Source organism: Streptomyces sp. NPDC029159, from assembly GCF_055564055.1.
In genome coordinates, this window is sequence record NZ_JBVHWT010000001.1 from 869,002 (window position 1) to 984,344 (window position 115,343).

Below are 115,343 nucleotides of genomic sequence, written 5' to 3' on the forward strand. Positions count from 1 at the left end.
CCGGCCTGTGCGCCGCCTGTAAGCGCGGCCACTGCGACGAGTGCTACGCCGTCGACCATCCCGACATGCCCGACCTCTACGCCTGCCACTGCAAGGAACGCGGTAAGTCCTGCCCCCGGCCCTCCAGTCCGGCACCGGACCCGGACGCGGACCTCTACCTCAGCATCGCCTTCCTCGACGTGGAGGGCGAGGACACGCAGGACTGATCACCACCAGAGATGGCTAGGGCGGGCCGCTTCTTTTGTCGAGAGGCGGCCTGCCCTGGTGACCTGCACCCGGCCTCCGGCCGGGTAACGAACCGCGTCCCGAGAGGTCACGGGGTGCTCGTTCGTTCGATTCCCCTCATGGTCAGGGCGGGCCGCTGTCTTTTGGCGAGAGGCGGCCCGCCCTGGTCTCCAGTCCAGTCACAGACCAGGAGGACCCCAGCATGACCCAACCGCCCCCCGTACCGCGACCCGCCCCGCAGGAGTTCGCCGACGTCCTGTGGGACCGGGCCCGCGCCGCCTACTTCGCGGGCGGCTTCCCCGCCTACGCAACCGCGGCCTGGTGCGGGCTGCCTCTCGACACCCCGCAGCGGCTGGCCGCCGTCCTGGACGCCGCCGAACGCTGGCGTCGCCACACCGCCGAACAGGCCCGCTTCGACGCGCTGATGGACTCCGACCCGGACGCCTGGTTCCGGGAGGTCACCGCGGACGCCAACGACCAGGCTCGACGCACCCTGCGACGCCTGCGGCTCTCCAGCGTGCCGACCGTTGAGGAGCTGGCCGCACGCCGGCACCCCCGTCCCGCCTGGCCCGTGGAGGCCAGTCCCGGCTGGTCCCCGATTGCCATTCCCGGGCGTCCCGGCTGGTGGCGCCACCACCTCGACGGCCAGCAGGTCGACCTGCCCCACAGCCACGCACCCGCCGCCGAGGTGATCGCGGCATGAGCATCAACGCCGAGGAAGTCCCCCCGCCGTCCAACCCCATGGCTGCCGCACGGCACGTCCTGGCTTCGTGGCAGAACCCGCAGGGGAAGATGCTGCGGCGCCGCTGGCGCGGATCGTGGATGCACTGGACCGGCACCTGCTGGCAGGAGCTGGACGAAGAGCAGATCCGTGCGGAGATGTACCTGCGACTGGAGCACGCCGTCTACATGGCGCCGACCAAGACGGACGGGGAGTTCGAGGAGCGCGACTGGGCGCCCACGAAGCCGAAGATCAACGGCCTGCTGGACGCGGCCGGCGCCATCACGCTCCTGCCGTCGACTGCCGACACCCCGTCCTGGATCGACGGCAAGACCAGCGATGACAGTCCGATCGTGGCCTGCGAGAACGGCATCCTGCGCGTCCACGACCGGGCCCTCCTCCCGCACTCGCCCAGCCTCTTCAACCTCGTCTCCGTCCCGTTCGCCTACGACCAGGACGCCGCGGCGCCCGAATGGGAGGCGTTCCTCCACAAACTCTGGCCGGACGACCCCGAAGCGATCCGGGCCCTGCAAGAGTGGTTCGGCTACGTCCTGTCCGGCCGCACCGACCAGCAGAAGATCCTGCTGATCATCGGCCCGACCCGCTCCGGCAAAGGCACCATTGCCCGTGTCCTCAAAGAGCTGACCGGCCGCGACAACATCGCCGGGCCCACCCTCGCCAGCATGGGCAGCAACTTCGGACTGTCCACCCTGGTGGGTAAGCCCCTCGCCGTCATCTCCGACGCACGCCTGTCCGGCCGGGACAACGGCCCGGTGGTGGAGCGACTGTTGACCATCTCCGGCGAGGACACCATCGACATCGACCGCAAGTTCCGCGACCCGTGGACCGGCAAACTGCCGACGCGACTCATGGTCCTGTCCAACGAGCTGCCCGAGTTCGGCGACTCCTCCGGCGTCATTGCGCGGCGGTTCATCGTGCTGAAGATGACCGAGTCCTGGCTCGGCAAGGAAGACACCGAGCTGACCGACAAGCTCACCGCGGAGATGCCCGGCATCCTCAACTGGGCCCTCGACGGCCTGGCCCGCCTGGAGGAACAGGGCCGCATCACCGACCCGGCCTCCTCCCGCGAATCGGTCCTCACCATGCAGGACACCGCATCCCCCGTCTCCGCGTTCGTCCGCGAACGCTGCACCACCGGGCACGACGCGACCGTCCCCGTCGACCAGCTCTGGACGATCTGGAAGGAGTGGGCCGAGGACAACGGCATCAAGTCCGTCGGCACCAAGCAATCCCTCGCCCGCAACCTCCAGTCCGTCGTCCCCCAGCTCCGCCGCTCCCGTCCTCGTGACGACGCCGGCCGACAGGTCCCCACCTACACCGGCATCACCCTCACCGCCCCGCCCCCGGACGAAGCTGACTCCGGCCCAGGCGCGGCAGCCAGTGGTCTTAGCGGTCCGAACGTCGGCCCCTGCACCCGCTGTCACACCCCGACCGTCCGCTACGGCCCCTTCGGCAAACCGCTCTGCCCTGACTGTCGGTAGCCAGACCCCAGAGAAGTCCAACAACTTTCTCGAAACTATCCGTCTCAGCGACTCAGCGACTCACGCACCCCGATGACCTGCGGATTTCCGATCGACTCGGTGTGCGTTCCACCGGCTCACGTCCGGCTCAGCCTCCGTCTCAACGCGCTCCGCTCGCTGCCTGAGTCGCGTTGAGACGGACCTGAGTCGGACGTGAGTCGGATCCCCAACTCTCAGAGCAAGGCCCCTGACCTGCACTGAGACGGACTGAGTCGCTGAGACGGACGAAAACAGAAAAGTGCGCGCTCCGGCAATCGCCAGCATGGGCGATCTTCACGCCGCGTAGCCGTTCCCTCGTCCACTGGAGGTAACAGCGATGACTCGCCTATCCATTGTGAAGCCGCGCAGCGATACGCCTGCGGTACTCGAACCTCACCTGACCGTGCGCGAAGCTGCCGCCTTTCTGGGGGGAGAACGGTTCGTCCGCCGCTTGATCGCTGAGCGGCGCATCACGTACGTGAAGGACCAGCGTCGCGTTCTCATCCCCGAAAGCTCCGTCGCGGAGTTCTTGACCTCGCGAACCGTTCCGGCCCTTAGCCGCGCCACCCGTAGGAGGGCTGCCTGATGGCGAAGATGGGGCCCGAGCCCGGCGCGAACATGCGGCGGTTCGGCGCGGTGCGGCAGTACCGCTCCGGCCGCTGGACTGCCTCTTACCTGGACCGCTCCGGCGAGCGGCACCGCGCGCCCGAGACGTTCGACAGCAAGACGGATGCGGAGATCTGGCTGTCGCAGGTCGAGGCGGACCTCACGCGGGGGGACTGGCGGGCGCCCGACGTGGGCGCGGTCAACTTCCAGGAGTACGCGCTGGAGTGGGTGGAGGACCGCGACCTCGCCGCCACCACCGAGGAGCTGTACCGGCGGCTCCTGCGGCTCCACCTTCTGCCCCAGCTCGGTGAACTCGACCTGGACGAGATCACTGCGCCGGGTGTCCGCAAGTGGAGGACGGAGCGGTTGAAGGCGACCGGCGCGACCACGGTCGCCAAGACCTACCGATTGTTGAAGGCCATCCTGGAGACGGCGGTTGACGATGAGCTGATCCGCCGGAACCCGTGCCGCATCCGCGGCGCGGGCAAGGAGTCGGCGGCCGAGCGGCCTACGGCGACCGTTGAGCAGGTGGACGCTCTGGCCGACGCCGTGGGCCCGCGCTGGCGGCTGATGGTCTTCCTCGGCGCCTACGGCCCGCTGCGGCCCGAGGAGCAGGCAGAACTGCGCCGGAAGGACGTGGACCTGGACGCCATGACGATCCGGGTCCGGGCGGCGGCTCCGGAGTTGACGACCGGGAAGCGCGCCGTTGGGGACACCAAGTCGGATGCCGGCCGACGGTGCATCGTGCTCCCCGGGTTCCTCCACAAGGATCTGCGGCGCCATCTCGACTGGTACGCGGAGAAGCCCCAGGACGGGTTGCTGTTCGTCGGGGAGAAGGGGGCGCCCTTTCGGCGCTCCTCCTTCGGCCGGAAGTGGCGCAGGGCGCGCACGGCGGTCGGGTTGCCGGACAACTTCCGGCCCTACGACCTTCGTCACACCGGGCACACCCTCTCGACGCGGTCCGGGGCGACGCTGAAGGACACGATGGTGCGGGCAGGTCAGTCCACCGAGCGGGCCGCTCTCATCTACCAGCATTCGGATCTCGACCGTCAGCGGGAGGTGGCCGGTGGCCTTGACCGGATGGTCCGTGAGGCGCGCAAGAAGGCGTCCGAGGCGGTGAAGGAAGGGGAAGGTGGTGCGGAGGTGGTGCGCGGCGCCTGAATCGGTCTAGACAACACGACGGCCCAGCCGGGGACTTGTGTCCCTGAGCTGGGCCGGATTCGTTGGAGCGGGTGACGGGAATCGAACCCGCGCTCTGAGCTTGGGAAGCTCATGTTCTACCATTAAACTACACCCGCGTAGCCGCCGGAATGTGCGGCGATAACTGCGGACACTGTACCCCATGGTGCGACCGGTGTGTGCCGGGTCCTCCTGCGGGTGGTGCGGAGCGGGTGGGCCCCCTCGTGTGAAGCGGCTGTGGGGTGCGGGAGTTGGGGCGTACGGTGGGGTGGTTCCCCGGGTGGTGCGCGGGGTGGGTTCACGGTTCTCGGTGGGGGCTTTCGGGCGGCGGAGTGCCGCTGGAAAAGGCGCCCGGTTGATCCCCTAATGTGGCTTTCGTTGTCCACGCAGTTGGGAGAGGACTTGATGGAGCGCACCGTCGTCCGTTGTGCCGAGGGGCACGTGTTCAGCACCGCTTCGTTCCCGATGCAGACCACCGACCGGCTGGGTCCCGGGCGGCTGCTGCGGTGTCCGCGCTGTGCGCGGCTGCGCAACGCGGTCCCGGTGGAGTACGCGAAGCGGTAGCCCGGCGGTCCGCCCGGCAGGTGTCGCGGCGGGCCGGAACCGGAAGCAGGAGTACCGACGGAAGCAGGAGTGACGGATGGCGGCCCGGTCCCGGTGGGGGCCGGGCCGTCGTCATGTATGGCGCCCGATAGGGCCTCCCCGCATCCGCTGCCCAGCCCGGCCCGGGCCGTCCTCGTGCGCGGCGCCCGGCCCGGGTTCTCCTCGTATCCCTTCCCCGGCCGGGGGAGCCCCCGCGTCCCGCAGGTGCCGGGGCCCCTGAGTTGCGCAGGTCACGCCCACCCCATCGCGGGTGGGGTCCGCGCGGGTGGGCGCGTATCCTCGTCCCCGTGCTTCTCTCAGACAAGGACATCCGAGCCGAGATCGACGCCGGCCGGGTGCGCATCGACCCCTACGACGAGTCGATGGTGCAGCCGTCCAGCATTGACGTCCGTCTCGACCGCTACTTCCGGGTGTTCGAGAACCACCGCTACCCGCACATCGACCCCGCTCAGGAGCAGGCCGACCTGACGCGTGAGGTCGTGCCGGAGGGGGACGAGGCGTTCATCCTGCACCCCGGCGAGTTCGTGCTGGCCTCGACGTACGAGGTCATCACGCTGCCGGACGACGTGGCCTCCCGGCTCGAAGGCAAGAGCTCGCTGGGACGGCTGGGGCTGCTGACGCACTCGACGGCCGGGTTCATCGACCCGGGGTTCAGCGGGCACGTGACCCTGGAGCTGAGCAATGTGGCGACGCTGCCGATCAAGCTCTGGCCGGGGATGAAGATCGGGCAGCTGTGCATGTTCCGCCTGACCTCGGCGGCCGAGCACCCCTACGGGTCGGAGCGGTACGGCTCCCGGTACCAGGGCCAGCGGGGGCCGACCCCGTCGCGGTCCTTCAAGAATTTCCACCGTACTCAGGTGTGAAGGCACGCCCGCCGGAGCGCGCGTGCGTCGGCGGGGGTGGCGTACGGCGTGCGGAAGGCGGGGCTTGCGCCCCGGCGCGTGGCGCGCACAGGGCGTAGGACAGAGAAGGTCTGAGAGAGATACGTGAGTGACGTACGGGAAAACCTGACGTACGAGCGGTTCGGCGGGGCGATCCGTGAGCTGGCGCAGACGATCGCCGACGACGGCTTCGAGCCCGACATCGTGCTGTCGATCGCCCGCGGCGGGGTCTTCGTCGCCGGCGGTCTGGCGTACGCGCTGGACTGCAAGAACATCCACCTGGTGAACGTGGAGTTCTACACCGGCGTGGGCACCACGCTGGAGATGCCGGTGATGCTGGCGCCGGTGCCGAACGCCATCGACTTCAGCGACAAGAAGGTGCTGATCGCCGACGACGTCGCCGACACCGGCAAGACGCTCAAGCTGGTGCACGACTTCTGCAAGGACACCGTCGCGGAGGTCCGCAGCGCGGTGATCTATGAGAAGTCGCACTCGCTGGTGAAGTGCGAGTACGTCTGGAAGCGCACCGACGACTGGATCAACTTCCCGTGGTCCGTGCAGCCGCCGGTGGTCCGCCGGGACAACCAGGTGCTGGACGCCTGACGGGCGGCTGGACCGAACCGAAGGGGCCGTGGCGCTGCGCCGCGGCCCCTTCGGCGTTCCCGCGCGCCGGTTTCGGCCAATACCGTTCCGGGCGTTCCGCCGTTCCGTCCCGCCGAGTAGAAACCGGCGGTAACAGCGGACCGGAGGGGAGACCTCATGGCACGTGTGAGAACCGTGCGGCGGGCGGGACCGGGGCGGCGCGGCAGACGGTGGCCGGTGGCCGCCGTCGCGGCGCTGGCCGTGGTGTGGGGCACCGGCGGTGGGACGGGCGCGGCGGTCGCGGCACCCGCGGCGGCGAAACCGGCGGCCCACTCCGAGGCCACCGCCAGCGCGCCCCTGGCGCCCCGGGTGGAGGCGGCCCGGGCGCGGGAGGCCACCCGGCTCTACGGCGACCCGGCGGTGCGGCCGTTCGACGAGCGGAAGACCTCGCTGATCTCGCTGGGCGACAGCGAGATATCCGGCGAGGGCGTCGGCACGTACGAGCCGGGCACCAACGGGCCGGACAACTGGTGCCACCGCTCGCCGGACTCGGCGATCCACCGCACCGGCGTCCCGGCGGATGTCACGTACAACGTGGCCTGCTCGGGCGCGTACAGCCGGAACATCGTGATCGGCGGGGACAAGCAGTACCCGGACGAGGAGGTGCAGAGCGACAGTCTGGCCGCGGCGGCGCGGAACACCCGGGTCAAGATGATCGTGATGATGGTCGGCGCCAACGACGACCTGCAGTTCGGGCCGGTGATGACGGACTGCGTGAGCCGGTGGCTCACGCTCCAGGGCACCTGCGAGCCGAAGTACCAGCCGGGCTGGCAGGCGCGGGTCGACGCACTGGTGCCGAAGGTCGAGCGGACCGTCGGTGACCTGCGGACCGTGATGCGCGGCGCCGGATACGCGGACGGCGACTACCACCTCGTGCTCATGTCGTACCCGAGTCCGATCGGGCCGGACATGACCGACAACCCGAACTTCCCCGGGAAGCTCCCGGGCGGCTGCACCGGCTACACCTCCGACTCGGCGTGGGGGCGGAACACCGCGGTCCCGGCGTTCGAACGCGGAGTGCGGAAGGCGGCGAACGCGTCGGGCGCGGAGTACCTCGACACCTCGCGGCTCTTCCACGGGCACGAGGTCTGCACGGAGGACACCTGGGCGCGCGGGCTCTACGTGGACGTCTCGAACCCGTTCCCGCCGGACGCCAACTCGGTGCGGCAGTCCTTCCACCCGAACGCGAGGGGCCACGCCGCCTTCGCCTCCTGCCTGACGCAGTTCTACGGCAGCGGGCTGCGCGAGGCGTCCTGCGCCGACCCGGCGAGCACCGGGAAGCCGCAGCTGTACCCGGGCGCCTGGGACGACGCGTTCCGCCCGCTGCGCAACGCGGCCACCGGGACCTGCGCGGATCTCACCGGCGGCGCCTCCGCCAACGGCACGGCGGTCGGCGGCTGGGACTGCCTCGGGCAGCGCAACCAGGGCTGGTGGTACGACTCCGGTGAGCGGTCGCTCCACACCGAGCTGACCCATGACCGCTGCCTCGACGTGCCCGGTGGCCGCTACGAGGCGGGTGCCGCGCTGGTGGTGTGGAACTGCTCCGGGGCGGAGAATCAGCGCTTCACCGAGGGCAGCGGCGGCACCTACCGCCCGGCGGCGGCCGCCTCGCTCTGTCTGACGCTGCGGGCGGCGAAGGACCCGCTGCGGCTGGAGAGTTGCGACGGCTCGGCGGCGCAGAAGTTCACCCGCGGCTGAGGACACCGGCCATGGCGAAGGGCCCCGCCTCCGGACGAGATCCGGGGGCGGGGCCTTTCGGTCCGTACGGGCCGCGGCGCCCGTTTCACGTGAAACAGGCCCGGGCCGCCGTACGGTCAGAGCGTGCCGAGCTTGACCAGGGCGAGCAGGGCGACCAGTTGGATCGCGGAGGCGCCCAGGGCCTTGGGCCACGGCAGGTCGTGGGACTTGCTGACCATCTGTGTCAGCAGGAAGCCGGAGGCCAGCCAGGTCAGCCAGCCCAGGACGGTCACCAGCGGGCTGTCGCCGCCGAGGAACATCGCGAACAGCAGCCGGGGCGCGTCGCTGATCGCCATGATCAGCATCGACAGGCCGATGGTGGGCGCCCAGGCGCCGTCGCCGCCGAGCTGGCGGGCGAGGGTGTGGGTGACCGCACCGAGGATCAGACTGCCGACGATGAACATCACGGCGGTGATCAGCACCCACGGGATGCTCTGCGCCAGCGTGGCGTTGAGGACGTCCTCGCGCGCCTTGTCGAAGCCGAAGACCGCGAGCAGCCCGTAGAGGAACGAGACGATCAGTGCGGGCGCCCAGACCTGGTGGTCGCGCATCTGCCAGAACGTCGCGACCGGCCGCAGCACGATGCCGGGCAGCAGCTGCTTCCAGTGCATCCGGGGGCCGGACGGGGCGGTGTTCTGCCCTGCCTGGTAGACGCCGGCGTCGCCGTACTGCCCGTCGTCACCGTAGGGCTGCTGCCCGTACGCGTCGGCCTCGCCGAGGCTGAACTGCTGGGTGTGCCCGGGGGCGTCGGCCTGGGAGTACGGGGTGTACGGCTGCTGGTAGCCGCCGTCGCCGAAGTACTCGGGCTCGCCGGGGCGGTCCGGCTGTGTGGCACCCGGCCCGCCGTACTGCCCGGGCTGCGGCTGCTGCCACTGGGCGTGCGGGGGCGGGGGCTGCTGTCCGTAGGGGCCCTGCCCGTACGGCGCCTGCTGCCCCTGCTGCTGCCTGTCCTGTGCGGCGCGGGGATCTTGTCCGCGACCCATCCTGAATCCAGCCACGCCCTCGAACGTACCTGCTCCGCGCGATCCCCGTGGTGACCCGGGGACGACGGGGGACCTTTGCTGCCGAGCTGTGACATCCCCTAGGGGGAACCGGACACCGCTACCTGCGCAAACCGGCCATGCCCCCTAGGGGATGCCCCGACGGGACGCCCCGCCTCAGCCGGTCGGGCCCCGGTGGAGGGTCAGCTCGGGCAGACCCTCCATGTTGTCGGAGCCGCCGGCGACGGCGGTGAAGCCGTGGCGCTCGTAGAAGGCGCGGGCGCCGGTGTTGGCCTCGAAGACGTGCAGGGTGAGGCCGTCCGGGCGGTGGGCGAGCGCCTTTTCGAGGAGCCGGGTGCCCAGGCCGCGGCGGAGCTCGCCGGGGTGGAGGTAGAGGTCTTCCAGCTCGTCGTCGCGGACGGCGGCGTAGCCGACGATCTCCGTGCCGCGTTCGGCCACCCAGGCGGTGCAGCCGGGCAGCAGATGGTCGCGGACCCAGGTGATGACGTCATCGAGGCCCCGCCGCTGCGGCGGGAGGTAGGGCATGGTGACCCGCCGGGACTCGCGGTGGACATGGGCGATGGCGGGCGCGTCCGCCGTGGTGGCGCGGCGGATGCGGACGCCGTCGTCCGGGGTCGCGGCGCCGGGGCGCGCGTCGGGTGCCGGGGCAGAGGTCATGGCCGTCATCGTGCCGGACGGCGGGGCGGACGTCGCGTGGTTTTTTCCGGGGCGGGAGACGCCTGGGGAGAGTCCGGGGAGGCGGTGCCGGGCGGCGGCGCCCACGGGCTTCCGGGGCCCGCAACCGGTCCTCTCCTACCGGGCCCCCGGACAAGCCAACGGCCGGTCCGCATCGAGGTGAGGTCGATGCGGACCGGCCGTTGCCGTGGGGCGCGGCCCCTAGGGGGCCACGGGTGCCGGGATCACTTCGCCGGTTCCGGCTCCGGCGCGTCCTCCGCCGGGGCGTCGTCGGTGGGGTCGATCGGCGTCTTGACGGAGTCCAGCAGCAGCTGGGCCACGTCCACGACCTGGATCGACTCCTTCGCCGTGCCGTCGTTCTTCTTGCCGTTGACCGAGTCGGTCAGCATGACGAGGCAGAACGGGCAGGCGGTCGAGACGATGTCGGGGTTGAGGGAGAGCGCCTCGTCGACCCGCTCGTTGTTGACCCGCTTGCCGATGCGCTCCTCCATCCACATGCGGGCGCCGCCGGCGCCGCAGCAGAAGCCGCGCTCCTTGTGGCGGTGCATCTCCTCGTTCCGCAGGCCCGGCACCTTGGCGATGATCTCGCGCGGCGGCGTGTAGACCTTGTTGTGCCGGCCGAGGTAGCAGGGGTCGTGGTACGTGATCAGGCCCTCGACGGGCGTGACCGGCACCAGCTTGCCCTCGTCCACCAGGTGCTGGAGCAGCTGCGTGTGGTGGATGACCTCGTACTCGCCGCCGAGCTGCGGGTACTCGTTGGCGATCGTGTTGAAGCAGTGCGGGCAGGTCGCGACGATCTTCTTCGAGGACTTCGGCTTCTTGGTCGACTCGTCCTCGTCGTCCTCGCCGAAGGCGGCGTTCAGCGTGGCGACGTTCTCCGCGCCGAGCTGCTGGAAGAGGAACTCGTTGCCCAGGCGGCGCGGGGAGTCACCGGTGCACTTCTCGTCGCCGCCCATGATCGCGAAGTTCACGCCCGCGATGTGCAGCAGCTCGGCGAACGCCTTGGTGGTCTTCTTCGCGCGGTCCTCCAGGGCGCCGGCGCAGCCGACCCAGTAGAGGTAGTCGACCTCGGTCAGGTCCTCGACGTCCTTGCCGACGACCGGGACCTCGAAGTCGACCTCCTTCGTCCAGGCGAGGCGCTGCTTCTTGGCCAGGCCCCAGGGGTTGCCCTTCTTCTCCAGGTTCTTCAGCATCGTGCCCGCCTCGCTGGGGAAGCTGGACTCGATCATGACCTGGTAGCGGCGCATGTCGACGATGTGGTCGATGTGCTCGATGTCGACCGGGCACTGCTCGACGCAGGCGCCGCAGGTGGTGCAGGACCACAGGACGTCCGGGTCGATGACGCCGCCCTCTTCGAGGGTGCCGATCAGCGGGCGCTCGGCCTCGGCCAGCGCCGCCGCCGGGACGTCCGCCAGCTGCTCGGCGGTCGCCTTCTCCGCGCCCTCGGCGTCCTTGCCGCCACCCGCGAGCAGGTACGGCGCCTTGGCGTGCGCATGGTCGCGCAGCGCCATGATCAGCAGCTTCGGGGAGAGCGGCTTACCGGTGTTCCACGCGGGGCACTGCGACTGGCAGCGGCCGCACTCGGTGCAGGTGGAGAAGTCGAGGATGCCCTTCCAGGAGAAGTGCTCGATCTGCGAGACGCCGAACTGGTCGTCCTCGCCCGGGTCCTCGAAGTCGATCTCCTTGCCCTCGCTGGTCATCGGCTGCAGCGCGCCGAGCGCGACATCGCCGTCCGCCTCGCGCTTGAACCAGATGTTGGGGAAGGCGAGGAAGCGGTGCCAGGCGACGCCCATGTCGGTCTTGAGCGCGACGGTGATCATCCAGATGAAGGAGGTCGCGATCTTCAGCCCGGCGAAGAAGTAGGTGAGGTTCTGGAGCGTCGCGACGTCCATCCCCTCCAGCCAGCTGACGACCGGGTACGAGAGGAAGAACGACGCCTCGTAGCCGTTGACGTGGTGCTGGGCGCCCTCCAGCGCGTGCAGCATGAAGATGCAGACGCCGACGATGAGGATGACGGCCTCGACGAAGTACGCCTGGCCGAAGTTGGAGCCGCTGAAGCGGGACTTGCGGCCCGGCTTGCCCGGCTTGCTCAGCTGGCGGATCGCGATCAGCACGAGGATACCGAGCACTGTCATCGTGCCGATGAACTCGACGAAGACGTTGTACGGGGCCCAGTCGCCGATGATCGGCAGGAGCCAGTCCGCCTTGAAGAGCTGGCCGATGGCGTTGACGATGGTCAGCAGCAGCGAGAAGAAGCCCACCGCCACGAACCAGTGCGCGACGCCGACGACGCCCCAGCGGTTCATGCGGGTGTGGCCGAGGAACTCCTTGACCACGGTGACGGTGCGCTGCTTCGGGTCGTCGGTCCGGGAGCCGGCGGGGACGTTCTGGCCGAGCCGTACGAAGCGGTAGATCTGTGCGATGGCACGGCCGAACAGCGCGACGCCGACCGCGATTAGGACCAGCGACACGATGATCGCGGCGAGTTGCATTGATGGCTCCTCGGGCCTGCGAGAGCGGGGACTACTGCGACTACTAAGCAGTAACTTTTCGGGTCTGCGCTGAGGTTACCCAGTATCCGGGGCCCCATGAAGCCGCCCGGCCGGTGATCTGCGTCGCGCGGGCGCCCCCGCGCGAGGGCGGCGCGCGCCTGCCGGGCGGCCACCGTGCCCCGGAGGCTCCTCCTTGATCGTGCCGGTGAGGATAAGGCCCGTATAAAACTTGAGTGGTCACGACTCAAGTCTGTTGACAGGTTTTGGAGGCTCATGCATGCTTGAGTCCGTTCCACTCAAGTCACTGGAGGAATCGACATGGCACGTGCGGTCGGCATCGACCTGGGCACGACGAACTCCGTCGTCAGTGTTCTCGAAGGCGGTGAGCCCACCGTCATCACCAACGCCGAGGGCGCCAGGACCACGCCGTCCGTCGTCGCCTTCGCCAAGAACGGCGAGGTGCTGGTCGGCGAGGTCGCGAAGCGCCAGGCGGTCACCAACGTCGACAGGACCATCCGGTCGGTCAAGCGCCACATGGGCACCGACTGGAAGGTCGACATCGACGGCAAGGGCTTCAACTCGCAGCAGATGAGCGCCTTCATCCTGCAGAAGCTCAAGCGTGACGCCGAGGCGTACCTGGGCGAGAAGGTCGTGGACGCGGTCATCACCGTCCCCGCCTACTTCAACGACTCCGAGCGCCAGGCCACCAAGGAGGCCGGTGAGATCGCGGGTCTGAACGTCCTGCGCATCGTCAACGAGCCCACCGCGGCCGCGCTCGCCTACGGCCTGGAGAAGGACGACCAGACCATTCTGGTCTTCGACCTCGGTGGCGGCACCTTCGACGTCTCGCTGCTGGAGATCGGCGACGGCGTCGTCGAGGTGAAGGCCACCAACGGTGACAACCACCTCGGTGGTGACGACTGGGACCAGCGCGTCGTCGACCACCTGGTCAAGCAGTTCCAGAACGGCCACGGCGTCGACCTGTCCAAGGACAAGATGGCGCTCCAGCGGCTGCGCGAGGCCGCCGAGAAGGCGAAGATCGAGCTGTCGTCCTCCACCGAGACGACGATCAACCTTCCCTACATCACCGCCTCCGCCGAGGGCCCGCTGCACCTGGACGAGAAGCTCACGCGCTCGCAGTTCCAGCAGCTCACCAGCGATCTGCTCGACCGCTGCAAGACCCCGTTCCACAACGTCATCAAGGACGCCGGCATCTCGCTGTCCGAGATCGACCACGTGGTCCTGGTCGGCGGTTCGACCCGTATGCCGGCCGTCGCCGAGCTGGTCAAGGAGCTGACCGCCGGCAAGGAGGCCAACAAGGGCGTCAACCCGGACGAGGTCGTCGCCATGGGCGCGACCCTCCAGGCCGGTGTCCTCAAGGGCGAGGTCAAGGACGTTCTGCTCCTCGACGTCACCCCGCTGTCCCTCGGTATCGAGACCAAGGGCGGCATCATGACCAAGCTCATCGAGCGGAACACCACGATTCCGACGAAGCGCTCCGAGATCTTCACGACGGCCGAGGACAACCAGCCGTCCGTGCAGATCCAGGTCTACCAGGGCGAGCGCGAGATCGCGGCGTACAACAAGAAGCTCGGGATGTTCGAGCTGACGGGCCTGCCGCCGGCCCCGCGCGGTGTCCCGCAGATCGAGGTCTCCTTCGACATCGACGCCAACGGCATCATGCACGTGACCGCCAAGGACCTGGGCACGGGCAAGGAGCAGAAGATGACCGTCACCGGCGGCTCCTCGCTGCCGAAGGACGAGGTCGACCGCATGCGCCAGGAGGCGGAGCAGTACGCGGACGAGGACGCGAAGCGCCGCGAGGCCGCCGAGTCCCGTAACCAGGGCGAGCAGCTCGTCTACCAGACGGAGAAGTTCCTCAAGGACAACGAGGAGAAGGTCCCCGCCGAGGTGAAGACCGAGGTCGAGACCGCCGTCGGTGAGCTGAAGGAGAAGCTCAAGGGCGAGGACTCCGCCGAGATCCGCACCGCCACCGAGAAGGTCGCCGCCGTCTCGCAGAAGCTGGGCCAGGCCATGTACGCCGACGCCCAGGCCGCGGGCGCCGAGGCCGGTGCCGCGGGCGCCGGTGCGGGCGAGGCCAAGGCCGAGGACGACGTCGTGGACGCCGAGATCGTCGACGACGAGAAGCCCAAGAAGGACGGTGCGGCGTGACGGAGGAGACCCCGGGCTTCGACGAGAAGCCCGACGTCTCCGCCGAGTCCGCAGCTGACGACGCGGCACGAGCCGAGTCCGCCGACAAGGCGGGCTCGGCCCCGGCCGGGGACGACAAGCAGAGCGCACAGGACGTCGCGCTCACCGCGCAGCTGGACCAGGCCCGCTCCGCGCTCACCGAGCGCACCGCGGACCTCCAGCGGCTCCAGGCCGAGTACCAGAACTACCGGCGCCGGGTGGAGCGGGACCGCGTCGCGGTCAAGGAGGTCGCCGCGGCGAACCTCCTGTCCGAGCTGCTCCCGGTCCTGGACGACGTGGGTCGCGCCCGCGATCACGGCGAGCTGGTCGGCGGCTTCAAGTCGGTGGCCGAATCGCTGGAGACCGTGGTCGCCAAGTTGGGCCTGCAGCAGTTCGGCAAGGAGGGCGAGCCCTTCGACCCGACGATCCACGAAGCCCTGATGCACTCGTACGCACCGGACGTCACGGAGACCACGTGCGTGGCCATCCTGCAGCCCGGGTATCGCATCGGTGAGCGAACGATCCGCCCCGCGCGGGTCGCCGTCGCCGAGCCGCAGCCCGGCGCCCAGGGCGGCAAGTCCGCATCCGAGGACGGCGCCAAGGCTTCGGACGAGGAAAACGGTGGCCCGGACGAGGGCTGACGTGCGGACGGCAGAGAAGAAGACACGGAAGGAGGGACGTCGGGGATGAGCACGAAGGACTTCGTCGAGAAGGACTACTACAAGGTCCTCGGCGTCCCGAAGGACGCCACCGACGCCGAGATCAAGAAGGCGTACCGCAAGCTCGCCCGGGAGAACCACCCGGACGCCAACACCGGTGACTCCGGCGCCGAGGCGCGCTTCAAGGAGATCTCCGAGGCGAACGACATCCTCGGCGACCCCAAGCGCCGCAAGGAGTACGACGAGGCGCGGGCGCTGTTCGGCAACGGCGGCTTCCGGCCCGGTCCCGGCGGGGGCGGCGGCAACTTCAACTTCGACCTCGGCGACCTCTTCGGGGGCACGCCGGGCCAGCAGGGAAGTGCCGGCGGCTTCGGCGGCGGCCTCGGGGACGTCTTCGGCGGCCTGTTCAACCGCGGCGGCGGGGCGGGCACCCGTACCCAGCCGCGGCGGGGGCAGGACATCGAGTCCGAGGTGACGCTGAGCTTCACCGAGGCGGTGGACGGGGCCACGGTCCCGCTGCGGATGTCCAGCAAGGAGCCGTGCAAGGCGTGCTCGGGCACCGGCGACAAGAACGGCACCCCGCGGGTCTGTCCGACCTGCGTGGGCACCGGTCAGGTCAGCCGGGGCGCGGGCGGCGGCTTCTCGCTCACCGATCCGTGCGCCGACTGCAAGGGCCGCGGCCTGATCGCGGAGAACCCCTGCGACGTCTGCAAGGGCAGCGGCCGGGCCACCAGCGCCCGGACGATGCAGGTCCGCATCCCGGCGGGCGTCTCCGACGGGCAGCGCATCCGGCTGCGCGGCAAGGGCACGCCCGGCGAGCACGGCGGTCCGGCGGGCGATCTCTACGTCGTGGTGCACGTCCAGCCGCACCCGGTCTTCGGCCGCAAGGGCGACAACCTCACCGTCACGGTGCCGGTCACCTTCCCGGAGGCGGCGCTCGGCGGCGAGGTGCGGGTGCCGACGCTGGGCGGGCCGCCCGTCACGCTCAAGATCGCACCGGGCACGCCCAACGGCCGCACCATGCGGGCGCGGGGCAAGGGCTCGGCACGCAAGGACGGCACCCGGGGTGACCTGCTGGTCACCGTCGAGGTGATCGTTCCCAAGGACCTCGGCGACAAGGCGAAGGAGTCGCTGGAGTCCTATCGCGAGGCGACCGCGGATCATGATCCGCGGGCGGAGCTGTTCCAGGCCGCGAAGGGAGCATGAGATGGACAGCCGGGGTCACCGTCGGAATCCGTACGAACTGACCGAAGATTCGCCGGTATATGTCATCTCCGTCGCGGCTCAGCTCTCCGGCCTGCATCCGCAGACCCTGCGTCAGTACGACCGGCTGGGCCTGGTCTCGCCCGACCGCACGGCCGGGCGGGGCCGCCGGTACTCCGCCCGGGACATCGAACTGCTCCGCACGGTGCAGCAGCTGTCCCAGGACGAGGGCATCAACCTCGCCGGCATCAAGCGCATCATCGAGCTGGAGAACCAGGTCACCGCCCTCCAGCAGCGGGTCGCCGAACTCCAGGGCGCCCTGGAGGGCGCGGCCAGCGCGATGCAGCAGCGGGAGGCCGCGGTCCATGCGTCCTACCGCCGCGACCTGGTGCCGTATCAGGATGTGCAGCAGACCAGCGCGCTGGTGGTGTGGCGCCCCAAGCGGGGCGAGTGACCGCCGGAGCGCGGTGGTGAGCAGCGAAGAGGGCCGGGGCGACCCGGCCCTTTCGCATGTCCGCAGGCGGGGGCCCGGGGCTCACCGGGGGCCCGCTCAGCGTCCGCTGTACCCCGCCGTCGGCATCGACAGGCGGCGGTGGACGCCCGAGGTCAGGGCGCGGTCGTAGACCGGTTCGTCGAGGTCGGCGGTGGCCAGGCGGACGCCGGCGGCGGCGCAGCGGGCGGCGAAGGCGTCGGCGTCGTCCACGGCGTGCTCCAGCGCGCGGCGGTGCGGGGCCACGAAGACGTCGACCAGTCCGCGGTCCACATCGCGCCAGAGCGTGGGGTGCCCGGCGGGCAGCCGGTGCAGGCTCAGCCGGCAGGTGAGGTCGTAGCCGCGGGCCGCCGCCCACCGCTCGCACATCGCGTGCTGGCCCCGGTCGTCGACGAGAAAGGGCTCGTCGCCCAGGTCCGACAGCGGCATCAGACAGGCGAGGGCGGTGGCGCGGACCGGGTTCATCGTGCCCTTCGGACGGGGTCGGTGTGCGGGCGACGATACCGGCGGACGGCGCCCGCGGTAACGGCGCGCACACCCGCCGCGCACCACCGTCGTACCCGCTCAGGCGCGGCCGAGCGCCCGGGTCACGGTGATCTCGATCGCCACCCGCTCCGGGTTGGGTGTCGGCGTCCGGCCGTACCGCTCGGCGTACCGGCGCTCGGCTTCCGCGACCGCCGCCGCGTCCGTCCGTACCCGGGCGATCCCCTCCAGCGTCGCCCACCGCCGCCCCGCGACCTGGCAGACCGCGACCCGCGCCCCGTCCGCCCCCGCGGCCCGCACATTGCGCGCCTTGGTGGAGCCGCCGCGGGTGATGACCCGTGCGATCCGCTGCTCCGCGTCGTACGTGACGCCGACCGGCACCACGTGCGGGGAGCCGTCGCGCCGCGGTGTGGTCAGCGTCGACATGACGTGCTCACCCCAGAAGGCGAGGTAGGAGGGGTCGAGGGCGGCGAGATCGTGAGCCATGGGGGAAGCGTAGCGACGGGCGGTGGGCCGCCTTTTTCCGCGTACGGCGAGGGGCCGGGCCCCGCGCGGGCGGCCCGGCCCCTGGTGGCGGCCGTCTCAGAGGAAGTCGCCGGTCTCCAGCGTGAAGGAGAAGGGGGCGGGGAGCGGCAGCGGTGTGCCGAAGGGGACGGGGTGGGACTCGCGGTAGTCGTCGCCCTCGGGCTTGCTGAACAGCGTGACCATGGAGGTCTCGCGGTCGACGAGGAGGTAGAGGGGGAGGGCGCCGCGGGCGTAGGAGTGGCGTTTGTCCGTGCGGTCCCGGTCGGGCTTGGTGCTGGTCACCTCGACCACCAGGGCGACACCGTCGGGTGACATCCATGGTGGAGCGCCCCGGAAGACGCGCAGGGACCAGGGTGCCATTGTGGCGTCCGGGATCACCCGGTCTGTGAGACCGAGATACGCTCCGGGAAGGATGAGCCCCTTCCCGCCTGAGATCTGCATGCGGGTCGCGGACGCCGCTTTCACCTGGTCGTTGATGAGGTCCAGGTAGTCCTCGTGATCCCCGTCAGTAGGCGGTGACAGAACAATCTCCCCCTCGATGAACTCGGCGCGGTACCCGTTGGGGGTGTCCATGCCGAGAAAGTCGTCCAGGAGGGACTGCTGGTCGGTCGCCGTCGGCTCGTATGCCATAGCCGTCATGCTGCACCTCCGTTGCGTTCGGGGCCAGTGTCGGCGCCGCGCGCCGGGTGCCGCAGGCATATGCCAACCCGTTCACCCGTAGGTGTGGCCCCGGGCGTCCCGGGGAACCCGGATGCCGCCGCGGCGCGGCAGGCTCGGCACCGGACCCGGGTGGGCCGCCGGCCGCCGCCCTTTCCGGAATCTTGAGCACAATCTTGAGCCGCCCCCGCTCAACTTCACTCTTGAGTGTCGTAGACTCAACTTACTGAACGTCGACCCGAGCATGACGCCGAGCACGAGGAGGACCCCGCGACCGTGGACGCCGAGCTGACCAACAAGAGCCGGGAGGCGCTGAGCGCCGCCAACGAGCGGGCGATCACCGCCGGGCACGCGGACATGACGTCCGCCCATCTGCTGCTCGCACTGCTGGCCGGGCCGGCCGACAGCAACGCGAACATCACCGATCTGCTGGCCGCCGTCGGCGCGGACGCCGCGGTGCTGCGCGGCGGCGCCGAGCGGCGGCTCGCCGCGCTCCCCAGCGTGCAGGGCTCGACGGTCGCGCCGCCGCAGCCCGACCGCGAGCTGCTGGCCGTCCTCGCGGACGCCGCTCACCGCGCCAAGGAGCTGGGCGACGCCTATGTCTCCACCGAGCATCTGCTCATCGGCATCGCGGCCAAGGGCGGCGCGACCGGTGCGCTCCTCGACGAGCAGGGCGCGTCCGCCAAGAAGCTGCTCGCCGCCTTCGAGGAGTCGCGCGGTGAGCGGCGGGTCACCAACGCCGACCCGGAGGGCACGTACAAGGCGCTGGAGAAGTTCGGTACGGACTTCACCGCGGCGGCGCGTGAGGGCAAGCTCGACCCGGTCATCGGCCGGGACCACGAGATCCGCCGGGTCGTGCAGGTCCTCTCCCGCCGGACGAAGAACAACCCGGTGCTGATCGGCGAGCCCGGCGTCGGCAAGACCGCCGTGGTCGAGGGGCTGGCCCAGCGCATCGTCAAGGGTGATGTGCCCGAGTCGCTGCGGAACAAGCGGCTGGTCGCGCTCGACCTCGGCGCGATGGTCGCGGGCGCGAAGTACCGCGGTGAGTTCGAGGAGCGGCTGAAGACCGTCCTGGCGGAGATCAAGTCCAGCGACGGCCAGATCATCACCTTCATCGACGAGCTGCACACCGTCGTCGGCGCGGGCGCCGGCGGCGACTCCGCGATGGATGCCGGCAACATGCTCAAGCCGATGCTGGCCCGCGGTGAGCTGCGGATGGTCGGCGCGACCACGCTGGACGAGTACCGCGAGCGGATCGAGAAGGACCCGGCGCTGGAGCGCCGCTTCCAGCAGGTGCTGGTCGCCGAGCCGACCGTCGAGGACACCGTCGCGATCCTGCGCGGTCTCAAGGGGCGCTACGAGGCGCACCACAAGGTCGCCATCGCCGACTCCGCGCTGGTCGCCGCCGCCACCCTCTCCGACCGCTACATCACCTCCCGCTTCCTGCCGGACAAGGCCATCGACCTCGTCGACGAGGCCGCGTCCCGGCTGCGGATGGAGATCGACTCCTCGCCCGTCGAGATCGACGAGCTCCAGCGCTCCGTGGACCGGCTGAAGATGGAGGAGCTGGCGCTCAAGAACGAGACCGACGCCGGTTCCGTCGCTCGGCTGGAGAAGCTGCGGCGCGACCTCGCCGACAAGGAGGAGGAGCTGCGTGGGCTGACCGCCCGCTGGGAGAAGGAGAAGCAGGGCCTCAACCGCGTCGGCGAGCTGAAGGAACGCCTCGACGACCTGCGCGGACAGGCCGAGCGCGCGCAGCGCGACGGCGACTTCGACACCGCCTCCAAGCTGCTCTACGGCGAGATCCCCAAGCTGGAGCAGGAGCTGGAGGCGGCGGCCGCCGCCGAGGCGGAGCAGGAGGCGTCCGCCGAGTCGATGGTGAAGGAGGAGGTCGGCCCGGACGACATCGCCGACGTCGTCGGCTCCTGGACCGGCATCCCCGCCGGCCGCCTCCTCGAAGGCGAGACGCAGAAGCTGCTGCGCATGGAGGACGAGCTGGGCAAGCGGCTGATCGGGCAGGGCGAGGCGGTGCGCGCGGTCTCCGACGCGGTCCGCCGCACCCGCGCCGGGATCGCCGACCCGGACCGGCCCACCGGCTCGTTCCTCTTCCTCGGCCCCACCGGCGTCGGCAAGACCGAGCTGGCGAAGGCGCTCGCCGACTTCCTCTTCGACGACGAGCGGGCGATGGTCCGCATCGACATGTCGGAGTACGGCGAGAAGCACTCCGTCGCCCGCCTCGTCGGCGCGCCTCCCGGCTACGTCGGCTACGAGGAGGGCGGCCAGCTGACCGAGGCGGTCCGCCGCCGGCCGTACAGCGTGGTGCTGCTGGACGAGGTGGAGAAGGCCCACCACGAGGTCTTCGACGTGCTGCTCCAGGTCCTCGACGACGGCCGCCTCACCGATGGCCAGGGCCGTACCGTCGATTTCCGGAACACCATCCTCATCCTCACCTCCAACCTCGGCTCGAACTTCCTGATGGATCCCCTGCTGAAGGAGGAGCAGAAGAAGGAGAAGGTGCTGGAGAGCGTCCGGGCGTCGTTCCGTCCGGAGTTCCTCAACCGCCTCGACGACCTCGTCGTCTTCCACCCGCTCGGCACCGACCAGCTCCAGCGGATCGCGCAGATCCAGATCGACCACCTGCAGAGGCGCCTCGCCGACCGCCGGCTGACCCTCGACGTCAGCGAAGCGGCCCTGACCTGGCTCGCCTGGCTCGGCCAGGAGCCGGTGGCAGGCGCCCCGGCGCCGGACCTCTCGTACGGCGCCCGGCCGCTGCGCCGCCTGGTGCAGACCGCCATCGGCGATCAGCTGGCGCGCGCCATCCTCGCGGGCGACGTGCTGGACGGCGACACCGTCCGCGTCGACGTGGACGGCGACCACCTCGCCGTGGTGTCCGCCCGCGCCGCCGTCTGACGCGCCACGCTCCGCCCCGTCCGGGGTTGCCAGGACGGGGCGGGCATGGTGGAGGATGGCGCAGACCATACGAAGGGAAATCCACGGTGAGCATCGACCCGTCCTCGATTCCGAATTTCGGGGGCCAGCCCGAACCGCAGCCGACGGGGCCCGAGGGTCCCGTCGTGCCCGACCAGGATCTGGTCAAGCAGCTCCTCGACCAGATGGAGCTCAAGTACGTCATCGACGAGGAAGGCGACCTCGCCGCCCCGTGGGAGCAGTTCCGTACGTACTTCATGTTCCGCGGTGAGGAGGAGCAGCAGATCTTCTCCGTCCGCACCTTCTACGACCGCCCGCACGGCCTGGAGGACAAGGCCAAGCTGCTGGAGGCGATCGACGACTGGAACCGCCGCACCCTGTGGCCCAAGGCGTACACCCACACCCATGACGACGGCACCGTCCGGCTGATCGGTGAGGCGTCGATGCTGGTCGGCACCGGTGTCGCGCTCGAACACTTCGTGTCGAGCACGGTCAGCTGGGTCCGCGCCTCCATCGAGTTCGACAAGTGGATCGTCGAGCAGCTCGGCCTGGAGTCCGAGCTGGACGACTCCGGCGACGACAAGCCGGACGACGAGGGCTGACCCTCCGTCCGACGCCCGCCGCGGGCCCCCGGAACGCTTCCGCTCCGGGGGCCCGCGGCGTGTCCGGAAGCGGTCGAACGCCCGCTTTTCCCGTCGTATGGGGGCGGCTGCCCGTTCCGGTACGACCGTCTCACCATGGCGGGAACCGGATCTCCAACTCGCCGGTAAGGCCCGGATACACTCCCCTGCCATGCGTGAACGGACAGTGGAGACCAGGTGGCGAATACGGGCGCCGCGGCAGGACGGGAACAGATCGGACGGCGCCGGTGACCCGCACAGTCCCGATGTCCGCCGCTGATGGCGGGCCGCTCCCAAGCGACCGGTAACGGCGCCGCCCGCCACAAACAGGCGAGGGATCCCCGGGCCCACTGGCTTCTCCTCGCTCTCACCCTGCCCGTCCTCTTCGGCGCCCTGCTCTTCCAGGGCTGGACCGAGAACGAGGTCGACGGCTCCAAGACCAAACAGGACTGCTCCCAGCCGGTACCCGCCGCAGCGGCGGACGCCGGGCCCGTCCTCACCGTCAACGGCGACGGTGCCCGCTCCACCTCGATGCCCGCCGGCACCGTCGCCCTCACCTATGACGGCGGCCCCGACCCCTACTGGACCCCGCGGCTGCTCGCCCTGCTGAAGAAGCACCATGCCCACGCCACCTTCTTCCTCGAAGGTGCGGACGCCGCGCAGTACCCCGACCTCGTCCGGCAGATCCGGGCCGAGGGACACGAGATCGGCTCCCACTCCTACACCGGCGCCGACCTCGGCAACGCCTCGGGGGTGCGCCGCGCCCTCGAACTCCGCCTCACCCAGAGCGCGTTCGCCGGAGCCGACGGTTTCCGGACGAAGCTGCTGCGGATGCCGATGACCACGACCGTGGCCACGCTGTGCGGCGCCGAATGGCCCGCGGCGCAGCAGGCATCCGAGCACGGCTACACCCTGGTCGCCGCGGACCACTCCGGCCGCAAGCCCGCGCACGGCCTGGTCCGGCAGTTCAGCCTGACCTCCCTCGCCTACGGCCAGACCAAGCAGCTGCTGGCCGATCCGAAGGCCCGCCGCTTCACCACCATCTCGGCGGGCACCGGCGCCACCGAGCCCGCCATGACCGAGGCGGGCGCACCGGAGCGCTGGCTGGGCACCGCGCTGATCTGGTTCCAGCAGCTGGGCCGCAGCTCCGTCTCCGCCCTGACCTGGGTGCTGACGATCGCCGCCGCGCTCGGCCTGCTCCGGCTGTTCACGCTGGTGCTCTTCGCCCGCGCGCACGTCAGACGGCTGGAGCGGGAGCGGCCCGGGGCGCCCCGGCTGCGGCAGATCGCCGACCCGGTGACCGTCCTCGTCCCCGCGTACAACGAGGAGGCGGGCATCGGCACCACCCTGCGCTCGCTCCTCGCCTCCACCCACGAGCGGCTCCAGATCCTCGTCATCGACGACGGATCGACCGACCGCACCGTGGAGATCGCGGAGGGGTACGCGGAACGCGACCCGCGGGTACAGGTGCTCTGCCAGCCCAACGCCGGCAAGGCCGCCGCCCTCAACCACGGTCTCGCGTACACCCGCTCCCCGTACGTGGTGATGGTCGACGCGGACACCGTCTTCGAGGCGGACGCGATCGAGCGCCTGATCCAGCCACTCGCCCACCCGGCGGTCGGCGCGGTGAGCGGCAACACCAAGGTCGGCAACCGCACCCGCCTCCTGGGGCGCTGGCAGCACCTGGAGTACGTCTTCGGGTTCAACCTCGACCGCCGGATGTTCGAGGTCCTGGAGTGCATGCCGACGGTGCCCGGCGCGATCGGTGCGTTCCGGCTCGACTCGCTCATGGGCGTCGGCGGACTCAGCGAGGACACCCTCGCCGAGGACACCGACCTGACCATGGCGCTGTGGCGGGCCGGCTGGCGGGTGGTCTACGAGGAGAACGCCATCGCCTGGACCGAGGTGCCCACCACGCTGCGGCAGCTGTGGCGTCAGCGCTACCGCTGGTGCTACGGCACGCTCCAGGCGATGTGGAAGCACCGCCGCGCCGTCCGGGAGGTCGGTCACGCCGGCCGCTTCGGCCGCCGCGGACTGTCGTATCTCCTCCTCTTCCAGGTACTGCTGCCGCTGCTCGCCCCCGTCATCGACGTCTTCATGCTCTACAGCACGCTGTTCACGGACAGCCCGGTGAAGTCGGTCGTGACGTGGTTCGGGTTCCTGGCAGTGCAGATCGCCGTGGCGGCGTACGCGCTACGGCTGGACGGGGAATCCCGGCGTCCGCTGTGGGCGCTCCCCTTCCAACTGCTGGTCTACCGGCAGCTGATGTACCTCGTCGTCCTCCAGTCGGTGGTCGCCTTCGTGACCGGCAGCCGGCTGAAGTGGCAGCGCATGCACCGCTCCGGTACGGCCGCCGCGGCGGCCCAGCACATCGGCGGACCCCACGACCGCCGCAGTCTGACCGTTACGAGGTGACGACCCTGTATCCCCCCACACCCCCCACGACCCCACCACCCCCCGATCCCCTCACCCCCACCACCGGATACGTCCCGTGGCCCGCGAACCCCCACGTCGCGGGGCACCAGGAGTACGGACCGGGGTACGCCCAGGGGTACGGCCACACCGCCGACCCGCTGCACCCCGGCGCCATCCCGGCCCAGACCGCCCCTATCCCGCAGCCCGTGGCGCCCCACCGCCCCGAGCCGTACGGCTACGCGACCGAACCGCCGGGTGTGTACGCGTCCGATCCGCTGACGGCGTACGCCCCCGATCCCTCGCTCGCGTACGCCCCGGAGCCGCTGACCACGTACGCGCCGGAACACCCGGCGTCCGAGGGGTACGAGGCGTACCCGGCGCCGCACGACGCCCCGGTCACGGAGTTGCCCGAGCCGCATCCGCTCGACCCGGCGGACGCGGACGCGGTACTGCCGGACGCGCCACCGGTCGCCGGGCTGCCCCGGCGGGTGCGCCGGCCCTCGCGCCGCCGCCGCACCCGCCTCGGGCGCGCTGTCCGGGCCTGCTGTGTGCTGCTCGTCCTGACACTGTGCGGCGGCGCCGGGGCCTACGCCTGGGCGGATTCCCGGCTGGACAGCACGGTCGATCTGTCCGCGCTGCCCGGTCGGCCCGCCCCCGGCAAGGGCACCAACTATCTGATCGTCGGCTCCGACAGCCGCGCCGGGCTCACCGCGAAACAGGCGTCGGACCTGCACACCGGGTCCGGCATCGACGCCGAGGGCCGCCGCACCGACTCGATGATGGTGCTGCACACCGGTGCCCACGGCACCACGATCACCAGCCTCCCGCGCGACTCCTGGGTGGTGATCCCCGCCTACGTCGACCCGCGCACCGGCATCCACCACCGGCCGGCCCGCAACAAGCTCAACGCGGCGTTCTCCCTGGGCGGACCCCAGCTCCTGGTCCGCACCATCGAGTCCAACACCGGCCTCCGCCTCGACCACTACACCGAGATCGGCTTCGCCGGTTTCGTCGGCATCGTGGACGCGGTCGGCGGGGTGCGGATGTGCGTGAACCGCCATGTCACGGACGAGAAGTCCGGCCTCGACCTGACCCGCGGCTGCCACACCCTCTCCGGCCGCCAGGCCCTGGCCTTCGTACGCCAGCGCCACCAGGAGAAGCAGGGCGACCTCGGGCGCTCCCGCAACCAGCGGAAGTTCCTGGCCGCCCTCGCCGCGAAGGCGGCCTCCCGGGACGTCCTGCTCAATCCGTCCGCCCTCGTCGGCACCGCCGGCGCGGGCCTGAAGACCCTGATCGTCGACTCGGCCACCGGGCTGCCCCGGCTGACCCGCCTCTTCGAGGCGCTGCAGGACGCGTCCTCGGGCCGCGGCAAGCAGCTCAACGTGCCCATCTCCGGCTTCGGCGTGGGCACCTCGAAGGGCAGCGTCGTCGTCTGGGACAAGGCGAAGTCGCGCCGCCTCTTCGCCGAACTCCGCGCGGACCGCCCGGTCACCGTCACCGGCTGACCGGCACCCGGTCCGCATCCGGACAAGGGCCCCGCCCGACTGCCACAGAGGACGACGGCGGTCGGGCGGGGCCTCGTTAGGGTGATGCCTGCGCCACCCCTGAACAACTGAAGTAGCTTCTGGACCGCAGGGGTTCATCCGTGGCGCAGCGGTGTCCGGCATGCGGCGGAACGGGAACGGGCGAGGGAGGCGGCAGGGGCTGATGGCCGAGTGCAGCGGGCAGGAGGACGACCCCGGCTGTCCGGGACCGCACTCGGGCTGTGACGGATGCGGCGCGGTGGGGCAGCGGGTGGAGCAGACGCTCGCCGTCACCCACTACGGGCAGGGCACCTCCGCCGTCGCCCTGCACAGGTGCCGGAACTGCGCGGGGCGGGGGTTCTTCTGCCAGGCGCCCCTGAAGTGCGAAGGCCCGCACGGCAGTGGGACATACATGCTCCCGCCCCACTCCCTGCCGCCCGTGTAGCCGCCTCACGCCCCGGTCAGACGGCCGACTCCTTGAGCCGGTCCACCGCCTCCTGGAGCACCTCCGTCTTCTTGCAGAACGCGAAGCGGACGAAGGGGGCGCCCTGTTCCTGGTGGTCGTAGAAGACCGCGTTCGGGATGGCGACGACCCCGGCGCGCTCCGGCAGCGCCCGGCAGAAGGCGTGGCCGTCGGTGTGGCCCAGCGGGCGGATGTCGGTGGTGACGAAGTAGGTGCCCTGCGGCCGGTAGACCTCGAAACCGGCGGCGCGCAGCCCGTCGGAGAGCAGATCGCGCTTGGCCCGCAGATCCTCCAGGAGCCCGCTGAAGTAGCTGTCCGGCAGCGCCAGCGCCTCGGCGAGCGCGTACTGGAACGGGCCGCCCGAGGTGAAGGTGAGGAACTGCTTCGCCGAGCGGACCGCGGCCACCAGCTCCGGCGCGGCGGTCACCCAGCCGACCTTCCAGCCGGTGAACGAGAACGTCTTGCCCGCCGAGCCGATCGTCACCGTCCGCTCCCGCATCCCGGGGAACGTCGCGAGCGGCAGATGTGCGCCCTCGAAGACCAGATGCTCGTAGACCTCGTCGGTGACGACCAGCAGATCGCGCTCGCAGGCGAGCCGGGCGATCTCGGTCAGCTCCTCGCGGCTGAGCACGGTGCCGGTGGGGTTGTGCGGGGAGTTGAGGAGGATGAGGCGGGTGCGGTCGGTGATCGCGTCGCGCAGTTCGTCCAGATCGAGGGCGTACGTCCCGGACTCCGGCTGCGGGCGCAGCGTCACGGGGACGCGCCGGCCGCCGGCCATCGCGATGCCGGCGGCGTACGAGTCGTAGTACGGCTCCAGCGCGATGACCTCGTCGCCGGGCTCCAGCAGGGCGAGCAGCGAGGCGGCGATCGCCTCGGTGGCGCCGGTGGTGATCAGGACCTCGGTGTCGGGGTCGCAGGTCAGGCCGAGGTGGCCGTAGAAGCGCTCCTGGTGGGCGGCGACGGCGGCGCGCAGTGCGGGGATGCCGGGGCCGGGTGGGTACTGGTTGCCGTGGCCGTCCCGCAGGGCGCGCACCGCCGCCTCGCGGACCTCCTCGGGGCCGTCGGTGTCGGGAAAGCCCTGGCCGAGGTTGATGGCGCCGGTCCGTACGGCGAGCGCGGACATCTCGGCGAAGATCGTCGTGCCGAATTCGGCCAGGCGGCGGTTGAGCAGCGGTCGGTCCATGCGCGCCATCCTCCGCCGAACCTCTGGACTTCCTCAACTGTGCTTTGCGTCAGCGGCGGTCGGGCATCAGCCCCGCACGGAAGGACCACCGGCGCGCCCCGCGGCCGCCGGAGAGCCTCGCTCGGGGGAGCGGAAGGAGTGTGAGGCAGATGGGTGTGGCGCTGTTCCTGCTGATCGTGGTGGCGGTGCTGGGCATCGTGTCCGCCGCGTCCCGCGGCTCCGGCGGAGGGAAGCGGGCGGGCGGCTCCAGCTGGTGGGTCGCGGGCGACTCCGGCTCCGGTGCGGGCCATCACGGGGGTGGCGGCCACCACGGCGGCGGGCACCACGGCTGCGGCGGTGGCTCGTCGTGCGGGGACGGCGGCTCGTCCTGCGGCGGTGGCGGCGGCTGCTGAGCCGCTTCCCGGGCCGGGGCGCGGGGCCGCCCCGCGGGGCACCGGCGTGCGCCGGGGAGTGACCCCGGGGGCGCCGGAACCCCGCCGGACGACGGCCGCGCCGCCGCCCGTCCCGCCGGATCGCGGGGCCCGGCCCGGCCCGCCCGCCCGGGTACGCACCGTGGCCACCGCCTTCGTCCCCACCGTCGTACGGCCGCTGCGACGCCGCACGTACCGGGGCCTCCGGCGACGGGCGAAGAGCCCTTGTGTGCTTGGCGGTTGAACAAATGATCTGATGGGCCCTCTGAGGGATGGAAACCCCGTGAACATGGGTAATTCCGCTGTGGGTGCCTGCCATTCGTGATTCCCTCTTCAGTGAGAATCCCCCAGTTCTCGGATCCCGCGTGGGCGCGAGCCGGCACAGATTTCCCCGATGTTTTCTCCGGGGCGGACCGGCCCACCCATCCACTGCGTGCTTGCGGAGCCGACCCATGCTCACGACCTTGACAACGGCCTATACCGATACCCGTGCATCAGATCTCGCCTGGGCGCTCGGCAGGGAACCCCTGCCGGCCCTCGCGGTTCTCGATCTCCAACTGGCAGGCGCCCAGCTGCAGTTGAGGCTGCTGGGGGCCTCCCATCAGGTGCTGCTGGAGGAGGAGCGCGGCACCTGCTCCGAAACCGTCGCCTGTATGCCCGGCAGCAGCACCCCGCTCCCCCTCGGCGTCGCCAAGCGCCTCGGCGAGTGGGAGTACGAATTCGCCGCCCATGTCGAGACGCTCTCCCGCGGCTCGTTCGCCGTGCGCGCCCAGGAGCTGCTGGCGCTGGTCTCCGACCATCCACACGGTCTGGCCGGGACGTTCCCCGGCTCACCGCACGCCTTCACCGCGATGCTCGCCCAGCGCCGGCACGGCGAGGTCTGCTGGCGCACCTGGCACTCCTATCCCCAGGAGGGGTGCCTGGTCACCACCAGGACGAGGGTGGGCGTACGCATCCCCGCCGCGGTCTGAAGCGGGCGGTCGCGTACGGCGGTTCGCCGGGGCGGCCGGGGTACGGCCCCGGACCGGCCCGGCGTCCGGCGCGGCTGCGGACCGGCGTACGGCGCCCGGTGTGAGCCACCCCGCGCGCGGCGGCGATCGAGCGCCCCCTGCGCACCCCCATCACCCAACTCGCATGTGTAGCACGCCTACTGCACTCTTGTGGGTGACGAATACGCACGGAATCGTCACGTAGCGTTCATTTCATGATCGATCCGCAGGAGCCCGTCCCAACCGCTGCCTACGGGCCACCGGAGGTCATGCGACCGGCGCTGCTGCCGGTGCGGTCCGGGCCCGGCCGATTGCTCGTCCTCGCCGCGGTCTTCGTCTGCGCGGCCTGCGGTCTGGTCTACGAACTCGAACTGGTCGCCCTCGCCTCCTACTTGACCGGCGACTCCGTCACCCAGTCCTCCGTCGTGCTGTCGGTGATGGTCTTCGCGATGGGCCTCGGGGCGCTGCTGGCCAAGCGGTTGCGCTGCCGGGCGGCGGTCGGCTTCGGTGCGATCGAGGCGGGGCTCGCGCTGGTCGGCGGCTGCTCGGCGATGGCGCTGTACGCCTACTTCGCCTGGTTCGGCCAGTCCCGCTCGGTGCTCGTCGGCTTCTCGCTGGTCATCGGGGTGCTGATCGGCGCCGAGGTGCCGCTGCTGATGACGTTGATCCAGCGGGTGCGGCAGCAGGACGCGGGCGGCGCGGTCGCCGACCTCTTCGCCGCCGACTACGTGGGCGCCCTCGTCGGCGGGCTGGCCTTCCCGTTCCTGCTGCTGCCGGTGCTCGGCCAGCTCACCGGCGCGCTGGCCACCGGCGCGGTCAACGCCGCCGCGGGCGGGGCGCTGGTCCTGTGGCTCTTCCGCCGAGATCTGACCCGGCGCGCCCGCCGCCGCCTGCTGGCCGTCAACGCACTGGTCCTGGTCCTGCTCGCGGCCGCGGTCCTGCTGGTCGCACCGTTCGAACGCGCCGCCCGGCACGCGGTGTACGGATCGGCCGCCCGGGTCGTGGTGCAGACCGGCGTCCAGGAGGTGGTGATGACCGGCGGCGCGGGGCGCGAGGGCGGTGCGGGAGACGCGAGGAAAGGTTCCGGCGGGCCGCTCGCGCTCTACCTGGACGGCCGGCTGGAGGTCAGCGCGGAGAACGAGGGCCGCTACCACCGGGCCCTGGTGCGCCCCGCCGTCGCCGGTGGCCCGCACGGCCGCGTCGTGGTCCTGGGCGGCGGCGACGGGCTGGCCGTCCGGGAGGTGCTGCGCCACCGTTCGGTCCGCTCGGTGACCGTCGTCGAACTCGACCCGGGCGTCAGCGACCTGGCCCGCACCGACCCCGGTCTCTCCGCCCTCAACCGCCACGCCCTGGACGATCCGCGCGTCCGGGTCGTCACCGCCGACGCCTTCGACTGGCTGCGCGCGGCGAGCGCCCGCTGCGGACGCCGCTGCCGCGGCCCGTACGACGTCATCGTCTCCGATCTGCCCGACCCCCGGATGACCGCCGGGACCAAGCTCTACTCCCAGGAGTTCTACGGCCTGGTGGCGCGGCTGCTCGCGCCGGACGGGCGGCTCGCGGTGCACGCCGCGCCGCCCGAGGTGCGGCCGCGGGTGTTCTGGACGGTCGAGTCGACGCTGCGGTCGGCGGGGCTGGCGACCGCACCGTACGAGGCGCCCGGGCGGGCCGTCTCCGGGGCGCGGTACTGGGGCTTCATCCTGGCCGGGCACCACGCCCGCGACCTGGACCCGGCGCCCGCATCGCGGCTTCCGCCGGCCGTCCGCGCCACGCTGCCGGGCGGTGTCCGGCCGCTGTCCGGCGCCCGGGTCGACGGGCTGCCGCCGTCGACGCTGATGCATCCGCGCTACGGCTGAGCGCGGCGTTCCGGGCGCCGGGAAAGTCGCACCGATGCGGGTACGGGTCAGGGGGCGCTGGGTAGGCTGCCATGCCATGGAGCATGAGATGTACGTTCCGCTTCCCGTGGGGACCGTCCGGCGGGCGCTCGGTGAGGTGGCGCGGGTCGCGCGCTGCGTCCCCGGCGCCCAGCTCGACGCCGAGGCGGATGCCGCGCGCCCCGAAGGCCGGTTGCGGCTGCGTATCGGCGGCTCCACCATCACCTACCGCGGTGCGCTGACGGTCGCCTCGCCGGGCGCGGCGGACGCCGACGTCACGGTCGAGGCGCAGGGCACGGAGGCGCGCGGCGCCGGGTCCGTCGCCGTCACCCTCGCCGTCCGTCTGTCGCCCGCCGATGGCTCCGGTACGACGCTGACCTGCACCGGAACGGTCCGCAGCGAGGGGCGGCTGGCCGAGGCCGAGGCGCAGACCGCGCTGACGGCCGGGCGGCGTCTGCTGGACCGGTTCGCGGAGAATCTCGCGGCGGACGTGGCACGGCATCCGGTGGCGGAGGAAGAGGAGCCGGACCGTGACCGCGCGGGCGGCTCCGTCTTCGACACCGAGGTCCCGCCGCCGTCCCTCGATCCGGAGGCCGACGACGCCCCGGAGACGGCTGCGGACGCCGGGCCGGAGGCGGACGGCGCGGACCGCACCGGCCCCGACGACGACGTACCGCTCCCCGAACACGGCCCCGACGGCGTCGTCGACGGGGAGAACTACGACGGCCAGACCTACGACGGGCAGGACTTCGGCGACGACGAGGACGAGGTGCCCGCCGAGGCCGCGCACGCCCGGCGGACGATGATCGGCCGCAGCGCCGAGGAAGTCGACCACGCCCCGCCGCGCGGGCGGTACGCACCGGTGCCCGCGCCCGAGACCCACACCGCCTCCGCGGCGCTGCGCTGGGCCGCACCGGCCGCCGCCGTGGTGCTGGCAGGCGCGGTCGTCGTCGGCCGGGCGCTGCGCCGCCGCCGCTGACACCCGGGCCCGGCCTCCGGGGACGGCCGCTCCGCGGATCGCCTAGGGTCGGGCGGTGTGAGTACGGACAACACCACACAGGCACGGCGGAACGTCGTACGGCTGACCGCGGGCGACGCCGAGGTCGACGTCGAGCCGGAGAACGGCTGCCGCCTCTCCGGGCTGCGCGTCGGCGGCACCGAACTGCTGCGCCAGGGCGCGAAGTACGGCTGCTTCCCGATGGTCCCCTGGTGCGGACGGATCGACCAGGGGCGGTTCCGCAACGGCGGCGAACTGCATCAGATGCCGGTCAACGCGCCGCCGCACGCCATCCACGGCACCGGCCGTGACCTGCGCTGGCGCACCGCCCGCCGCGATGCCCGCTCCGCCGTCTTCACCTACGACCTCGCCGACCCGGCCGCCCCCTGGCCGTACCCGGGCACCGTCACCCAGGTCGTGGAACTGGCCGAGGACGGCCGGTCGCTGACGCTGACGCTGGGGGTGGAGGCGGCGGCCGACTCGTTCCCCGCGCAGGCGGGCTGGCACCCGTGGTTCGTGCGGCAGCTCGACGGCGGCGGCGCGCCCGTGGAGCTGTCCTTCGACGCGGCGTGGCAGGAGGAGCGCGGCGCGGACCATCTGCCGACCGGCCGCCGGATCGCCCCGCTGCCCGGCCCCTGGGACGACTGCTTCGGCATGCCGGACGGCGTCGAGGCCACGGTGACCTGGCCCGGCCGTCTGGAGCTGACCGTCGCCGGCCACGCCGAGTGGGTCGTGGTCTACGACGAGCAGGAGGCGGCGGTCTGCGTCGAGCCGCAGTCCGGCCCGCCCAACGGCCTCAACACGCTGCCGCGGCTGGTCACCCCGATCGACCCGTTGGAGGTCTCGACCACCTTCAGCTGGCGGACCCTGGACTGACCGCCCGCCATGGGCCGGTACCTGCCCAATTAAGCTCAGGGGCATGACCGAGGACGTACGCGGCGCGCTGCTGCAGCAGATCAAGGACAAGGCCGTGGTGCACGGCAAGGTGACGCTCTCCTCCGGCAAGGAGGCCGATTACTACATCGACCTCCGCCGGATCACCCTGGACGGTGCGGCGTCGCCGCTGGTCGGTCAGGTGATGCTGGACCTCACCGCCGACCTGGAGTTCGACGCGGTCGGCGGGCTGACGCTGGGCGCCGACCCCGTCGCCGCGTCGATGCTGCACGCCGCCGCCGCGCGCGGCCGCCGGCTGGACGCGTTCGTCGTCCGCAAGGCGCAGAAGACCCACGGCATGCAGCGCCGTATCGAGGGGCCGGACATCAAGGGCCGCCGGGTGCTGGTGGTCGAGGACACCTCGACCACCGGTGGTTCGCCGCTGACCGCCGTCGAGGCGGCCCGGGAGGCGGGCGCCGAGGTCGTCGCGGTCGCGACGATCGTCGACCGCGGTGCCGCCGATGCCATCGCCGAGGCCGGTCTGCCGTACCTCACCGGTTACCGTCTCGGTGACCTCGGCCTGGCCTAGCCAGGTCCGCCGGGACCGCCGCGCGGGCGGCCGGCGATCGGTGGGTGGCGCCGGGCCTGTCCCAGCGCCACCACACTGACCAGTGGTTTTCTTCGGGGGGCGGCTGTTTCACGTGAAACGGCCGCCCCTGGCATGTCCGGCACGGCGGGGGATGCCGAGCAATCCGGACCGTCTGGGAAGATGAGGACGGCGAGGTCGTCGCCCCCTGGTCAGGGCCTAAACGCATACCCGTACTTCACAAGGAGCGGACAGATGCCCATCGCAACTCCCGAGATCTACAACGAGATGCTCGACCGGGCGAAGGCGGGCAAGTTCGCCTACCCCGCCATCAACGTGACCTCCACGCAGACGCTGCACGCGGCGCTGCGCGGCTTCGCCGAGGCGGAGAGCGACGGCATCATCCAGATCTCCACCGGCGGTGCGGAGTTCCTGGGCGGCCAGTACAGCAAGGACATGGTCAGCGGCGCGGTGGCGCTCGCCGAGTTCGCGCACGTGGTGGCCGGGAAGTACGGCGTCAACGTCGCGCTCCACACCGACCACTGCCCCAAGGACAAGCTGGACGGCTACGTCCGCCCGCTGATCAACATCTCCGCCGAGCGGGTCGCCAAGGGCCAGAACCCGCTGTTCCAGTCCCACATGTGGGACGGCTCGGCCGAGACCCTCGCGGACAACCTCGCCATCGGCCAGGAACTGCTGGCCAAGGCCGCCGACGCCAAGATCATCCTTGAGGTCGAGATCACCCCGACCGGCGGCGAGGAGGACGGCGTCAGCCACGAGATCAACGACGAGCTGTACACCACCGTCGACGACGCGCTGCGCACCGCCGAGGCGCTGGGCCTGGGCGAGAAGGGCCGCTACCTGCTGGCCGCCTCCTTCGGCAACGTCCACGGCGTCTACAAGCCGGGCAACGTCGTGCTCCGCCCCGAGCTGCTCAAGGACCTCCAGGAGGGCGTCGCCGCCAAGTACGGCAAGCAGTCGCCGTTCGACTTCGTCTTCCACGGCGGCTCCGGCTCCACCGAGCAGGAGATCGCCACCGCGCTGGAGAACGGCGTCGTCAAGATGAACCTCGACACCGACACCCAGTACGCGTTCAGCCGCCCGATCGCGGACCACATGTTCCGCAACTACGACGGTGTGCTGAAGGTCGACGGCGAGGTCGGCAACAAGAAGGTCTACGACCCCCGCAGCTGGGGCAAGCTCGCCGAGGCCGGGATGGCCGCGCGGGTCACCAAGGCATGCGCGGACCTGCGCTCCACGGGCACCACGCTGCAGAAGTGAGCTGACAGCTCGTACGGACGAGGGCCCCGCACCCGGGTGGTGCGGGGCCCTCGTGCATGTCGGCGGGAAACCCGGGCCGATCGCGGGCATGCTCCCCGTATGACGATGCCGAGTCCGCCCGGAGGCGTCCGCCTGGCCTCGCCGCAGGGGCGGTGGGTGCTGCTGACCGCCGTCCTGGGGTCGGGCATGGCGATGCTCGACAGCACGGTGGTGAATGTCGCGCTGCCGCACATCGGCGACGATCTCCACGCCGACCTGGGCGTTCTCCAGTGGACGATCACCGCGTACATGCTCACGCTCGCCTCGCTGATCCTGCTGGGCGGGGCGCTGGGTGACCGCTACGGGCGGCGGCGGATCTTCCTCGTCGGGGTGGTGTGGTTCGCGGTGGCGTCGCTGCTGTGCGGGATGGCGCCGACGTCGGGCGTGCTGATCGCCGCGCGGGCGCTCCAGGGCATCGGCGGGGCGCTGCTCACGCCGGGGTCGCTGGCGCTGATCCAGTCGGTGTTCCGGCCGGACGACCGGGCGCGGGCGGTCGGCGCCTGGTCCGGGCTGGGCGGCGTGGCCACGGCGATCGGCCCGTTCGTCGGCGGCTGGCTGGTGGACGGCGCGGGCTGGCGCTGGGTGTTCTTCCTCAACGTGCCGCTGGCCCTGGTGTGCGTGCCGATCGCGCTGCGGTTCGTACCGGAGACCCGGGAGCGGGCGGCGGCGCGCGGCGGGTTCGACGTGGCGGGCGCGGTGCTGGGCGCGCTGGCGCTCGGCGGGGTGACGTATGCGCTGATCGCGGCGCCGGGGCGGGGGCTGTCGGCGGGCGTGGTGGTGCCGGGCGTCGCCGGGTTGCTGCTGGGGGTGGCGTTCGTCGAGGTGGAGCGGCGGCGGGCGGAACCGATGCTGCCGCCGCAGCTGTTCACCGTCCGGCAGTTCAGCGCGGTCAACGCGGTGACGGTCTGCGTCTACGCGGCCTTCAGCGGGTTCTTCTTCCTGGCGGTGGTGCAGCTCCAGGTGGTGGCCGGGTATTCGGCGCTGGCGGCGGGCACCGCGCTGCTGCCGACCACGGTGCTGATGCTGCTGCTCTCCGCCCGCTCGGGCGAGCTGGGCCAGCGGATCGGGCCGCGCATCCCGCTGACCGTGGGGCCGCTGCTCTGCGCGATCGGGATGCTGCTGATGACGCGGGCGGGCGCCGGGTCGTCGTACGTGGTGGACGTGCTCCCGGCGCTGGTGGTGCTGGGCGCCGGGATGGTGACGCTGGTCGCGCCGCTGACCGCGACGGTGCTGGCCTCGGTCGACGTGGACCGCGCCGGGCTGGCGAGCGGCATCAACAACGCGGCGGCGCGGGCGGCGGGTCTGGTGGCCATCGCGGCGCTGCCGCTGCTGGCCGGAATGGGCCCCCAGGCGTACCGCTCGGCCGACGCCTTCGACGCGGCGTTCCGCCGGGCCATGCCGTGGTGCGCCGGGGTGCTGCTGGTCGGCGCGGTGATCGCCGTCCTGACGGTGCGGACCGTGCCCGCGGCGGCGGAGGAGCGGCCGGAGCCGGCGCTCGCGGCGCCGGAGGCGGTCGGCGCGGCGGAGACCGCCGGGGGCGCGAGCGCGGTGCCCGAGGGGCCGCGGCACGGGGCGCCGTGCCACCCGGAGTGCACGTACCACTGCGGGGTGGGGGCGCCGCCGCTCGACCCGGGGGACGCGGCGGCGGAATCGCCGGTGGGCGCGGGGGCGCCGCCCGGGCCGGGGCTCTCGCACGGGCCCGGCGCGGAGGCGTCGGATCCGGACGGCCTCGCCGGTCCGGAGGGCGACCGGGAGCCGTAGGGCGGACGACGGGCCGCGGCGGGGGAGCAGCCGGGGGCCGGAGACGCGCCCCGCCCGGCCCTGCACCGCCGCTTTTCGGCCACCCGCACCGGCCCCCTCCGGGCCCCCGCCGGGCGGTCCCCGGGACCAGGCAGACTGGGGGCATGGCCATTCACGAGAACCTTCTCGGGGGACCGCCCCCGACCCATCTGCCCGACGACCCGGGCCCGCGCGAGCTGCTCGCCGCCGGTACGGCCCCGGCCGATGTCGCGGCCAAGTTCCCGACCTCCTCGCTGGCCTGGGCACAGCTCGCCGACGACGCGTTCCAGGGCGGCCGGACCGTCGAGTCGTACGCGTACGCCCGGACCGGCTACCACCGCGGGCTCGACGCGCTGCGGCGGGCGGGCTGGAAGGGGCACGGACCGGTGCCGTTCGAGCACGAGCCGAACCGCGGCTTCCTGCGGGCGCTGCACGCGCTGGCCCGCGCCGCCCACGCGATCGGCGAGGAGGCGGAGTACGAGCGCTGCACCACCTTCCTGCGCGACTCGTCCCCGACCGCGGCGGACACCCTCTCCTGACCCGGCCCGGGGGCCGGCCGTGCGGACGGCCCCCGGAACGTGTCCGCGGCATCGCACCCGGTTACCGGCCGGACGTCCGGTCGGCTCTTGCGTCGCACGGGAGCAGCACCGATGATGCGAGTGGGGCGGCTGATCCGTCCCGAGGGGACCGGGGCTCCCGAGCCGATCAGGAAGGGGCGGACCGCTACCCGGAGTTCGCAGCCTGAGGAGTCCCTCATGTCGCACCCTTCGCCGTCCGCACACGGTTCGCCCGCCGCCTCCGGCGAGGCGCCGCTCGCCCCGGACCTCTCCATCGGCGCCGACGCCACCACCCCGTACGAGGACTACGTCCGCGCCGACGTCCTCACCCATCTGCAGCATCCGCTCTCCGACGACCCCGGCGAGATGGTGTTCCTGGTGACGACCCAGGTGATGGAGTTGTGGTTCACCGTCGTCGTCCACGAGTGGCGTACCGCCTGTGAGGCGCTGCGCCGCGACGATCTGCCGGTGGCGCTGGACGCGCTGCGGCGCTCCACCCACGAGCTGACCGCGCTGAACGCCGCCTGGCAGCCGCTGGCCCGGCTGACCCCGGCGCAGTTCAACGCCTACCGCGGGGCGCTGGGCGAGGGCTCCGGGTTCCAGTCCGCGATGTACCGGCGCATGGAGTTCCTGCTCGGCGAGAAGTCCCCGTCGATGCTGGTGCCGCACCGCGGCGCGCCGCGCGCCCACGCCGAGCTGGAGAAGGCGCTGCACGAGCCGAGCCTGTGGGACGAGGTGCTGCGGCTGCTGGCCCGCCGCGGTTACGCGGTGCCCGCCGCCGTCCTGGAACGCGATCCGACCGAGCGCCATGAGCCGGATCCGGCGGTCGAGGCGGTCTGGGCCGAGGTGTACGCCGGGGACCAGGACTCCGACCTCGTCACCCTGGGGGAGACGCTGACCGACGTCGCCGAGCTGGTCTGGCGATGGCGCAACGATCATTTGGTGGCGACCCGGCGGGCCATGGGCGCCAAGATGGGTACCGGCGGTTCCGCGGGCGTGGCCTGGCTGGAGAAGCGGGCCCGCAAGAACGTCTTCCCCGAGCTCTGGACGGCACGCAGCCATGTCTGATCACCGCGAGAACCACGAGCCCCAGGCGCCCCGCGACCACCGTGCGGAGGCCGCCACCCTCGACGCCTCCGACCCGCTGGCCGCCATCCGCGACCGCTTCGTCCTCGACGACACCGTCTACCTCGACGGCAACTCCCTGGGCGCGCTGCCCCGCTCCGTCCCCGGCAAGGTCGCCGACGCCGTCGCCCGGCAGTGGGGCGAGCTGCGCATCCGGTCCTGGACCGAGGGCGGCTGGTGGGAGGCGCCGGAGCGGATCGGCGACCGCATCGCCCCGCTCATCGGCGCGGCGCCCGGTCGGGTGGTGGTCGGTGACTCGACCAGCGTCAATGTCTTCAAGGCGGTCGTCGCGGGCATCCGGATGGCCGGTCCCGGCTGTACGGAGATCCTGGTCGACGCCACGACGTTCCCCACCGACGGCTACATCGCCCGCTCCGCGGCGCGGCTGACGGGCCTCGCGGTGCGTCCGGTGGAGCCCGCGCGGATCGCCGACGAGGTCACCGAACGGACCGCGCTGGCGCTGGTCAACCACGTCGACTACCGCACCGGACGCCTCCACGACCTGCCTGGCATCACCGCCGCGCTGCACTCCGCGGGCGCGCTGGCGGTCTGGGACCTCTGCCACAGCGCGGGCGCGCTGCCGGTCGGGGTGGACGCGCACGGCGTCGACCTCGCGGTGGGCTGCACGTACAAGTACCTCAACGGCGGGCCGGGCGCGCCCGCGTACCTCTACATCCGCGAGAGCCTCCAGGAGCGGTTCGACTCCCCGCTGCCGGGCTGGAACTCGCACGTGGAACCGTTCGGCATGGCCACGCGGTACGAACCGGCCGAGGGCATCACCCGCGGCCGCGTCGGCACCCCGGACATCCTCTCGCTGCTGGCGCTGGACGCGGCGCTGGACGCCTGGGACGGCGTCACCGTCGAGGCGGTCCGCACCAAGAGCCTGGCCCTGAGCGACTTCTTCCTCGACTGTGTGGCCGTGTACGTCCCGCCCGGCGAGGTCCGCTCGGTGACGCCGTACGAGCATGCGCGGCGCGGCAGCCAGGTGTCGCTGGAGTGCGCCGGGGCGGGCGAGGTGATGGCGGAGCTGATCCGGCGCGGGGTGGTCGGCGACTTCCGCGAACCGGATGTGCTGCGCTTCGGGCTGACCCCGCTCTACACCTCCTTCGCCGACGTGGAGCGCGCCGCCCGGGTCCTGGGCGAGGTGCTGCGGGAGCGGACGGCGGCGGACGGGGCGGCTGAGGGAACGGCCGGTGCCGGTCCGGACGCCGGGCCCGACGAGGCCGACGCCCCTGCTCCGGAAGGCCCCGCAGCATGAGCGTCGCCGACGAGAAGCCGACGTTGCTGGCGCTGGCACAGGTGGCCCCGGACCGTTCGGTGACGTACGGGCCCCATCCGGATCAGCGCGTCGACCTGTACGACCCGGCGCCCGGCACCGCCCGCGGCCCGCACGTCGTCCTGGTGCACGGCGGGTTCTGGCGCGCCGCGTACGACCGGACGCATCTCTCGCCCGCCGCCGCGGAGCTGGCCCGGCAGGGGATGCCCGTCGCGCTCGTCGAGTACCGCAGGGTCGGCGGGGGCGGCGGCGGGGACCGCACCTTCGACGACGCGGCGGCGTCGGTCGCGACGGCCGTCGAGGCATGGCGGGAGGACGGGCCGGCGCCCGCGCCCGTGCTCGTCGGGCACTCGGCGGGCGGGCAGCTGGCGCTGCTGACGGCGGCCCGGGCGGAGCCCGGGCGGATCGGGCGGGTGGTCGCGGTCGCACCGGTCGCCGACCTCGCTCAGGCGCACCGGCTCGGGCTGAGCGACCACGCCGTCGCTGCCCTGCTCGGCGACGGCCCCGGCTTCGCGGAACGCCTCGCCGCCGCCGACCCCGTCCGGCATCCCCCGGTGGGCGTCCCGGTCACGGTGCTGCACGGCACCAAGGACCCGGATGTGCCGCCGTCGCTCTCGCGGCGCTTCGCCGCGGCGGCACGGGCCGCCGGGGTGCCGGTGACGCTGGAGGAGCTGCCCGGGGTGGGGCACTACGCGCCGTTCATCCCGTCCACCGCGGTCTTCCGCACGCTGCTGGACGAGGTGCGCGGCAGCGCCGGGGACCGCGCGTAGTACTTGAGGCGGACCTCGGCAGATCCCCTTCGGTGGGGACGATTCCGCAGGGCGTGCTGCTTACCGTGGTGGGGTGAGAGACACCCAGCCGCAGGACGCCCTGCGTACCGAGGCCCGGATAGCCCGTGGCGCGCTGCATCTGCTGCGCAAGGACCTCTTCGAGGACGCCTTCGCCTTCCGCCCGATGCTGCCGCTCGACGACCCCGGCGTACCGGGCTGGCGGCAGCGGCTGCCGAAGCGTGCCCGGCACTACATGCGGTGGGCGCCGCACATCATCGTGACGCTCGCGGCGATCGCGAACTTCCTGCTGGGGCTCACCGCCACGCTCAACCTGGGCTCCTACAGCCACGGCCTCGTCCACACCCCGATCTCCATCGCCTTCTCCCTGCTCGTCGCGGCCCCCGTGGCGCTCACGCTCTTCCGGCCGGTCGGAGCGTTCTGGGTCTCGTTCGCCGGTTTCCTCCTCGCGCTGCTGGACGCCGTGAACGGCCCCTACGACGCGACCTGGCCGATGGTGTCGCTGCCCACCCATGTCGTGGTGATGACGCTGGTCGTGTTGCGCACCCGGCCGCGGCTCGCGCTGGAGATGTGGGCGGTGACGGTCGTCGCCGGCGGGATGCTGTCGACGACCACGGGCTTCGGCTACCGCGAACTGGTCTCCCTCGCGGTGCCCTCGGCCTTCATCCTCACCGCCGCCGCCGCGGTCCGCGCCTGGCGGGAGGAGCGGCGGCACGTCGTCGAGACGCAGACGGTCACCGCGGAGGAGCGCTCCCGCCGCACGCTGCTGGAGGAGCGGGCCACCATCGCCCGGGAGCTGCACGACGTCGTCGCGCACCACATGTCGGTCATCGCCATCCAGGCCGAGGCCGCGCCGTACCGCGTCGAGCACACCCCGCCGGAGCTGGCGACCTCGTTCGCCACCATCCGGGAGAACGCCGTCGCCGCGCTCACCGAACTCCGCCGCATCCTCGGCGTCGTCCGCTCCGAGGACCCGGACGCGTTCGCCGAGAACGACCCCGAGGCGCCGCAGCCGAGCCTCGCCCAGCTCGACGGGTTGCTGGAGAGCGTGCGCGGTGCCGGGCTGAGTGTCGAGGCGATCGTCACCGGCGCGGCGCGCCCGCTGCCGCAGGGGGTGGAGCTGTCCGCGTACCGCATCGTCCAGGAGGCGCTGAGCAACACGCTGCGCCATGCGCCGGGTGCCGAGGCGCGGGTGGAGGTCTCGTATGTGCTCGGCGGGATCGGGCTGCGTATCGTCAACGGCAAGCCCAGCCGGCTCGCCACCCCGTCACCGGGCGCGGGCCACGGCGTGCTCGGGATGCGTGAGCGCGTGCAGATGCTGGGCGGGGAGATGACCGCCGACCACACCGAGGACGGCGGGTTCGAGGTCGCGGCGTTCCTTCCGGTCTCCGCCGCGGGGGAGGCGCAGTCATGATCCGGGTGCTGATCGTCGACGACCAGGTGATGGTCCGCGAGGGCTTTTCGGTGTTGCTCAACGCGATGCCGGACATCGAGGTGGTCGGCGAGGCGGTGGACGGGCGGCAGGCCGTCGCCAAGGTCGGGGAGCTGCGGCCGGACGTCGTCCTGATGGACATCCGGATGCCGGAGATGAACGGTCTGGAGGCCACCCGCGAGATCGTCGCCGCCGACGCGGACGCGAAGGTGCTGGTGCTGACCACCTTCGATCTCGACGAGTACGTCTACCAGGCGCTCCGGTCCGGGGCGAGCGGCTTCCTGCTCAAGGACGCCTCGGCCGGGCAGCTCGCCGACGGCGTCCGCGTCGTCGCCTCCGGCGAGGCGCTGCTCGCGCCGACCGTCACCAAGCGGCTGATCTCGGAGTTCTCCCGGCTGGGCACGCCCCGCGCGCCCGCCCAGGAGCGCATCGGCGAGCTGACCGAACGGGAGACGGAGGTGCTGGTCCTCGTCGCCCAGGGCCTGTCGAACGGCGAGATCGCCGAGCATCTGGTGGTGGCCGAGTCGACGGTGAAGACCCACGTCAGCCGCATCCTCGTGAAGCTCGGCCTGCGGGACCGTACCCAGGCGGCGGTGTTCGCGTACGAGGCGCGGCTGGTGACGCCGGGGGGCTGAGGAAGACGGGCGGGGAGCCGTCCGCCGGGCGGCCGGGCCGGGCCCGGCGGAGGTTTCACGTGAAACCGTCCACAGGCTGTGGACGGCAAGGCGCCCCGCCCGGCACGGCCCCGCCGTCACTCCGGCGCGCCGCCCCCGTCACTCCCGTGGCAGCGTCAGCCACCACGCGCCCGGCTGCACCGTCCAGGTGCGCGTCCGGACCGGACCACCGACCACCGCGTCCGCGCGGTAGCGGAAGTCCGGGCCGGAGACCGTCACCGCCCGGGCGCGGGCCCGCAGCGGCCGGTCGCCGCCGGGACGGTCCACCACCACCTCGGCCAGCCCGTCGCCCGCGCGGGGCGACCCGGCGTCCGGCCCGTCGTCCCCGGAGCGGGGGCCCGGCACCACACGGACCCGCTGCACCGGCTGGTCCAGATCGGCCAGCAGCACACCGTCCGCCTCGATCCGCAGCCGCCGGCCCGGTACGGCCCGCCGCTCCCGCCCGGTGGCCTGGGCGGCGAGCGCCGACAGCGCGGACCGTGCGGTGCGCGCCGCCGGACGCCACCAGGACCGCCCGCCGCCGTCCCCGGACGCCGCGGGTGCCGCGGGCGCGGTGGGGGTGCGCTCGGCCGCCGGATACGTCCCGGCGGCCGGGGCGTCGTCCCCGTACGGGATGTGCAGCCCGCCCAGGACGATGCCGTCGCTGTCGTCGGTGAGCAGATCGAGGGCGCGGGCGTCGCCATCCAGGACGGTCCGGGCCGCGGCCACCGTGCCCGACGGCACGCCCAGCGTCCGGCTGAGCGCCACCGCGTCCGCCGCGCCGACCGGCACCACCGACACGGCGACCTGCGCCAGCTCCCGTTCCTTGTGCAGTACGCCGACGGCGAAGCGCAGCGCGCGGTCGTCGCCGATCACCACCGGCCGCCTGCGGCCCCGCCGGGAGAGCGCCCGGGCGAACTCCTCGGGGCCGTCCGGAAGGCAGATTTTCGCGCCCGCGCCCGCGCACAGCACGTCCTTGGCGATACGGACGGACTCGCCGTCCGCGGTGCGGGCTGCGGGGTCGATGACCACGAGCAGAGGGGTCCCCCGGACGGAGTCCGATGAAGAGTGCCCAGAAGGCTGCGCCGACACCTCGGTCCTTCCTCAGGTAGCATCTCGGTGCAAGAGCCCCTTGCGCTATTGCGCCAGGGGCTTCGTCTATTCCGGGGCACCGGTTCGACGGCTGCAGTGATGACATCCGCGTGCGACCGCATGCTCACGCCATCCACGCACGTTGGACATGCCCCGCCCGGAAGGGGTGTACGCCTGTGCCCGCACTTGTGCTGCTCGGTGCTCAGTGGGGTGATGAGGGCAAGGGAAAGGCCACCGATCTGCTCGGTGGGTCCGTTGACTACGTGGTGCGTTACCAGGGCGGCAACAACGCCGGTCACACGGTCGTCGTGGGCGACCAGAAGTACGCGCTGCACCTCCTCCCTTCCGGAATCCTCTCGCCGGGGTGCACCCCGGTCATCGGTAACGGTGTCGTCGTCGACCCGGCGGTCCTGCTCTCCGAGCTGAGCGGACTCAACGAGCGCGGCGTCGACACGTCCAAGCTGCTGATCAGCGGCAACGCGCACCTGATCACGCCGTACAACATCACGGTCGACAAGGTCACCGAGCGCTTCCTCGGAAAGCGCAAGATCGGTACGACCGGCCGCGGCATCGGCCCGACCTACGCCGACAAGATCAACCGCACCGGCATCCGGGTGCAGGACCTCTTCGACGAGTCGATCCTGCACCAGAAGGTCGAGGCGGCCCTCGACGTCAAGAACCAGGTGCTGGCCAAGCTCTACAACCACCGCGCGATCGCCGCGGAGCAGGTGGTCGAGGAGATGCTCGGCTACGCCGACCAGCTCCGCGGCTTCGTCGCCGACACCACGCTGCTGCTGAACAACGCGATCGACGACGGCAAGGTCGTCCTCTTCGAGGGCGGTCAGGGCACCCTCCTCGACGTCGACCACGGCACGTACCCCTTCGTCACCTCCTCGAACCCGACCGCGGGCGGCGCCTGCACGGGCGCGGGCGTCGGGCCGACGAAGATCAACCGCGTCATCGGCATCCTGAAGGCGTACACCACCCGCGTCGGCGCCGGTCCGTTCCCGACCGAGCTGTTCGACAAGGACGGCGAGGCGCTGCGCACCATCGGCGGCGAGCGGGGTGTCACCACCGGCCGTGACCGCCGCTGCGGCTGGTTCGACGCGGTCATCGCCCGCTACGCCACCCGCGTCAACGGTCTGACCGACTTCTTCCTCACCAAGCTCGACGTGCTGACCGGCTGGGAGCAGATCCCGGTCTGTGTCGCGTACGAGATCGACGGCAAGCGGGTCGAGGAGCTGCCGTACAGCCAGAGCGACTTCCACCACGCGAAGCCGATCTACGAGATGCTGCCGGGCTGGTCCGAGGACATCACCAAGGCCAAGACCTTCTCCGACCTGCCGAAGAACGCGCAGGCGTATGTGAAGGCGCTGGAGGAGATGTCGGGCGCACCGATCTCCGCGATCGGTGTCGGCCCCGGCCGTGACGAGACGATCGAGATCAACTCCTTCCTCTCCTGAGCCCCGCGGGGCGGCCTGCGGGCCGCCCCGGCGAGCTGAACGGCCGGGCCGGTGGACGCACGCTGTCCACCGGCCCGGCCGTTTCACGTGAAACGCCAACTCCGTTGAGAGGAGGGCGGTTTCACGTGAAACGGCGAACCCTGTGCGCCGCTCACTGTTTCACGTGAAACGCCAACTGCCGTACCCCGCTTGCCGTTTCACGTGAAACAGTGCCCGCCGGTGTCGGGCCGCTCAGCTCGCGCGGGAGTAGTTCCGGGGGCGCAGATCGCGGCCGAGGAAGTCGCGGCGGAGATCGCCGGTGCCGGTGAGCCGCAGCACGGAGGAGTGGCCCGGGCGGCACTGCGGCCCGGGGTGATCGACCATCGTGGGGCCGATGACCAGCTGGTTTCCTCCGGCGTAGAGGTCGGCGTGGGCGGTGCAGCTGCCCTCGGGGCCGGTGGCGACGAGGGTGGCGACCTGGCTGCCCACCGGCGAGCGGGTGATCGTCAGCCGCTGGGTCGAGCCGTCGCCGGTCGGCCGCTCCCAGGCGCCCACGAAGCCGTCCGGTACCCGCTCCGCCGCCGGTGCGATGCGGCGCAGCGTCGCATCGCGCCCCGCCGCCGTCCACCGGAGCGTGCCGTCGGGCCCGGGCCGCAGCGTGTGCTCGCCGAGTGCGGCGCACCGGCCGGGCGGCAGGGAGCGGACGACCTTGGTGTCCAGCCGCAGCGCGGGGCGGTTCTCCCCGTCCCGGACGGAGACCAGCTTGGCGTCGCTGCGGCACTCGTAGGTCCCGCCGAGGCTGGTGCTGTTGGCGACCACCTCGCCGATCTTGCCGTGGCTGATCACGAACCGGCGCCGCTGCCCGGTGGGCACACCGTCGCGCAGCACCGGCCCGGACCAGACGCCGACGTAGCGGTCGGTGATGTCGGAGGAGTCGTCGCCGTCCGCGCTGTTGCCGCCGCGCAGCGCGGGGAACGCGAACGCACCCGCCGCCACCGCGCACACGGCCGCGGCGATCAGCAGCACCCGTCGCCGGCGGCGCCGCGGGGCGCCGGGGTCCGGATCGGCCGGGCGCGGTACGGCCGTGGCGCCCGGGACGGCGGTCGGTGCGCCCTCGGCGGGGATGAGCGGCGGCCCGGCGGGCGTCTGCACCCCGGGCCCTGCGGTCGCCTCCGCGTCCGCCGCGGTGGCCGGGGGCCGGGGCGGCAGCGGCGCCGTGCGCTGCGGGTCGCCGGGCGGGGTGTCCGTGTCGAGGAGGCGTACCGCATGGCGGCCCAGATGGGCGATGAGCCCGGCGGGCAGCCAGGGCGCGGCCGGGTCGCCGTCGCGCAGCGGATCTATCCGGCCGGCGATCTCCTGGGGCGTCGGCCGGTCCTGCGGATCCTTGGCCAGACAGGCGTGGATCAGCTCCCGCACCGGGCCCTCGGGCGCCGCCGTCAGATCCGGCCGCTCCTGCGCGATCTTGAACATCACGGCGTGCACACCGGAGTCCATGCTGCCGAACGGCGCCCGGCCGGTCGCCGCGTACGCCAGCACCGAGCCGAGGCAGAACAGATCGCTCGCCGGGCCGACGCGGTGGCCCTGGACCTGCTCGGGCGACATGAAGCTCGGCGAGCCGACGACCGTTCCGGTGCGCGGCTGGGTCTGCTCGCCGGCCGCGTCCAGCGCCCGGGCGATACCGAAGTCGATGACGCGGGGACCGTCGATGGTCAGCAGAACGTTGGAGGGCTTGAGGTCGCGGTGGACCAGCCCCACGCCATGGATGTCGATCAGTGCGCAGGCCAGCCCGTAGGCGAGGCGGCGCAGTGCGTACTCCGGGAGCGGGCCGTGCAGTCCGCTCCTGCCGAAGCCGCCGCCGACCACCTCGCTCAGCGTGGGCCCGGCGATGTAGCCGGTGGCGACCCACGGCACCGCGGCCTCGGTGTCGGCGTCCAGGACCGGCGCCGTCCAGCGGCCGCCGACCTTCCGGGCGGCCGCCACCTCGGCCCGGAAACGGTCCCGGAACTCCTGCTCGGCCGCCAGCTCCGTACGGATCAGCTTCACCGCGACGGTCCTGCCGCCCTCCGAACGCGCGAGGTAGACCCGGCCCATGCCGCCGCTGCCGAGCCGGCTGAGCAGCCGGTAGTCCCCGATCCACGCCGGATCGCCGGCCGTCAGCCCGCGCAGGCCCTCCATCCGGGCGCCTCCCGTGTCGTTGCCGTGCCCGCCGTCCTCGGCCGCCGCACCGTCCGGCGCCCCTCCCGAGCCTAGGTGCCCCCTGATCGCACACCGGCCGCCAAGTCGTTACGACGGGAGAACGATCGGTGGCGGCACGGGTGTCGGGGCACCCGGCCTGACCGGCGGCTCTTCCCCCGCCGCAGGCGCTACGGACGCCCGGCTCACCGCACCTTGCGGTACGTCAGCGTGGGCGCCCCGTCGTCGCCGTCGAAGGAGCGGCGCAGCCCCTCGGCGGTCTTCTCCAGAGTGCTCGGCTCCCCCGGACGGCAGCTGGTCGCCGGGCCGGAGACGACCCGGGAGGGCCCCAGCCGGACCGGTGGGCCCGCCGAGCGGAGCGCCGCGGAGAAGGTGCAGCTGTAGGCGGCGCCGGACGCGGTCATCGTCATGACGGTGTCCCCGGCCGCGCCCTGGGTGAGGGTGAACCGGCGGACGTCCGCCGAGCCGTCGGCCGACGCCTCCCAGGTGCCGAGGAACGCCGCCGGGATCCCGGCGGTCTGCGTCCCGCCCGAACTGCTGCCGCCCGCCGAGTCGTTGTTCTCCGCCGCCGCGCGGTCGCTGCGCAGCAGGAAGTACGCCCCGCCAGCCCCGGCCCCGGCCAGTGCCAGCGCGGAGGCGAGGACCAAGGCGGTGACGGCGCCACGGCGGCGCCGGCGTGGCGCCGGGGCGGGCACCGCCTCCGCCACCGGGCCGGCACCGGCCTCGGGGTGCTCGGCCTCCAGCAGCTCCACGGCGCCGCGGCCCAGCCGCGCGACCAGCGCGCCGGGCAGCCACGGTTCGTCGTCCGCCGCCGGACCGGCGAGCGCCGCCGCATCCCGCTCGGCCCAGGCGACCAGCTGCGCCGGGGAGGGCCGCGCGGCCGGGTCCTTCGCCAGACAGGCGGAGATCAGCGGGCGCAGCCCCTCGGGCACCGCGGCGAGGTCCGGCTCCGCCTCCGCGATGCGGTACATCACGGCGTGCACCTGGCTCTCCGGCGTACCGAACGGGGAGCGCCCGGTCGCCGCGTACGCCAGCACCGAGCCGAGGCAGAAGACATCGCAGGCGGGGGTGAGATCGTCGCCGCGGACCTGCTCGGGTGCCATGAAGCCGGGTGAGCCGACGGCCTCGCCGGTGCGTGTCACGCCGTGGTCGGTCACCGCCTCCAGGGCCCGGGCGATGCCGAAGTCGATGACGCGGGGGCCGTCGAGGGTCAGCAGGACGTTGGAGGGTTTGAGGTCGCGGTGGATGATGCCCGCGGCGTGGACCGACTCCAGCGCGCGGGCCAGCCCCGCCGCCAGGATGCGGACGGTCCGCTCGGGCAGCTTGGTGCCGCCGCCGACGGTCTGCTGGAGGGACGGCCCGGCGATGTACCCGGTGGCCACCCACGGTGTTTCGGCCTCGGTGTCGGCGTCCAGGACCGGGGCGGTCCACTCGCCGCCGACCCGCCGCGCGGCCCGCACCTCGCGCCGGAAGCGGGTACGGAACTCCTCCTGTCCGGCCAGTTCGGCGCGGACCAGCTTCACCGCGACCGTGCGGCCGCGGTCCGAGCGGGCCAGGTAGACATGGCCCATGCCGCCTTCCCCGAGGCGCCCGATCAGGCGGTAGTCGCCGATCCGGCGGGGGTCCTGGTCCCTGAGCGGCACCGGCCCACCGGTGCGTACCGGCCGTCCCGCGCGTCCCGGGTGCAGTTCCACGATCGCCGCCCTTTCCCCCGAAGCCACCCCCCGGAGCCGCCCCGAGGATATCGACCGTCCGACCCTGCCCGGGGCGCGCACCCGACGGAGTGCACCCCTCCGCCTCGCGATGCCCGGGAGAGGGGTGCGCTTAACCCGGGGATGGGGGCGCGCTTAACCCGCGGCTGCCTAGCGTGCGGACGTATCGGAGAGCGGTCAACGGGGCCGCCGCACGGACCGCAGCGCCGGAAGGGACGGAGGGGACGGGATGGAAACGCCGGGGACCTCGGCCGATGCGACCGGCACCGGCACCGGCCGGCGCGGGAACGCCCGCCACCGGTGTGGCCGGAACTGCCCCGATCCGCTCCCATACGGGCAAGCCTTTTTCCCCCTCCTGTCCCGATATCCGGACGGTCGGTCGGGTGCCCGGTGCCGGAAAACGGGTATGCGGCCTGCAACCCGGCGCCTTCTCCGGGCGGACCGGTCCCGGCGAGCCACCCGGCCCCGCCCGGCGGACCGCCCGCCCCGGAACGGCGCCGCCCGTCCCGTCCGCCCCGAACCCGCCGTCCGCCTTCCGGTTCCGCCCCGCCGCAGGCCCCCGCAGCACCCACGCCAAGGAGACCCGCGTGATCCCCGCCGTACGTGCCCTCGCCCGCGCCGCCATGGCCGCCCGCCCCGTCCCGCTCACCGACGTCCAAGAGCGCGCCGCCCTCCTCACCCGGTACGACAGCCGCTACCTGGTGCCGGTCGACGTCTTCGCCGAGTTCGCCGCCGAGCTGACCGACCGGCGCCGCCCCGGCGGCCCGTTCGCGGCGCTCTGCATCAACGGCCGCCGCTGGTTCCGCTACCGCTCCGTCTACTTCGACACCCCCGACCTGCGCTCCTTCCACGACCACCAGCAGGACCGCGGCGGCCGCTTCAAGATCCGCGAGCGGCTCTACCGGGACACCGGGGAGCGGCAGTTCGAGGTCAAGCTCAGCGGCGCCGGCGGCCGGACCGTCAAGCACCGCCGCCCGCTGCAGCCGGAGGACGCGGCGCTCGGCACCGGCCAGCGCGACTTCCTCGCCGACGTCCTCGACCGCGCCTACGGCATCGACGCCCCCGCCGAACTGGACCCCTCGCTCACCACCGACCACCAGCGCGCCACCTTCGTCGCCGACGGCCAGCGCATCACCTGCGACGTCGCGCTGGTCGGCGAGGACGCCAGGACCGGCCGCAGCGTCCGGGCCGACGGCGGACTGGTCCTCGTCGAGACGAAGACCACCGCCCCGCTGTCCGAGGCCGACCGCCTGCTGCACGGGTACGGGCTGCGCGCCGCCCCGTACACGAAGTACTGCGGCGCCCTCGCGGCCCTCCGCCCGGACCTCGCCGCCCACCACGGGCAGCACACCGCGCGGACGCCGTTCCCGGTCCGCTGACCGGCGCGCCGCCTCAGTCACCTCGCCCCGGGCGGCGCGCCCCGGCTGCCGGATCCGGTGCCCGTACGGGATCCCGTACGGGCACCGGCCCTGCTCCGTGCGCCTCGCCCCGTACGCGGCCCGTCCCCGCCGAACGTGGCCGTCACCCGGGCGCCGCCGCCGGGGGCAGAGGCGTACTCCACCGTGCCGCCCGCCTCCTGGGCGGCGCGGCGGACGATGTCCAGGCCGAGGCCGGTGGAGCCGCCGCCGCTGCGGCCGCGCTCGGGGACGTGCCCCTCGGGGAAGCCGGGGCCGTCGTCCTCGACGGTGAGCCGGCCGCCGTCGCCGTCCGGGGCGCGGACCACCGCGAGCCGGACGCCGGTGCCCTCCGGGGTGTGGTCGAAGACGTTGCCGAGCAACGCGTCGACGGCGGCGGCCAGTTCCGTCTCCTCGGCCCGGACCGCCACCCCGTCCTCCGCGTCGTCCGGGAGCGTGCACCCCAGGGTGCGGCCCTGGTCCTCGGCGAGCGGCAGCCAGAAGGCGGCGCGGCCCTGCACCACGGCGGCGAGATCGGCGCGCGGCGGGCCCGAACGGTCCTCCCGCAGCGGTTTGCGGGCGGTGCGGATCACCTCGTCGACGCTCCGCTCCAGCGCCGCCACGCCCGCCCCGATCCGCTCCGCCTCCGCCGGGTCCCGCAGCCCCTCGGCGTCCAGCCGCAGCGCGGCGACCGGCGTACGGAGCCGGTGCGCGAGGTCGGCGGCGTTCTCCCGCTCGGCGGTCAGAAAGGTCTGGATACGCTCGGCGAGATGGTTCAACTCACCTGCCACCAGCCGTAGTTCGGGCGGTCCGGACGGTTCGGCGCGGGCCGTGAGATCGCCGCGGGCCAGCCGGTCGGCGACCGCGGCGAGCCGCCGGGTGGCGCCGACGAGCCGCGCCCCGAGCCGGTCCGCGAAGAGCAGCCCCAGCACCATCAGCCCGGCGCCGAGCCCGGCGAACCCCAGCGACGAGGCGAGCGTCCCGTCGTACAGCCGGTCGTCGCCGATCGCGATGTGGACGACGGCGGTGCCGCCGACGACGCCCTGGACGGGCAGCAGTACGGTGCGGCCGCCGCCGGACGGTTCGTAGGTGAAGGCCCGCCCGTAGCGCGCCAGCCGGACCGCGTCGGAGACCGGCGCCGGGGGCCCCAGGACTGTGCCGTTGCCGAGGATCACCGAGGTCCGGGGCAGCCCCGGACCGTTGGCCGCGGTGACCAGCGCCTCCGCGGCCAAGTGGTCGGACGCGGCAGGTCCGGAGCCCGCGGCGAGCGTCTTGCCGAGTCCGGCGGCGAGGGCGTGCGCCCGCGAGGTGGCGTCGGCGGTCGCCCGGTCCGCGGCGTGGCTGCGCGCCAGCAGCGACAGCGGGACGAGGAGCGCGGCGAGGATCAGCGCGGTGGTCGCCGCGGTGACCAGCAGGATCGAGCGGCGCACGGCTACGCCCGGCCGGGGGAGGGGCGGCGCGGGCCGGGCTCCGCCGCGTCGGGCTCCGCCGCCTCCCCGGGCGCGTCCGGCGCCGCCAGCTTCACCCCCACCGTCCGGACCGTGTGCAGATAGCGCGGCCGCTGCGCCGTCTCACCCAGCTTCCGGCGCAGCCAGGACAGATGGACGTCCACGGTCTTGTCGGCGCCGCCCAGCGGCTGCTGCCAGACCTCGGCGAGGAGTTCGCGGCGGGAGACCACCTGGCCGGGGCGGCGCGCGAGGTACGCCAGCAGGTCGAACTCGCGCGGGGTGAGGTCCAGCGCCGCCCCGGCCAGCGTCACCTCGCGGGCCGCGGCGTCCAGGACCAGCTCCCCGATCCGTACCGCGGGCTCCGGCTCGGCGGTGCCCAGGCGGCGCAGGACGGCCTTGATCCGGGCGTCCAGCTGGGCCGCGCCGAACGGCTTGACGATGTAGTCGTCGGCGCCGTCCCCGAGCACCGCGACCATGTCGGGCTCGTCGTCCCGGGCGGTCGCCACGATCACCGGGACGTCGCTGACGGCGCGCAGCATCCGCAGCACCTGCGTCCCGTCGACGTCCGGCAGACCGAGGTCCAGGACGACGAGGTCGGGGCGGTCGGTGACGGCGGCGTCCAGCCCGGACATGCCGGTCGCCGCGGTGGCCACGGCGTGCCCCCGGTCGCGCAGCGCCCGCACCAGCGCACCGCGCAGCTGGGGATCGTCCTCGACAACAAGAAGATGTGGCATGCACGTACCGTGTCACGCCCGGCGCGCCCCGGAAACTGCGGGCGGCGGGCTGCCGACCCGCTGCCCCGGGGCGCCCGGCCCCGGCGCGCACCCGGTACCCACGCGCCCCCGGCTTCCCCGCCGCCCCGGCCGCCCCGCGCCCCGTCCCCGCACGTCGACACAGTGTCCGCGCCCGCCCCGGCCGCCGTACAGACTGTCGGTACCGGCGGGCGGCCGGTGATCCCTAGGGTGAAGAGGTTCGCCGCGCCTGTCCCCGGCGGACCCGAGCGACCGATCCGAGGTACTGACCGTGACCACGATGCCCCCCGCCCCCTCCGCCGCCACCGGCGCGGCCGTGAAGGCCGCCGACCGCGCCCACGTCTTCCACTCCTGGTCCGCACAGGGCCTGATCGATCCGCTGCCCGTCGCCGGCGCGGAAGGCTCGTACTTCTGGGACTACGACGGCAACCGCTTCCTCGACTTCTCCTCGCAGCTGGTCAACACCAACATCGGCCACCAGCACCCGAAGGTCGTCGCGGCGATCCAGGAGCAGGCCGCGAAGCTCTGCACGATCGCCCCGGGCTTCGCCGTCGACGTCCGCTCCGAGGCCGCCCGGCTGGTCGCCGAGCGCACCCCCGGCGACCTCGACAAGATCTTCTTCACCAACGGCGGCGCCGAGGCCGTGGAGAACGCGGTCCGCATGGCACGGCTGCACACCGGCCGGGCCAAGGTCCTCTCCGCCTACCGCTCGTACCACGGCGCCACCGCCGCCGCGATCAACCTCACCGGCGACCCGCGCCGCTGGCCCTCGGACACCGCGTCCGCCGGCGTCGTCCACTTCTGGGGCCCGTTCCTCTACCGCTCGCCGTTCCACGCCGAGAACGAGGCCCAGGAGTGCGAGCGCGCCCTCGCCCACCTGGAGGCGACCATCGCCTTCGAGGGCCCGCAGTCGATCGCCGCGATCATCCTGGAGACCATCCCGGGCACCGCGGGCATCATGGTCCCGCCGCCCGGCTACCTCGCCGGCGTCCGCGAGATCTGCGACCGCCACGGCATCGTCTTCATCCTCGACGAGGTCATGGCCGGTTTCGGCCGCACCGGCCACTGGTTCGCCGCCGACCACTTCGGCGTCACCCCCGACCTGCTGACCTTCGCCAAGGGCGTCAACTCCGGTTACGTCCCGCTCGGCGGCGTCGCCATCAGCGCCGAGATCGCCGCGACCTTCGAGACCCGCCCCTACCCGGGCGGCCTCACCTACTCCGGCCACCCGCTGGCCTGTGCCTCCGCCGTCGCCACGATCAACGCGATGGCCGAGGAGCGGATCGTGGAGAACGCCGCGGAGATCGGCGAGAGCGTCATCGGCCCCGCGCTGCGCGCCATGGCCGAGCGCCACCCCTCCGTCGGCGAGGTCCGCGGCCTGGGCGCCTTCTGGGCCCTCGACCTGGTCCGCGACAAGGAGACCCGCGAGCCGCTGGTGCCGTACAACGCGTCCGGCACGGACAACGCCCCGATGGCGGAGTTCGCCGCCGCCTGCAAGCGCGGCGGTCTGTGGCCCTTCGTCAACATGAACCGCACCCATGTCGTTCCGGCCTGCACCATCACCGCAGCCGAGGCCGAGAAGGGGCTGGCGATCCTCGACACCGCCCTGGAGACCGCGGACGCCCACACCGTCTGACGGCACGCCGGCCCGCCGCCTCCCGGCGCACACCCTGTACCGGGAGGCGCGCGCCCGGACCGTACGCGCCCCGCGCGCGGCGCGCCCGGACCGGCCCCGAAACCGCCCCGCACCGGCCCCCGGCCAGGTCAGGAAGGCCCTCGCCTATCGTGGACGGGCCGCCCGCCCGCCGAGCGGCACCAGGTCGTCGAAGGGGACGGACGGACACCATGGCCGCTGACTGGCCCGGCTCGGTCGTACGGCGCAACACCCTGCGCCGGCAGATCGCCGATGCGCTGCGCGACGAGGTGCTGGCCGGGCGGCTGCCGTGCGGCCTCCGCTTCACGGTGAAGGAGATCGCCGAACAGTACGGCGTCTCCGCCACCCCGGTCCGCGAGGCGCTCCTCGACCTCTGCGCCCAGGGGCTGCTCGACATCGAGGAACACCGCGGCTTCAAGGTGCGCGCCTTCACCGCCGAGGACTACCGCGCGATGGTCGAGGCCCGCACCCTCGTCGTCGAGGGCATCTTCCGCGGCCCCGGCGCCACGATGCCGCGCCCGCCCGACGAGGACCTGCTCTCCCTGCGCCGCCGCGCCGAGGAGGCCGAACGCGCCGCCCGCGCCGGCGACCTGGACGTCCTCATCGGCTACGACCTGCGCTTCTGGCGCGAACTGGGCGGCCTGGTCGGCAATGCGTACATCCGGGAGTTCCTGGACCGCCTCCGGGTGCAGACCTGGATGTTCGCCGTCCCGCTGCTGCGCGAGCGGCACGAACTGCGCGGCCTGCTGTGGCAGGGCCACCGTGCCCTCGCCGAGGCCGTCGCCCGGCACGATCCGGCCGAGGCACAACGGCTGATCGCCGAGTACAACGTGCACGCCCTCACCCTCGTGGGAACGCCCGGCTAGCACTACGCTGTCCCGACCGTCGGCCGAAGCCTCCGCCACCGCGGACCGCCCCACCCGTACGCCCCTCCGCCCCCGATACCGTCCGCCCTCTCCGCAACACGCGCGCCGTGCCAGTGGCCCCGACCGGAAGCGAGCACTCACTCGTGGCATGTGACCTGTGGCTGGTACCCCTCGTCGATGTGCTGTGCCACAGCCCCGACAACCCCTTCTCCGAAGAGATCGCCGTCTACGACAAGGCCCTGACGGACGCCGGGCTGCCACCGGTCCCCGTCTTCAGCTACATGCCGGGGCTCTCCGGCGACGTGGCGCCGGTCGCCGGCTTCGACTACGACGCGCTGCACTTCCTGCGCCGCGCCTACCTGCTGCACCTGTGCGGTCTGGAGGTGACCCCGGTCGACGAACTGGGCGGCGACTACGAGCAGTTGCTGGAGATGTTCGAGCAGGCGGCCCAGCAGTCGCACCTGGTCTGGCACTACGACCACGCCGGGGCGTACGTCCCGGTCGACTTCCCGCACCCGCTGGCCGGCGACGAACTCCTCGACGGCGGCGGCCCGTTGGGCTCCTCCCACGGGCTCCTGCGCGACCTCGAACTCGTCGCCCCGGCCCTCGGCATCGACCCGGCCAACCCGCCGGCCCCGCCCGCGCCGCCGTCCGGACCCACCGGTCTGGAGGAGCCGGCGGTGAGCCCGCCCGCCGACGACGGCCCGTTCGCCCGTGAACGCCACGTCTGGCTCGGCCTGCACGCTGCCGCCACCCGCAGCCTCGGCCAGGGCTCCATGATCGTCTTCAGCTGACGCGGCCCCCCGGATGCGCGCCCGCCCGGCGACGGACGGGCCGCGCATCCGGACCGTCAGCGCGGCGGCTCCGGCGGACGCTGCCGCGGCATGTTCGGCCGGGCGCCCGGCGGCAGCGTGAACCGCCCGCCGCCCGGCTGCCCCGGCGCCTCCGCCCGCGGCCCGGACCACGGCGGCGCCGGCCGGTCCGCCCGCGGCACCGGCCCGGCCCGGAACTGCGTCATCCAGTCGCCGGTCTCGGACCGCACCAACTCCCCGATGTCCTCGTGGAAGCGGCGCAGCACCCCCAGACACCGCTCCGCCGCCTCGCTCGCCGTGCCCTCCGCCGGGCCCAGCACCTCGCGCACGCTCTCCGACGCCCAGTCGAACTGCAGCGCCTCCAGCCGCCGCTGGATCGCCTGCGCCGTCGCGACGTCCCGCATCCAGCCCGCCGTCGCCCCGAAGTACCGGTCACACCCCCCGCAGACGGCGGCTATCAGCAGCGCCACATACCCCCAGGGCGCCCCGCCGTGCCAGGCACCCGCCAGATCGATCAGCGGCAGCGCGGCGCCCACCGAGACCCCGGCGGCGGTCCCGGCGCGCAGCGCCCGCGCCGCGCGCCGCTTGCCGCGCCGGTCGCGCAGATACCAGTCGGCGGCGCGCAGCGCGCTCTCCTCCGTCCACGCGTAGAGCGCGTCCAGCCGGTCGGCGGGCTCGCCCCAGTCGCCCTGCGGGAAGGCCCGGCCGGTCAGATCGCCGGGCCCGCGCCCCTGGGTGCGGGCCCCGAGCAGGGCGGCGGCCCGCTGCCAGGCGCGCCACGGCTCCCGGCCCCGCCCGCCGCCCCCGGGCGTCCCCTCCGGCTGCATCTCCGGCTGACTCAACCGTGGACCCCCTCGTTGCGGCTACGTACGGTGCGCCCGGTGCGTAGGAAAAACGGATGCGAACACCCCTTCCTACCGCCGAACGGTGGGGCTTGCCCCCAAGATCACGGGATTCCCGGCCGGAAGTGGCCTGCCATCGGGTATAGGCCAACCGGGCGTCTCACCCGAAAGAGGTGCCGCACCCATGGGCGCGGAGTTGCCGGGGCCCCGGTGCCCGCAGGGGCGCCGGGCCGGGCCGGCCCCCCGGGCGACTAGGCTGCGCCCTGTGAAGGTCCTCGTCATCGGCGGCGGCGCCCGCGAACACGCCCTGTGCCGCTCCCTGTCCCTCGACCCCGACGTCACCGCTCTGTACTGCGCCCCCGGCAACGCCGGTATCGCCGAGGTGGCCGAACTCCGCTCCGTCGACGCCCTCGACGGCGCCGCCGTCGCCGCGCTCGCCGCCGACCTGGGGGCCGGGCTCGTCGTCGTCGGTCCCGAGGCGCCGCTGGTGGCGGGCGTCGCCGACGCGGTCCGGGAACGCGGCATCCCGGTCTTCGGCCCGTCCGCGCAGGCCGCCCGGCTGGAGGGCTCCAAGGCGTTCGCCAAGGACGTGATGGCCGCCGCCGGCGTGCCGACCGCCCGCAGCTACGTCTGCACCACCGCCGAGGAGATCGACGCGGCGCTGGACGCCTTCGGTGCCCCGTACGTCGTCAAGGACGACGGGCTGGCCGCGGGCAAGGGCGTCGTCGTCACCGAGGACGCCGCGGCCGCCCGGGCGCACGCGCTGGCCTGCGTGGAGCGCGGCGGCGAGGGCGGCGGGCAGACCGTCATCGAGGAGTTCCTCGACGGCCCCGAGGTCTCCCTCTTCGCGGTCACCGACGGAGAGACGGTCGTCCCGCTCCAGCCCGCGCAGGACTTCAAGCGCGCCCTCGACGGCGACGCCGGGCCCAACACCGGCGGCATGGGCGCCTACAGCCCGCTGCCCTGGGCCGACCCGCACCTCGTCGACGAGGTCCTGGCCACCGTCCTCCAGCCCACCGTCGACGAACTGCGCCGCCGCGGCACCCCCTTCTCCGGACTGCTCTACGCGGGCCTGGCGATCACCTCGCGCGGGGTGCGGGTCATCGAGTTCAACGCCCGCTTCGGCGACCCGGAGACCCAGGTGGTCCTGGCCCGCCTGAAGACACCGCTGGCCGGGCTGCTGCACGCCGCCGCGACCGGCACGCTCGCCGCCGTCCCGCCGCTGCGCTGGAGCGAGGGCGCCGCGGTCACCGTCGTCATCGCCTCGCACAACTACCCGGGCACCCCGCGCACCGGCGACCCCATCGAGGGCCTCGCCGCCGTCGCCGAGCAGGACGGCCCCAAGGCGTACGTGCTGCACGCCGGCACCAGGCAGGACGCGTCCGGCGCGGTCCTCAGCGCGGGCGGCCGGGTCCTGTCGGTGACCGCGACCGGCGCCGACCTCACCATCGCCCGCGACCGCGCCTACCGCGCCGTCGGCCGGATCTCCCTGGACGGCTCCCAGCACCGTACGGACATCGCCCGCAAGGCCGCGGCGGACGCGGCCCAGGAGGCGAACGCGGGGGCGCGGGCGTAACGCCGCTCCTGCACGGCACCACCGGACGGCCCCGGGGCCCCGCCTGTCACGGCGGCGGCACCGGGGCCGTCGGTATGTTCGAGGCCGTTCGGTCCGTACGGCCCGTCCCTCCGTCGGGTGGCCGCGGGGTACGGGGGCGGTCACCGCGGTGGGGGAGCGGGCCCGGGGCGCGCCGGGCGTGCGCCGGGAGCAGGTCGGGCGCGGTACGCGGTGGGGCCTGGCTGCCGTCGGCCACCGGTTTCCGGGGCCGCCGGGAGACAGTTCCCGGCTCTGCCCAAAGCCATACCATCGAGTGACCGATCCGGCGAGCTGCTGACGTGAGCCGGGCCCCCAACTAGGGTGCCGCGCAAGCGTTCTGTGTGCGCCGTGCTGCTCTCCGGCACGGCGACCACGGTGACGTGCGGCAAGTGGCTCACCGGCGTTGCGATGTCAGTGGCCGGTGCCACAGTGGTGGGGAAGCGCGCGAAGGCTCGGGCCCGGTGCCCGTACGGACCGCAGCCGCCGGGCGCTCCCGAAGTTCGGTTCGATACGCGTGATCTCTCCGATGTCTCCGTCCGTCTCCACGAGGACAGCAGGGGGTGCAGGCTCATGGCAGGTCCGGAAACAGGCGCCCTCGCGGCGCGCTCCCGTGCCCTGGCCGTGCTGCGGATCCGCGGCGCGGCGCTCGCCGTGGCGCTGCTCCCCGCCGCCGTCGCCGTGGTGCTGCTGGTCGGCGGCGCCACCGGCCACCTCGGCGCGCCGGACGCCGCCGCGGGCTCCGGCTGGGGCCTGGCCCGGCTGATCGCCTGCGGCGCCGCGGTGCTGGCGCTGGCGCTCGCCGCGCTGGTCGGCGCGGTCGTCGCCGGGGCCAGGCCCGCGCTCAGCCCCTCCGTCCCGGTCCCCGAGGCGGCCGCCCCCGACCTGCACCGCCTGGTCCGCGAGCTGGCCGACCGCCTCGACGTCCCCCCGCCGTCCGCCCTCGCCCTCACCCCGGACTGCGACAGCTGGCTGGAGGACCGCACGCACCGCGCGCTCGCGCAGCGCCACGGCGCCCGCCGCACCGCCCGGCGGACGGCGGCCCCGGTGCTGGTCATCGGCTCCCCGTTCCTGTGGTGGATGCGCGTCGGCGAGCTGCGCGCCCTGCTCGCCCCCGTCGTCGCCGGTACAGGCCCCGCGGCCGACCCGGACATAGCCGCGGCCCGCCGCTTCATCCGCGGGCTGGATGCCGCGGTCGCCGTCGCCGCCCGCGCCCGGGGCGTACGGGCCCCCGCACTCCGCTTCGTCGGCCGGGTGGCCCGTCTGATGCTGCGGGCCTGCCGCGACCACGCCACGCTCATGGAGCGCGCCGTGGCGGCCGCCGCCTCCGAGCGCGCCCAGGACGTCGACCACCGCCTGCGGACCGTCGCCCAGGAACAGGTCGGCCTGGCGTACGCGGGGTGGGACCGGCTGCTGACCCGCGTCGCGCTGCCCGCCTGGCGGCTGGGCCGCTGGCCCGCGCACCTGGACTCCGGCGTGGTCTCCGCGCTCACCGAGCTCTCCCGCCGCGACCGGCTCGCCGACGGCTTCACCGCCCGGCTCGGCGAGCGGCCCGCCTGCGACCTCCTGGAGGAGCCCGGCACCATCGACGGCGCGACCTCCCTGCTGGCCGCCCGGCTCTTCCACGGCGGCCCGGCGGCGGCCGGTCCCGGCTGGTCGCCCGTCGGCTGGGGCGAGTATCCGGACGAGGTCGTCGACCGCACCTGGCGCCTGGAGGCCGCCCGCCTCCACCGCGTCCTCGACGATCTGCCCGCCACGCCCCCGCCCGGCACCGACGACCGCCCGGCCCGCACCCCGGACGCCACCGCGCCCCGTACGGGCCCGGATACGGCGGAGCCCGGCGCCGCGCCCCTGGCCGCCCCGGTGGCGGGCCCCGCCGTGGCCGGGACCGGCAGCTCCGCCGTCGGCCCGGTCCGCCCCCCGTCCGCCCTGGCCACCGCGACGGCCCCGCCGCCCGCCGCCCCGGCCCTGGGCCCGACGCTGGAGCGGGTCATCGACCACCTGTCCGGCGACACCGCGGCCGGCGACCTCGTCGCCGCCCGCCTGGACGCCGAGCTGGCCCGCGAGGCCCGCACCGCGGCCGCCGGAGGTCCCGGTCACCCCGAGCCCCCGGAGCCGACGGGCCCGCCCGCCTTCCCGGCGGCGGACCGTTCCGGCCCCCCCGGGGCGGCCGACGGCGCCGGCTCCCCGGCAGCGGGGGAGAGCGCCGAGCTGCCCGTCCTCCCGGAGCTGCCGGATCCGGACGGCGCGGACGGCCTCGCCGACGGTGCCCTGCCGCTCTTCCCGCTCCAGCCGCCCCGCACCGGCCGCGAGCTGCTCGCCGACCACGTCACGGCGATGGTCTGCTGCGCCGCCGTGGACACCGCGGGCGCCGCCCCCGGCCTCGACTGGCTGGACGGCCCCGCCCTGCTGATCGACGGCGCCCGCCGCGCCGACCTCGGCACCCCGGTCCGCAGCCTCGTCGAGGACGGTGACGCCGCCCCCCTCCGCGCCTGGCTCGCGACCATAGGCGCCCGCCCGGAAAAACCGGTTCGCCTGCCCTGACTCCCGCGCACCGGACCGCCCCGGGCCCCGGGCCCGCTCCCCGAATCCCGAGCCCCGCATCCTGAACGCCGAACACCCGGCCCGCCCGCCGCTGCCGCCCGGCCCACCCGAGGAGCCACCCGCCCTCCGCCCGGTGCCGCCGCTCGTCCCAGGCGTCCCACCCGGCACCCGCGCCCCGGCACTCCGCGCCCCGGCACCGGCCCCGCGGCCCTCGTCCGGCCTTCTCCACCCTTCCTCGGCCGCCCGCCCCTATCCGAACGCCCTTTCCTCCACGCCCCCTAAGGCACCGTTCCGTATACCTGTCGGGTTGTTTCTCTCGTCAAGTCCGTTGAATTCGCGACGAAGGGTGACGAACTGAGTGCTTAATGTGATGTGCTGGGTGTGGCCGCGTCGGTTCGAAAGGAACTCCGCGGCGCCGTTCCCGCACGCCGTAGCGGCTCTGTGCGGACGGCCCGCGACGCCGGCCCGCCGCAGGTGTCCGACCGGCGGTGCGTACGGAACGAGGCCGGCCCACGGGGGACGCGGGAGGGGAGCTGATGGTGGGGACGGATCAGATCAGGCGCTGGGAGTCGGGCGCCCTCGCCCACGCGGTGACGGACCCGTTCGGGCAGGGCCCGCTGCCCTGGCTGCGCGGCAGCGAGAACTACTTCGACTCCGGCCACCTCGTGCCCTGGTACGTCGAGCAGGCCACCGCCCACGGCGACCCCCGGGTCCCGCCGCCCCGTAAGCACAACGGCCCGCGCACCGCCGACGACGTCCACCGGCAGATCAAGGGGTTCGCCACCACCGGCGCGGTCGCCCCGGGCGAGGCGATCGACTTCCGGGTCTCGGTCGATCCGCCGCAGCCGTTCAGCATCGACATCTACCGCATCGGCCACTACGGCGGCGCCGGCGCCTTCAAGATCACCACCAGTCCGCGGCTCGCCGGCATCGTCCAGCCCGCCCCGCTCGCCGCCGAGCGCACCGTCTCCTGCCACCACTGGTGGCTCTCCTGGCGCCTCCAGGTCCCCGCGTACTGGAATCTCGGCGCGTACGTCGCCGTCCTGACCACCGCCGACGGCTACCGCAGTCACATCCCCTTCACCGTCCGCGACGACCACCCGGCCGATCTGCTGCTCCTGCTGCCGGACATCACCTGGCAGGCGTACAACCTCTACCCGGAGGACGGCCGCACCGGCGCCAGCCTCTACCACGCCTGGGACGAGGACGGCGCGCTCCTCGGCGAGCCGGACGCCGCCACCACCGTCTCCTTCGACCGCCCCTACGCCGGCGCCGGACTGCCGCTGCACGTCGGCCACGCCTACGACTTCATCCGCTGGGCCGAGCGGTACGGCTACGACCTCGCCTACGCCGACGCCCGCGATCTGCACGCCGGACGCGTCGACCCGTCCCGCTACCGCGGCCTGATCTTCCCCGGCCACGACGAGTACTGGACGGCGCCGATGCGCCGCACCGTCGAGCGCGCCCGCGACCAGGGCACCTCGCTGGTCTTCCTCTCCGCCAACACCATGTACTGGAAGGTCGACCTCTCCCCGTCGCCCTCCGGCCCCGATGCGCTGCTCAGCTGCCGTAAACGCCAGGGCCCGGGCCGCCCCGCCCTCTGGCGCGAGGTGGGCGACCCCGAGCAGCGGCTGATGGGCGTCCAGTACGCGGGCCGGGTGCCGGAGCCCGCGCCGCTCGTCGTCCGCAACGGCGCCCACTGGCTGTGGGAGGCCACCGGCGCCGGCGAGGGCGACGCCCTCCCGGGCCTGGTCGCGGGCGAGGCCGACCGCTACTTCCCGCGCACCAGCCTCCCCGAGCACACCGATCGGGTGCTGCTCGCCCACTCCCCGTACCGCGACTCCGAGGGCCACCGCCGCCACCAGGAGACCTCGCTCTACCGCGCCCCCTCCGGCGCCCTGGTCTTCGCCTCCGGCACCTTCGCCTGGTCACCGGCGCTGGACCGCCCCGGCCACGTCGACCCCCGTATCCAACGCGCCACGGCCAACCTCCTGGACCGCATCTGCAAACGCGACTGACACCGGGGCGGCACCGGCGAGCGGCCCCCGCGTGGCGCCCGCCCCGTGGCGAGCCCCCGGCCGCAGCCGGGGCTCACCCCACCTCCGGCCCCCGCTCCGCGAACGGCGCCATCTCGCGGGCCAGCGCCACCGTCAGCGCCCGGAAGATCCGCACCTCGGGATGGGGGTCGCCGGACCGCGTCGCCAGCACGCTGTGCGCGGGCGCCGCGTCCAGCACCGGTACGTACACCGCCCCCGGCCACGGGTAGTACCGCGCGAACGACGCCAGCCCGGAGCCCGCCCCGCGCCCGGCGGCCACGCTGGTCAGCACGTCCTGCGGGGTCAGCGCACAGTCCGGCGCCCGCCGCTCGCCCGCGTCGAAGTAGAGGTAGTCCGTGAACGGCCGCGGCGTGTGGGACGGCAGCCGCAGATACGGCAGATCCAGCACATCGGCGACGCGCAGACCCTCCCGCCGCGCATCCGCGTACACCGAACCCGCCGACACCGCGACGATCCGCCGCTCCGTGGTCAGCACGTCCACCTCGATGTCCTCGGCCTCGATGGCCGGGCGGACGAACGCGACGTCCACCCGGCCCTCGCGCAGCGCGCTGCAGTGCTCCGTGAAGTTCAGCTGGACCAGCCGCAGCTCCACCTCGGGCCGCGCCCGCCGGAAGGCGTTGACCGCGGCGGGCGTCACCTCCGCCGAACCGTGGCCCATCACCCCGACGCGCAGCCCCCGCGCGGCCGGACCGCTGTCCAGGGCCACCTCGGAGACGTCCTCGACCGCCGCGTTCACCGCCGCCAGCAGCGTCCGGGCGTGCGACACCAGCCGCCGCCCCGCCGCCGTCGGCACCACCGTGCCCCGGCCGCGCTCCAGCAGCCGGGCCCCGAACTCCCGCTCCAGCTGTTGGACGTGGCCGGTCACCGCGGCCGGTGACAGGAACAGCCGGGCCGCGGCCCGGCCGAAGTGGCCCTCCTCGACCACCGCCAGAAAAGAAGACAGCCGCCGCAGATCCATGGCGCCACGATACGGCCGATGCCCCCGTCGGCTCGTACGCATTCACGATTTCTGAACGGCGGCGGCGCCGACCCCGCGGCCTCCCGTAGAACGGCCGGTATGACGACGCCTTCTCTCCGGACCGACGCGCCCGCAGCCGCCCCGGCGCCCCCGGCCGCCGGGTCCCGCCACTGGCTGCGCGCCGGCTGGCTGATGACCGCGTCCGGCTGGAGCGCCAACCAGTTCTCCGCCCTCCTCGGCGCCTACCGCTCCGACCTGGGCCTGACCGACGCCACCACCACCGGCCTCTTCGCGGTCTACGTCCTCGGCCTGATCCCCGGCCTGCTGCTCGCCGGACCGGCCGCCGACCGCCGCGGGCGCCGCCCGGTCACCTTCGCCGCGCTCGCCGTCTCCGTGCTGGCCACCTGCCTGCTGATGGCCGGCCCGTCCGCCGCCTGGCTGCTGTGGCCCGGCCGCTTCCTCACCGGGCTCGGCGCCGGGACCCTGCTCACCGCCGGCAGCGTCTGGATCAAGGAGCTGTCCGCCGCCCCGTACGGCACCGCCCCCAGCCCCGGCGCCGCCGCCCGCCGCTCCGGCCTCTTCCTCTCCGCCGGGTTCGCCTCCGGCGGCCTCGCCGCCGCCTGCATCGCCGAGTGGGCGCCGCACCCGATGGTGCTCGCCTACCTCCCGCACCTCGTCCTCGCCACCGCCGCCGCCCTCGGCGCGGCCCGCACCCCGGAGACCGCCGCGGCCCACCGCCCGGCCGGTACGCCCGCGCCGTCCGCCGAGCCCGCGCCCGCCCCGTCCACCGCGACCTTCCGCCGCCTCGTCGCCCCCATGGCGCCCTGGGTCTTCGCCGCCCCGACCATCGCCTTCGCGACCCTCCCGGGGCTGGTCGACACCCACCTCGACGGCTGGCGCACCGTCTACGCGGGCCTCGCCACCGCCGTCACCCCCGGCACCGGCATCCTCGTCGCCCCGCTCGCCCGCCGCCTCGCCGCCCGCCACCGCATGGCCACCGCGTTCTCCGGCCTCGGCGCGATCGCCGCCGGTCTGCTGCTCGGCGCCCTCGCGGTGGCCCGCACCGACCCGGCGCTGGGCCTGCTCGCCGCGGTCCTCCTCGGCGGCGGCTACGGCCTCTGTGTCGCGTACGGCCTCACCGAGGTCGCCGCGCTCACCCCGCCGCACCGGCTGGCCCGCCGCACCGCCCGCTTCTGGGCCCTGTGCTACCTGGGCTTCTGCGCCCCGTACGTGGTCACCCTGCTCACCGGCGCCTGGTCGCCGTCGGCGGTCCTGACCGGCGGCGCGGTCCTCGCCCTGCTGACGCTCGCCGCCCTCGTCCGAGGCGCCGCCCGCACCTGACCGGTCGGCCCCGCCCCGCCACGCTTGTGCCGCGTACGGGAGAATCGCCAGGACTCCTGGACCAACCTACGCGGAGGCAGCGTGTCCGGTTTTGTAGAAAAGCCCGAGCCCTTGCAGGTGCCCGGCCTCACCCACCTTCACACCGGCAAGGTGCGTGACCTCTACCAGAACGCCGACGGCGAACTGATCATGGTCGCCAGTGACCGCATCTCCGTGTACGACTGGGTGCTGCCCACCGAGATCCCGGACAAGGGCCGCGTCCTCACCCAGCTCTCCCTGTGGTGGTTCGACCAGCTCGCCGACCTCGTCCCGCACCATGTGCTCTCCACGGAGCTGCCGCCCGGCGCCCCCGCCGACTGGGCGGGCCGCACCCTCGTCTGCAGCTCCCTGGAGATGGCCCCCGTCGAGTGCGTCGCCCGCGGCTACCTCACCGGCTCCGGCCTCGCCGAGTACCGGGAGTCCCGCACCGTCTGCGGCCTGGCGCTCCCCGAGGGCCTCGTCGACGGCTCCGAACTCCCCGCCCCGATCTTCACCCCGGCCACCAAGGCGGCCGTCGGCGACCACGACGAGAACGTCTCGTACGAGGAGGTCGCCCGCCAGGTCGGCGCGGAGACAGCCGCCCGGCTGCGCCGCGCCACCCTCGACATCTACGGCCGCGCCCGCGACATCGCCCGCGGCCGCGGCATCATCCTCGCCGACACCAAGTTCGAGTTCGGCTTCAAGGACGGCGAACTGGTCCTGGCCGACGAGGTCCTGACGCCCGACTCGTCGCGCTTCTGGCCCGCCGACCTCTGGCAGCCGGGCCGCGCCCAGCCCTCCTTCGACAAGCAGTTCGTCCGCGACCATCTGACGTCCCCGGCGTCCGGCTGGGACCGCCACGGCGAACTCCCGCCCCCCGGCCTCCCGCAGGACGTCGTCGACGCCACCCGCGCCAAGTACATCGAGGCGTACGAGCGGCTGACCGGCCTGGCCTGGGCGTGAGCCCATGACAAAGGCCCCGGCTGGTGTTTCCACCGGCCGGGGCCTTTTGCTGAGCGGACGACGAGGCTCGAACTCGCGACCTCAACCTTGGCAAGGTTGCGCTCTACCAACTGAGCTACGTCCGCATGCTCCGGGCGAATCCGGCGGCCGTTTCCGGCCTCCACCGCGCGGTGCGGGGACCACTATAGCCAATGAATGCGGCCGCGCGAACCACGCCGCGACCCGCACCGCCCGGCCGCCACTTTTCTGTGTCCGCCGCCACATCTCCACAAGGGGCGGGCGGCGCATGACAAAGGCCCCGGCTGGTGTTTCCACCGGCCGGGGCCTTTTGCTGAGCGGACGACGAGGCTCGAACTCGCGACCTCAACCTTGGCAAGGTTGCGCTCTACCAACTGAGCTACGTCCGCAGGCATCCACCCGGCTTTCACCGAGCGGCGCGACAGCTACTCTACCTGATCGAAAAGACTGCTTGAGTCCAAAGACCGAGAACTGTCAGAGCGGGTGACAGGGATTGCACACTGCGCCTCCCTCTTGGAAAGAGGGCGCTCTACTACTGAGCTACACCCGCATGACTCCTCGGGGCCTGGCCCTGCGGCCTCGCCCCTCGGCGTGCTCCAGACTCTAGCTGATCAACAGGGGTGCCGTGCAAGTCGGCTCCGCGCGGGCCCCGGCGGGCCGCGCGCGGCTCAGTGGTTGGCCGCGCTGAACGCCTCGTAGACCTTCTTGGGGATGCGGCCGCGCGGCGGCACCTCCATCTGGTGCGAGCGGGCCCAGGCGCGGACCGCCGCCGGGTCGGGCGTCACCGCGGTGCGGTGATAGGTCTTGCCCGACCTGGCCCGCTTACGGCCGGCCTCGACGAACGGCTCCAGGGCGTCGCGCAGTTTCTTCGCATTGGCGGGATTGAGGTCGATCTCGTACGACTTCCCGTCCAATCCGAAGGCGACCGTCTCTGCGGCTTCTCCTCCGTCGATGTCGTCGGAGAGCGTTACCACTACGCGCTGCGCCACGGATATCGGTCCTTTCGTGCAGCAACCCCGTGTTGACGTGGGGTGTTGCTTCGGATCCTGTTGTCAGGAATCAATGCTTTTTCATTTGTACAGCGGTGGGCAATGCATTGTGAAGCCCAGTTAATTTCTTCAGCGTGTCATGTCGCAATCCGGAGCGTCGATCTTTTCGAGGATTTTCCCCGGTGTGCACGTCGGGCCGATACCGCACCGTGAGGGGACGATCACTTGTCTATGCGCGTAGAATTTCGCACACGGTAGTGTGAGGGAACCGCCTTACGCACCACACCACCGGGAGTGCCAGTGGCACGCGTCGTAGTCGACGTCATGCTCAAGCCGGAGATCCTCGACCCGCAGGGGCAGGCGGTGCAGCGCGCACTGCCACGCCTGGGATTCGAGGGGATCGCCGACGTCCGTCAGGGCAAGCGTTTCGAACTTGAGGTGGAGGGCCCGGTCGACGACGCCGCCCTCGCCCGTATCCGCGAGATGGCCGAGACCTTCCTCGCCAACACCGTCATCGAGGACTACACCGTCCGCGTCGAGGCCGGATCATGACTGCACGCATCGGAGTCGTGACGTTCCCCGGGACGCTCGACGACCGCGACACCCAGCGTGCCGTCCGGGTCGCCGGTGCCGAGGCGGTGCCGCTGTGGCACCGGGACAAGGACCTCAAGCAGGTCGACGCCGTGGTGCTGCCCGGCGGCTTCTCGTACGGCGACTACCTGCGGGCCGGGGCGATCTCCCGGTTCTCGCCGGTGATGGAGTCCGTCGTCGCGCAGGCGAAGGACGGGATGCCCGTCCTCGGTATCTGCAACGGCTTCCAGGTGCTCACCGAGACGCATCTGCTGCCCGGCGCGATGCTGCGCAACGAGAGCCTGCACTTCGTCTGCCGTGAGCAGAAGCTGCGGGTGGAGAACGCGGACACCGCCTGGACCGCGGATTACACCGCCGGCCAGGAGATCTCCGTCCCGCTCAAGAACATCGACGGCCGCTACGTCGCCGACGCGCGCACGCTCGACATGCTGGAGGCCGAGGGCCGCGTCGCCTTCCGCTACCTCGCCCACGGCGAAGCCGCTGATGGGTACGGCAACCCCAACGGCTCGCTCCGCGACATCGCCGGCATCACCAACGAGGCGGGCAACGTCGTCGGCCTCATGCCGCACCCCGAGCACGCCGTGGAACCGCTGATCGGCACGGGCCGCACCGACGGCCTCGGGTTCTTCACCTCGATCCTGAAGAAGTTGGTCAACGCATGACGCTGGACACGGTCAAGCATGCCGCTCAGACCCCGGAGGCCGAGCAGCCCTGGGCCGAACTGGGGCTGAAGCAGGACGAGTACGCGCGCATCCGCGAAATCCTCGACCGCCGCCCGACCGGCGCCGAGCTGGCGATGTACTCCGTCATGTGGTCCGAGCACTGCTCCTACAAGAGCAGCAAGGTCCATCTGAAGCAGTTCGGCGAGAAGGTCCCCGAGAACGACGCGATGCTCGTCGGCATCGGGGAGAACGCCGGTGTCGTCGACGTCGGTCAGGGCTACGCCGTCACCTTCAAGGTGGAGTCGCACAACCACCCCAGCTACATCGAGCCGTACCAGGGCGCGGCCACCGGCGTCGGCGGCATCGTCCGCGACATCCTCGCCATGGGCGCCCGTCCGGTCGCGGTCGTCGACCCGCTGCGGTTCGGCGCCGCCGACCACCCCGACACCAAGCGCGTCCTGCCGGGCGTCGTCGCGGGCATCGGCGGCTACGGCAACTGCCTGGGCCTGCCCAACATCGGCGGCGAGGTCGTCTTCGACGCCTGCTACCAAGGCAACCCGCTGGTCAACGCCGGCTGCATCGGTGTGATGAAGCACGAGGACATCCACCTGGCGAAGGCGTCCGGCGCCGGCAACAAGGTCATCCTCTACGGCGCCCGCACCGGCGGCGACGGCATCGGCGGCGTCTCCGTGCTCGCCTCCGAGACCTTCGACGACACCAAGCCGACGAAGCGCCCGGCCGTCCAGGTCGGTGACCCCTTCCAGGAGAAGCTGCTCATCGAGTGCACCCTGGAGGTCTTCAAGGAGCAGCTGGTCGCCGGTATCCAGGACCTCGGCGGTGCCGGTCTGTCCTGCGCCACCAGCGAGCTGGCGTCGGCCGGTTCCGGCGGTATGCGCGTCGAGCTGGACACCGTTCCGCTGCGTGACTCCTCCCTCTCGCCCGAGGAAATCCTCATGAGCGAGTCGCAGGAGCGCATGTGCGCGATCGTCGAGCCCGACAAGGTCGACCGCTTCCTGGAGATCTGCGAGAAGTGGGACGTCATCGCCACCGTGATCGGTGAGGTGACCGACGGCACCCGGCTGGAGATCTTCTGGCACGGCGAGCAGATCGTGGACGTCCCGCCGCGCTCGGTCGCCCACGAGGGCCCGACCTACCACCGGCCGTACGCCCGCCCCGACTGGCAGGACGCCCTCCAGGCCGACGACGCGAACAAGCTGGCCCGCCCGGCCGGCCCCGAGGAGCTGCGGGCGCAGATCCTCCAGGTCGTGGCGTCGCCGAACCAGGCGTCGAAGGCGTGGATCACCGACCAGTACGACCGGTTCGTACAGGGCAACACCGTCCTCGCGCAGCCGGAGGACTCCGGCATGGTCCGCATCGACGAGGAGACCAACCTCGGCGTCGCCCTCGCCACCGACGGCAACGGCCGCTTCGCCAAGCTCGACCCGTACGCGGGTGCGCAGCTGGCGCTGGCCGAGGCGTACCGCAACGTCGCGGCGACGGGTGCCAAGCCGCTGGCGGTCTCCGACTGCCTGAACTTCGGTTCGCCCGAGGACCCGGCGGTGATGTGGCAGTTCGCCGAGGCCACCCGCGGTCTCGCCGACGCCTGCCAGACCCTGGGCACCCCGGTGACCGGCGGCAATGTCTCGCTCTACAACCAGACCGGCGAGGTGGCGATCCACCCGACGCCGGTGGTCGCGGTGCTCGGTGTCATCGACGACGTCAACCGCCGGACGCCGGTGGCGTTCGCCGAGGAGGGGCAGCTGATCTACCTCCTGGGCGACACCAAGGAGGAGCTGGGCGGTTCGGCCTGGTCGCAGGTGGTCCACGACCACCTCGGCGGTCTGCCGCCCCAGGTCGACCTGGAGCGTGAGCGGCTGCTGGCGGAGATCTTGATCTCGGCCTCCCGCGACGGCATGGCCGACGCGGCGCACGACCTCTCCGACGGCGGTCTGATCCAGGCGCTGGTCGAGTCGTGCCTGCGCGGCGGCAAGGGCGCCCGGCTGGTCGTCCCGGAGGGCGTCGACCCGTTCGTCTTCCTCTTCTCCGAGTCCGCCGGCCGCGCCGTCGTCTCGGTGCCGCGGAGCGAGGAGCTGCGCTTCACCGACATGTGCGGGGCGCGCGGTCTGCCGGCCACCCGCATCGGTGTGGTCGACGGCGACGCGATCGACGTCCAGGGCCAGTTCAGCATCGCGCTGGACGAGCTGCGGACGGCGCACGAGGAGACGATCCCGGGCCTGATCGCCTGAGGGACCACCCCTGTGCGGCGGTGAGATGACCGCGGAACGGCCCGCCGGGATTCCCGGCGGGCCGTTCCTGTGGGGCCGTTCCCGTTCCGTACGGCAAGGACGAGGGCGCCCGCCGGTGACCGGCGGGCGCCCTGTCGTGCGGTGCGGTGCTCAGCCCTGCGCGGGCGTCACCGCCGTGCCGGCTGCTTCACCTCCTGGTCGCAGTGGTCCTCCTCACAGGGCTTGTCGCAGCGCTCGTCCCCGTGCCTGTCCCCGTGGTCGTCCTTGTACTGGTCGTCGTCGCAGGACTTGTCGCAGTGCTTGCCGTGGCACGGACGGTCGCAGTCCTTGCCCTTGCACGGCTTGTCACAGTGCTTGCCGTGGCAGGGGCGGCAGTCCTTGCCCTTGCAGGGCTTCCGCTCCTTGACCTTGACGGTGGCCTGGGCCGGTTCGGAGCGGACCCCGCCGTCGGCGGTGGCCACCGCGGTGTTGGTGATCGTGCCGCGCTCCGCGTCCTCCTTGGTGACGGTGTAGCTGCCGGTGCAGGTGGTGGACTCGCCCGGCGCCAGTGTGGTCGCCCGGCAGGTCACGTCGGAGACCCGGTTGTCCTCGACCGCGACGCCGTGCAGCGTCGTGGTCCCGGTGTTGGTGACGGTGTAGGTGTAGGTGATCCGGTCGCCCACCCGGTAGGTGCGGGAGGTGTCGACGGTCTTCTTGATCGACAGGCGCGGCTCGTTCTGCCCGACCTGGACCTCCGCGCTGTCCGGCGGCGATTCCACCGTGGTGCCGTCGGACTGTCCGTGCGCCACCGCCGTGTTGGTGATGTGCCCGGTTTCCGCGTCGGCGGCGGTCACGGTGTAGCTGCCGGTGCAGGTGGTGGACGCACCCGGGTCCAGCGTGGTCGCCAGGCAGGTGATCCCGGAGACCCGGTTGTCGGCGACGCTCACCCCGCTGATCGTGGTGTTACCGGTGTTGGTGACCCGGTAGGTGTAGGTGATCCGGTCACCCACCGCGTAGGTGCGGGAGGTGTCCACGGTCTTGTCGATCGACAGCCCGGGCCGGTCGGCGACGGTGTCGATCCGGGCGCTGTCCGGCGGTGAGGTGACTGCGGTGCCGTCGGACTGCCCGTGCGCCACCGCCGTGTTGGCGATGCTCCCGGCGTCCGCGTCGGCCGCGGTCACGGTGTATGTCCCGGTGCAGGTGGTGCTCTCACCGGGCGCCAGCGTGGTGGCCTCGCAGGTGATCCCGGAGACCCGGTCGTCGGCGACGGTCACGCCGCTGATCGTGGTGTTGCCGGTGTTGGTGACGCTGTAGGTGTACGTCACCTCGTCACCGACGCGGTACGGGTGCGAGGCGTCGACCGTCTTGTTGATCGACAGCGCGGGCTCGTTCCGTCCCACCTCGATCACCGCGCTGCTCGGCGGCGACTCCACGGCCGTACCGTCGGACTGCCCGTGCGCCACCGCCGTGTTGGCTACGCTCCCGGCCGCCGCGTCGGCATCGGTCACGGTGTACGTCCCGGTGCACTCGGTGCTCTCACCGGGCGCCAGCGTGTCGGCCGCGCAGGTGATCCCGGAGACCCGGTCGTCGACGACGTTGACGCCGGTGATCGTGGTGTTCCCGGAGTTCCGGACGACGTACCGGTAGGTGACGGTGTCACCGGCCTGGTACGGGTGCGAGGCGTCGACGACCTTCTGGATCTCCAGACCCGGCTGGTTGGGTACGACATCGATGCTCGCCTCGCCCGGCGGCGATTCCACGGTCGTGCCGTCGGACGCCGTCCCCTGGGCGACGGCCACATTGGCGACATTCCCGAGATCGGCATCGGCCCTGGTCACGGTGTACGTGCCGGTGCAGGTGGTGCTCTCACCGGGCGCCAGCGTGGTGGCCTCGCAGGTGATCCCGGTCGCCCGGTCGTCGGTGACGGTGATGTCGCTGAGCGTCCCGTCCCCGGTGTTGGTGACCGTGTAGGTGTAGGTGACCGTGTCCCCGACCTCGTACGGGTGCGAGTTGTCGACGCTCTTCGTCAGGCTCAGCGAGAGGTCGGAGGCGACCGCGATGACCGCCTGGTCCGGTGGAGACTCGACGGGGTTGCCGGCGGGATCCGTCCCGTGGGCGACGGCGGTATTCGTCACCGACCCGGCCCGGCCGTCCGCCTCGGTGACCGTATACGTCCCCGTACAGGTGGTGGAGTCACCGGGCTCGCCGCTCGGCGCCAGCGAGGTGGCCTCGCAGGTGATGCCGGTGACGTGGTCGTCGGAGATGTGGATGTCGCTCAGTGTGGTCGGACCGGTGTTGGTGACGTTGTAGGTGTACGTGACCTCGTCACCGACGCGGTACTCACGGGTCTCGTCGGTCGTCTTCTCCAGCCGCAGTCCCGGCCCGCGTTGGACCGGTAGCGTCACTTCGTCAGGCGGGGATTCCACCGGCCCTTCGGGTCCCGTGCCGTGGGCGACGGCGGTATTGGTCACCGACCCGGCCTCGGCGTCCGCGTCGGTGACGGTATAGGTGCCGGTACAGGTCATGCTCTCGCCGCTGGCCAGGGAATCCCTCGGACAGGTGATGCCGGGGACGCGGTTGTCCGTCACGTTGATGTCGTTCAGCGTGACGTTCCCGCTGTTGGTGACGACGTACTCGAACGGCACCTGCTGCCCCGGCGTCAGCGGCGTCGGGACCTCGGTGGCCTCGGAGACCTGCTTGACGAGGTTGAGCTGCGGCAGCGCCGCGGCCGGGCGCACGCTGACGTTCCGGATCAGATGGACGTCGGTGAAGAACCCGGTCGAGCCGGCGAACCCGAGCTTGTAGGTGCTCGGCACCGGGTTGGGTGCCGGGGTGGAGAGCACCTCCTGGGTGCCGTGGCCGTCGTGGAAGTCGATCCAGACGGTGACCACCGGGTTCGGGGACGGCGAGACCTCCACCGTCACGGTGCGCCGCGAGGGCTCAAGCAGCGCCTCGGCCTCGGCGGGCGACACGCCCGCGGGCAGCGAGGTGGTCGGCCCGTGCAGCTGGCCCGGCAGGGTGGAGGGCCAGGGGCCGCTGGTGGAGTGGTTGCTGGTGGTGGCGTCGAGGAAGCAGTAGCCCTCGGTGCCGTGGCCCGGCCCGCGCAGCGTGACCATGTTCGGGCCGGGGGCGGGGACGTGGAAGCCGGTGCCCGCCGGGGACCGCTGCGTACAGCCGTTGCCCCGGTGCTCCCAGTCGCCGAAGTAGTTTCCCAGGACGTCGAGACCGACGCCGAGGTAGCCGCGGTTGACGCCCGGCAGGAACGGCTGCGTCGGATCGTCGTCGGGGATCTTCTGCGCGTAGCCGAGACTGCCGCCGAACGCGCCCGGCGCGTCCAGCGTGGCCGCCCCGTCGATGAGGAAGAACGAGATGCCGTCGGCCGGCGGGTTGGTGGTGCCGCCGTACTGCCACTGGTCGAACGTGGTCACCAGGCCCTGGTTGGCGGGGAGGGCGTGGTTGTAGAGCGCCGCCGCGGCCCGGTCGTGCCCGGCGTCGGTCAGCCTCAGATAGCCGTGCGGCGCGGCGTCGTCCGGCGGTACGGGCCCGACCCCGTTCGGCGGGCAGCCGCCGAGCGGATGCGTCCCCGGGCCGGGGGCGGGGGCCGAAGGCGCGCCGGTCAGGCACGCATCCCCGAAGCCCTCGAACTCCGGGTCCGCCGTGGCCCCGGTGAACGTCTCGTTCACCAGCGGTACGCCCACCCCTTGGGCATGGGCGGCGGTGGCGGGCATGCCGAGGGTCGCGGCCACCATGCTGAGGACGCCCAGCAGGGCCATGGCCCATCTCCGCGCCCGGCCGTGCCACCCACTTTCGCCATATGCCCGATATCTACGTTTCAGCATCATGCGGGGAACGTAGGTATTTCTCCGCTTTGCGGGCGTCAGTACACGCACTTACCTCTGCTTTATCCACACCCATGGTGGTACGGGCCCGCTTTTGTCAGACCGGTTCACCGAAGGCGCCCCGCCACGGCGCCGGACCGCCCCGCCCGCCGCGGCGGCAGCACCGCACAGGCCGCGTCCCGCAAGGCTTCCGGGGGTCTCCGGCACGCCGCCGCCCGCGCCCGCCGGGACCTCCACCGTGCGGTGCGGAAGGCATAGCGTTCCGTACCGGCCCTCCCGGTACGTCGGCACATCGGGATTCACAGAACGTTTTTTCCGGCCGTTCACCGGTACGTGCCGGAAAAGGGCGCGGACGGCATTCCGCGATACGGCCCGGAGGGCGGAAAGACCCCGCCGATTGTCAGTGGCGCCGCCTACGCTGAAACGCATGACAACCGCCGCCCGCGCCCGCCGGTACGACGGCAGGAAGACCCGCGCCGCCGTCCTGGCCCAGCTCGACCACGTACGCGCCGCCGTCCGCACCCTCACGCCCGAGCAGTTCGCCCTGCCGACGCGGCTGGGGGAGTGGACGGTGCGCGAGCTGGTCGCGCATCTCGCCATGGCCACCGGCAGCGTCGCCCGCGGCCTCGAACTGCCGCCGCCGGCGCGGGCGGAGGCCACCCCGGCGCAGTGGCCGCACGCCGCCGCCACCTTCGCCGCCTCGGTCGACGACCGCACCCGCGCGCTGGCCGCCGCCCACGACCCGGTGGAGCTGCTGGAGCGCACCGCCGAGGAGTTCGCCCGGGTCGTCGAGCCGGATCCGGCCGAGCGGGTGGTCGCCGTCCGGCCCGCCGCCATGCGGCTCGTCGACGTCCTGGTCACCCGCTGCGTCGAACTCGTCGTCCACAGCGACGATCTGGCCGCCGCGACCGGCATCGAGATCCCCTACGACCGCCAGGCCCTGGCCGCCGCCACCCGCCTGCTGGCCGATGCGCTGGCCGCCGCGGCGCCGGGCGGGTCGGTCGAGGTCCGGATCCCGCCGTTCGCCGTCGTCCAGTGCGTCGAGGGCCCCCGCCACACCCGGGGTACGCCGCCGAACGTCGTCGAGACCGACCCGCTGACGTGGATACGTCTGGCCACCGGCCGGACGTCCTGGTCCGAGGCGCGGGAAGCCGCGCAGGTCACCGCCAGTGGCGAGCGCGCCGACATCGGCGGATATCTGCCGATCCTGTCCTGAAGGGCCGTTGCCGCCCCCGGCGTAGCGCATCTCACACGCGGTCCCCCGCGCCGGCCCGGGGCGCGGCGGCCGATCGCCTCCCGCCCGTCCGCCGCAGCCGCGCCCCGGCCGGTGCGCCCACCCCGCGCCGTACCGTCCGAGGCCGGGCGCCCCAAGGGCTGCGGCCGCCGCGCCACCCGGTGCACGGCCCCGGCGGGCGGACGGCGCACCGGCCCGGCGCGTCGCCGTCGCGCGCCGCTCACGTACCGGCATCCGGCCCACCGGCCATCCCCGGTTCGGATGAATCAGCGACCTGCCCTAGACTCAAGATGTGCCTCGTGGTGACGGACGACTCAGCCACGACCTGCTCCCCGGCGAGAAGGGCCCCCAGGACGCTTGCGGCGTCTTCGGTGTCTGGGCTCCGGGTGAAGAGGTCGCCAAACTCACCTATTTCGGGCTGTACGCGCTGCAGCACCGTGGACAGGAGTCCGCGGGCATCGCAGTGAGCAACGGCTCGCAGATCCTCGTCTTCAAGGACATGGGCCTGGTGTCCCAGGTCTTCGACGAGACCTCCCTCGGCTCCCTCCAGGGCCATATCGCCGTGGGCCATGCCCGCTACTCCACCACCGGTGCCTCGGTGTGGGAGAACGCCCAGCCGACGTTCCGCGCCACCGCGCACGGCTCGATCGCGCTCGGCCACAACGGCAACCTGGTGAACACCGCCGAGCTGGCCGATCTGGTCGCGGCGCTGCCCCGCGAGGGCGGCCGGGCGACGCAGGTCGCGGCCACCAACGACACCGACCTGGTCACGGCGCTGCTCGCCGGTCAGGTCGACGAGGACGGCAAGCCGCTGACCGTCGAGGAGGCCGCGCCGCGCGTCCTCCCGCAGGTCAAGGGCGCCTTCTCGCTCTGCTTCATGGACGAGCACACGCTCTACGCCGCCCGCGACCCGCAGGGCATCCGCCCGCTGGTCCTCGGCCGTCTGGAGCGCGGCTGGGTGGTCGCCTCCGAGACCGCCGCGCTGGACATCTGCGGCGCGTCCTTCATCCGGGAGATCGAGCCCGGCGAGATGGTCGCCATCGACGAGAACGGCCTGCGCGCCACGCGCTTCGCCGAGGCCCGCCCCAAGGGCTGCGTCTTCGAGTACGTCTACCTCGCCCGCCCGGACACCGACATCGCCGGCCGCAACGTCTATCTCTCCCGTGTGGAGATGGGCCGCAAGCTGGCCGCCGAGGCGCCCGCCGAGGCCGATCTGGTGATAGCGACGCCCGAGTCCGGCACCCCGGCGGCCGTCGGCTACGCCGAGGCCAGCGGCATCCCGTACGGCTCCGGCCTGGTCAAGAACTCCTACGTCGGCCGGACCTTCATCCAGCCCTCGCAGACCATCCGGCAGCTCGGCATCCGCCTCAAGCTCAACCCGCTCAAGGAAGTCATCCGCGGCAAGCGCCTGGTGGTCGTCGACGACTCCATCGTCCGCGGCAACACCCAGCGCGCCCTGGTCCGCATGTTGCGCGAGGCCGGCGCCAAGGAGGTCCACATCCGGATCTCCTCGCCGCCCATCAAGTGGCCGTGCTTCTTCGGCATCGACTTCGCCACCCGCGCCGAGCTGATCGCCAACGGCCTGACGGTCGACGAGATCGGCAAGTCGCTGGGCGCCGACTCCCTGGCGTACATCTCCATCGACGGCATGATCGAGGCGACCACCATCGCCAAGCCGAACCTCTGCCGCGCCTGCTTCGACGGCGAGTACCCGATGGAGCTGCCCGACCCCGAGCTGCTCGGCAAGCACCTCCTGGAATCGGAGACCGCGGGCGGGGCCAAGCCGGATGTCGACGGCGTCGGGACGCTGACGGCCGGTATCGGTGGCGCCGATGCGCTGCGCCGTCCGTAGCCTGCACACCCATCACACGAAAGTTCTGGGCCATGTCTCCTGAGTCCTCCGAGCCCGCGCGCACCAGCGGCGCCAGCTACGCGGCCGCCGGTGTCGACATCGAAGCGGGCGACCGCGCCGTCGACCTCATGAAGGAGTGGGTGAAGAAGGCCACCCGCCCCGAGGTCGTCGGCGGGCTCGGCGGCTTCGCCGGCCTCTTCGACGCCTCCGCCCTCAAGCGGTACGAGCGCCCGCTGCTCGCCTCCGCCACCGACGGCGTCGGCACCAAGGTCGACATCGCCCGCAAGATGGGCGTCTACGACACCATCGGCCACGACCTCGTCGGCATGGTCGTCGACGACCTGGTCGTCTGCGGCGCCGAACCGCTCTTCATGACCGACTACATCTGCGTCGGCAAGGTCTACCCGGAGCGGGTCGCGGCGATCGTCAAGGGCATCGCCGAGGGCTGCGTCCTCGCCGGCTGCGCCCTGGTCGGCGGCGAGACCGCGGAGCACCCCGGTCTGCTCGGCGCCGACGAGTTCGACGTCGCGGGCGCCGGTACCGGTGTCGTCGAGGCCGATCAGGTCCTCGGCGCCGACCGCATCCGCAGCGGCGACGCGGTGATCGCCATGGCGTCCTCCGGGCTTCACTCCAACGGCTACTCACTCGTCCGCCACGTCCTCTTCGACCGTGCGGGTCTCGCCCTCGACCGGGAGATCCCGGAGTTCGGCCGCACCCTCGGCGAGGAGCTGCTGGAGCCCACCAAGATCTACTCGCTGGACTGCCTGGCCCTGACCCGTACGGCTCCGGTGCACGCCTTCTCGCACATCACCGGCGGCGGTCTGGCCAACAACCTCGCCCGCGTCATCCCCGACGGACTGCACGCCACGGTCGACCGCTCCACCTGGACCCCGGGTGCGGTCTTCGACCTGGTGGGCTCCGCCGGTGCGGTCGAGCGCCTGGAGCTGGAGAAGACGCTGAACATGGGCGTCGGCATGATCGCCGTCGTCCCGCAGGAGTCCGTGGACGTCGCCCTGACCACCCTCGCCGACCGCGGCGTGGACGCCTGGGTCAGCGGTGAGATCGTCGAGCGCGGTGACCACGCCGAAGCGGTGACCCTGACCGGTGACTACGCGGGCTGACGCGCCGGTCACCGGGGCAGCACAGAACCCGGTCCGAGGTGAGACACCCCGGACCGGGTCCGTGGAGAAGCTGTGCGCGCCGTGAGTGGATACACAGAGGCCCGCAGAACAACCGCGGGTGGATTCCCGCGGAAGTGTCTACGGTGCGTCGTCAGGCGCGGCGACGATGCTGGGACGAATCCTTCTCGTCCTCGTCATCGTCGTCGTTATACAGGTCGGCGTACCGTGCGTACGGGTCGTCGTCCTCGTCATCCTCGAACGGCTCGCCGTTCGGCGGCTGCTGTGCCGGCTGTTGCGGCGATGCACCCAGCTCTTCGGCCAGGCGTGAGAGATCAGTCCCACCGCTGTTGTACTTCAGCTGGCGGGCGACCTTCGTCTGCTTGGCCTTGGCCCGGCCGCGCCCCATGGCTCGACCCCCTCAACGACGGGGCTCGACGGCCCCAGAGTCTTGACACGCGTTCATGATTCAGAGCGGACTCTCGACGGAGAGACCGGTCCGTAGGGCTTCAACGGTACCTGCTTCCGCGGCCATACGGTACGTCGCCCGCATCACCCGCCGCTCGGCATGACCTGCGAGGTGCCCTGTCCGCGCTGGTCAACTGCGATTTTAACCCGTCCCTTGCGGCGACCCGCCGACGGGTGGTGAGAGAAGTCTCCCCGGACCCCGCCGAGGACTCCCGTAAGGGGCGATTTCCAGCCAGATTTCGGGCGCCGCAAGGGTGCCCGGCCGCGCCAGTCGACGTTCCGACACGGGGGAGGGTGTGTTTCCGGCCTTAGGCGCGGAAACACACCCTCCGACGGCGTCAGCCGCGCCGGGCCTCCGTCATCCGCTGCTCCGCCATCCGGTCCGCCGCCGCGGCCGGCGGGATGCCGTCGACCTTCGCACGAGCGAATATCGTCAGCGTGGTGTCGAAGATCTTCGCTGCCTTCGCCTTGCAGCGGTCGAAGTCGAAGCCGTGCAGCTCATCGGCCACCTGGATGACCCCGCCGGCGTTCACGACGTAGTCCGGCGCGTAGAGGATGCCCCGGTCGGCGAGGTCCTTCTCGATACCGGGGTGGGCGAGCTGGTTGTTGGCCGCGCCGCAGACCACCGTGGCGGTCAGCGCGGGCACCGACGCATCGTTCAGCGCACCGCCCAGCGCACACGGAGCGTAGACGTCCAGCCCCGGCGTACGGATCAGCGCCTCGGTGTCGGCCACCGCGGTCACCTGCGGATACGCCGCGAGCACCCGCGCGACGGAGGCGTCGCGCACATCGGTGACGACGACCTCGGCGCCGTCCTCGACCAGATGCCCGACGAGGTGGTACCCGACCTTGCCGACCCCGGCCACCGCGACCTTGCGGCCGCGCAGCGTCGGATCGCCCCACAGGTGCTGCGCCGAGGCGCGCATCCCCTGGAACACGCCGTACGCGGTCAGCACCGAGGAGTCACCGGCGCCGCCGTTCTCCGGGGAGCGGCCGGTGGTCCACTTGTTGGTACGCGCCACGACGTCCATGTCCGCGACGTACGTGCCGACGTCACAGGCGGTGACGTACCGGCCGCCGAGCGACGCGACCGCGCGCCCGTAGGCGAGCAGCAGCTCCTCGGTCTTGACCGTCTCCGGGTCACCGATGATCACGGCCTTGCCGCCGCCGTGGTCCAGCCCGGCGAGGGCGTTCTTGTACGACATCCCGCGCGAGAGGTTGAGCGCATCGCGCACCGCCTCCTCCTCGGAGGCGTACGCGTGGAAGCGGGTGCCGCCGAGGGCCGGGCCCAGGGCGGTGTTGTGGATCGCGATCACGGCCTTGAGGCCGCTGGCGCGGTCCTGGCAGAGCACGACTTGTTCATGGCCGCCCTGCTCGGTCCGGAACAGGGTGTGCAGAACGCCTTCGGCGGGGGGTGCCCCCGGGGCGGACTGCTCGGCGGAGGAAGGACGTACGTCGGTCACGGTGGTGACTCCCATAGGCCGGGGAGGACGCCCTCCTGTGGGGTGGGGAGGGCCGGTCGGGAAGAGCGTAAGACCTCCGGACCCGAAGATCGGCCGGGTCCGCGGGATCACCCACTCGCGGGGGACGGACGTGCGACGATTTGCCGTGTCCCGGGCCCGCCGGTGGCCCTGACCCCCGGTAACTCCCGGTGGCGGACTTCCCCTTGAAGGAGCGTGCGTGGCCTTGGCGTCGTCGGTGACGGTCCCGTATGGGGCATACCTTCGGGTCTACGAGCCGCTGGCGGCATTCCCGGAGCCGGAGCGCTCCCACTGGGCCCGGTACGCCCGCCGCGAGTCCACCCCGACGGCCCAGGACGAGCAGCGCAAGGCCCTCGCCGACCTGCTGCCCACCCCGCCCGTCCCGGTCCCGGTGCACGAGAGCGCCGACGCCTTCGTCGCCCACCTCGACGACGTCCCCTGCATCTGTCCCTGGCGCACCCGGCTGCGCGGCTGGCAGGCGCTCCAGGGTCTGCCGGAGCTGCTGCCCGCGCCGGTGCTGGACGCCGCACTGCCCCCGGTGGTGCGCCGCCAGGCCGCGACCGATTACGAGGAGTGGCAGGAGCGGAACCCGGACGCCCGCCCCTGGATCCGCGGCGCCACCTGGCACGTCCCGGTCCGCTGGTTCGTCCTCTTCGACGACGCCGAGCGCGAGTACGAGCCGAAGGGCGCCGACGGACCGTTCCTGCGCTACCGCACCCCGATGGTCGAGGCCCGCCGCCGGGTGGCGCGCGGCCTGCGGACGCTGCGCGACGCCCTGGAGGAGGGGCCGCTGATCGACGGCCTGCTGGACGTGGGCCGTTGGCTGGAGGAGTTCCACCCGCGCTCCCTGGTGGAGTTGGACTACGGCGGGCTGGTGCACACGGTCTCCGGGGAGCAGCTCGCCGAGGACCGGTCGGCCGCGGAGGTGGCGGAGGGGCTTGCCGCACTTCGCGACGGCGACGGCGAGCGCGCGGGCGCCGCCTACGAGAAGCTGAGCGACCGCTGGCGGTCGGTGCGCGAGCGGCAGTTCTCCAGCTGATCTTCCGGTGGGCTCAAGTCGGCCGGGGCGGGCCGGCCGGAGCGGGGCGCGGTGGTGCCGCTGTGGTCTGCGTGGCGCCGCGGCCGGATCCCGGTGGACGTCCGGGCGATGCTTCCGCGACACGAGATGATCTTGAAAGCGGGCGTCGTCGCGTAGGCTGGTGCTCTCCAGGACGTAGGTCCCGATCCGGGCTTTTGCCTCAGCAGTGACCTAAAGCACTGACAACGGGCCTTGCGCCCAAGCCGTCTCCTCGTGCCAAAATAGGACAAGGAGTCTGACTTGGGCTCCTCCGTCCAACTTTGGGTGGATAGATCGGTATTGCGCTCCTTGAGGGGTCTAGTGACGCGTGATCACCCTGTGACTGATCGTCACGGTGGCGTGACTGTCCGCTATGACATGGTCCATCGGCTTCCGTCGAGGTTGAACACCTGAGAGGGCAATTCCATCGGTTTGGCCGACGTGGCTGGACGGATGGTGTAGTTGTAGTGCCGAGGACAAGCCGTTCGTCCTATAACCGACTCGGCCCGCGTCCGCCATTTCGGGCAACGCGGGTCAAGGTGCAGAATTTAGAGGAAAGAACCGTGATGGTTCGGTTCTCCCGAGGAGGCCGCTCATGACCGCTCGCACCCCTGACGCCGAGCCGCTGCTTACCCCCGCCGAGGTCGCCACGATGTTCCGCGTGGACCCGAAGACGGTGACCCGTTGGGCCAAGGCAGGCAAGCTCACGTCCATCCGTACGCTCGGAGGACACCGGCGTTACCGCGAGGCTGAGGTCCGCGCACTGCTCGCGGGCATTCCGCAGCAGCGCAGCGAGTCCTGAATAACCGCATAGCTGGGCTGTTTTCGGGCCCCCCAACCCGGAAAGCGCCCCTGCAACACCCCTAGCTTCACCATGCTCCACACAGCTCCACACGACGCGGCGCCCGCCCCAACGGGCCCACACCCGCAGTAGCCGGGTACGTCATCGATCGCGCTGGACTCCGCCGGGTCCAGCGCGATCTTTTTTGTGCGCGCGCTCACGGGCCTCCCGTCGGTGCGAACTTCCGCCCGTCGCGCCGTGCCCGCCGGCGCCCTTGCGGGGCGCCTCCGCGGCCCCCGCGGGCCGTTCCCCGGACAGACCTGGCGGTCTCCTTTGGGGAGCCTCGAAGGGCGGTGCAATTGCACATATTAAATGGGCCAGTTGTAGGGCGGGGGTAAGTTCCCCGCATCTGGAAACTTGTACGGTGACACCCGTCACACGGCGGAGAGGTTGAAGCTCTGCTTGCCTCTGCGGTAAGGCCGGATTGTCCGACGCTCTGTCACCATCCTCCTGTCGTAAGGGAGATGGGGCGAGCGCTCTCCGGTCGCCGGGTGGCGGCACTTCCGGCCCTCGCTGCCTGCTCCCGTGAGCGCCTGTGGCGTCACCGGAGCGGATGTGGACGCCGAGCCTCCTGAACGGCCCGCACACGGCCGCTGAGCCGCCCGAGGGTGTCATGGAGTGGAGGGGTGGCCCGCGCGCCGTCCTCGGCTGCGGATTCCCGCCGTCACGGAGAAACCGACCGCGGTACGGAAACGGCGTCGGGAATGCGGCCGGTGGCGCGGTGGGAGAGGTGGCGGGCCGGTGGCGTGACGAGGGAGGTGAGGGGGGCTCGTACGGCGCGCGGGCCTTTGGCGCGGGAACGGAAAACGGCCCGCATCCTTGTCGGATACGGGCCGTTCTGCTGCGGTCCTGACGGGATTTGAACCCGCGGCCTCCACCTTGACAGGGTGGCGAGCACTCCAAACTGCTCCACAGGACCTTGCTGCCGCTTCCGCTTGCGCGGTCGCTGCGAAGCAAGACTCTACAGCAGGTCAGGGGGTGCGGTCGAACCAGGCTCCGAGGGGCACCCCGCCCGGCGTGCGGGGCACGCGCCGTGTCCCCGTATGTGCCGGTGTGCACCGTTCCCGGGGCGTCTGCCGGCGGGCGCTCCCGGAAGCGTGGGCGCCCGCCGCCGCGCCCCGGGCTACGGCGCCGCCGCGTCCACGGCCTTGACGATGCGCTTGTCGGACACCGGATAGGCCGTGCCCAGCGCGTGCGCGAAGTAGCTGACCCGCAGCTCCTCGATCATCCAGCGGATCTCCCGCGCCGCCGCCGGAACCGGCCGGCCCTGGGGGAACTGCTCAAGGAGCCAGCCGTACTCGTCCTGCATCTCCTTGACCTTCGCCATCCGCGCGCGGTCGCGCTCGGCGTTGGTGGGGAGCTGCTGGAGGCGGCGGTCGGCGGCGACCAGATAGCGCATCAGGTCCGGCAGCCGCTTCGCGCCGTGCGCGGTGACGAAGCCGGGCTTGATGAGCGCCGCCAGCTGCTCCCTGATGTCGGTGAGCGACGGCAGCAGCGAGGGGAACGAGGTGTCCTTCAGTCGCCGCTCGCACGCCTGCCAGGCGGCCAGCACCTCCTGGACCTGCCCGATCGTCTTCATCGTCGCGTCCACCAGACCGGCCCGGACGCCGTCGAAGAGCTTCCGGAACGACTCCTCGTCCCAGGCGGGGCCGCCGCGCGCCGCCATCAGCCGGTCGGCGGCCGCGGTCACACAGTCGTCGAAGAGCGCCGGGATGGAGCCGTGCGGATTGCGGGACAGGGCGAGCTTCTGCTGATTGCTCAGCTTCGACTGGGCGAACTTGGCGGGGTTGGAGGGGATGTTGAGCAGGATGAGGCGGCGGGTGCCGGCCCACATCGCGGTCAGCTGCTCCGCCTCGGTGTCGAAGAGGCGTACGGCGACGCTGGAGCCCTCGTCGACCAGCGCCGGGTACGCCTTCAGCGGCTGGCCGGCCCGGCGCGTCTCGAAGGTGCGGGGCAGGGCGCCGAGCGTCCAGGACGTCAGGCCGGTGCGCTGCTCCAGGCCGGGCAGGGCCGGGCCGTCGCCCTTGGCGCCCTTGCCTTCGCGGGCGGGACGGTCGGCGGCCTGCTCGAACGCCTTGGAGATCGCGGCGCGGGTCTTCGGCTTGAGCTGGAGCCGCAGCGCCTCCAGGTCCTTCGCCTCGGCCAGCTTGCGGCGCCGCTCGTCCACCACCCGGAAGGTGATCTTGAGGTGGTCGGGGACCTTGGCGGTGTCGAAGTCGTCGGCGGAGACCGGGACGCCCACCATCCGCTGGAGCCCGGCGGCCAGCGACGCCGTCAGCGCGCCCTGGAGCGGGACGGTGGTGTCCAGGAAGCGGGCCGCGAAGTTCGGTGCGGGCACGTAGTTGCGGCGGATCGGCTTGGGCAGCGAGCGGATCAGCTCCGTCACCAACTGCTCACGCAGGCCCGGGATCTGCCAGTCGAAGCCCTCGGACGCGACCTGGTTGAGCACCTGGAGCGGGATGTGGACGGTGACGCCGTCCGCGTCCGCGCCGGGCTCGAACTGGTAGGTGACCTTGAACTTCAGCTTTCCCTGCCGCCAGGAATCGGGATAGTCGTCCTTGGTGACGGCCTCGGCCGATTCGTTGATGAGCATCGAATGCTCGAAGTTGAGGAGCTCCGGCTCCTCCTGCCGCTTCTTCTTCCACCACGCGTCGAAATGCGCACCGGAGACGATGTCCGCCGGAATGCGCTGGTCGTAGAAGTCGAAGAGGGTTTCGTCGTCGACGAGGATGTCGCGGCGGCGGGCGCGGTGCTCCAACTCCTCGACCTCGCCGAGGAGTTTGCGGTTGTCGTGGAAGAACTGGTGGTGGGTACGCCAGTCGCCCTCGACCAGGGCGTTACGGATGAAGAGATCGCGGGAGGTCTCCGGATCGATCCGGCCGTAGGCGACCTTGCGCTGCGCGACGATCGGGACGCCGTAGAGCGTCACCCGCTCGTACGCCACCACCGCGGCCTGTTTCTGCTCCCAGTGCGGCTCGCTGTAGGTGCGTTTGACCAGGTGCTGGGCGAGCGGCTCGATCCACTCGGGCTCGATCTTGGCGTTGACGCGGGCCCACAGCCGGGAGGTCTCGACCAGCTCGGCGGACATGATCCAGCGCGGGGGCTTCTTGAAGAGCGCGGAGCCGGGGAACACCGCGAATTTGGCGCTGCGGGCACCCAGATATTCGTTCTTCGCGTCGGTGTCCTTCAGGCCGATGTGCGAGAGCAGACCGGCCAGCAGTGACGTATGGATGTGGTCGGGGGCCGCGTCCTGTTCGCTCAGATGAATTCCCATGGTCTTGGCGACCGAACGCATCTGGGAGTAGATGTCCTGCCATTCGCGTATGCGCAGGTAGTTCAGGAATTCATTGCGGCACATACGGCGGAAGGCGGAGGAGGAGAGCGCCTTCTGCTGTTCGCGCACATAGCGCCAGAGATTCAGATACGCCAGGAAATCGCCGGTCTCGTCCTTGAACCGGGCGTGCTGCTGATCGGCCTGCTGCTGCTTGTCGGCGGGCCGCTCGCGCGGGTCCTGGATGGAGAGCGCCGCGGCGATGACCATGACCTCGCGGACGCAGTTGTTCCGGTCGGCCTCCAGCACCATGCGCGCCAGCCGCGGGTCGACCGGCAGCTGGGAGAGCTTGCGGCCCATCGGGGTGAGCCGGGGGCCGCCGCCCTTGGCCGCGCCCTTCGCCGCGCCGCCGGAGCCGCCCTTCGTACGGGCCTCCAGCGCGCCCAGCTCGTGCAGCAGGTCGACGCCGTCCTTGATGTTGCGGCGGTCCGGCGGGTCGATGAACGGGAACTTCTCGATGTCGCCGAGGCCGGCGGCGGTCATCTGGAGGATGACGGAGGCGAGGTTGGTCCGCAGGATCTCCGCGTCGGTGAACTCGGGACGGGTGAGGAAGTCGTCCTCGGAGTAGAGGCGGATGCAGATGCCGTCGCTGGTCCGGCCGCAGCGGCCCTTGCGCTGGTTGGCGCTGGCCTGCGAGACCGGCTCGATCGGCAGCCGCTGCACCTTGGTGCGGAAGCTGTAGCGGGAGATCCGCGCCATGCCGGGGTCGATGACGTACCGGATACCGGGCACCGTCAGGGACGTCTCGGCGACGTTGGTGGCCAGCACGATGCGGCGGCCGGTGTGGCGCTGGAAGACGCGGTGCTGCTCGGCGTGGGAGAGGCGGGCGTAGAGCGGCAGCACCTCGGTGGCGCGGAGGTTCTTCTTGTTGAGGGCGTCCGCGGTGTCGCGGATCTCCCGCTCGCCGGAGAGGAAGACCAGGATGTCGCCGGGGCCCTCGGCCTGGAGTTCGTCGACGGCGTCGCAGATCGCGGTGATCTGATCGCGGTCGCCGTCGCTGCCGCCCTCCTCCAGGAGCGGGCGGTAGCGGACCTCGACCGGGTACGTCCGGCCGGAGACCTCGACGATCGGGGCGCTCGGCGCCTCCTCGCCCCCGTCCGGGCGCGGCGCGCCGGGGCCGACCGCGGCGAAGCTGCCGAAGTGCCGGGCGAAGCGCTCCGGGTCGATCGTCGCGGAGGTGATGACGACCTTGAGGTCCGGCCGCTTGGGCAGCAGCTGGGCGAGGTAGCCGAGGAGGAAGTCGATGTTGAGGCTGCGCTCGTGGGCCTCGTCGATGATGAGCGTGTCGTACTGGCGCAGCTCGCGGTCGGTCTGGATCTCGGCGAGCAGGATGCCGTCGGTCATCAGCTTGACGAGCGTCTCGCCGCCGACCTGGTCGGTGAAGCGGACCTTCCAGCCCACCGCCTCGCCCAGCGGGGTGTCCAGCTCCTCGGCGACCCGCTCGGCGACCGTACGGGCCGCGATCCGCCGCGGCTGGGTGTGCCCGATCAGACCGCGGACGCCGCGCCCCAGCTCCAGGCAGATCTTGGGGATCTGGGTGGTCTTGCCGGAGCCCGTCTCACCGGCGACGATCACGACCTGGTGGTCGCGGATCGCCGCCAGGATCTCGTCCTTCTTCTGGCTGACCGGCAGCTGCTCGGGATAGCTGATCGCGGGCACGGCGGCGCGCCGGCGCGCGACGCGTTCCTCGGCCTCGGCCATCCCCTCGGCGATCTCGGCGAGCACGGCCGCACGGGCCTCGGGCTTACGGATCCGCCGGGCGCCGTCGAGCCGCCGCCCCAGCCGCTGCTGGTCGCGCAGCATCAGCTCGGGCAGCCGCTCCAGCAGGGCGGGGAGCGTGGGCGCGGCCGCGGACACGGCGGAGGCGCCGTCGGGCAGGGCGGAGGCAGGCTGACTGGACATACGGACCCCAGGATCTCACCTCACCGATTCGACTGGCGAACGATTTGCCGCAGCGGCCGGGCGCGCGCCGTGGGCACGGCGGTCCGTACGGCCGGGAAGCCGCCTCCCGTACTCCGGTGCCCCGCCCCGCAGAGGTATGTCCGCATTACGTGCTTTAGCGTGTTCGCATGGCTGATCAGCACGGCGCCCATGGCCCGGACGGCACGCCTGCGGACGACGGGGCGGGCCCGCGGGGCGACGGCGACGTGCCCGGTGACGGCGGCGGAGCCGCGCACGGCGCCCACCGCAGGCCCCCGACCGCCGCACAGCGCTGGCGCGCCTTCAAGGCGTCGCCGTTCCTCCCCGCCTGCGTCCTCCTCTTCATCCTCGCGGCCGCCGCCGGACTCTTCGCCGGCTCGTACACGTACGCCATGGCCAATCCGACGCCGCGCCATGTGCCGCTGGCGATCGTCGGGCCCAAGACCGCGCCGGACGGCGGCCCCTCGCACGAGAAGCTCTTCGCCGACGGCATGGAGAAGGCGCTGAACGCCTCGCTGCGGCTGACCGCGTACCCGACGTATGCGCAGGCCAGAAGGGCGGTCGAGGAGCAGCGGGAGTTCGGGATCGTACGACAGCGGGGGCCGGGCGTGGAGCTGGACGTGGCGGGCGCCGCGGGTGCGTCGGTGGCGGAGCTGCTGGCCACGGCGGGGCCGAAGGTGGGCGAGGCGGTCGGGGTGCCGGTCCGTGTCCAGGACATCAAGCCGCTCCAGAAGGGCGACCCGCGGGGCCTTGCGCTCTTCTACATCTCGCTCGCCGCGGTGATCGTCGGCTTCGTCGGCGCGATCCAGCTCAGCGTGCACGCCCGCGGCCTCAACCCGGCCGAACGCATCGCCTTCACCATCGCCTACGCGCTGCTCGGCGGCTTCGTCATCGCCGCCGTCGTCGACTGGTGGCTGGGCGCGCTCCACCTGCCGTTCGTGCACTCCTGGCTGATCCTGTCGTTCACGATGTTCACGACCGGCATGGTCTTCACGATGTTCAACACCCTGATGGGCCGGTGGGCGATGATCCCCACCTGGGGCGTGATGGTGCTGCTCGGCAACCCGTCCTCGGGCGGCGCGGTCTCCTGGCCGCTGCTGCCGTCGGGGCTCGGCCACATCGGGCAGTGGCTGCCCCCGGGCGCGTCGGTCAATGCCCAGCACAACGCCGTCTACTTCGCCGGCTCCCAGCACCTCTTCCCGTATCTGGTGCTGGCCGGGTGGTCGGTGGTCTCCTGCACGGTCTTCTGGGTGTGGCGCCACCGCCATCCGGGCGGCCGCGAGACGGAGCAGCCCCCGGCGCACGCGGCGGAGTGAGCGGCGTCCGCACACGAAGAAGGCCCCGATCCGAAGATCGGGGCCTTCTCCCAATGGGTGTGGCTGGGGCCGGGGTCGAACCGGCGACCTATCGCTTTTCAGGCGATCGCTCGTACCAACTGAGCTACCCAGCCGCAGCGGTCCTGACGGGATTTGAACCCGCGGCCTCCACCTTGACAGGGTGGCGAGCACTCCAAACTGCTCCACAGGACCTTGCATTGTGCGGAACGACCTGAGTCATTCTTGCACACGGTGTTACGTGCCCCCAACGGGATTCGAACCCGTGCTACCGCCTTGAAAGGGCGGCGTCCTGGGCCACTAGACGATGAGGGCTAATTGGCCCGCCTTGGCGTCGTTACCGGCGCCGTCGGGGACGTGAGAAGCATATGGGATGGGGGGACCGTTCGCCAAAACGGTTGACCCGGCGTCGCCGCGACGGCCTGCGGCGGGGTGCCGCGGCGCCTCCCGCGGGCGGCCCCGTGCGTGCCGGGAGCGGCGCGATACGGCGCCGGGGGCGGACAATGGCCCCGTGCTGGAAATGACGCGCGAGGAGTTCGAGGAACTGGTCGCCGAGGCGCTCGACCGGATTCCGCCGGAGCTGACCCGGCTGATGGACAACGTGGCGGTCTTCGTCGAGGACGAGCCGCCGTCCGACGACCCCGATCTGCTCGGGCTCTACGAGGGGACGCCGCTCACCGAGCGCGGTGAGTGGTACGCGGGTGTGCTGCCCGACCGGATCACCGTCTACCGCGGCCCGACGCTGCGGATGTGCGACAGCCGGGAGGACGTCGTCGCCGAGACGGAGGTGACGGTGGTCCATGAGATCGCCCACCACTTCGGCATCGACGACGCGCGGCTGCACGCACTCGGGTACGGCTGAGCCGCGCGGGCCCTTCCCGGGCAGCCCGGTCGTGCCCGTAGGCGACGGGTTCCGGTCAGGGTGGATGCGTGGACGCGCCAAGGATCGGCGTCGTCCGGCGCGTGTCCTCGGGCGGGGCGCGGGAGTTGGGCAGGGCGTCCCCGTTCTTCCAGCCGGCCGCGCCGACGCCTGCCGCAGTCCGCGCCCCGGGCCCGGAGGCCGCCCGTGCGACCGAACCCCGCGACGCCCGTGCCCCCGGCGGGCTCCGCCCCGCCGCCGACCGAGGCGCCCCGCGCCGTGCCAACGTCCGCTTCCCGTAAGGAGGGTGGACCGGTGCGCCGGGCCGTGGCCGCGGCGGTGGTCGCCGTGTCGCTGACCGCCTCGATCGCCGGGTGCGTGAGCGTCGCCGGCTCCGGTCATCCGCCGCGGCCGGCGGGCGGCACCGGCACCGCCCCGCGCGGCGATACGGACGTCCGGGCGCCGCGCGCGCCGGGCGGGCTCACGGTCGACGGCAGCGGCTCGGCGCCGCACCGCATGGGGCGGCCCGGGGCCACCGCGGGGGAGCAGGGCATGACCCGGACCGCGGCGCCCGGGGCCGGACGCGCGCCGGGGCCGGGCACCACCGCGCCGCCCGCGCCGTCCCGCACCGCCGGGGTCCCGCCGCGCGGGCCGGGCTCCCCGGCCGGGGAGCGGCCGTCGCCGTCGGATCCGGCCGCCGGGCCCGCCTCGCCCGCCGGGCCGACGCCGCCGGCCACGCCGGGCAGCCCCGTACCGCCGTCCGGTGAGGCCGGGTCGCCGAGCTCCGGGGCGTCGGGGCCCACGCCGCAGGCGCCGGGGCCGCTGCCGGGTGTGCTGAGCTGAGACCCGGCGCGGGGCCCGTCGTGGCGCCGGGGAGGGCGGCGGCCATTTGCCTTACCGGGGTGGAGGTGCGTATGGTGGTAGATCGTTTGATCCCATTTGCCCGGCGCCAGAAAAGAAGCGCGCCGCGTGGCGCGTTCTCTCCCTTGCCGTGGCTGACCGCATTGAGGCGGTCTCTGTGAAACACACGGAGTTTGGGCGCGTGCCGAGACTCCGGAAGGTTTCGCATTTCGCATGTCCATTTCCACTGAACAGTCCGTCCTGCCCGCAGACGACGAGCAGGCCGTGACGGCGCTTCCCGCCGAGGGCGCCGAGCAGACCGAGCAGGCCCCCGTCGAGCAGGCCCCCGAGGCCGTCGAGGCCGTCGAGGAGGCCGCCGCCGACGAGGAGCCGCAGGTCACCTTCGCGGACCTCGGTCTCGACGAGAAGATCGTCCGCAAGCTGGCGCAGAACGGCGTGACCACGCCGTTCCCGATCCAGGCGGCGACCATCCCGGACGCCATCGCCGGACGCGACATCCTCGGCCGCGGCCGCACCGGCTCCGGCAAGACCCTCTCCTTCGGTCTGCCGCTGCTGACCCGCCTGGCCGGCGGCCGTACCGAGAAGAAGCGCCCCCGCGGCGTCATCCTCACCCCCACCCGTGAGCTGGCCATGCAGGTCAGCGACGCGCTGCAGCCCTACGGCGACGTCCTCGGCCTGAAGCTGAAGGTCGTCTGCGGCGGTACGTCCATGGGCAACCAGATCTACGCCCTCGAGCGTGGCGTCGACGTCCTCGTCGCCACGCCGGGCCGGCTGCGCGACATCATCAACCGCGGCGCCTGCTCGCTGGACGAGGTCGAGGTCGCCGTCCTCGACGAGGCCGACCAGATGGCCGACCTGGGCTTCCTGCCCGAGGTCACCGAGCTGCTCGACCTGGTGCCGACCGGCGGCCAGCGGATGCTCTTCTCCGCCACGATGGAGAACGAGATCGGCACGCTGGTCAAGCGGTACCTGAACAACCCGGTCAGCCACGAGGTCGACAGCGCCCAGGGCAACGTCACGACCATGACCCACCACGTCCTCGTCGTGAAGCCGAAGGACAAGGCGCCGGTCACCGCCGCCATCGCCGCCCGTAAGGGCCGCACCATCATCTTCGTCCGCACCCAGCTCGGCGCCGACCGCGTCGCCGAGCAGCTGCGCGACGCCGGTGTGAAGTCCGACGCGCTGCACGGCGGCATGACGCAGGGCGCGCGTACCCGCACCCTGGCCGACTTCAAGGACGGCTACGTCAACTGCCTGGTCGCCACCGACGTCGCCGCGCGCGGTATCCACGTCGACGGCATCGACCTGGTCCTCAACGTCGACCCGGCCGGTGACCACAAGGACTACCTGCACCGCTCCGGCCGTACGGCCCGTGCGGGCCGCTCCGGCACCGTCGTGTCGCTGTCCCTGCCGCACCAGCGCCGGCAGATCTTCCGCCTGATGGAGGACGCGGGCGTCGACGCCTCGCGCCACATCGTCGGCGGCGCCGGTGCCTTCGACGACGACGTCGCCCGGATCACCGGTGCGCGCTCGCTCACCGAGGTCCAGGCCGAGTCGGCCGCGAACTCCGCCAAGCAGGCCGAGCGCGAGGTCCAGGAGCTGACCCGCGAGCTGGAGCGCGTCCAGCGTCGCGCCACCGAGCTGCGCGAGGACGCGGACCGGCTGACCGCCCGCGCCGCCCGCGAGCGCGGCGAGGACCCGGCCGAGGCGCTCGCCGCCGTCGCCGCGACCGTGGAGGCCGTCGCCGCCGAGGTCCCGGCCCAGGCCGCCGCCCCCGAGGAGCGCCGCCCCGCCCAGCGTGACGAGCGCGGCAACTACGAGCGCCGCGACCGCCGTGACGACCGTTCCGGTGGCCGTTCTTTCGACCGTCGCGATGACCGTCGTGACGACCGCTCGGGTGGCCGTTCTTTCGACCGTCGCGATGACCGTCGTGACGACCGTTCCGGTGGGCGTTCCTTCGACCGTCGCGACGACCGCTCGGGTGGCCGTTCCTTCGACCGTCGTGACGACCGTTCCGGGGGCCGCTCGTTCGACCGCCGTGACGACCGCTCCGGTGGCCGTTCCTTCGACCGCCGCGACGACCGTCGTGACGACCGCTCGGGTGGCCGTTCCTTCGACCGTCGCGATGACCGCCGTGACGACCGTTCCGGTGGCCGCTCGTTCGATCGCCGCGACGACCGCGCCGGCTTCAACCGCGACCGCGGTGACCGCCCCAGCCGTCCGTTCAACCGTGACGACCGCTCCGGTGGCCGTCCGTCCTCCGGCGGCTACCGCTCCGGTGGCGGCGACCGTCCGTTCAACCGCGACGACCGCTCCGGCGGCCGCCCGTCCGGTGGCTACCGCTCCGGCGGCGACCGCCCCTACGGCCGCCGTGACGACCACCGCGGCTCGGGCGCCGGCACCGGTTCCTTCGGCCGCCGCGACGACAAGCCGCGCTGGAAGCGCAACGGCTGACCACGGCCGACGTGACGCCGTGACCCGGCGCCGCTGAACCACCGCAGGGCCCGTACCGCACCCAAGTGCCGTACGGGCCCTGCGCGTTGCGGCACCGGACCCGCGGCGGGCGGCCCCGCCCCCGCCGCCGCGGAGCGCTCCGTACGGCAATGCCTTCGGGCCGCGGGAGGGTGTCGGGCTATGCTGCTCGGAGCGGGCCATTAGCTCAATTGGCAGAGCAGTGGACTTTTAATCCATTGGTTCAGGGTTCGAGCCCCTGATGGCCCACCGGATGCGGTGCGTTGTGGCGCCGTTGAACTGTGCGGAAGCGCCCCACCCGGGATCACCGGGTGGGGCGCTTCGGCTTTGCGTGCGGGCCGATGCGCGGGAGCGGCTTCGTCTCGTACCGGGTGCGGCCCTTGGTGCGTGCGCCGGGTGGGGAGAGCCGGGACCTCGCCGTTGCTGCCGTCGCCTGCTGTGCCTCCCGGCCCGCCGCGGACGGGAAGCGGTGGGCCCGTATGACCCGTTCGGCCCTCTTCGGGTCGCGGGTCGGGGGAGGGGCGGAAAGCCTGGGGGGCCGGAGGAGCGGCCGGGAGCGCGGTCGGCCGTGGGCAGGTGAGGCGGGAAGAGGCCGGTGCGGATGGGGCGAGGCGGGCGGGTCCGCACGGAGGACCGGGAGCGGTGGGCGCGGCGGGCGCAGATGTCGCCGGTCGGCCGCCGGTTGGCACGGTGGCTGCCCGCCCTGCTGATCGTCGGCGGCATCGTCTTCGACAGCGTCACCCCCGCGCGCTACACCGCCTCGCCGTTCTTCGCGGCGGCGCCGCTGGTCGCCGCGCCGCTGTACTCGCTGCGGAACACGGCGTTCACCGCCCTCGCGGCGCTGCTCGGGGAGTTGCTGACGGTGCTCCACACCGACACCCAGGACACCGGCCTCTCCGCCACCGAGGTCTCCACCGTCTTCGTCGTCGCCGTCCTCGCCCTCGGCATCAACCGCGTCGTACGCCTCTCCGACGCCCGGCTCGCCTCCGTACGCGATGTCTCCGAGGCGGCCCAGCGGGCGGTGCTGCCGACGCCGCCGGAGCGGATCGGGCGGCTGGCGGTCGCCGCCCGTTACGTGGGGGCGCAGGCCGATGCGCGGATCGGCGGGGACCTGTACGCGGTGCAGGACACGCCGCACGGGGTCCGGCTGATCGTCGGTGATGTGCGGGGGAAGGGGCTGGAGGCGGTCGAGGCGGCGGTGATCGTCATCGGGGCGTTCCGGGAGGCGGCGGAGCAGGAGGCGACGCTGGAGGCGGTGGCCGGGCGGCTGGAGCGGGCGCTCCAGCGGGAGGGGCGGCGGCGCGAGGGGCTCGACCAGTACGAGGGGTTCACCACGGCGGTGCTCGCGGAGATCCCGTCCGGGGAGCGCGCGGTGCTGCGCGTCCTGAACCGGGGGCATCCGCCGCCGCTGCTGCTCACCCCGGACGGCGGGCTGCGGACGCTGGTGCCCGCGGTGCACGCGCTGCCACTGGGGATGAGCGAGGTGGCCGGGTGGCCGGACCGCGCGGACGAGATGTTCTATCCCGCCGGTTCGGTCCTGCTGCTGTTCACGGACGGGCTGACGGAGGCGCGCAACCGGGCGGGGGAGTTCTACGACCCGGTGGCCCGGCTGCGCGGCCGGGTCTTCCCCGGGCCCGACCGGCTGCTGGACACGCTGGTCGCCGAGGTCGCCGCCCACACGGGCGGGGCGGGCGCGGACGACATGGCGCTGCTGGCGGTACAGCGGCCGTTGGAGGAGTAGGCGGGGGAGCGGCGGGGCGTGCGGAGCCATGGCGCGCGCCGGGCGCGCGGGGAGACCGGGGCCGCCCCGGCGCGCGGGGCGCGCGGCCGGGCCCCGCGCGCCGGTACGGCCCCAGGGGCGGGCCCCTACGCCACCCAGTGGAGGCTCTGGCCGTGTGCCCCCGTCAGCGCCACCGGGCGGTCGTCCAGCGCGAGGGTCAGCAGCTGCTCCCGGTGGTCCGGGGCGAGGCGGTCGGCGGCCGGGACGGGCAGCCACGGGGTGACGGAGTGGTGTTCCTGGGAGATCCAGTGGCCGCCGCCCGGCCGCCCGGCGAGCAGCGTGCGCACCTGGTCGGCGAAGCGTTCCCGGTGGGCGGGCGGCAGATACGGCAGGACGGAGGTGTGGAAGACGACGAGCGTGGCGTCCGCCGGGACCCGCGCCGCCAGCGCCGGCAGCTCCTCGACCAGGTCGCCGCGGACGATCTCGGGCCGCGGCGCCGCCCGTACCGCGTCCACCGCCGCCGTCAGCCGCTCCGCGCGCTCCGGGGTGCCCGGCCACACCAGGGAGCGCAGCCAGCGCAGCGCCTCGGGGTCGGCCACCGGGTCGAGCGGGGTGAGGTCGATACCGCCGCGCCACACGACCTCCGGCAGCCGTGCGGGCGCCGCAGCCGCCGCGGTCGCCCGGTCCTCCCGCCCGACGCGGCACCGGAAGGTGACCGGACTGTCCGGGGCGCCGAGGGTGTGTGCCTCCAAGGGCGCGTCCGGTCCGGGCGTCCCCCAGGTGGCGTCCGGCTCGTACGCGTACCGATAGCGGTCCGGGTGGAGGCAGAGGCCGGCCGAGGTGCCGACCTCCAGGAGGGCCAACGGGCCGCGGAGGCGGGCCAGGAGGGGCAGCAGGGTGGCGCAGCGGCCCGGTTCGTTGGTCTGGGTGGAGCGGCTCATGACGACCGCGCGGACCTCGTCCCAGTGCCGGATCGTCCACTCGCGCCAGCGGCGGTACGCCGGCTCACCGCGCGGGCCCTGCTCGGCGTGCGGGCCGTCGAGGTGGCGGACGGCCGCGAGGAGGAGGTTGGGCTGCTGCTTGTTGCCCACCGGGAGGGATGCGGCGAGGAGTTCGCACAGCTCCGGGTCCTGCCCGATCCGTGCCGTCAGCTCCTCGTGGGCCGCACACCGGCCCCGCGCCTCCCCCCAGGAGAAGTCCCGGTAGCGCGCTGCCAGGGCCTGTGCGTTGTTCACGAAGTCGACGACCATGATCAGACGCTACTGCCCTCACGGAGCGTGAGGGATGCGCACCCCTCCGCATCACAAGTGATGCACAATCACTCGCAGGCCGTTTCGTGAAGGGCGATCAACTCGCCCGGTTTGCACGCGCGTTGCCCCGAAAAGTCTTGGCCAGGAGTCGTCGTCGTACGGAGGGGATTCGCGGGATCGCTTGGAAATCGGCCGCGATCTCTATTACTGTCCGATAACGGAGCGCGGTCGTCCCAGCCGTCGCAGAGGCGGCACCGTGCCCCCACGCCGAATCCCGTACGCGCTCTTCAGGTATGCCGGGCACCCAGGCACACCGGTGGTCACTTCTCGCTACGGCGCCTCTCTGTACGCCGCTGCGTCGATATTTCGTGAACTGCCGTGATGTGTCCTGTCTTTGCCGAGGGCATCCCGAGCGGCGCGGAGGGAACCGGGGAACCACCTTCATGGGGTGAATCGGACGCCTCGGCCAGAGGCCGCCCGTAGGAGACCTTCCTGCTCCGAACCCGTCAGCTAACCCGGTAGGCGCGAAGGAAGGAAAGGAGTGCGCCCCCGTGGCGTCCAACAGGCTTGCCCCCGAGGCTCCGTCCGCCCACCACCTCCCCCAGGATCTGCCGGGTTCCCCGACCGATACGGCCACCTTCGCCCCGGGCGCGTTCGCCCCGGAGGGCCCCGGTCCGTACGGCGTCGCGGACGACGAGCCCGGTGAGTGGAACCCGACCGAGGAGTCCGTGCGGTCCGTCCGCGGCCGGCACCGCGTCGGGAAGCAGCGCTCCGCGCTGGCCCGCAGCGGCACGGTCCTCGGCGTCGGGGTGATCGCGGCGGTCGGCGCCGGCGGCATGGCGGCCGCCGAGGACAAGCCGGCGGTCCCGATCTCCATGCCGGACATCGGCTCCCTCGCCTCCGACGTCACCGGAGCGCTGCCGGACGCCGAATCGCTCCCCGGCATCGGCCCGTTGCTCGGCTCCGACGACGCGTCCGACGCGGCCACCACCGCGGCGCCGCTCTCCTCCGCCGGCCTCACCACCGAGGACGGCCGGGGCACGGGCGCCGGGGAGGCGCTGCGCAGCCGCATCCTCCAGCAGGCCGACACCCAGCAGGAGGCCGCCGAGCGCGACGCCCGGGACGCCGCCGAGCACGGTGCGCTCGTCCGGGCGGAGCAGACCGCCGCGAGCGACCACGAGCAGGCGGTGGCCGACGCGAAGGCGGAGCGCGCCGAGGCCGCGCGCAAGGCGGCGGCGGCCAAGGCGAAGCGCGAGGCCGAGGCCCGCGAGAAGGCCGAGGCCGCGCGCCTGGCCGAGCTGGCCAAGAGCTATCTGCTGCCGGTCACCTCGTACACCCTCACCGCCGGCTTCGGCCAGGCCGGCGACCGCTGGGCCGCCGACCACACCGGCCAGGACTTCGCCGCCCCCACGGGCACGCCGGTCAAGGCCATCCACTCCGGCACCATCACGCAGGCGGGCTGGGCCGGCTCCTACGGCTACCGCATCGTCCTCACCCTCGACGACGGTACGGAGCTGTGGTTCTGCCACCTCTCGTCGATGGTGAAGACCGGCGGCAAGGTCTCCACCGGCGAGGTCATCGGCCGCGTCGGCGCCACCGGGAACGTCACCGGCCCCCACCTGCACCTGGAGGTCCGCCCCGGGGGCGGCGGTCCGATCGACCCGATGCCGTGGCTGCGGGCCCGGGGCCTGAACGTCTGAGGCCGCTGCGGCCCTGAGCGGAGTCCGGGGCCCGGGTCCGGGGCGCGCGCAACTGTGCCGCGCGCCGGGCCGGGTTCCGGACCGGTGGCGCGCTCGGCCACGCACCCCGCGCCGCCGGGCGCCCGGCGGGCGCTCCGGGCCGCTGCACCCGGATGCCGTAACCGGGAAATGCTGCCGCCCCGCGCTGTGTTGAATGACCGCATGACCACCACACGTAAGCCTCTCGGCTCGCTCTCCGTCTCCCCGCTCTGCCTCGGCGGCAACGTCTTCGGCTGGACCGCCGACGAGGCCGAGTCGTTCGCGGTGCTCGATGCGTACGTCGCAGGCGGCGGCAACTTCATCGACACCGCCGACGTCTACTCGGCCTGGGTCCCGGGCAACGAGGGCGGCGAATCCGAGACCGTCATCGGCAACTGGCTCACCGCCCGCGGCAACCGCGACGAGGTCGTCATCGCCACCAAGGTCGGCGCCCACCCCGGCCTCAGGGGCCTCTCCGCCGCCACGGTCAAGAAGGCCGTCGAGGGCTCGCTGCGCCGCCTGCGCACCGACCACATCGACCTCTACTACACCCACTACGACGACGAATCGCTGGAGGTCGGCGAGTTCCTGACCGCCCTCGACGACCTGGTCCGGGCCGGCAAGGTCCGCGAGATCGCCGCCTCCAACATCTCGGCACCGCGCCTGGCGGAGGCCCTGGCCTTCTCCGAGCGTGAGGGCCTCGCCCGCTACGTCGCCCTCCAGCCGCAGTACAACCTGGTCTCCCGCGACACCTACGAGGGCGAACTGGCCGAGGTCGCCGCCCGCCACGGCCTGGGCGCCGTCCCGTACTACGGGCTCGCCTCCGGCTTCCTGACCGGCAAGTACCGCCCCGGTACGGACATCGACAGCGCCCGGTCCGGCAAGGCCGCCGCCCACCTCGCCACCGACCGCGGCCGCCGCGTCCTGACCGCCCTCGACACGGTCGCCGCCGCCCACGGCGCGGAGGTGGCCACCGTCGCCCTCGCCTGGCTCGCCGCCCGCCCCACGGTCACCGCCCCCATCGCCAGCGCCCGCACCACCGCCCAGCTCCCGGCCCTCCTGGCCGTCCAGGACCTCCGGCTCACCGCCGAGGAACTGGCGCTGCTGGACGAGGCTTCGGCGTAGGAAAGGGCGAACGCACGGTCCGCCCCCGGTGCCGGATACCGGGGCGGACCGGAAGCCGGGTGCGCCGGGGTACGTCGGGGACGTTCGGATACGTGGAGGGACACGTGGAGGAGAGGAGCCGCCCATGGACAGCGATGCGGACGAGGCCGGCGCAGCAGGTGCGGGGCCGGTGGCGGGGGCCGGCGGGATGGAGCCCGAACCCCTTCCCGCCGCGCGTCTCTCCTCGTACGCGGAGGTGGGCGCGCGGCTCTCCCTGCTGAGCGACCGCGGCCTCGGCGACGCGGTGGCCGCCGCTCCGGCGCGCGGTTCGGGCATCGGCGGCCGCCGGTCGGAGATGGAGGTCGCGGGGCGGCGGGTCTTCGTCAAACGGGTCCCGCTGACCGACCTGGAACTGCGCCCGGAACACGTCCGCTCCACCGCCAACCTCTTCGGCCTCCCGCTCCACTACCAGTACGGAGCGGGCTCGGCGGGCTTCGGCGCCTGGCGGGAACTGGCCGCACATCTCCTGACCACGGCGTGGGTGCTGCGCAACGCGTACCAGGGCTTCCCGCTGCTGTACCACTGGCGCGTCCTGCCGGACCGGCCCCCGGCCGACTTCGCCGACGCGTTCGGCGGCGTCGACGGGGCCGTCGCCCACTGGGAGGGCTCCGGCGCGGTACGCCGCCGGCTGGAAGCCATCGGCGACTCCTCCGCGAGCCTGGTGCTCTTCCTGGAACACCTGCCCCGCACGCTCGCGGACCGGCTCGCCGATGTCCGCAACGGCGCCTGGGCGGAGCCCGGCGGCAGCGCGCCCTACACCTGGGCGGAGCGCGAAGTGCTACGCGGCACGGAGTTCATGAGCGCCCATGGGCTGGTCCACTTCGACACCCACTTCGCCAACCTGCTCACCGACGGCCACCGCGTCTACATCACCGACTTCGGCCTCGCCCTGAGCCGCGACTTCGACCTCACCCCCGAGGAATCCGCCTTCCTCACCGACCACCTCGTGTACGACCGCTCGTACGCACCGTGGCATCTCCTCCGCCACCATCTCCCGGCCCCCGTACGGCAAGCCCTCGATCAGGAACCCTTCCTGAAAGCGTGGCTCACGGGCCATCGCCCCGACGTCATCCCACCCGACATCGCCGGACTCCTCGACCGGCACGCCTCGCATGCGGCGGTGCTGGACGAGTTCCACCGGCGGTGGCTGGGGGAGAGCAAGCGGACGCGGTTTCCGGGGGGTGAGGTTGAGGTGCGGTTGGGGCCGGGGCGTTTCTGAGCCGGGGCTGGGGCTGGGGTGGGGATGCCGTTGCCTGCCCTCGTCCTGGCGTTGGTCCCGGGCCGGTGGCTGGGCCGGTGCCGCTCGCAGCCTCCGGCTGGTCGGCCGGGCTCCGGCCGGGTGTCGACCGGGTGCCGCTCCGGCCGGGCGCCGAGCTTTGGCCTATGGCCGGGCGTCAGGCACTGACCTGCCCCGGCCCCTGGCCTGGCTCCGTACCCGGCCTCCGGCCGATCGCCAGGCCCTGGCCCAGGGCGGGGGCGTCCGGCCCCGCCCGCCCCGCCGAGGTCACCCGCGCCGGTCCGCCACCGCCCACGACGCCAGCGCCATGCCGCCGGCCACCGCAAACACCGACGGCCAGGCCCCGATCTTCTTCGCCAGCGGATGCGACCCGGCGAACGCCGCCACATACGCCCCACCCAGCGCCGCCGCGGCCTTCCCGCCGGCCTTCTCCTGCCACCCCTTGGCCGCCACCGCCCCGGCAGCAGCCAACGCCACCCCACCCAGGGGCCGCTTCTTCGTCCACCGGGCCACGGCGTAACCACCGACGAGCCCGGTCGCGGCCACTGCTGCTGTCGGAATGCCTGCCATCGCCATCACTCATGCCTCTCGTTCACGGGTTTGATAAACCGTCTCGTTGCTGGACCTTACGCCCGTCCCAGCGGACCTGACGGGGCTGCCTGGCGCGCTACGACATCCGGGAGAGCTCCGCTCGCTCACCCGTCGCTAATCCGTTGAGCACTGCGGGGTTGTGCCGCCCCGGCTGGGCAACGGGCACTGCCGATTTGGCGATCTTCGACGAGGTAGCGCACGGGAAGATGTGGCGCTGCGCACATCGCGTGCAGACGCGTGCTATTCCCCTAGCAGGTTGGCAAGATCGACTCATGGCGAAGGCAAAGGCGAAGTCGGCTCCCATTTGTTTCGGCGCCCCGGCTGGAGTATTCGAGGGGCAGTGGTTCGAGGGGCACGCGGAATTGTGCGAAGCCGGGGTGCATCGTGCCTTGGGTAGAGGGATCGCGGGAACCGCTTCGGGAGGCGTAGATTCCATCGTCCTCTCCGGAGGATACGTGGATGACGTCTACGGCGAAGAAGAGATCATTTATACCGGTGAAGGGGGCAGGGACAGAGACACAGGGTGTCTCCAGGCGGACCAGACCATGGAAAGCCCCGGCAATGCTGGGCTGCTGCTCAACGAGGCACGGGGCAACCCGGTCCGCGTCATTCGTGGCCTGAAGATCAAGGGGAAGAAGCGGCGCAAGGCGACGGGTGGGTATGAGTATTGCGGATTGTTCCAGGTGGCCGACCACTGGATGACTGTCGGGAAAGAAGGCTTTCTCGTCTGTCAGTTCAAGCTGGTGAAGCTGGCACCTGGTGAGACGCCCAAAGCGAAGCCGATAGCGCCGCCGCAAATCGAAGACACTCCCGTCGAGGAGCAGGTGCGTCGTGCTGTGGAGTATCAGCGCCTGGTGCGGAATTCCAAGGTGGTGCGCGCCGTCAAGGAAATGTACGGCAATACGTGCCAAATATGCGAGACTCGCCTACAGGTCTCCCCTGGAGGTGAGGCGTATAGCGAGGCTGCCCATATTCGGGCGCTGGGCAAGCCGCATAATGGCCCGGATGTGTTGGAGAACGTGCTCTGCCTGTGCGCCAACTGTCATGCTCTGTTTGATCGGGGCGCACTTCAGCTTTCCGATCACCTTGACGTACTCGATGGGCTGACCCGGGTGATTAAAAGCAAGCTCAAGAAGGTCCGGGAGCACGAAATAAAGGTTGAGTTTGTGCGCCACCATCGGCAGCGCTGGGACGATCGCTTCAGCACGCCTACTGACCGCTAACGGTGGTGCGCGAAGGTGAGGGGATTCCAGCAGCCCCTCACCTCAGTCCTCGCACGATGGCGGGGCGTCGCCCGCCCCTACTCCCCCCGCCGGAACATCAAATCGTGCACCACGTGCCCCTTCTTCAGGCCCTGGCCCTCGAACTTGGTGAGGGGGCGGAAGTCCGGGCGGGGGGCGTAGTCGGGGTAGAGGTTGTGGAGGGTGGGTTCGGCCGAGAGGACTTCGAGCATCTGCTCGGCGTAGGGCTCCCAGTCGGTGGCGCAGTGGACGAGGGCGCCGGGGGCGAGGCGGGTGGTGGCCAGGCTGATGAAGTCCGGCTGGATGAGGCGGCGCTTGTGGTGGCGCTTCTTCGGCCAGGGGTCGGGGAAGAAGACGCGCAGGCCGGCCAGGGAGCCGGGGGCGAGCATCTCGCGCAGCAGGATGATCGCGTCGCCGTTGACCACGCGGATGTTGGTCAGGCCGTTCCGTTCGGCGAGGGCGAGGAGGTTGCCCTGGCCGGGGGTGTGGACGTCGCAGGCGAGGATGCCGGTGTCCGGGTCGGCCGCGGCCATCTGCGCGGTGGCCTCGCCCATGCCGAAGCCGATCTCCAGGACGACGGGGCGGCCGTCGAAGAACGTGTCGAGGTCGATCCGGGAGAGCCCGTCGATGTCCCGTCCCCACACCGGCCACAGGCGTCGCAGCGCGGCGGCCTGGCTCGGCGAGACGCGGCTGCGGCGGGGCTGGAAGGAGCGGATCCGGCGCTCGTGGTGGTCACCGGCCGGATCGGCGGCGGGCCCGCTCCCGTCGGGGAACATCGGGCCGTCGCGGCGGATCCGCGTCGCGCCGGACGCCTCGGCGCCGCCGGGCTCCGGGGCGCCGTCGTTCGCGCGGCCGTCGTGCACAGCGCCGTCGGCCGTGGCGCCGTCCGCCGGGGAGGGGGCTGCGCCTTCCGGGACGCTGGTTTCCTGGCTGCCGGACTCGGGGGTGCGGGGGTTCTCGGACACAGTGCCGAGATTCTACGGGCCGCGGGCGGGCGGGCGCGTTGCCGATGGGTGGGGGAGAGGGGTTGGGGGCGGTTGCTGGGCGGGCGGTGAATGGTCGCTGCCTGGGTGGTCCCGGGTGGCTCCCGGGGCCGGTCCGGCCGGCCTCGCCGTCCCGGGCCCGATCGCCCCGGAGCGCACGCCCGCCCGGCCCTCAGGACCCGACTCCTCCCAACCCGGCCGTCACCCCAACCCGTACGTCCCGAACACACCTCCCCCACACGCCCCACACACGCCGTCCGTACCCCCTAAATCCCGTGCGGCGCCCGGGCTCAGGGGCGGTTGGCGCGCTGTGCAGCGGGCTGCATACGATGCGTGGCCGCCACAACGAACAAACCAGGGGGTCGGTCGGAATGACGCAGGAGCAGGGGAACGGGGCTCATCCGCAGGGAGGGCCACCGGGCTCCGGGCCGGGCCGGCCCGACGAAGCGGTTCAGGGACCGGCGCAGGAGGGCGCCGCCCCGCCCGCGCCCGCCCCGGGCACCGCCCCCGGGGACGCACCGGGCACCCCGCCCGCGCCCGAGCCCCTGCCGGGCACCGCTCCCGCGGCCCCGGGCGCCCCCGAGGCTCCCCATCCGGGGGCGGAGCCGCCCGCCCCCGCGCGCCCCGCCGGGACCATGAAGCTCGCCGCCGTCCAGCCGTCCGCGGCCCCGCCGCAGGCCCCGGATCAGCAGGCCCCGGCGCGCCCCGCCGGAACCATGCAGCTCTCCATGGCCAAGCCCCCTGCTCAGCCCGCGCCCGGCACCCCTCCGGCGCCGCCGCAGGGCCAGCCCGGTGCCCCGCAGCCCCCCGCGCCCCAGGGACACCCGGGAACCCCGCCGCCCCCGGGGCCGTACGGTGCGCCCCAGGGCCAGCCCGGTCCGCAGCCCGGCCAACCCGGAGTCCCGGGACCGTACGCCCCCGGCCAGGGCGCCCCCGGTGCGTACGGCCAGCACCCCGGTGCGCCGGGGATCTATCCGCCGCCCGGTGGCCCGATGGCTCCCGGCCAGGGTGGTGCGGGTTTCCCGCCGCCCGGTGGGCCGCAGGGGTTCGGGCAGCCGCCGCAGGGCGGGGCGCCGTTCGGGCAGGGACCCGGCGGGATACCGGGGGCGCCGGTGCCGCCGGGCGGGCAGCGGCGCGGGCTGCCGGTGGCTGCGATCCTCGTGATCGTCTTCGTCCTCGTGGTGGCCCTCGGCACCGGCGGGTACTTCCTGCTGCGGGGCTCCTCCGGTGATGACGCGGAGCAGAAGCCGCCGCTCTCCATGGCGCAGCTGTGGAACGTCGATCTGAAGAAGAGCGCCAACCCGCCCGACGAGAAGCTCGGTATGCGGTCGGTGTGGCTGACCGACGGTGCCGTCGTCTACGGCGACAAGGACGGGGTCCGCGCCTACAACGACGAGACCGGCAAGAAGGAATGGGAGCTGGAGACCCCGAAGGGCGCCGGCGCGGTCTGCGCGCTGCCCACGGAGCCGAACAGCGACGGCGTCGGCGCCGCGGTCTTCGACTCCGGCGGCGGCGACTGCTCGTTCCTCTCCGTCTTCGACACCAAGTCCGGCCACACCCTGTGGGTACGGAACCTCAAGGGTCGCCGGTCGGAGAACCACCCGCTCGTCGGCATCAGCCATGAGCAGGTCGTGGTCGCCATCGGCAACACCTACTCCGGCTACGCCATCTCCGGCGGCGCCGGCAAGTGGACCCTCAAGTGGCCCGCCGGCGACTGCACCGCGTCGTTCGGGATGAGCAACGAGTACCTGGCGCGGGTCAGCGACTGCTCGAAGGCCAAGCCGCACCGGACGCTGCTGGTCCAGGAGCACGAGCTGGACAGCTTCAACGCGTTCGTCCCCAACGAGAAGCGGGAGGTCGAGCGCATCGTCTCCGACACCCCGCTGATCCTCCTGATGAGCGGCGACGGCCCCGACGCCAAGCGGGCGCTGCGGACGTTCGACACCGAGGGCAAGCCGAAGCCGGACAAGACCATCGAGCTGACGGGCGACCTGGAGGACCTGGACCTCGACGCCCGGACGACCATGGTCGACGAGGACTCCCGGACCCTGGTGACGACGTACGGCAACCAGGCGGGCATGACCGCCGTCGACCTGAAGACCGGCAAGCGCCTGTGGAAGCGGGCCGCGACGGCGGCGGTGGCCCTCGAGGACGGAAACGTCATCGCGGTCGGCGCCTCCCACGCCTCCGCCACGCACCTCGGCACCCAGGACCCCGAGCTGATGTCACTGGGGCTGCGGGACGCCAAGACGCAGATCATTGGCACGCTCTTCAGCGCGAAGCACGATCTGCCGTCCGGGCCGCAGATGTCGGCGCGGTGGGACGGCAACGCACGGGTGCTGTACGTCGAGGGCGAGTCGCCCGCGGACTTCCATCCGTACCTCCGCGCCTACAAGGCGTCGAACGCCTCCCCGATGTCCGTCCCCACCGACTGACGGCGATCCACCGGGCGGCCCGCCGTCCGTGAGCACCGCGTGGGCGGTGCGGGCCCCGCGCCCGCACCGCCCACGTGTGCGTTCAGCGCCGGTCCAGCACCCCCCTCACCCGCTCCGCGATCTCCCGCCCGATGGGCAGCGACGCCGTGGCCGCCGGGGACGGGGCGTTGAGGACGTGGACGATGCCGGGGGAGTCGGCGAAGAGGAAGTCGTCGACGAGGGTGCCGTCGGGGAGGACGGCCTGGGCGCGGACACCGGCGGGCGCCGGGCGCAGGTCGTCCTCGGTGACGGCGGGCAGCAGGCGGCGTACGGCGGTGGTGAAGGCGCGGCGGGAGAGCGAGCGGTGCAGCTCGCCCGCGCCGTACCGCCAGTGGCGGCGGGCTATCCGCCACGAGCCGCGGTACGCGAGGGTGCCGGCCAGCTCGGCGGGGCGCAGGGTGCGCCAGTCGTAGCCCTCGCGGGCCAGGGCCGGGACGGCGTTCGGGCCGATGTGGACGGCGCCGTCGATACCGCGGGTCAGATGGACGCCGAGGAACGGGAACGCCGGATCGGGGACGGGGTAGACCAGCCCGCGCACCAGCCCGGCGCGCTCCGGGGCGAGGAGGTGGTACTCGCCGCGGAAGGGCACGACCCGCATGCCCGGGTCGTCACCGGCCAGCCGGGCGATGCGGTCGCTGTGCAGACCGGCGCAGTTGACCAGGGCGCGGGCGCGGTGGACCGTGCCGTCCGCCGTGGCGACGGCGACCCGCCCCGGGCGGCGCCCGATCCGCGTCACCTCGGCGCCGTAGGCGATGGTGGCCCCGGCCTCCTGGGCGAGGCGGCCGAAGGTGCGGGCGACGGCGGCGAAGTCGCAGATGCCGGTGGTGCCGACGTGGATGGCGGCGAGGCCGCGGACCTCCGGCTCGTACTCGGTGATCTGCGCCGGGCCCAGCTCGCGGACGGGCAGGCCGTGCTCGCGTCCGCGCTGGATGAGGGCGTGCAGCCGGGGCAGCTCGGCGCGGTCGGTGGCGACGATCAGCTTGCCGGTGACCTCGTGCGCGAGGGCGTGCTCGGCGCAGAACGCCACCAGCTCGGCCGAGCCCTGGAGGGCGTAGCGGGCCTTGAGGGAGCCGGGTGGGTAGTAGATGCCGCTGTGGATCACGCCGCTGTTGCGGCCGGTCTGGTGCCGGGCCGGGCCGGACTCCTTCTCCAGAACCGTCACGCGCAGCCCCGGTACGGCGCGGGTGAGGGCATGGGCCGTCGAGAGTCCGACGATGCCCGCACCGATCACCAGCACGTCGCAGTCGTGCGCCGCCACTGCACCTCCCCAACCGCGAGAACGCGGGAACCGCCCCCGACGCGGACCGCCCCTGACCGCGGCCCGCTCGCCGTCGCCCGACGACCTACCCCATCATGACGCGAGGTACTGACAACACCGCGCGACCAGGGCGGGAACCCCCGCAGAGCCTGCGAAACAGCAGCGGAAGCGGGCAACTCCGGCGGAAGCGGCCGACGGGCCGACCGGGCCGGAGCGCCGACCGGGCCTCGACGGACGGGCCGGACCCCGACCGGCGGCCGTCCGGCCCCGGCCGGCGCTCCGGCCCGTCCGCCCCGCGTGCCCCGGTGCGCCTACGCGGGCGCCGCCAGCAACGGGCGGGCCCGCTCGCGCAGTTCCACCACCCGCGGCTCGTCGCCGTACGGCTCCAGGCGGTGGAGCAGGTCGCGGACGTACTCGGTGGTGCGGGCCGAGGAGATACGGCCGGCGACCTCCACGGCGCGGGTGCCCGCGGCGCAGGCGGCGTCGAGGTTGCCGGACTCCAGCTCGGCGACGGCGGAGACCACCAGCCGCAGACCGTGCGAGCGGACGAACTCCTCGGTGGGCCGGGAGAGGGCCTGCTCGGTGAAGCGCCGCACCTGGCGGGGCAGGCGCAGGTCGCGGTAGCACTCGGCGGCGTCGGCGGCGAACCGCTCGTAGGAGTAGAAGTCGAGCCAGGACGGGTCGGCGTCGCCGCCGCGGGAGCGCTCCAGCCAGCCCTCGGCGGCCTTCAGCGCCACCTCGCAGGCGCGGGCCTCCCCGGCCTTCGCCTGGGCGCGCGCCTCCACCAGGCGGAAGAAGCTCATGGTCCGGGCGGTGGCCAGCCCGCGGTTGCGCTCCAGCGCCGCCTGGGCGAGATCGACGCCCTCGTCGGCGAAGCCGCGGTACGTCGCCTGGAGGGACATCGACGCGAGGACGTAGCCGCCCAGGGGGACGTCGGCCGCGGCGCGGGCCAGCCGCAGCGCCTGGATGTAGTAGCGCTGGGCGGCCTCCTGCTGCCCCGTGTCGAACGCCATCCATCCGGCGAGCCGGGTGAGTTCGGAGGTCGCACCGAAGAGGGCGCGCCCCACCTCGTCGCTGTACGACGCGAGGAGCAGCGGGGCCGCGTCCACCCGCAGGCACTCCGGCACCATGGACGAACGCCAGTCGCCGCCGCCGTATTTGGAGTCCCAGCGGCGTGCGTCCTCCGCCGCCTCGCGGAGCTTGCTGACGTCGCTGTGGCCGACATGCTGGGGCGTCGCCGCGTCCGCGGCCGAGGTGGCCTCCCTCTCGCCCGCCTCGGCCGCCTCGGCTGCCTCGCCAGCGTTTCGCGCCACCGAGCTGTCGGCCGGGGATATCAGCCACCGGGAGGCGGGGGTGGCGTACGCACTGACGGCGAAAGATCCGGCCAGGCTCTGCCAGATCCCCCCGCCGCCGGCCCGCCGTCCGGCCAGATCCAGCCGGTAGAGATCGGTGGCGGAACGCACCGCTGCGCCCACATCGCGGGGAAATGTCAGCCCGACCTCGGGCGCCGGATCCGCGTCCCCGAGGCCGATCTCGTGCAGCGGGACCGGTCGTCCCAGCTTGCTGCCGATCGCGGAGGCGATCAGATGGGGCGCGGCGCCCTGCGGCACCATCCCCTTGGAGACCCAGCGGGCGACCGACGTCTTGTCGTAACGAAGCGTCAGCCCACGCTGCGCGCCGAGGTCGTTCACCCGGCGCGCCAGACCGGCGTTGCTGATACCCGCGAGGGCGAGAACGGTGCCGAGCTTCTCGTTCGGCCCGCGTATATCCCTGGACATGCGCACCCCTCGACACTGCGACGGCAGCCCCGGTGCCCCGGGGCGTGCGTCCACCCAGAGTAGTTCGCCGGATCCCGACCGTTAAGGGCCGGTGTCCCGGATGGCGAGATTCATCTCGGGCGGGGGGAGCGGGAGTTGGCATGTGCTCCGGGTACGTGTTGCCGTGCGCCCACATGTGCGCGCTGCCTCCCCGGGAACGCCGCCGCTTCCATGGGTGCCGCGTGGGTCGGCCCGCTGTACTGGATCCGGTGGGCTGGGGGATACCGCCGCTCCATTCCCCGCGGGCGGTGGTCCGGTCCGGGAGGCGCAGCCCGCTTCCCGGACCGTCGCGCGAGCCGGAGCGGCCCCCCGCCGGCCGCGCCGTACGACACGCCGTGGCGGGCCGCCAATTGAACGGAGTTCAGCAGAGTTTGGCCGAATAACGACGGGCGGCGGAAACACGCCGCGGGCCCGTACGGCACCCTCCGGCACCGCGCGACGCGCCCCCGGCGCCCGCCCCGCGCCTCGGGCCGCACCGCGCGCCCCGGACCCGCCCGCCGCGTCAACTCCCCGCCGCCGGGCGCCACCTCGCCGCTCCGCTCGGCTCCCGTACGCCCCCGCCATGGCAGCATGGACGGCACAACGGCTGAAATCCGCGGTACGGGGTGGTGGCGCGCCCCCGCGGCACGGGGAGCGGGGAGGCGGCATGCGCTGGTTGGTGGGGTGGAGCAGTGCCACCACGGGGCCGGCCGCCACCGGAGGGAGCCGCACGGTCCTGCCCGTGGGCGCCCAACTCCTGTGGGACGGACCGGATCCGCTGTGGGCGGTCGGCGACTGGCGGCCCGACGAGGTCCGCGTCGTCCGCGCCGACCCGGAGACCGCGCTCGCCGTCTTCGGCGTCTGCGGCGCCACCGACGATCAGCTGCGCGTCGGCCTCTTCGCGGCCCGCGGCGGTGCGCTGCGCCACCTCACCGCCTGGCCCGGCAGCTACACCGCCGTCGTCCGCATGGGCCGCCGCCTCACGATCACCGGCGACCTCGCCGGCGCCCGCCCCGTCTTCCACACCCCCTGGGAGGGCGGCACCGCCTTCGCCACCGCCGCCCTGCCGCTCGCCGACCTCATCGAGGCCGGACTCGACATCGGCCACCTCGGCGCCCTCCTGGCCTGCCCGGACGCCCCCGAGGCGCTCGGCTCCGGCACGCCCTACGAAGGGGTGCGCCGCGTCCCGCCCGGCCACGCCCTGGTGCTGCGCGGCGGCGCCCACGAGATCACCTCGTACGAACCGGCCGTCTCGCTGGCCGTCGCCGGTCCCCAGGTCGACCCGGAGCAGGCGGTGGACGGCGTCCGCGAGGCGCTGGTCGACGCGGTCCGGGCCCGGCTGTCGAGCCCCCGGCACGCGGTCGCCCCGGACGGGCCCGACGGGCCCGGCGGTCTGGACCCGGGCCCGGTGCCGGGCATGGGCCCCGCCGAGCGGCGCGCGGCCCGCGGCGCCCCGGCCCCCGGTGTCGCCGCCGACCTCTCCGGCGGCAGCGCCTCCGGCACCCTCGCCCTGCTGGCCGCCGGGCTGCCCGGCGCACCGGGGGCGCTCACCGGCCACGGCGCGCGCCTCCTCGCCGTCACCTTCACCGACCACGCCACCCAGGGCGGCCGCGCCCACCGCGACGCCGAGCTGGAGCGGGCCCGCGCCCTCGCCGACAACCCGCGGCTGCACCACCGCGTCGTCACCGGCGGCGAGGAGGCGCTGCCCTTCGCCGGGCTCGGCACCCTCCCGCTCACCGACGAGCCGGGCCCCTCCCTCGTCACCGCGTTCCGCCACCGCAGCCGGCTGCTCGCCGGGGGCGCCGACCACTTCACCGGCCACGGCGCCCGCCAGGTCCTCGACGCCCACCCGGCCCGCCTCGCCGACCTCCTCCTCGACCGCCGCCGACGCCATCTCCTCCGCCCGGTCACCGCCCTGGCCAGGGCCGACGGCCCCTCGGCCCACTCCGTCCTGGTCCCCTTCACCGTCTACCGCGCCGCCCGCAAACTCGCCCGTACGCCCTACGGGACCGGGGTCGCCGAGACGGCGCGGCGGCTCATGGAGCGGCGGGTCGACGGCGCCGGCGACCCGGGCGCCGTCGACGCCTCCCTCGCCGCGCTCTTCTGGTGCCGCCCGGGGCCGGCCGCCCGCTGGCTCACCGGCGAGGCGCTGGCCGAGGTGTCCGTACGGCTGGGCGCGGCGGCGGCGCGTACCCCCGGCGCGGGGCGGCCGGGCGAGCGCCGGGCGCGGGCCGCGCTGGCCCGCCGCGCCGCCGATCACCGCGTCTTCGAACAGGCCGTGGAGATCCGCAGCCAGCGTCTGCACGCGCCGTTCCTCGACAACCAGGTGGTGCTCGCCTGCCGCGCACTGCCCGACACCCTGCGCGTCCAGCCCGGCGCCCGCGCCGCCGTCCTCCGCTCGGTCCTCGCCAGGGCGGGCGTCCGCGAACTGCCGCCGGGCTGGGGCGCCACCGTGCACCTCCCGCACACCGCCGCCCTGCGCACCGGGCTGCGCGCCGCCCTCGACGGACTGGTGCAGCTCTTCGACGCACCGCTGCTCGCCGACGCCGGGCTGGTCGAGGCGCGGGTGGTCCGCAAGGCGCTGCGGGCCGCCGCCGAGGGCGCCGCGGTCCCCCTGGACGGCCTGGCCGAACTGGTCTCCACCGAGCTGTGGCTGCGCCGCCTGGTGCTGCGCCGCGGCAGCTGCTGGACCGACGCGGCCACCTCCCCGCGCCGCCGCGCGGTCGCCGCCGGGGTCCCGCCCCGGGCCCGCCTCTGAGCGAACCCGCCGGCGGGCCCGTCCGACAGGCCGCGGATCAGCGGCAGTTGATCTCCGACTGCGCCCAGTCGGCGAGCGTCAGCCCATCCACCGGCCGCTGCGGCGCCACGCTCAGCCGCAGCGTCTTCACACCGGTCAGCGGGACGTGCACCGGCACCCCGGGCCGCCCGCCGCGCACCACCTCCGAGTGCCACAGCGGCGCGCCGTCCCCCTCCACGGAGAACCGCACCGCGCCCCGCCCCAGGTCGAGATCGTCCACCCCGGCGACCGCGTCGTACGACGTGCAGGGGCGGTTGAGGTCGATGACGACGGTGGACGCGCCGTGGACCGTCACCCCGTTCGGGTACGACCGGCCGTCGATCTCCGGCGTGTACCGCCGCCATACCCAACTGCTGCCCCAGAGGCGGACCTCCGGCCCCGTACCGTCCCCGCCGAGGTCCGTCCCGAGGGAGTTGAGGGGATACGGCGTCGGCACCGGGGTCGGCGTGGGAGTCGGGGTCGGTGTCGGTGTGGGCGTCGGCGTCGGGCTGGGCTTCGGCGGGGTCGGCGTGGGCTTCGGCGTCGGTGTCGGGGTGGGCTTCGGCGGGGGCGGCGGTGCCGGACGGGTGGCGGGCGGCGGCGTGGGCGCCGGCCTCGGCGCGGGCGGCGGCGGGGGAGCGGGCGTCCGCGGCGCCACGGCGGGCGTCGGCGCCTTCCGCGCCTCCGGCTGCTTCGCCGGCTCGTGGGCCCCGGTCATCGCCATCGCCAGCGCCCCACCGGCCACCACCATCACCCCGGCGCCGATCGCGACCTTCACGGGCGTCCCCAGCGCCTCCCCGGCCGCGGCGCCGCCCGCCGCACCGCCCGAGGAACCGCCACCGGCCGCCGCCGCGGCACCCGCCCCGGCCACCGCGCCGACCCCGGCCGTCCCGGCGACCGCCGCCGCGGCCTTGACCGCGTACGAGGCGGCGAACCAGCCGATGACGGCGACCGGCAGCAGCGCGCCGATCCGCTGGTTGACGTCGGCGACCTCCCGCGCCGCCAGCCGGCACCGCGCACACCCGTCGAGATGCTTGCGCAGCCCCCGCTCCGCCCGCATCCGCAGCCCGCCACGGGCGTACGCACCGAGCCGGTCGGCGTAGCGCGCGCAGTCGCCGCCGGCGGTCAGGGATTGGCTGACGTGCGCCTGGAGATAGGCCTGCTTCAGCCCCTCGCGGGCCCGGTGCGCCAGCACCGCCGTGGCGTTGGCGGTCAACCCGAGCAGCGGCGCGACCTGACTGGGCGTCTCCTCCTCGACGGTGGTGTGCCACAGCACCGTCTGATAGCGCTCCGGCAGACTGCGGAACGCCTGCATCGCCAGCGTCCGCTCGGCCTCCTGCATCGCCCGGACGTCGGCGCCGAGATCGACCCCGCTGCCCGGACCGCCGCCGGCGTCCATCGACGCCCCCGCCGCGGAGACCGCGAACACCGCGAAGTCCTCGACCAGTTGCTCCCGCTTCGCCGTCTTCGCCCAGGCGGCCGCCACCCGCCGGACCGTCGTCAGCAGATACGCCCGCACCGCAGTGTCCGGCCCTGCACCGCCCCGCACCGCCTGCAGCGTGCGGGCGAACACCTCACCGGTCAGGTCCTCGGCGGTGTGCGCGTCCCGGCAGCAGCCGCGCGCATAGCGGCGCACCGCCTCGGCATGGCGGCGGTACAGCTCCTCGTACGCACTGTCGTCACCGGCGCGCACCGCGGTGATCAGCGCGGCGTCGGACGACGGGACGCCCTCGGCGCCCTCCGTGTCCGCCGGCGGTTCCGGCGCGCCGGAGACCGCCTCGGTGCGCTCGCGCTGCGGCGGCACCCCGGCGAGCGGTGCCGTCTCGGCGCGCTCGTGCGGCACCGTCGGACCGGTGGCCGGGGGAGTGGCGCCCAGCGGCCCCGTCTGTCCCGGGACCTGCCCCGTCCGATCGTCCCGATCCGTGGTGGTGCGGTCGCCACCGCGCCGTTCGTCCCGCCCGTCAAGAGTCATCGCCAAGGCCCCCGAACAACGCCGTCACACCGGAACACCGCGCAAGCGTGCCACACGACACGCCCGGGCCGAGGGGGCAGTGCCCGCAACCACTCGTCCGGGGTGCGCTGCACGGAGAGAGCCCCTTGAGGCGCGGTTCCGGGGCACAATGTGCGCGCCCCGGCACCGGCGGTCGACAGCGCTCCGGCCGGGACGCACCGCCCCGGCCGGATCTCACCGTTCGGTCAGCTCTGCGGCCGCGACCGGAGCCCCTCCAGCAGGATGTCCAGCAGCCGGGCGGACGCCGCCTGCTGATGCCCCGGATCGGGCAGCGTCGGCGCGCTGGTGGCGATCACCAGCAGCACGTCGCCGACCGTGACGTCCGGCCGCAGCGCCCCCGCCGACCGCGCGCGCTCCACGAGCCGCCCGACGACGTCCAGCAGCGCGGGCACACCCCCGGTCCGCTCCGCCTCCGCGCCGTACGCGTCCGCGGCGGGCTCCCCGCCCGCCACCGGCAGCCGCTGCTGCGGCACCCGGGCGCCCGCGGCGGCGGACGGCCCGGCGGCATCGGCCGCTCCCTCGCCGACCGCCGCCTCCGCCTCCGTACCGGCGCCGACGCGCAGCACGTTCGGCGGCAGCAGCCGCCCGGCGCCCGAGGCGACCGACGTCCGCAGGAAGCGGGAGAGCGCCGACCAGGGGTCCTCCTCCTGGCCCAGCGCGGTGCGCGCCTGCTCGGTCAGCCGGGACGTCTCCTCCTCGGCTATCCGCCGGACCAGCACGTCCTTGCTCGGGAAGCGGCGGTAGACCGTCCCGACCCCGACCCGTGCGCGCCGCGCGACGTCCTCCATGGGCGCGCCGTACCCCAACTCGCCGAAGACCTCGCGCGCGGCCCGCAGCACGTGCTCCAGATTGCGCTGGGCGTCCACCCGCAGCGGCGCGCTGCGGGAGCCCCCTCCTGCGGGCCGCCCGCTGCGCCCGTCGGCCTCGCCGCCGTGCGCCATGGCGGCCCGGCCGCCGTTACCGGGCGCCGTGACGGTGCCCGACCAATGTGTGCCCTGAATATGCATCTGTGATCCCCCGGTCATGACGTCTCCCCCCGGAGACTCCCCGCCCTGACGGAAAGGGGCGCGCCGATGAGCGGGCCCGCCCCCACGAGCTACCGAACATAGTTGAGCCCCGGTCAAGAATGAAGGGTCAGTTCCGGGCACTCCGCACCCCGATCGGCCTACACCGGCACCACCTTCTCCACGGCGTTCCCCCGCCGCCCCGCCGTCGCCCGCCTGACCTGCACACCTCGTTCGCACACCGCGGAAGCCGACCCTCCGCCCGGGCCCGCGCGACCGCCCGCGCATTTCGTCGAGCCTGTGGACAAAGCGCGGCCGGGAAGGCGTCATGGAACAGTGCTGTGCCTTCCCGGGGGCACAGTGCCTCCTGGGGCTGCCGTGCCACCGGCCGGCCTGACCCCGGGGCCTGCCGGGACCGGTCCACCGCGAGGAGAAGCTCTGTGAAGGCTGTGTCTTCGAACGATGTGGCGCGCATCCTGATCGTCGGCGGCGGCTACGTGGGCATGTACACCGCCCTGCGGCTGCAGCGGAAACTCAAGCAGGAGCTGCGGCAGGGCAGCGTCGAGATCACCGTGGTGGACCCCGAGCCGTACATGACCTACCAGCCGTTCCTCCCCGAGGCCGCGGCCGGATCCATCTCCCCCCGCCATGTCGTCGTCCCGCTGCGCCGGGTGCTGCCGCAGTGCCGGGTCGTCATCGGCGAGGTCACCGCCCTCGACCACGACGCGCGCACCGCCACCGTCGAGACCCTCGCCGCGGAGGCGGAAGGCGTCGCCGACGCCGAGATCGGCTACGACGAGCTGATCCTCGCCCCCGGCTCCGTCTCCCGCACCCTCCCGGTCCCCGGCCTCGCCGACCACGGCATCGGCTTCAAGACCGTCGAGGAGGCCATCGGCCTGCGCAACCACGTCCTCGAACAGCTCGACATCGCCTCCTCCACCCGCGATCCGGCCGTCCGCGACGCCGCGCTCACCTTCGTCTTCGTGGGCGGCGGTTACGCAGGCGTCGAGGC

At 73.0% G+C, this 115,343-nt stretch carries 87 protein-coding genes, 9 tRNA genes and 1 riboswitch (2 of these 97 only partly in view); of the genes, 62 read left to right on the forward strand and 34 right to left on the reverse strand.

All coding sequences use genetic code 11. The features are described from left to right. From ACZ4U4_RS03900 to ACZ4U4_RS03920, 5 genes are all read left to right on the forward strand, one after another. Window positions 1-206, forward strand: partial view of a hypothetical protein gene (locus ACZ4U4_RS03900; protein ID WP_467868837.1) — the 3' portion only. Its footprint begins 16 nt before the window's first position; the window shows 206 of its 222 coding nt (coding positions 17-222); the start codon falls outside the window, past its left edge; it ends in the stop codon at window positions 204-206. A gap of 221 nt (window positions 207-427) precedes the next feature. Beyond that, complete coding sequence (locus ACZ4U4_RS03905) at window positions 428-928, forward strand: DUF2742 domain-containing protein (RefSeq protein ID WP_467868838.1); 501 nt, start codon at window positions 428-430, stop codon at window positions 926-928. Beyond that, on the forward strand, window positions 925-2,448 hold the full coding sequence (locus tag ACZ4U4_RS03910) for a DNA primase family protein (RefSeq protein WP_467868839.1): 1,524 nt from the start codon (window positions 925-927) through the stop codon (window positions 2,446-2,448). The genes ACZ4U4_RS03905 and ACZ4U4_RS03910 overlap by 4 nt, the downstream gene beginning before the upstream one ends. Before the next feature lie 415 nt (window positions 2,449-2,863). Further along, on the forward strand, window positions 2,864-3,052 hold the full coding sequence (locus ACZ4U4_RS03915; protein WP_467868937.1) for a helix-turn-helix domain-containing protein: 189 nt from the start codon (window positions 2,864-2,866) through the stop codon (window positions 3,050-3,052). An 8-nt stretch (window positions 3,053-3,060) separates the two neighbouring features. Further along, complete coding sequence (locus ACZ4U4_RS03920) at window positions 3,061-4,233, forward strand: tyrosine-type recombinase/integrase (protein ID WP_467868938.1); 1,173 nt, start codon at window positions 3,061-3,063, stop codon at window positions 4,231-4,233. A gap of 63 nt (window positions 4,234-4,296) precedes the next feature. Here the strand turns inward: ACZ4U4_RS03920 and ACZ4U4_RS03925 are convergent. Beyond that, window positions 4,297-4,370, reverse strand: a tRNA-Gly gene (locus tag ACZ4U4_RS03925). Between the two features lie 286 nt (window positions 4,371-4,656). Between ACZ4U4_RS03925 and ACZ4U4_RS03930 the strand changes: the two genes are divergently transcribed. The 4 genes from ACZ4U4_RS03930 to ACZ4U4_RS03945 all read left to right on the forward strand — a co-directional run bounded on the left by ACZ4U4_RS03930 (window position 4,657) and on the right by ACZ4U4_RS03945 (window position 8,075). Then, the gene (locus tag ACZ4U4_RS03930; protein WP_391646787.1) at window positions 4,657-4,815 is read left to right on the forward strand and encodes a hypothetical protein; all 159 of its coding nucleotides are present in this window, start codon (window positions 4,657-4,659) and stop codon (window positions 4,813-4,815) included. A 326-nt stretch (window positions 4,816-5,141) separates the two neighbouring features. Continuing rightward, the gene (gene dcd, locus ACZ4U4_RS03935; RefSeq protein WP_030284504.1) at window positions 5,142-5,717 is read left to right on the forward strand and encodes a dCTP deaminase; all 576 of its coding nucleotides are present in this window, start codon (window positions 5,142-5,144) and stop codon (window positions 5,715-5,717) included. A gap of 123 nt (window positions 5,718-5,840) precedes the next feature. After that, entirely contained in the window at window positions 5,841-6,338 is a 498-nt protein-coding gene (locus tag ACZ4U4_RS03940; protein WP_345088811.1) for a phosphoribosyltransferase, read from the forward strand. 156 nt (window positions 6,339-6,494) lie between these two features. Next, complete coding sequence (locus tag ACZ4U4_RS03945; RefSeq protein ID WP_467868840.1) at window positions 6,495-8,075, forward strand: ricin-type beta-trefoil lectin domain protein; 1,581 nt, start codon at window positions 6,495-6,497, stop codon at window positions 8,073-8,075. Between the two features lie 116 nt (window positions 8,076-8,191). Here the strand turns inward: ACZ4U4_RS03945 and ACZ4U4_RS03950 are convergent, their stop codons facing one another. The 3 genes from ACZ4U4_RS03950 to ACZ4U4_RS03960 all read right to left on the reverse strand — a co-directional run bounded on the left by ACZ4U4_RS03950 (window position 8,192) and on the right by ACZ4U4_RS03960 (window position 12,282). Continuing rightward, window positions 8,192-9,097, reverse strand: a complete 906-nt coding sequence (locus tag ACZ4U4_RS03950) for a Yip1 family protein (protein ID WP_467868939.1) — start codon at window positions 9,095-9,097, stop codon at window positions 8,192-8,194. Between the two features lie 174 nt (window positions 9,098-9,271). Further along, window positions 9,272-9,772, reverse strand: a complete 501-nt coding sequence (locus tag ACZ4U4_RS03955) for a GNAT family N-acetyltransferase (protein ID WP_467868841.1) — start codon at window positions 9,770-9,772, stop codon at window positions 9,272-9,274. Window positions 9,773-10,014: 242 nt separating this feature from the next. Beyond that, window positions 10,015-12,282: a heterodisulfide reductase-related iron-sulfur binding cluster gene (locus ACZ4U4_RS03960; protein ID WP_467868842.1), complete on the reverse strand. Its 2,268-nt coding sequence runs from the start codon at window positions 12,280-12,282 to the stop codon at window positions 10,015-10,017. Window positions 12,283-12,600: 318 nt separating this feature from the next. Between ACZ4U4_RS03960 and dnaK the strand changes: the two genes are divergently transcribed. The 4 genes from dnaK to ACZ4U4_RS03980 are packed head-to-tail and all read left to right on the forward strand — an operon-like array spanning window position 12,601 to window position 16,788. After that, window positions 12,601-14,454 (forward strand): molecular chaperone DnaK, encoded by a 1,854-nt coding sequence (gene dnaK, locus ACZ4U4_RS03965; RefSeq protein WP_467868843.1) that lies wholly within the window; start codon window positions 12,601-12,603, stop codon window positions 14,452-14,454. Then, window positions 14,451-15,113: a nucleotide exchange factor GrpE gene (gene grpE, locus ACZ4U4_RS03970; protein ID WP_467868844.1), complete on the forward strand. Its 663-nt coding sequence runs from the start codon at window positions 14,451-14,453 to the stop codon at window positions 15,111-15,113. The genes dnaK and grpE overlap by 4 nt, the downstream gene beginning before the upstream one ends. Window positions 15,114-15,158: 45 nt before the next feature. Continuing rightward, on the forward strand, window positions 15,159-16,337 hold the full coding sequence (gene dnaJ / locus ACZ4U4_RS03975) for a molecular chaperone DnaJ (RefSeq protein WP_467868845.1): 1,179 nt from the start codon (window positions 15,159-15,161) through the stop codon (window positions 16,335-16,337). A 1-nt stretch (window position 16,338) separates the two neighbouring features. Continuing rightward, complete coding sequence (locus tag ACZ4U4_RS03980; protein WP_030284401.1) at window positions 16,339-16,788, forward strand: heat shock protein transcriptional repressor HspR; 450 nt, start codon at window positions 16,339-16,341, stop codon at window positions 16,786-16,788. A gap of 96 nt (window positions 16,789-16,884) precedes the next feature. Here ACZ4U4_RS03980 and ACZ4U4_RS03985 read toward each other — a convergent pair whose 3' ends face one another. From ACZ4U4_RS03985 to ACZ4U4_RS03995, 3 genes are all read right to left on the reverse strand, one after another. After that, window positions 16,885-17,289: a hypothetical protein gene (locus ACZ4U4_RS03985; protein ID WP_467868846.1), complete on the reverse strand. Its 405-nt coding sequence runs from the start codon at window positions 17,287-17,289 to the stop codon at window positions 16,885-16,887. A 99-nt stretch (window positions 17,290-17,388) separates the two neighbouring features. After that, entirely contained in the window at window positions 17,389-17,793 is a 405-nt protein-coding gene (locus ACZ4U4_RS03990; protein WP_467868847.1) for a TIGR03618 family F420-dependent PPOX class oxidoreductase, read from the reverse strand. 96 nt (window positions 17,794-17,889) lie between these two features. After that, the gene (locus ACZ4U4_RS03995) at window positions 17,890-18,471 is read right to left on the reverse strand and encodes a Uma2 family endonuclease (RefSeq protein WP_467868848.1); all 582 of its coding nucleotides are present in this window, start codon (window positions 18,469-18,471) and stop codon (window positions 17,890-17,892) included. Between the two features lie 294 nt (window positions 18,472-18,765). Between ACZ4U4_RS03995 and clpB the strand changes: the two genes are divergently transcribed. The 4 genes from clpB to ACZ4U4_RS04015 all read left to right on the forward strand — a co-directional run bounded on the left by clpB (window position 18,766) and on the right by ACZ4U4_RS04015 (window position 25,957). After that, window positions 18,766-21,399 carry an ATP-dependent chaperone ClpB gene (clpB, locus tag ACZ4U4_RS04000; RefSeq protein WP_467868849.1) on the forward strand — a complete coding sequence of 878 codons (2,634 nt, stop codon included), beginning with the start codon at window positions 18,766-18,768 and terminating at the stop codon, window positions 21,397-21,399. Window positions 21,400-21,485: 86 nt separating this feature from the next. Then, window positions 21,486-22,019, forward strand: coding sequence for a YbjN domain-containing protein (locus ACZ4U4_RS04005; RefSeq protein WP_467868850.1), 534 nt, complete (start codon window positions 21,486-21,488; stop codon window positions 22,017-22,019). A 297-nt stretch (window positions 22,020-22,316) separates the two neighbouring features. Further along, on the forward strand, window positions 22,317-24,452 hold the full coding sequence (locus tag ACZ4U4_RS04010; protein WP_467868851.1) for a glycosyltransferase: 2,136 nt from the start codon (window positions 22,317-22,319) through the stop codon (window positions 24,450-24,452). Then, window positions 24,449-25,957 (forward strand): LCP family protein, encoded by a 1,509-nt coding sequence (locus ACZ4U4_RS04015; RefSeq protein ID WP_467868852.1) that lies wholly within the window; start codon window positions 24,449-24,451, stop codon window positions 25,955-25,957. Before ACZ4U4_RS04010 ends, ACZ4U4_RS04015 begins: the two co-directional genes overlap by 4 nt. 479 nt (window positions 25,958-26,436) lie before the next feature. On the opposite strand, the gene ACZ4U4_RS04020 is transcribed toward ACZ4U4_RS04015, so the two are convergent. Beyond that, window positions 26,437-27,621, reverse strand: a complete 1,185-nt coding sequence (locus tag ACZ4U4_RS04020; protein WP_467868853.1) for a pyridoxal phosphate-dependent aminotransferase — start codon at window positions 27,619-27,621, stop codon at window positions 26,437-26,439. A 149-nt stretch (window positions 27,622-27,770) separates the two neighbouring features. Here ACZ4U4_RS04020 and ACZ4U4_RS04025 point away from each other — a divergent pair, with 149 nt between their 5' ends. The 14 genes from ACZ4U4_RS04025 to ACZ4U4_RS04090 all read left to right on the forward strand — a co-directional run bounded on the left by ACZ4U4_RS04025 (window position 27,771) and on the right by ACZ4U4_RS04090 (window position 42,259). Continuing rightward, entirely contained in the window at window positions 27,771-28,013 is a 243-nt protein-coding gene (locus ACZ4U4_RS04025) for a hypothetical protein (protein ID WP_467868854.1), read from the forward strand. Between the two features lie 470 nt (window positions 28,014-28,483). After that, window positions 28,484-29,002 (forward strand): DUF2617 family protein, encoded by a 519-nt coding sequence (locus ACZ4U4_RS04030; protein WP_467868855.1) that lies wholly within the window; start codon window positions 28,484-28,486, stop codon window positions 29,000-29,002. Between the two features lie 233 nt (window positions 29,003-29,235). Beyond that, window positions 29,236-30,873 carry a polyamine aminopropyltransferase gene (locus ACZ4U4_RS04035; RefSeq protein ID WP_467868856.1) on the forward strand — a complete coding sequence of 546 codons (1,638 nt, stop codon included), beginning with the start codon at window positions 29,236-29,238 and terminating at the stop codon, window positions 30,871-30,873. Between the two features lie 76 nt (window positions 30,874-30,949). Next, entirely contained in the window at window positions 30,950-31,870 is a 921-nt protein-coding gene (locus ACZ4U4_RS04040; protein WP_467868857.1) for an SRPBCC domain-containing protein, read from the forward strand. Between the two features lie 57 nt (window positions 31,871-31,927). Beyond that, a complete protein-coding gene (locus tag ACZ4U4_RS04045; RefSeq protein ID WP_467868858.1) occupies window positions 31,928-32,764 on the forward strand; it encodes an aldose epimerase family protein in 837 nt (278 codons plus the stop codon). 43 nt (window positions 32,765-32,807) lie between these two features. After that, window positions 32,808-33,350, forward strand: coding sequence for an orotate phosphoribosyltransferase (gene pyrE / locus ACZ4U4_RS04050; protein ID WP_467868859.1), 543 nt, complete (start codon window positions 32,808-32,810; stop codon window positions 33,348-33,350). Window positions 33,351-33,602: 252 nt separating this feature from the next. Beyond that, window positions 33,603-34,628, forward strand: a complete 1,026-nt coding sequence (gene fbaA / locus ACZ4U4_RS04055; protein WP_467868860.1) for a class II fructose-bisphosphate aldolase — start codon at window positions 33,603-33,605, stop codon at window positions 34,626-34,628. 99 nt (window positions 34,629-34,727) lie between these two features. Further along, window positions 34,728-36,428 carry an MFS transporter gene (locus tag ACZ4U4_RS04060; RefSeq protein ID WP_467868861.1) on the forward strand — a complete coding sequence of 567 codons (1,701 nt, stop codon included), beginning with the start codon at window positions 34,728-34,730 and terminating at the stop codon, window positions 36,426-36,428. Between the two features lie 143 nt (window positions 36,429-36,571). Continuing rightward, on the forward strand, window positions 36,572-36,985 hold the full coding sequence (locus ACZ4U4_RS04065; protein ID WP_030284364.1) for a DUF3151 domain-containing protein: 414 nt from the start codon (window positions 36,572-36,574) through the stop codon (window positions 36,983-36,985). 216 nt (window positions 36,986-37,201) lie between these two features. Continuing rightward, window positions 37,202-38,071 (forward strand): tryptophan 2,3-dioxygenase family protein, encoded by an 870-nt coding sequence (locus tag ACZ4U4_RS04070; protein WP_467868862.1) that lies wholly within the window; start codon window positions 37,202-37,204, stop codon window positions 38,069-38,071. Continuing rightward, window positions 38,064-39,386, forward strand: a complete 1,323-nt coding sequence (gene kynU / locus ACZ4U4_RS04075) for a kynureninase (protein ID WP_467868863.1) — start codon at window positions 38,064-38,066, stop codon at window positions 39,384-39,386. Before ACZ4U4_RS04070 ends, kynU begins: the two co-directional genes overlap by 8 nt. Next, on the forward strand, window positions 39,383-40,174 hold the full coding sequence (locus ACZ4U4_RS04080) for an alpha/beta hydrolase family protein (protein ID WP_467868864.1): 792 nt from the start codon (window positions 39,383-39,385) through the stop codon (window positions 40,172-40,174). The genes kynU and ACZ4U4_RS04080 overlap by 4 nt, the downstream gene beginning before the upstream one ends. Window positions 40,175-40,247: 73 nt before the next feature. Continuing rightward, entirely contained in the window at window positions 40,248-41,606 is a 1,359-nt protein-coding gene (locus ACZ4U4_RS04085; RefSeq protein WP_467868865.1) for a sensor histidine kinase, read from the forward strand. Further along, window positions 41,603-42,259, forward strand: coding sequence for a response regulator (locus tag ACZ4U4_RS04090; RefSeq protein ID WP_030284354.1), 657 nt, complete (start codon window positions 41,603-41,605; stop codon window positions 42,257-42,259). Before ACZ4U4_RS04085 ends, ACZ4U4_RS04090 begins: the two co-directional genes overlap by 4 nt. Before the next feature lie 138 nt (window positions 42,260-42,397). On the opposite strand, the gene ACZ4U4_RS04095 is transcribed toward ACZ4U4_RS04090, so the two are convergent. Then, window positions 42,398-43,309, reverse strand: coding sequence for a diacylglycerol kinase catalytic domain-containing protein (locus ACZ4U4_RS04095; protein WP_467868866.1), 912 nt, complete (start codon window positions 43,307-43,309; stop codon window positions 42,398-42,400). 236 nt (window positions 43,310-43,545) lie between these two features. Here ACZ4U4_RS04095 and ACZ4U4_RS04100 point away from each other — a divergent pair, with 236 nt between their 5' ends. Continuing rightward, window positions 43,546-44,832, forward strand: a complete 1,287-nt coding sequence (locus ACZ4U4_RS04100; protein WP_030284350.1) for an adenylosuccinate synthase — start codon at window positions 43,546-43,548, stop codon at window positions 44,830-44,832. A 231-nt stretch (window positions 44,833-45,063) separates the two neighbouring features. On the opposite strand, the gene ACZ4U4_RS04105 is transcribed toward ACZ4U4_RS04100, so the two are convergent. Together ACZ4U4_RS04105 and ACZ4U4_RS04110 are read right to left on the reverse strand one after the other, a co-directional pair. Beyond that, window positions 45,064-46,986 (reverse strand): serine/threonine-protein kinase, encoded by a 1,923-nt coding sequence (locus tag ACZ4U4_RS04105; RefSeq protein WP_467868867.1) that lies wholly within the window; start codon window positions 46,984-46,986, stop codon window positions 45,064-45,066. Between the two features lie 203 nt (window positions 46,987-47,189). Then, window positions 47,190-48,647 carry a serine/threonine-protein kinase gene (locus ACZ4U4_RS04110; protein WP_467868868.1) on the reverse strand — a complete coding sequence of 486 codons (1,458 nt, stop codon included), beginning with the start codon at window positions 48,645-48,647 and terminating at the stop codon, window positions 47,190-47,192. 656 nt (window positions 48,648-49,303) lie between these two features. On the opposite strand from ACZ4U4_RS04110, the gene ACZ4U4_RS04115 reads away from it, so the two are divergent. Continuing rightward, window positions 49,304-50,095, forward strand: a complete 792-nt coding sequence (locus ACZ4U4_RS04115) for a polyphosphate polymerase domain-containing protein (protein ID WP_467868869.1) — start codon at window positions 49,304-49,306, stop codon at window positions 50,093-50,095. A 17-nt stretch (window positions 50,096-50,112) separates the two neighbouring features. On the opposite strand, the gene ACZ4U4_RS04120 is transcribed toward ACZ4U4_RS04115, so the two are convergent. Both ACZ4U4_RS04120 and ACZ4U4_RS04125 read right to left on the reverse strand, forming a co-directional pair. Continuing rightward, window positions 50,113-51,540, reverse strand: a complete 1,428-nt coding sequence (locus tag ACZ4U4_RS04120; protein WP_467868870.1) for a sensor histidine kinase — start codon at window positions 51,538-51,540, stop codon at window positions 50,113-50,115. A 2-nt stretch (window positions 51,541-51,542) separates the two neighbouring features. Beyond that, complete coding sequence (locus tag ACZ4U4_RS04125) at window positions 51,543-52,292, reverse strand: response regulator transcription factor (RefSeq protein WP_467868871.1); 750 nt, start codon at window positions 52,290-52,292, stop codon at window positions 51,543-51,545. A gap of 298 nt (window positions 52,293-52,590) precedes the next feature. On the opposite strand from ACZ4U4_RS04125, the gene ACZ4U4_RS04130 reads away from it, so the two are divergent. From ACZ4U4_RS04130 to ACZ4U4_RS04140, 3 genes are all read left to right on the forward strand, one after another. Beyond that, window positions 52,591-53,946 (forward strand): aminotransferase class III-fold pyridoxal phosphate-dependent enzyme, encoded by a 1,356-nt coding sequence (locus ACZ4U4_RS04130; protein WP_467868940.1) that lies wholly within the window; start codon window positions 52,591-52,593, stop codon window positions 53,944-53,946. Window positions 53,947-54,155: 209 nt separating this feature from the next. Beyond that, the gene (locus ACZ4U4_RS04135) at window positions 54,156-54,830 is read left to right on the forward strand and encodes a GntR family transcriptional regulator (RefSeq protein WP_467868872.1); all 675 of its coding nucleotides are present in this window, start codon (window positions 54,156-54,158) and stop codon (window positions 54,828-54,830) included. Between the two features lie 143 nt (window positions 54,831-54,973). Continuing rightward, the gene (locus ACZ4U4_RS04140) at window positions 54,974-55,624 is read left to right on the forward strand and encodes a hypothetical protein (protein ID WP_467868873.1); all 651 of its coding nucleotides are present in this window, start codon (window positions 54,974-54,976) and stop codon (window positions 55,622-55,624) included. Window positions 55,625-55,680: 56 nt separating this feature from the next. On the opposite strand, the gene ACZ4U4_RS04145 is transcribed toward ACZ4U4_RS04140, so the two are convergent. Beyond that, window positions 55,681-56,484, reverse strand: coding sequence for an SLATT domain-containing protein (locus ACZ4U4_RS04145; RefSeq protein ID WP_467868874.1), 804 nt, complete (start codon window positions 56,482-56,484; stop codon window positions 55,681-55,683). Window positions 56,485-56,749: 265 nt separating this feature from the next. On the opposite strand from ACZ4U4_RS04145, the gene purD reads away from it, so the two are divergent. The 3 genes from purD (at window position 56,750) to ACZ4U4_RS04160 (ending at window position 62,637) form a co-directional block, all read left to right on the forward strand. Beyond that, the gene (gene purD / locus ACZ4U4_RS04150) at window positions 56,750-58,060 is read left to right on the forward strand and encodes a phosphoribosylamine--glycine ligase (RefSeq protein ID WP_467868875.1); all 1,311 of its coding nucleotides are present in this window, start codon (window positions 56,750-56,752) and stop codon (window positions 58,058-58,060) included. Between the two features lie 588 nt (window positions 58,061-58,648). Then, window positions 58,649-60,619: a M48 family metalloprotease gene (locus tag ACZ4U4_RS04155; RefSeq protein ID WP_467868876.1), complete on the forward strand. Its 1,971-nt coding sequence runs from the start codon at window positions 58,649-58,651 to the stop codon at window positions 60,617-60,619. Window positions 60,620-61,158: 539 nt separating this feature from the next. Further along, window positions 61,159-62,637 carry a N,N-dimethylformamidase beta subunit family domain-containing protein gene (locus ACZ4U4_RS04160; protein ID WP_467868941.1) on the forward strand — a complete coding sequence of 493 codons (1,479 nt, stop codon included), beginning with the start codon at window positions 61,159-61,161 and terminating at the stop codon, window positions 62,635-62,637. Between the two features lie 73 nt (window positions 62,638-62,710). On the opposite strand, the gene ACZ4U4_RS04165 is transcribed toward ACZ4U4_RS04160, so the two are convergent. Next, complete coding sequence (locus tag ACZ4U4_RS04165) at window positions 62,711-63,634, reverse strand: LysR family transcriptional regulator (protein ID WP_467868877.1); 924 nt, start codon at window positions 63,632-63,634, stop codon at window positions 62,711-62,713. Between the two features lie 99 nt (window positions 63,635-63,733). Here ACZ4U4_RS04165 and ACZ4U4_RS04170 point away from each other — a divergent pair, with 99 nt between their 5' ends. Continuing rightward, window positions 63,734-64,975 (forward strand): MFS transporter, encoded by a 1,242-nt coding sequence (locus ACZ4U4_RS04170; RefSeq protein WP_467868878.1) that lies wholly within the window; start codon window positions 63,734-63,736, stop codon window positions 64,973-64,975. A gap of 81 nt (window positions 64,976-65,056) precedes the next feature. Continuing rightward, window positions 65,057-65,956 carry a phosphoribosylaminoimidazolesuccinocarboxamide synthase gene (locus tag ACZ4U4_RS04175; protein WP_467868879.1) on the forward strand — a complete coding sequence of 300 codons (900 nt, stop codon included), beginning with the start codon at window positions 65,057-65,059 and terminating at the stop codon, window positions 65,954-65,956. Window positions 65,957-66,008: 52 nt separating this feature from the next. On the opposite strand, the gene ACZ4U4_RS04180 is transcribed toward ACZ4U4_RS04175, so the two are convergent. From ACZ4U4_RS04180 to ACZ4U4_RS04195, 4 genes are all read right to left on the reverse strand, one after another. Then, window positions 66,009-66,081 (reverse strand) — tRNA-Gly (locus tag ACZ4U4_RS04180). A gap of 209 nt (window positions 66,082-66,290) precedes the next feature. After that, window positions 66,291-66,363 (reverse strand) — tRNA-Gly (locus ACZ4U4_RS04185). A gap of 89 nt (window positions 66,364-66,452) precedes the next feature. Next, window positions 66,453-66,524, reverse strand: a tRNA-Gly gene (locus ACZ4U4_RS04190). 118 nt (window positions 66,525-66,642) lie between these two features. After that, window positions 66,643-66,963 (reverse strand): histone-like nucleoid-structuring protein Lsr2, encoded by a 321-nt coding sequence (locus tag ACZ4U4_RS04195; RefSeq protein ID WP_467868880.1) that lies wholly within the window; start codon window positions 66,961-66,963, stop codon window positions 66,643-66,645. 300 nt (window positions 66,964-67,263) lie between these two features. On the opposite strand from ACZ4U4_RS04195, the gene purS reads away from it, so the two are divergent. From purS to purL, 3 genes are read left to right on the forward strand one after another with little or no spacing between them, the layout of a single operon-like run. Next, window positions 67,264-67,515 (forward strand): phosphoribosylformylglycinamidine synthase subunit PurS, encoded by a 252-nt coding sequence (gene purS, locus ACZ4U4_RS04200; protein ID WP_467868881.1) that lies wholly within the window; start codon window positions 67,264-67,266, stop codon window positions 67,513-67,515. Beyond that, window positions 67,512-68,216, forward strand: a complete 705-nt coding sequence (purQ, locus tag ACZ4U4_RS04205; protein ID WP_467868882.1) for a phosphoribosylformylglycinamidine synthase subunit PurQ — start codon at window positions 67,512-67,514, stop codon at window positions 68,214-68,216. Before purS ends, purQ begins: the two co-directional genes overlap by 4 nt. Then, window positions 68,213-70,462 (forward strand): phosphoribosylformylglycinamidine synthase subunit PurL, encoded by a 2,250-nt coding sequence (purL, locus tag ACZ4U4_RS04210; protein ID WP_467868883.1) that lies wholly within the window; start codon window positions 68,213-68,215, stop codon window positions 70,460-70,462. The genes purQ and purL overlap by 4 nt, the downstream gene beginning before the upstream one ends. A gap of 167 nt (window positions 70,463-70,629) precedes the next feature. On the opposite strand, the gene ACZ4U4_RS04215 is transcribed toward purL, so the two are convergent. After that, the gene (locus tag ACZ4U4_RS04215; protein ID WP_467868884.1) at window positions 70,630-74,214 is read right to left on the reverse strand and encodes a DUF7507 domain-containing protein; all 3,585 of its coding nucleotides are present in this window, start codon (window positions 74,212-74,214) and stop codon (window positions 70,630-70,632) included. 493 nt (window positions 74,215-74,707) lie between these two features. Here ACZ4U4_RS04215 and ACZ4U4_RS04220 point away from each other — a divergent pair, with 493 nt between their 5' ends. The 3 genes from ACZ4U4_RS04220 to purM all read left to right on the forward strand — a co-directional run bounded on the left by ACZ4U4_RS04220 (window position 74,708) and on the right by purM (window position 78,487). After that, window positions 74,708-75,496, forward strand: coding sequence for a maleylpyruvate isomerase family mycothiol-dependent enzyme (locus ACZ4U4_RS04220; protein ID WP_467868885.1), 789 nt, complete (start codon window positions 74,708-74,710; stop codon window positions 75,494-75,496). A 310-nt stretch (window positions 75,497-75,806) separates the two neighbouring features. Beyond that, on the forward strand, window positions 75,807-77,366 hold the full coding sequence (gene purF / locus ACZ4U4_RS04225; protein ID WP_467868886.1) for an amidophosphoribosyltransferase: 1,560 nt from the start codon (window positions 75,807-75,809) through the stop codon (window positions 77,364-77,366). Window positions 77,367-77,398: 32 nt separating this feature from the next. Continuing rightward, window positions 77,399-78,487: a phosphoribosylformylglycinamidine cyclo-ligase gene (purM, locus tag ACZ4U4_RS04230; RefSeq protein ID WP_467868887.1), complete on the forward strand. Its 1,089-nt coding sequence runs from the start codon at window positions 77,399-77,401 to the stop codon at window positions 78,485-78,487. 151 nt (window positions 78,488-78,638) lie between these two features. On the opposite strand, the gene ACZ4U4_RS04235 is transcribed toward purM, so the two are convergent. Together ACZ4U4_RS04235 and ACZ4U4_RS04240 are read right to left on the reverse strand one after the other, a co-directional pair. Then, on the reverse strand, window positions 78,639-78,893 hold the full coding sequence (locus ACZ4U4_RS04235; RefSeq protein WP_030284304.1) for a DUF3073 domain-containing protein: 255 nt from the start codon (window positions 78,891-78,893) through the stop codon (window positions 78,639-78,641). 397 nt (window positions 78,894-79,290) lie between these two features. Beyond that, the gene (locus ACZ4U4_RS04240; RefSeq protein WP_467868888.1) at window positions 79,291-80,430 is read right to left on the reverse strand and encodes a Leu/Phe/Val dehydrogenase; all 1,140 of its coding nucleotides are present in this window, start codon (window positions 80,428-80,430) and stop codon (window positions 79,291-79,293) included. A 202-nt stretch (window positions 80,431-80,632) separates the two neighbouring features. On the opposite strand from ACZ4U4_RS04240, the gene ACZ4U4_RS04245 reads away from it, so the two are divergent. After that, the gene (locus tag ACZ4U4_RS04245; RefSeq protein WP_467868889.1) at window positions 80,633-81,472 is read left to right on the forward strand and encodes a DUF8083 family protein; all 840 of its coding nucleotides are present in this window, start codon (window positions 80,633-80,635) and stop codon (window positions 81,470-81,472) included. A gap of 613 nt (window positions 81,473-82,085) precedes the next feature. Then, window positions 82,086-82,292, forward strand: a complete 207-nt coding sequence (gene bldC, locus ACZ4U4_RS04250) for a developmental transcriptional regulator BldC (protein WP_003980577.1) — start codon at window positions 82,086-82,088, stop codon at window positions 82,290-82,292. Between the two features lie 883 nt (window positions 82,293-83,175). Here bldC and ACZ4U4_RS04255 read toward each other — a convergent pair. Further along, window positions 83,176-83,250, reverse strand: a tRNA-Asp gene (locus ACZ4U4_RS04255). A gap of 204 nt (window positions 83,251-83,454) precedes the next feature. Next, window positions 83,455-87,564, reverse strand: a complete 4,110-nt coding sequence (hrpA, locus tag ACZ4U4_RS04260; protein ID WP_467868890.1) for an ATP-dependent RNA helicase HrpA — start codon at window positions 87,562-87,564, stop codon at window positions 83,455-83,457. 167 nt (window positions 87,565-87,731) lie between these two features. Between hrpA and ACZ4U4_RS04265 the strand changes: the two genes are divergently transcribed. Then, the gene (locus ACZ4U4_RS04265; RefSeq protein WP_467868891.1) at window positions 87,732-88,898 is read left to right on the forward strand and encodes an ABC-2 transporter permease; all 1,167 of its coding nucleotides are present in this window, start codon (window positions 87,732-87,734) and stop codon (window positions 88,896-88,898) included. 60 nt (window positions 88,899-88,958) lie between these two features. On the opposite strand, the gene ACZ4U4_RS04270 is transcribed toward ACZ4U4_RS04265, so the two are convergent. From ACZ4U4_RS04270 to ACZ4U4_RS04280, 3 genes are all read right to left on the reverse strand, one after another. Next, window positions 88,959-89,032: transfer RNA gene (locus tag ACZ4U4_RS04270), tRNA-Phe, on the reverse strand. A gap of 4 nt (window positions 89,033-89,036) precedes the next feature. Then, a tRNA-Asp gene (locus tag ACZ4U4_RS04275) sits at window positions 89,037-89,111 on the reverse strand. A 47-nt stretch (window positions 89,112-89,158) separates the two neighbouring features. Next, a tRNA-Glu gene (locus ACZ4U4_RS04280) sits at window positions 89,159-89,231 on the reverse strand. A 196-nt stretch (window positions 89,232-89,427) separates the two neighbouring features. Here ACZ4U4_RS04280 and ACZ4U4_RS04285 point away from each other — a divergent pair. The 5 genes from ACZ4U4_RS04285 (at window position 89,428) to ACZ4U4_RS04305 (ending at window position 94,849) form a co-directional block, all read left to right on the forward strand. Further along, complete coding sequence (locus tag ACZ4U4_RS04285) at window positions 89,428-89,778, forward strand: metallopeptidase family protein (RefSeq protein WP_467868892.1); 351 nt, start codon at window positions 89,428-89,430, stop codon at window positions 89,776-89,778. Between the two features lie 312 nt (window positions 89,779-90,090). Beyond that, window positions 90,091-90,618 carry a hypothetical protein gene (locus ACZ4U4_RS04290; RefSeq protein ID WP_467868893.1) on the forward strand — a complete coding sequence of 176 codons (528 nt, stop codon included), beginning with the start codon at window positions 90,091-90,093 and terminating at the stop codon, window positions 90,616-90,618. A gap of 231 nt (window positions 90,619-90,849) precedes the next feature. After that, window positions 90,850-93,090 (forward strand): DEAD/DEAH box helicase, encoded by a 2,241-nt coding sequence (locus tag ACZ4U4_RS04295; RefSeq protein WP_467868894.1) that lies wholly within the window; start codon window positions 90,850-90,852, stop codon window positions 93,088-93,090. A 194-nt stretch (window positions 93,091-93,284) separates the two neighbouring features. Further along, a tRNA-Lys gene (locus ACZ4U4_RS04300) sits at window positions 93,285-93,357 on the forward strand. Window positions 93,358-93,709: 352 nt separating this feature from the next. Then, entirely contained in the window at window positions 93,710-94,849 is a 1,140-nt protein-coding gene (locus tag ACZ4U4_RS04305; RefSeq protein WP_467868895.1) for a PP2C family protein-serine/threonine phosphatase, read from the forward strand. 125 nt (window positions 94,850-94,974) lie between these two features. On the opposite strand, the gene ACZ4U4_RS04310 is transcribed toward ACZ4U4_RS04305, so the two are convergent. Beyond that, window positions 94,975-96,078 carry a DUF2332 domain-containing protein gene (locus ACZ4U4_RS04310; RefSeq protein ID WP_467868896.1) on the reverse strand — a complete coding sequence of 368 codons (1,104 nt, stop codon included), beginning with the start codon at window positions 96,076-96,078 and terminating at the stop codon, window positions 94,975-94,977. A 385-nt stretch (window positions 96,079-96,463) separates the two neighbouring features. Continuing rightward, window positions 96,464-96,617, forward strand: a riboswitch (cyclic di-AMP (ydaO/yuaA leader). A gap of 12 nt (window positions 96,618-96,629) precedes the next feature. On the opposite strand from ACZ4U4_RS04310, the gene ACZ4U4_RS04315 reads away from it, so the two are divergent. The 3 genes from ACZ4U4_RS04315 to ACZ4U4_RS04325 all read left to right on the forward strand — a co-directional run bounded on the left by ACZ4U4_RS04315 (window position 96,630) and on the right by ACZ4U4_RS04325 (window position 100,179). Next, the gene (locus tag ACZ4U4_RS04315) at window positions 96,630-97,778 is read left to right on the forward strand and encodes a M23 family metallopeptidase (protein ID WP_467868897.1); all 1,149 of its coding nucleotides are present in this window, start codon (window positions 96,630-96,632) and stop codon (window positions 97,776-97,778) included. A 201-nt stretch (window positions 97,779-97,979) separates the two neighbouring features. Continuing rightward, window positions 97,980-98,921, forward strand: coding sequence for an aldo/keto reductase (locus ACZ4U4_RS04320; protein WP_467868898.1), 942 nt, complete (start codon window positions 97,980-97,982; stop codon window positions 98,919-98,921). Between the two features lie 187 nt (window positions 98,922-99,108). Next, the gene (locus ACZ4U4_RS04325; protein ID WP_467868942.1) at window positions 99,109-100,179 is read left to right on the forward strand and encodes a protein kinase family protein; all 1,071 of its coding nucleotides are present in this window, start codon (window positions 99,109-99,111) and stop codon (window positions 100,177-100,179) included. A gap of 285 nt (window positions 100,180-100,464) precedes the next feature. On the opposite strand, the gene ACZ4U4_RS04330 is transcribed toward ACZ4U4_RS04325, so the two are convergent. After that, window positions 100,465-100,767 carry a hypothetical protein gene (locus ACZ4U4_RS04330; RefSeq protein ID WP_030284274.1) on the reverse strand — a complete coding sequence of 101 codons (303 nt, stop codon included), beginning with the start codon at window positions 100,765-100,767 and terminating at the stop codon, window positions 100,465-100,467. 293 nt (window positions 100,768-101,060) lie between these two features. Between ACZ4U4_RS04330 and ACZ4U4_RS04335 the strand changes: the two genes are divergently transcribed. Then, entirely contained in the window at window positions 101,061-102,011 is a 951-nt protein-coding gene (locus ACZ4U4_RS04335) for a YDG/SRA domain-containing protein (protein WP_467868899.1), read from the forward strand. Window positions 102,012-102,088: 77 nt separating this feature from the next. On the opposite strand, the gene trmB is transcribed toward ACZ4U4_RS04335, so the two are convergent. Further along, window positions 102,089-102,994: a tRNA (guanosine(46)-N7)-methyltransferase TrmB gene (gene trmB / locus ACZ4U4_RS04340; RefSeq protein ID WP_467868900.1), complete on the reverse strand. Its 906-nt coding sequence runs from the start codon at window positions 102,992-102,994 to the stop codon at window positions 102,089-102,091. 1,010 nt (window positions 102,995-104,004) lie between these two features. Between trmB and ACZ4U4_RS04345 the strand changes: the two genes are divergently transcribed. Further along, a complete protein-coding gene (locus ACZ4U4_RS04345) occupies window positions 104,005-105,447 on the forward strand; it encodes an outer membrane protein assembly factor BamB family protein (protein ID WP_467868901.1) in 1,443 nt (480 codons plus the stop codon). Window positions 105,448-105,529: 82 nt separating this feature from the next. Here the strand turns inward: ACZ4U4_RS04345 and lhgO are convergent, their stop codons facing one another. Together lhgO and ACZ4U4_RS04355 are read right to left on the reverse strand one after the other, a co-directional pair. Then, entirely contained in the window at window positions 105,530-106,744 is a 1,215-nt protein-coding gene (gene lhgO / locus ACZ4U4_RS04350) for an L-2-hydroxyglutarate oxidase (protein ID WP_467868902.1), read from the reverse strand. A gap of 311 nt (window positions 106,745-107,055) precedes the next feature. Beyond that, window positions 107,056-108,522: an MFS transporter gene (locus tag ACZ4U4_RS04355; protein ID WP_467868903.1), complete on the reverse strand. Its 1,467-nt coding sequence runs from the start codon at window positions 108,520-108,522 to the stop codon at window positions 107,056-107,058. A 685-nt stretch (window positions 108,523-109,207) separates the two neighbouring features. Between ACZ4U4_RS04355 and ACZ4U4_RS04360 the strand changes: the two genes are divergently transcribed. Further along, complete coding sequence (locus ACZ4U4_RS04360) at window positions 109,208-111,298, forward strand: asparagine synthase-related protein (RefSeq protein WP_467868904.1); 2,091 nt, start codon at window positions 109,208-109,210, stop codon at window positions 111,296-111,298. 37 nt (window positions 111,299-111,335) lie between these two features. On the opposite strand, the gene ACZ4U4_RS04365 is transcribed toward ACZ4U4_RS04360, so the two are convergent. Together ACZ4U4_RS04365 and ACZ4U4_RS04370 are read right to left on the reverse strand one after the other, a co-directional pair. Continuing rightward, window positions 111,336-113,288, reverse strand: a complete 1,953-nt coding sequence (locus ACZ4U4_RS04365) for a sigma-70 family RNA polymerase sigma factor (protein WP_467868905.1) — start codon at window positions 113,286-113,288, stop codon at window positions 111,336-111,338. 224 nt (window positions 113,289-113,512) lie between these two features. Continuing rightward, on the reverse strand, window positions 113,513-114,334 hold the full coding sequence (locus ACZ4U4_RS04370; RefSeq protein ID WP_467868943.1) for a TetR/AcrR family transcriptional regulator: 822 nt from the start codon (window positions 114,332-114,334) through the stop codon (window positions 113,513-113,515). 500 nt (window positions 114,335-114,834) lie between these two features. Between ACZ4U4_RS04370 and ACZ4U4_RS04375 the strand changes: the two genes are divergently transcribed. After that, on the forward strand, window positions 114,835-115,343 hold the 5' portion of the coding sequence (locus tag ACZ4U4_RS04375; protein ID WP_467868944.1) for an NAD(P)/FAD-dependent oxidoreductase. The gene runs 817 nt beyond the window's last position; the window shows 509 of its 1,326 coding nt (coding positions 1-509); the start codon lies at window positions 114,835-114,837; the stop codon falls past the right edge of the window.

Coding starts and splice junctions, on each gene's coding strand:
- fbaA (WP_467868860.1), top strand. CDS start 33,603: ATGCCCATCGCAACTCCCGAGATCTACAACGAGATGCTCGACCGGGCG.
- ACZ4U4_RS04130 (WP_467868940.1), top strand. CDS start 52,591: ATGCCCCCCGCCCCCTCCGCCGCCACCGGCGCGGCCGTGAAGGCCGCC.
- ACZ4U4_RS04080 (WP_467868864.1), top strand. CDS start 39,383: ATGAGCGTCGCCGACGAGAAGCCGACGTTGCTGGCGCTGGCACAGGTG.
- ACZ4U4_RS03930 (WP_391646787.1), top strand. CDS start 4,657: ATGGAGCGCACCGTCGTCCGTTGTGCCGAGGGGCACGTGTTCAGCACC.
- ACZ4U4_RS03945 (WP_467868840.1), top strand. CDS start 6,495: ATGGCACGTGTGAGAACCGTGCGGCGGGCGGGACCGGGGCGGCGCGGC.
- dnaK (WP_467868843.1), top strand. CDS start 12,601: ATGGCACGTGCGGTCGGCATCGACCTGGGCACGACGAACTCCGTCGTC.
- ACZ4U4_RS04060 (WP_467868861.1), top strand. CDS start 34,728: ATGACGATGCCGAGTCCGCCCGGAGGCGTCCGCCTGGCCTCGCCGCAG.
- ACZ4U4_RS04035 (WP_467868856.1), top strand. CDS start 29,236: ATGATCGATCCGCAGGAGCCCGTCCCAACCGCTGCCTACGGGCCACCG.
- ACZ4U4_RS03955 (WP_467868841.1), bottom strand. CDS start 9,772: ATGACCTCTGCCCCGGCACCCGACGCGCGCCCCGGCGCCGCGACCCCG.
- ACZ4U4_RS03920 (WP_467868938.1), top strand. CDS start 3,061: ATGGGGCCCGAGCCCGGCGCGAACATGCGGCGGTTCGGCGCGGTGCGG.
- ACZ4U4_RS04220 (WP_467868885.1), top strand. CDS start 74,708: ATGACAACCGCCGCCCGCGCCCGCCGGTACGACGGCAGGAAGACCCGC.
- ACZ4U4_RS04155 (WP_467868876.1), top strand. CDS start 58,649: ATGGCAGGTCCGGAAACAGGCGCCCTCGCGGCGCGCTCCCGTGCCCTG.
- ACZ4U4_RS03910 (WP_467868839.1), top strand. CDS start 925: ATGAGCATCAACGCCGAGGAAGTCCCCCCGCCGTCCAACCCCATGGCT.
- ACZ4U4_RS04040 (WP_467868857.1), top strand. CDS start 30,950: ATGGAGCATGAGATGTACGTTCCGCTTCCCGTGGGGACCGTCCGGCGG.
- ACZ4U4_RS04065 (WP_030284364.1), top strand. CDS start 36,572: ATGGCCATTCACGAGAACCTTCTCGGGGGACCGCCCCCGACCCATCTG.
- purQ (WP_467868882.1), top strand. CDS start 67,512: ATGACTGCACGCATCGGAGTCGTGACGTTCCCCGGGACGCTCGACGAC.
- ACZ4U4_RS03905 (WP_467868838.1), top strand. CDS start 428: ATGACCCAACCGCCCCCCGTACCGCGACCCGCCCCGCAGGAGTTCGCC.
- ACZ4U4_RS04370 (WP_467868943.1), bottom strand. CDS start 114,334: ATGCATATTCAGGGCACACATTGGTCGGGCACCGTCACGGCGCCCGGT.
- ACZ4U4_RS03995 (WP_467868848.1), bottom strand. CDS start 18,471: ATGACGGCTATGGCATACGAGCCGACGGCGACCGACCAGCAGTCCCTC.
- ACZ4U4_RS04020 (WP_467868853.1), bottom strand. CDS start 27,621: ATGGACCGACCGCTGCTCAACCGCCGCCTGGCCGAATTCGGCACGACG.
- purM (WP_467868887.1), top strand. CDS start 77,399: ATGTCTCCTGAGTCCTCCGAGCCCGCGCGCACCAGCGGCGCCAGCTAC.
- ACZ4U4_RS04330 (WP_030284274.1), bottom strand. CDS start 100,767: ATGGCAGGCATTCCGACAGCAGCAGTGGCCGCGACCGGGCTCGTCGGT.
- ACZ4U4_RS04025 (WP_467868854.1), top strand. CDS start 27,771: ATGGGTGTGGCGCTGTTCCTGCTGATCGTGGTGGCGGTGCTGGGCATC.
- ACZ4U4_RS04105 (WP_467868867.1), bottom strand. CDS start 46,986: ATGGAGGGCCTGCGCGGGCTGACGGCCGGCGATCCGGCGTGGATCGGG.
- ACZ4U4_RS04090 (WP_030284354.1), top strand. CDS start 41,603: ATGATCCGGGTGCTGATCGTCGACGACCAGGTGATGGTCCGCGAGGGC.
- ACZ4U4_RS04170 (WP_467868878.1), top strand. CDS start 63,734: ATGACGACGCCTTCTCTCCGGACCGACGCGCCCGCAGCCGCCCCGGCG.
- ACZ4U4_RS04365 (WP_467868905.1), bottom strand. CDS start 113,288: ATGACTCTTGACGGGCGGGACGAACGGCGCGGTGGCGACCGCACCACC.
- ACZ4U4_RS03980 (WP_030284401.1), top strand. CDS start 16,339: ATGGACAGCCGGGGTCACCGTCGGAATCCGTACGAACTGACCGAAGAT.
- ACZ4U4_RS03985 (WP_467868846.1), bottom strand. CDS start 17,289: ATGAACCCGGTCCGCGCCACCGCCCTCGCCTGTCTGATGCCGCTGTCG.
- ACZ4U4_RS04310 (WP_467868896.1), bottom strand. CDS start 96,078: ATGGTCGTCGACTTCGTGAACAACGCACAGGCCCTGGCAGCGCGCTAC.
- ACZ4U4_RS04125 (WP_467868871.1), bottom strand. CDS start 52,292: ATGCCACATCTTCTTGTTGTCGAGGACGATCCCCAGCTGCGCGGTGCG.
- ACZ4U4_RS04305 (WP_467868895.1), top strand. CDS start 93,710: ATGGGGCGAGGCGGGCGGGTCCGCACGGAGGACCGGGAGCGGTGGGCG.
- ACZ4U4_RS04135 (WP_467868872.1), top strand. CDS start 54,156: ATGGCCGCTGACTGGCCCGGCTCGGTCGTACGGCGCAACACCCTGCGC.
- ACZ4U4_RS04325 (WP_467868942.1), top strand. CDS start 99,109: ATGGAGCCCGAACCCCTTCCCGCCGCGCGTCTCTCCTCGTACGCGGAG.
- dnaJ (WP_467868845.1), top strand. CDS start 15,159: ATGAGCACGAAGGACTTCGTCGAGAAGGACTACTACAAGGTCCTCGGC.
- ACZ4U4_RS04010 (WP_467868851.1), top strand. CDS start 22,317: ATGGCGGGCCGCTCCCAAGCGACCGGTAACGGCGCCGCCCGCCACAAA.
- ACZ4U4_RS04320 (WP_467868898.1), top strand. CDS start 97,980: ATGACCACCACACGTAAGCCTCTCGGCTCGCTCTCCGTCTCCCCGCTC.
- ACZ4U4_RS04215 (WP_467868884.1), bottom strand. CDS start 74,214: ATGGCCCTGCTGGGCGTCCTCAGCATGGTGGCCGCGACCCTCGGCATG.
- ACZ4U4_RS04360 (WP_467868904.1), top strand. CDS start 109,208: ATGCGCTGGTTGGTGGGGTGGAGCAGTGCCACCACGGGGCCGGCCGCC.
- ACZ4U4_RS03960 (WP_467868842.1), bottom strand. CDS start 12,282: ATGCAACTCGCCGCGATCATCGTGTCGCTGGTCCTAATCGCGGTCGGC.
- ACZ4U4_RS04070 (WP_467868862.1), top strand. CDS start 37,202: ATGTCGCACCCTTCGCCGTCCGCACACGGTTCGCCCGCCGCCTCCGGC.
- ACZ4U4_RS03950 (WP_467868939.1), bottom strand. CDS start 9,097: ATGGGTCGCGGACAAGATCCCCGCGCCGCACAGGACAGGCAGCAGCAG.
- hrpA (WP_467868890.1), bottom strand. CDS start 87,564: ATGTCCAGTCAGCCTGCCTCCGCCCTGCCCGACGGCGCCTCCGCCGTG.
- ACZ4U4_RS04265 (WP_467868891.1), top strand. CDS start 87,732: ATGGCTGATCAGCACGGCGCCCATGGCCCGGACGGCACGCCTGCGGAC.
- ACZ4U4_RS04355 (WP_467868903.1), bottom strand. CDS start 108,522: ATGTCCAGGGATATACGCGGGCCGAACGAGAAGCTCGGCACCGTTCTC.
- pyrE (WP_467868859.1), top strand. CDS start 32,808: ATGACCGAGGACGTACGCGGCGCGCTGCTGCAGCAGATCAAGGACAAG.
- ACZ4U4_RS04335 (WP_467868899.1), top strand. CDS start 101,061: ATGGCGAAGGCAAAGGCGAAGTCGGCTCCCATTTGTTTCGGCGCCCCG.
- ACZ4U4_RS04345 (WP_467868901.1), top strand. CDS start 104,005: ATGGCTCCCGGCCAGGGTGGTGCGGGTTTCCCGCCGCCCGGTGGGCCG.
- ACZ4U4_RS04165 (WP_467868877.1), bottom strand. CDS start 63,634: ATGGATCTGCGGCGGCTGTCTTCTTTTCTGGCGGTGGTCGAGGAGGGC.
- bldC (WP_003980577.1), top strand. CDS start 82,086: ATGACCGCTCGCACCCCTGACGCCGAGCCGCTGCTTACCCCCGCCGAG.
- ACZ4U4_RS03990 (WP_467868847.1), bottom strand. CDS start 17,793: ATGGCTCACGATCTCGCCGCCCTCGACCCCTCCTACCTCGCCTTCTGG.
- kynU (WP_467868863.1), top strand. CDS start 38,064: ATGTCTGATCACCGCGAGAACCACGAGCCCCAGGCGCCCCGCGACCAC.
- ACZ4U4_RS04235 (WP_030284304.1), bottom strand. CDS start 78,893: ATGGGGCGCGGCCGGGCCAAGGCCAAGCAGACGAAGGTCGCCCGCCAG.
- ACZ4U4_RS04295 (WP_467868894.1), top strand. CDS start 90,850: ATGTCCATTTCCACTGAACAGTCCGTCCTGCCCGCAGACGACGAGCAG.
- ACZ4U4_RS04030 (WP_467868855.1), top strand. CDS start 28,484: ATGCTCACGACCTTGACAACGGCCTATACCGATACCCGTGCATCAGAT.
- purL (WP_467868883.1), top strand. CDS start 68,213: ATGACGCTGGACACGGTCAAGCATGCCGCTCAGACCCCGGAGGCCGAG.
- ACZ4U4_RS04240 (WP_467868888.1), bottom strand. CDS start 80,430: ATGGGAGTCACCACCGTGACCGACGTACGTCCTTCCTCCGCCGAGCAG.